Raw genomic sequence first — 115,343 nt, 5'->3', positions numbered from 1 at the left:
CCGGCAGAATCAACAGCAGTTGATCAGTAACATCGCGCATGCAATCAATGGGGAATACAGTGCGGTTGAATGCTACGCTAAGTTAATTGAATTAGCACCTACCAATGAAGAAAAACGCCAAATCAGGGAAATCCGCCGGGATGAAGAAAAACATCTGAGGCAGTTCAGTCGCATATACAGGAGTCTAACAGGGAGACAACCGGATCCACAGCAAATCGAAGAATGCCCGACGAACTATCGTAAGGGCCTGGAATTCTCGTTTAAAGACGAACAGGAAACTGCTGATTTTTATCAGGATATCGCCGAGCAATCCACTGATCCTTTCATTCAGCAAACGTTCCGCCGTGCTTCTGCAGACGAACAAAACCATGCTGTCTGGTTCTTATATTTTATGACAAAAAGACGCTAGAAAAGGAGTTGAAAGTTGGTGAACGCCTATACTGGCTGATGAGATGCCTAATTAATTACCTTAAGTATATAAGAGTTGCCTCAAAAAATGCCGACCCAGCTGGATCGGCATTTTACTGTTTTACAAATCTTTTTTACATAGATACCAGTCGACGCACTCCATTCCTTTGTCGGCTTCCCGCTCTTTGGCACCTTTCGTGGTGGTGGAAGGAGGAACGATAACTTTGTCACCTTCCTGCCAGTTGGCAGGAGTAGCATACCCATATTTATCCGTTGTCTGTAAAGCTTTTACAGCACGTACGATTTCATCCATGTTTCGGCCAGTAGAAAGTGGATAGTAGATGATCGAGCGGACTTTACCTTTATCGTCAATGATGAAGACAGCTCGGGAGGTTTCAGTCGAGCTTTCGTCCGGCATGATCATGCCATATTTCTGAGCGACGTCTTTATTCAAGTCTGCTATGACTGGAAATTCGATTTCCACATTAAAGTTCTTTTCTATGTTCCGGATCCAGGCGATGTGTGAATGGACACTGTCGATACTAAGACCGAGCAATTCTGTATCCATCTCACGTAATTTCGGATAAATCTCCTGAAACGCTACAAATTCTGTTGTACAAACAGGAGTGAAATCAGCAGGATGAGAAAAAAGTACAAGCCATTTTCCTTCGTAATCCTTTAAACGTAATGTTCCGTGGGTAGTAGTAGCTTCAAATTCAGGGGCTTTTGAGTTGATTCTGGGTAGGGACCATACTTCTTTTTCTTCCTGGTTTGCATGCAGGTCACTCATGATCACAACATCCTTTCCTGAAAATTAAGTAGATTACCTAATAAATTTTCCCTCCTTTTTTTGCTCATAAACACTCCAGAATTAAAATGAGTAAACATGCATAGGGTTATGCTTGTATATGGTAAAATTATCAATCTATACTCCTGGTCGTATATTTAGCTTGCAGGAATGAGAAATTAGCGTCAGAATGAAAGAAGTAAATTTGTTATGGAAGGTATGTGAAAGCAATGAGCAAAAGCGGTCAAAACCGTAAAGATATCCAGCCAGGAGCAGAAGTGGCTATCGTTTTGAAGCAGGATCAACGGACTGGAAAACTTACCAGAGGGTTAGTCAAGGACATTCTTACCAAGTCAGCTCAGCACCCCCATGGGATTAAAGTGCGTTTGGAGGATGGCCAGGTTGGTAGAGTGAAGGAAGTTTTTGAATAGCACAGGAAATGAAGCTCAAGCTCTATCAGGCAGCTTGAGCCTTTATTTTTGTTCTTTATAAAAAACGAAAAGTCTTTATTATCTCATTTTAAAACTTTAAAATAAAAGGTTAGTTCTTTAAAGGGAACGAGGAGGAGATCTTAATTTGCTGCGTCTATGAAATGGTATTTATATAGCCCACGTCCAAGGATAGTATGTTGCATTTGAAAATAGTAGGAAATAATCGCTGTGAAATTTACATAAACAGTGCTTACAAAATCGGTCTGTTTGATTACATAAAAGAAAAATTAATCTGTTTGAACAGCTACAAACAACCATGTACCAGAATTAGAATACATCGAAGACTCGGTATTTTTCCGGGCACTTAACGGGAAGATGATCGATGTAAAAATATGAAACCATTGGAAAAAGCGGCCCCGACCTTAGTCAGACCCGCTTTGTAGTTTAAACGTTTGGAAATGCTTTTTATGTTGCACACTTTTTTGTTGTGTGTGTCTATTTGCCGCGGTTATAATTCCGTTTGGTAGTTTTCTAACTTAGACGACGCAAGCCCTACCTCTCTTGCATCCTTACGGCTCCGAAGCCGATCCAGTGTGAATAAGTGTTTCAAAAACTTAGCACAGAATGCCAGTTTAGTTTCGTCAAAAGTTCGATCATACTACACTCTCGACGTATCTATACATTTCTACGTTCCATTCGCTATATAGCTACAAACGACAATATTACAGGATATCCAGCATCATGTCAACAAATAGTTTTTGAAAATCAAACTCCAAACAAGCGGCTACTTATAGTCTTTCTTATATTTTTCTTCTGAACCTGAATCTTTCTTTGTTTTATCTTTTTTCTTTTCTTCCTTCATTTCTTTATTTAAGTCATCCATCGGAATTGGATCAGTCAGCTGCTCATCTTTATGCTTGTCCAACAAGCTTTCATTGTCAGACTCAATTTGTTCAGGCTGATTCCTTCTTGCCATACCTTTTGGCTGGCGGTCCTTTTTTTCTTGATTTTCAGCCATTTTCAGTCACCTCATTCATCAGCGTTATATGTGGTATATTCCTCATACAAGGAAACCCTAAACCTTATCTATTTTTCAATTTCTTTACAAAGTGTTGCACCGATTTTGTGTGATATAGCACATCAAACGCAGTACTGATGATGATACCGTGCAGAATAACGCCGAGTATGGTCAGAATCACTACGATAGTTTGACCGATTCCTGTCGATGGTTCAAATGCCGTCCTGCCGAAAAAAGTAATGGCGGTAAGGGCACCAATCATAGCTTCGGCATAGCTTTCTACACCTGATTCGAATTGGTAAAGCGGGATAATGGCGAGAAAGAGGATAACTGCTGTAGCCCCAGCGACAAAACCTAAATGCTGGCGTTTCAAATATTGGATGAATGGCATCGTGTAAAATTTGGTGATTGATTTAAGTCTTAGTAAATGAAGAATTCTTGCAAACCGGGCAAACTGGAAAACGGCATCCAGGGGGATTGCCGCAATCAACAGGAAGGGGTGCTTTTTAATAAACTGCCACTTGCTTTCACTTATATATAAACGGTAGAGAAAATCGAGGAAAAAAATTACCCATGTCGTCCACACGATTATACTGTTATAATCAGTTTCTTTCCAAATGGTGGCCACTGAAACTGTAGCAAGAAGCAGCATGAAGATTTCATATATCGTTTGTGTTTTAGTTCGGTCAGTGAAAAAAAACATGGCGTCCATCCTTAAGATTTTTACTAATATTTATCTGAATTATGCTAAGATTATAGAAACATAGATTTGCTGGTAAAAACATACTTTATACCAGTTTATCACATCTCATAATTAAAAAAGGGGAAGAGAAATGACGGACATCATATTGGCGGGAGAGCATCAGGCGGAAGAAGTCTTAAATCTTTACCAGGCTTGTGCAGAGGTGCTGGCAGCACAAGCGATTTCTCAATGGGATCAAAATTATCCAGGCAGGGATTTTATTACACGGGCAATAAAGAATAAGGAACTGCATGTAATGATGGAGGATAATAGTATTATCGGAGCGGTAATATTGAATGAAGAGGAGACGCTTGAGTGGGAAGCAATCGAATGGCGGGATGTAATTGGCAAGCCGTTAGTTTTGCATGGTCTCTGTATTTCCCCGACCCATCAGGGGAAAGGATACGGACGCCAGTTGGTGGATTGGTGTGACAAGTATGCAAAAGAACAAGATTACACAAGCATCCGCCTGGACACTTTCGATGGGAATCCTGTCTCCAACCAGCTATATCTCCATAATGATTTTCAATTGCGAGGATTTGTAGAGTTTACTCACCGGCCTATTGATGCACAACGATATAATTGCTATGAAAAGTGGATTACGATTTGAAGTAAGCAAAAAAACAGCCCTGAAAAATGGGCTGTTTTTATATCAAGCATTTTCGAATGGTTTAATGATTCCGTAAATCGATTCAATATAAGGAAGTTTCAGATCTACAGCTTCCCCTAGTCGAAGCGCTCCACCATGTAAATGTTCCACTTCCAGAGTCAGACCTTTACGGCGATCCTGGTGCATAGAAGAAGTAGCTTCACCATCTAAATTATTAATGCTCTCAAACGCCTTGTCTACGTGTTTATCGGTTAATTCGATACCATGACTATTCGCCAGCTGTTTCATCTCTTCTAAAATCTTCCGTGCGATGTGATGGGTTTCTGGATGCTTGCGAATCTCACCAATTGGCAGATTGGTTGCTGTTGTAATTCCTGAAAAAGCTGTGATGAACATATACTTTTTCCATAATTCTTTTAAAATATCAGTGCTTAACCTTCCATCAAAATTAGCTTGATCACAGGCTAGGCCTAATTCATCAACCAGCTCCTGTTGGGACTGGTGGAGGGCGCCGAATACGAGGTCATGTACCTTGGCTGAATGGACGACATGGCCTTGTTCATCCAATGTGGCAATGATGAAGGATAGTCCCCCGATTACCGTTTCTTCGCCAAGTTCTTTTTGTAATGTAGGGATGTGTTCAACACCATTGAGAACCGGAAGGACTTTCGCTCCTTTTGAGGTCAGTGTCTTCAAGTCTTCCATTGTACCTGGAAGATGGTACCCTTTTACCGATAAAAAGACGAGGTCTACATCTTCCGCTTCGTCTGCCTCGCGGATAATAGCAGGATTCTCCATTTTATAATCGCCATAAGGGCTATGTATATGGATGCCATTCACCTGAATCTGCTTTGCCCGTCGTTCGCGAACCAAAAATGTAACTTCATGTCCTGCTTCTTGCCAGCGTCCTCCGAAATATGCGCCTAAGGCTCCTGCGCCGATAACAACAATCTTCATTTTTCCACCTCCAAATCATATAATCTTATCTTAGCATGTAGCTGATCATTTATCATTGCAGACCTATTGAGAGAGGATTATGTGAAATTGTGAACAAACTGTCATGGTCTTCACAGAACCTTCGTAATTGGAAGCGTTTGCTGTTTTTTATAATAAAGGTATCTTAGATAGAAAAGGTGTGGGGATCATGACATTTCTAGAAATAATAACAGCGTTGATGCCTGTCTTAGCGGTATTTGTATTACTTATCATAATCCGCTTCCCTGCCTCGACGGCAATGCCTGTCAGTTTTTTAATTGTAGCGGTTTTAGCAGTGATGGTATGGAAAGTTCCCATTGTCCAGGTAGCTGCAGCTTCCATGGAAGGGATCATTATCGCAGTGTCTATTTTATGGATTGTATTTGGTGCGATATTGCTGTTGAATACACTTACAAACAGTGGAGCGTTAGATACGATACGAAATGGGTTTTCGGGCATAACTGCTGATCGTCGTGTGCAATTGATTATTATCGCTTGGTTATTCGGTTCGTTTATTGAAGGGGCTGCCGGTTTCGGTACACCTGCAGCAATCGGGGCACCGTTATTGGTTGCATTAGGCTTTCCTCCGCTGGCGGCTGTGTCTCTGGCCTTGATTGCTGATAGCAGTGCTGTGTCGTTCGGTGCTGTCGGAACTCCTTTGATTGTCGGAGTAGACCAAGGGTTGAGGGAGGGGGCTATGGTTGCGCCTCAAGTACAGGCAGCCATGGGAAAACAATCGATGGGTGAATATTTACAGGAAATTGCTCAAACGACTGTTATGATCGATTTGTTTATAGGAAGCTTTATCCCACTAATCCTTGTCGTGATGCTGACAAAGTTTTTTGGCCAAAACAAATCTGCGCGTGATGGTTTGAAAATATGGAAATTCGCTTTATTTGCGGGGGGGAGTTTTACGGTACCAGCATTTTTAGTAGCAACCCTGTTGGGGCCGGAATTCCCTTCGATCATCGGTGGCCTGGCAGGCCTCGCCATTGTTATTCCTGCTGCCAAAAAGGGTTTTTTGCTGCCGGAAGAGCCATGGTATTTCGGACCGGATGATGCCGGCCTTAAAAGTGGTGATGCAGATGCTGTAAAACACATGCCATTAGTAAAGGCCTGGGTACCTTATATACTGGTTGCCATATTCCTGGTTTTGACTCGATTGAATGCTCTTCCATTAAAGAGTTGGCTGACTTCCGTAAAAGTGGGTTGGTCGAACATTCTTGGTACAGAAATCAGTACATCCTTTGAACCGTTATATTTGCCGGGGAGTATTTTTTTAATCGTAGTAAGCATCACGATTTTTTATCACAAAATGAGCAGGCAAGCGATCAAAGAAACCTTCTTCCATTCAGCGAAATCGATGGCAGGGAGTGTAATCGCGTTGGGAGCAGCCGTTCCGATGGTAAGAGTGTTTATCAACTCAGGATTGAATAATGCTGAATTGATGAGTATGCCAATGGAACTAGCTGAAATGGTCGCAAATATGGTAGGGGGAGCCTGGCCGTTGGCAGCACCATTGATTGGTGCATTAGGTTCTTTCATTTCTGGAAGTGCAACCTTCAGTAATATGATGTTTTCTTTATTCCAATTCAGTGTCGCTGATCAAATCGGGATAGACGGTCACATGGTAGTCGCACTGCAGGTGCTCGGATCGAATGCGGGAAATATGGTCTGTGTATTGAATGTAGTAGCAGCCGCTTCCGTCGTCAATAAAAGCGGGGAAGAAGGAACGATTATTCGGATGACGCTGGTGCCGATGTTGCTTTATGTTGTAATGGCCGGGGCGCTTGGAATGCTGTTCATTTATCTTATATGAACTTAAGGTGCCAGGACTCGTTATATCAGAGTTACTGGCACCTTGATTATTGCGGGGCCTTAATAGTGGAACCGATAGGAAGAGTACCGGGGTGGTAATTGAGGATCCTTCTTTAACATAATTAAAGCTGGCTGACCGAGAATAGAGATCGGTCCACCAGCTTGATATGCATCACTTGATTATATCAGCATAATGTTTTGAAACATATCCGCTGCTGATTTGATACATATTGTTCGTTTCGCCAAGCAATTTTTCTTTTTCTCCTTCATAAAACACTCCTACTCGTGATGAGGCATTGAAATCTGGTGTAGCATGAATCCAAACATTACCTTTAGATTCTACGTAAGAGGTTTGACTATCGGATTCCGAACTTCCGGGAATGGTAATCGTCGAGCCGATGACCAGGTAACGTGGGGAAATTCCAGGATTGGCATCGATCAATTCTTGCGTTGTTACGTCATGGTAGGATGCAGCAATACCACTGAACGTATCTCCTGGTTGAATGGTATAGCTCTTGCTTGGATTTGTTGGAGCGGTTGTGCTGCCGGGAAGTTGGATGGTTGCACCAATCTGCAGGTATCTAGGTTCGATAGACGGATTCAAGCCCATCAGTCTATCGATCGAGGTGTCATGTTCAAGAGCAATTTTATATAAGGTATCACCGGGTTTGATCCTATAAGCAGTAGAGGAATCTGAGTCCTGACTGGTAGATAAATAGGTTTCCAGAGTCATATTTTGACCCATGATTTCACGGGCGTGATCTATCCCCACATACCGTAAGTGCCACGGTTCATAGCTATACCCAGTTACATGTTCTTTCCCTTGGGGATAACGGACAATGAAGCCGTAAGATGCGGCATTTTGTTCAATCCATTGGCCGGCACGGGTGTCTCCGAATGCCTTCACTAATTCAAAGTTTACAGCTGAACTTGTTACGTCCATAACTAAACCTGTCTGGTGTTCACTTTCGCCAGCTTTCGCACTGATCCGGTTAGCTTCTTCCTCCCCATATTGATTCACCCAGTACTGGTGCAAGTCTTCCTGATAATCATAAGAGCGATAACCGGAAGCGGCATATAGTTGAATTCCATCTTGTTTAGCGGCATAGAACATATTTTCTAAAGCATCAGCGGCATACGACCGCATCCGTTCTCTATCACCGGAATAGGCAACGTCAGGATAAACAAGATTACCAGGTACATAGCTTTCCGATAAGGAGTGGCTTTTATTGACGAGTAAAATATCACCTTTATCGTGTGCTTTAACTGTAGCAGGCCAAGCCGCGAATGCGCTGATGGTTAATATCATTAAAACATTTATTATTCTTGCAGACTGTTCACGGATATTCAAAAAAATCATCCTCCTTATAGTTGTTAAAATCCAACACAACAACAAGGAAGTTCCAGCTAGAACACGCAATAAAATAACTGATTAATGATACCCCTCCTTAAGTGGCCTTCAGTAATCATTATGTAATAACCGTAACATAAATGAAATGTAAGGTAAAATATGGAAAGTCACCAAGCAGGAAAGGATAATGGATATTAACCCTTCTATATAAATAGAAAATGCCAAGCCTCAGGTAAATAGGGCTCGGCATGTAGCGTTATGGAATATTAATGGCGGCATCGATAGGAAGCTGGTTTGGGTCGACATGATCATTTACGTCCATCAATAGTCCAGGAGTGACACCTGAATATTTGGCTGCCACCTCTGAAATGGTATCGCCTTTTTCTACTATATGGATCTCTTGACCTGGTAATTGAATTTCAGAACCTACAGGAAGGGAACGAGTATTTATTTTAGGATTTAAAGCCAGGACATATTCGACGGTGGTTCCGTTGTTTTTCGCAATACTGTAAACTGTATCTCCAGCCTGTACCGTGTAGGTATTTGGCATGCTATCCATATCATGCGAAAGGTAAGTTTCCAAGGTGATATTAAAATTTGTGATAGTCTTAGAGTGGTCTTTTCCAACATATCTTAGGTGCCAGGGTTCATAATCGTACCCTGTGACCGGCTCTTTATTTTCCTGATACCGGATGATGAAGCCATATTCTGCGGCATACATTTCAATCCATTGACCAGCCGCTGTGTCACCAAATGATTGTTTAAGCTTGAAGTCAACATCCTCACTAGTTATATCCATCGTCAAACCTGTCTGATGCTCACTTTCGCCAGGCTTGGCACTGATACGGTTTGCCTGCTCTTCACCATATTGACTCACCCAAAATTGGAAGAGGTTCTTCTGATATTCATAGGAACGATATCCAGAAGCAGCATACAACTGTACGCCATCCTTTTCAGCAGCTTTGAACATGGATTCTAAAGCTGTGGCTGCTTTGGGTTGCAGTCGTTCTTCCTCTCCGGAAAAAGCTACATCAGGGGTTACGAGCTCATTAGGTACGTAATCTGCTGAAAGAGAATGTTGTTTGTTGGCAAGCATTATATCGTTCTTATCATGAGCTGAGGATGTTGCAGGCCATGTTAAGAACAAGGGGAAAATAAAAGCTGCCAATAGATAGACGATTTTTTTAGTTGGCATAATAGGCATGAATGTTCCTCCTTCTATGTAATATCTATAAGATTATCATTCAGAGGAAATGTTAAGAATACATTTAGGGAAATACAGTCAAAATAAGCCCATCTTCACAAAATGGGATAGGGGCAGAGGGAACATTATAATGCAAAAAAAGGAAAACTTCCTATCACACTATGAGAAAGGTGCAGGGAATAAATGAGGGCAGGGTACAGATGGTCATCCTCCATAAAATGATGTTCAGTAAATGATCTCCATTATTAAAAAAATGCCTTAAAGAAGGCTTATTCCAGTAATTTGGAATAAGCCTTCTTTAACGGTTATTTTGCACTATTCATCGCTTTTGAAGGGATGGAAGCGTCAATGACCAATACGATCGCTGTAATGGTATGCATCAACCAGCCGATCCCCGGGATGATGCCGACAACGCTGGTGATCAGGCCCAGTACACTTCCGGCGCTGAAGCGGCTGTCTTTAACGGAAAAGATAAGGGTAATCAAGTGAAGGACAAACATGAACATCAATGGCTGCCATCCGGAGCCGAGGATGAATAATCCACCGGCGATAGGGATGGCCAGCAGACCTTCTAATATACCTGTTACCCATTTTAAGGTTGTTGATATCATAGCGATTCACTCCTAATCTATATGAAAACTATTAGTAGTTCTATTTTATCAGTTTACCTGTTCAACAGGACATATAAACTATTTTTCAAAAAAAAGCAGAGCAACATCATCGTTGCTCTGTTTTAACGGATTGTATGCTTATTAATAGAGAAATTCCTGGGGCTTACTTAGCTGCTTTTTGTAGTTTTTGAATCATCTTGATGGAACGTCCTGTTCCGATGGCTACTGATTCTAGTGGGTTAGGAGCCAGATGGACAGGAACGACGATTACCTCAGAAAGCCATTCCTGCATGCCTTTCAGCAAGGAGCCGCCGCCGGTAAGGATGACACCGTGGTCGACGATATCTCCGCTCAGTTCAGGCGGGCAGTCTTCCAAAGTGGCTCGAATTGTTTCCAGGATTTGCTCGAGGGATTCGCGCAAAGCTCCTTGTACTTCTTTAGATCCTAGTTCGATTGTTTTTGGCAATCCGGTGACCATGTCTCGGCCGCGGACTTCCATTTTTTCTTCATTATGGTCAACCAGTGCGTGTCCGATCTCCATTTTGATTTGTTCAGCTGTGCGTTCTCCGATAAGAATGTTGTATTCTTTACGGACATACTGGATAATTTCTTCATCCATTTTATCTCCGCCAGTGCGAATTGAACGACAGGAAACAACTCCGCCGAATGAAATGATGGCCACTTCACTCGTTCCGCCACCAATATCAACGATGACGTTTGCAACCGGTTCTTCAACCGGAAGGTCTGCACCGATGGCAGCAGCAATCGGTTCTTCGATCAAGTGGACGTTTTTCGCACCATAACTTTTAACTGCATTGTGGATGGCGCGGCGTTCGACTGAGGTGGAGCCAGATGGTGTACAGACGACCACAGTAGGTTTACGCATGGAAGCACCTGCTTCTTTACTTGCCTTTTTCAATAATTCTTTCAATAATTGTGCCGTCATATCGTAGTCAGCAATTACGCCATCCTTTAGTGGGCGGACAGGGATGACATTTTTTGGTGTTTTACCGACCATTTCCTTTGCTTCTTTACCGACAGCGACGACTTCTTTCGTATCTGTGTTATAAGCTACGACAGAAGGTTCGTTCAAGATGATACCTTTGGACTTCGAATAAATCAATATATTGGCAGTTCCTAAATCAATTCCGATCTCAGCAGTTGCAAACATGTAAGACGTACCTCCAATGATGACAGATTTCTTCTAATATTAATTCGACATAATTTTATCAATTACGGGGGTGGATGATAGGAAATCTATCAAAAGTTTTGTTATGAAAAAAAGGACAGGGAGCAAGCCCCCTGTCCTAGTATAAACTTAATCTTCTTTTTCGGCTAATAGGTTTGCAAGAATGTGCTTTTTATACTTTTCTACTTTTCTTCCTTGAATCGTATTTACACCATGTTCTTTCAATTTTTCAACGTACCAGCCTTTGCTTCCTACGTGCATCCCTATCATCCTTTCTGCTTATTTTTCATGTGCTTCGAATGCGTGTGCCATTGTAACATCTCAAAAAAAAGAACGAAAGAGGAACAAGGGAATTCTTCATATATTTCAATAGGTAGTCTAATAAGTACAGCTAGATGTATAATGAAAGAAATCGATTGTTTTAGAAAAGGAGTATCTCCATGACGGAATATTTAAAACACCAAGAAATACTCGATAAGTGCGAGCGGCTGAATAAAAATTACGAGGTCGATCCCGTATTTTTCGATAACATCATAGATGAATTGCTGGATAGTGAGATGGACACGCAATCCGTTATCCTGAACGGTTTCAAACGCCTTTTAAGTGAAGTCGATCATGAAATAGAACGGATGGAAGACTATGCCGGTATGAAGGCAAGCTGTTTCAAGGGTTGTGCATTTTGTTGCTATTTCCCGATCATCGTTACAAAAATGGAAGCGAAAATGATGCTGAAGGAAATCGAGCAGTTTCCAGAAGAGCGGAAAGAAAAAATCTATCAGCACTGGAACTCCTATTTTGATGACCATGCAGGGAAGTTGGATACAGCTTTGAATATGGATCTACAGGCAGACGAGACAAAGTTAAATTATAAACGTTTGGACTTGCCTTGCCCTATGCTGGATCCGGAAACAAAAACGTGTATGGCTTATGAAATCCGTCCGATTCCTTGCCGTACCTACCTGAACTATGCTAATCCCAAAGTCTGTGCGGAGAATCATATGCCTGACGAACCGTTCAGCTATGAATTTTTATATGAATACTATATGGGCGCTTTAAACGAAATCATGCAGGCTTTATATGAAAATGGAGAAGAGCTGTTCGTCGATTATCCAAGTGATGTATGGAGTTATGATTATTTGCCTGCCTGGATTAAGCGAAGGAGTGAGGTGGAGAGTGACGCATTTTAATGTAGAAGCGATCAGTGTTGGGAAACCTGTCAATTTAGAGACAGAAAAGGGTCCTTTGAAAACAGCGATCCAAAAACAGAGAGTTGAGGAACCAATTCGGTTAAGTAAACTTAACTTCACGGGGGACTACCAAGCGGATCAAAAACACCATGGCGGTCCTGACAAAGCCGTATGCCTGTATCCTGCTCAGCACTACCGCCATTGGGAAGAGGAGTACCAACGGGAATTCCCTTACCCATCATTTGGAGAAAATTTAACGGTCAATGGAGTGGACGAACGGGAAATAGCTATAGGAGATCGATTCATTTTAGGCGAAACGGAACTCGAAGTAACTGAGCCCAGGAAGCCCTGTTATATCATTGCCAGGAAACATGGGCTCGTAGATTTTCCAGTGAAAATGATCGAAAAAGGACTGTCAGGTTTTTACTTACGTGTGATTAAGGAAGGAACTGTTTCCCCAAAAGACAAGTTGATACTAAAACAAAAGGATCCCCGTCAAGTAACCATAGACGATGTGAATGAGGTTTTTTTCCACGATAAAGATAATAAAGCGAAGGTTTTACGAATATTAGAAGTCCCTGCCTTAGCTGCAGGTGTAAAAGCCTCTTTACAGCAAAAAATGTAACATAATAGTAATATACCGTAACAAAAAAGTGCCGTTTTGACGCCTGTCAACGGCTTTTTTTATGAAAAATCTAGCAACCTATTTGATTTTTTCCAGCTTATTTTCTGTATAATCTAGTTCATTTTCCTTATTTGATAGGTTTTATGAATTGATAGCGCTTTCTTTGTTAGTCAATGGAAAACCTTGGTGCCTATGTTACAGAAAAGCGATGCTATGATGATATTGTACAAAAAACACCAAAGGAGAGGATTAACGCATGTTTAAGAAAGTAAGTACTGCATTCGTATTATCAACAGCATTGCTTCTAGGTGGTGCTTTTACAGCAGACGCACACGCTGGAGGCGAGCAACAAGCACCTTCTATTAAAGCATTCTATAAAATACAATCCTATGGAGGTTCTTTCTCCCAGGATGATGTAAATAAATGGCTGCAAGATATTCTTAAAAACTATAATGTACAGGGGAACCAAGTAGAAACTCCACAGCAAGAACAGTCTAAAGAACAACCTAAGCAGAAGCAGCCGAAAAAAGATAAGCCAGCTAAAAAAGATAAGCAAAAAGAAAAAGAGCAAGCACCTGCTCCTGCTCCGGAGAAAAATGAAGCGCCAGAACAACCTGCTGAAGAACAGCCAGCTCCAGAGCAACAGCAAGCACCAGCTCCACAGCCTGCTCCAGAGCAAACACAACAAGCGCCAGCTGAACAACCAGCTGCTGAGCAGAACAGCCAGTTGAATCAATTCGAACAGCAAGTAGTAGAATTGACTAACCAAGAGCGCCAAAAGCAAGGTCTTGCACCGCTTAAAGCTGACGCAGAACTAAGCAAGGTAGCACGTGATAAGTCACAGGATATGGCTTCTAATGGATATTTCTCTCATAACAGCCCAAATTACGGTTCTCCATTTGATATGATGAAATCTTATGGCATCGATTACCGTACAGCTGGGGAAAACATTGCTAAAGGACAACGCAGCCCGCAGGAAGTTGTCAATGCGTGGATGAACAGTGAAGGACACCGTAAGAACATCATGAACCCTAACTTCACTCACATCGGCGTAGGCTATGTTGAGAATGGCAATGTATGGACCCAAATGTTCATCGGAAAATAATAAAGCAAGCAAAGAGTCTGGCCAACGCCAGGCTCTTTTTCGATTTTCGTTTTCTTTTTTATGAGAGTCTTATTCAACTATAGGACGGTAAAGTTGAAAACTTGATTTCGGGATAATATTGGAGTTTAGGGGCCCCGGGAAACGGTTCGCTTTCCCTTAGTCTCCTCAGGCTTCGCCTGCGGGGCCTCACCTATCACTCAACTCCCACAGGACTTGAATTGTCATCCTTGATAAACACCGCACGAAGAAATGCGTAGCATTTCGAGGAGTCTCACCGTTTCCCTACGCCCTTTGCCATAACAATTTCTTTGGAATCGAGCATGCGTACTACTTTGTTGAATGATAGAAATAAAGCTTCCCCCCAACATAGAGGCTTTTTGAGCTGATCCCTGTTTAATTTGAGAGAAGGTTTCGTTACTCCATTCATGGTAATGGGGTCTTGGAAATGGCGAGACTCCTCGAAAATGTATCCACATTTTCTTCGTGCGTGGGTTAAGTCAGGATGACAATTCAATGTCCTGCGGGAAAGGATAGACTGGCAAGACCCCGCAGAGCTTTAGCTGGAGGAGGCTTGCCGTCTTCCCCGCGGATAGCGAGTTATTTTCAAGACCCTATTTACTCCAAGTAAAAGTCACGAAACCAATGTTCAACAAAAGGGAGCTTAACTGTAAAATCAACACTGGATTGCATGATTAAAATCAAGGGCAGAAATTCATGCTATACTATATACAAAGATTTCCTTATTATAAAAAGGAGGAAATAGTATGGACTTCACCTCGATTGTAGAAGAGAAAATCAAGCAATCAATCCGTAATGGTGACTTTGACAATTTGCCTGGTAAAGGAAAGCCATTGCCAAAGGACGACATGGGTCATATGCCAGCCGATCTCAGAAACAGTTATAAAATTTTAAAAAACGCCAACATGATACCAGAAGAGATGCAGCTGAAGAAAGAGATAGTCTCCTTAGAAGAATTGATTGCCTGCTGTCGTAATTCCGAAGAAAAAGAAACGTATAAAAAGCGGCTAAGTGAAAAGCAGCTTCGTTTCCAAGTGATGATGGAAAAGAGAAAACTTAAAAGCTCCGGCACATTTCGTCGTTACGGAAGGCAAATCAACAAGAGGATGGGCTTTTAGGTCTGTCTCTTTTTTTATTGAATGTAAAATGAGTGAGTGCTCACTTTACATATTATTTAAATAAACTATACTAAAAGTGAGTAATCACTCATTTATAGTAATATAGAAAGGGAGTGCTTTTATGGAAACGGTAATCGAGTTGGATTATATCGCTCATTCTTTTGGAAGCGAATCAGTTATCAAGGCGATAGATATGACAGTTGATAAGGGTGAAATATTTGGTTTGCTTGGCCCTTCCGGGGCGGGAAAGACAACCCTGGTAAAAATCATCGTAGGTATTTTGAAGCCATCCGAAGGAAGTGCCAGTGTCCTTGGTACTCCCATGCCTTCCCTGGAAAAAATGAAGAACATAGGTTTCATGGCTCAGTCTGATGCTTTATACTCCGAACTTTCGGGGAGAGAGAATTTAGATTTTTTCGCTTCTATATATGGTCTTTCCAAATCAGAACGTAAAGAGAAAATTCAAGAGGTTTTGGAAGTAGTCGATCTGACATCTGAGATCGATAAGCCGGTAGAAAAGTTTTCAGGGGGAATGAAAAGGAGGTTGTCGCTAGCCGCTTCTATCCTCCACCAGCCTGAAGTGTTAATACTGGATGAACCTACGGTTGGTATAGATCCTGTGCTCCGTCAATCGATATGGAAGGAGCTGAAAATCTTGAAAGAGAAAGGAACGACAATTATATTGACCACTCACGTAATGGATGAAGCGGATAAATGTGATCGTCTGGCTTTAATACGTGAAGGGTATATAATCGCACAAGGCACCCCGCAGTCATTGAAGCAAGGTATAGGCGCCAACACTATTGAGGAAGCTTTTCTTCATTATGGGAGTGCTGTCCAATGAGGACAGCGGCAATTATCAAACGAATTTTACGTCAACTTCGGAGAGATAAAAGAAGTCTGGCCCTTATGATTGTTGCTCCGTTATTCATTTTGACTTTGATGAGGCTTGTATTAGATGGAGATAGTTATGTACCGGAAATTGCGGTGGTCGACCTGCCATCGCCGATGGTTGATGCGTTGGAAGAGCAGGAGGCAGAGGTACACCATATGTCTGAACAAGAAGCACATGAAGAACTCCGAAATGAAGAATTAGATGCGATGATTACATGGGATGGATCAAAATCAGAGGTATTGCTTGAAGGAAGCGACCCCACTGCCAATGGCGCCGTTCAGCAAGTTCTGCAACAGGCTATGAAGGAAAAGACAGCTCAACCTGCCCCGGAGCCTGAATTGAAATTTCTTCACGGTTCTGAAGAGCTGAATTTATTTGATAATACTGGTCCGGTGCTGATAGGGTTTTTTGTCTTTTTCTTCGTGTTTATTGTGGGTGGTATTTCATTCCTGCGTGAGCGTACGCAGGGTACATTGGAACGTTTATTGTCAACTCCTCTAAAAAGGTGGGAAATCGTTTTAGGCTATTTAGGCGGTTTTGGATTTTTTACTATTATCCAGTCAATCATTATTGCGGCCTTTTCCATCTATGTATTGAATATGTACATGAGTGGTGCATTCTGGCATGTCATGCTGATCACTTTCTTGTTAGCGGTGGCAGCTTTAAGTCTTGGAACACTGCTGTCAGCTTACGCAAATAATGAATTTCAGATGATGCAATTCATCCCACTCGTTATTGTGCCTCAGGTGTTCTTTTCAGGGATTTTCAATTTAGAAACGATGGAACCATGGCTGAGGGCAATTGGAAAAGTGATGCCTTTGACTTATGGTGGTGAAGCACTGAGAGATATCATGATACGTGGAAAAGGGTTCGCTGTATTTTCAGATGAGGTCTATATCCTCATCGCTTTCTCTATTCTCTTCATAGCCCTGAATATATTGGCATTGAAGCGTCATCGAACGCTATAATGATAGGTAACAAGAGGGGGGCGGACAGCGATGGATGAAAAAAACTACTTGAATCAGTTAATAGAAGCGGGCGAAAAAGAAGATGAGCTGACCCCGAAACAAGCGAGGATACTGGAAGCTGCTATTGAGATTTTTGCAGAAAAAGGCTATGCTTCTACGTCAACGAGTGAAATAGCAAAAAAAGCTGGTGTAGCTGAAGGGACGATTTTCCGTCATTTCAAAACCAAGAAAGAACTGCTTTTTTCAATAGTGACCCCGGTAATCACAAAATTTGCGGTCCCATTCTTTGCAACACATTTTGTCAATCAAGTATTCAATGAAAAAACTCCTGATTACGAACAGCTGTTGCGAAAATTAATTATGAACCGCTTTGAATTTGTAAAGAATAATATACCATTACTGAAAATACTTCTTCAGGAAATGGCCTTCCATACAGAAATCCAGCAATCCTATCAGGAAGTATTCCGACGTGAAGTATTCCCGAAGTTCGACGAAGCGGTCAAATATTATCAGGAGAATGGCAAGCTGATTGCCTATCCATCAGAGACTATCATCAGGTTTACCATGACTACGATCATTGGCTTTTTAATCACAAGGTTTATTGTTATGCCTGATGTGAATTGGAATGATGAGGAGGAAATAGATCGCACGATCCACTTTTTGATGTATGGGTTATCGACAGAAAAAAGTGAAAGTTAATCAAAGGAAGGAGACTGTGTAAATGTGCGGACGTTATACATTGTTAGCAGAAGAAGTGGAAATTCTGAAGGAGTTTGGGCTTGATCACAAAATACCGAATTATGAACCCAGGTATAATATCGCACCTGGCCAGAAAGTGCTTGCCATTATCCATGATGGCAAGGAAAAAAGGGCAGGCTTCCTGAAATGGGGATTGGTGCCATTCTGGGCGAAGGATCCGAAAATCGGCTATAAGGTGATCAATGCACGTAGCGAGACAGCACATGAAAAGCCCAGCTTCAAGCAGCTTATGGCTAAAAGGCGATGCTTGATCGTGGCGGACAGTTTTTATGAATGGCAACGTACCGACGAGGGGAAGCAGGCAAAGCGGATTTCCCCGAAGGATAGGAAATTGTTTGCCTTTGCTGGCTTATGGGATAAGTGGGGAAAAGATGAAGAGGATATGTTCACGTGCACTATTTTAACAAAGGAAGCAAACGAATTTATGTCACCGATTCATGACCGGATGCCGGTTATCCTGCCGCATGAAAAACAAGAAGAATGGATCGAGCCGGTAAAATGGGGGGCAGATGAGGCTGCCGGTTTTATCAGTCAGCTTAAGACAGATGAGCTGGATGCCTACGATGTCAGCGATATTGTCAACTCCCCAAAGAACGATGATCCCGAATGTATCAAACCGATTGCCTGATATGGAAAAACATCCAGCATCACATAGTCATAAAATCACCTTTTTCATAGTTGAGAAGAAAATTATTATAGGTTATAGGACTGTATAAAAGCTTACTCCTAAGTGGTAGTAGGCTTTTTTTAATGGGTACATTCGTTTATACTTAAGGAAAGATTGTCGAATCATAACGAATATTGGGTAAAGGTGGATACCATGAACATTTTGAACTTGGATACTTCGAATGATCGTACAAAATTTAAGCGTTTGCTTGAAAGTTTAAACTATCACATCAAGGATGAGCAGGTACGAGAAACGATCGATGAATTAGAAGCGCTGGTACATGGGTACCTGAACAAGTACCATGATCTTAAATATGCAATGGAACAAGCCCTGACTATCACAGTTACTGACATAAAAGGAAGAATCATTTATGCGGATGATCAGTTTTGCTCCCTTACCCAATACAATCGAAGAGAACTAATAGGGAACACCCATCGACTATTAAAATCTAAACAGCATCCTCCTGCTTTTTATAAAGAATTATGGTCTGAAATATTACAAGGTAATGTGTGGAATGGGAATATATGCAACCGGAAAAAATCAGGGGAGATTTTTTGGGTGAAAACTACGATTGTTCCCTTGCTGACAGCAGAGGGGAGGCCTTATTCCTTCATTGCTTTTCGCTCAGATATAACGGATGCCAAGCAAATGGAAGCGAGCTTGGCTGATCAGGTGGAAAATGATTTTCAACGTACCGTAGAAGCTTTGATGAACATGGTATTTAAGGTGCAGCATCATCAAAATGATTATTATCATTTTACGATGTATGAAGGAAAGCTGGCCAGGGATTTAGGACTGACTACTTCTTATGTGAAAGGTAAAAAGCTGGAAGAAATTTTTGATCCTGTCAAGGCTGCTTACCTGAAAGACAAATACAATCAGGCATTTGCTGGTGAACATATTACATATAAACATAAGCTGAAGAATCGTTATCTTTATTCGACGCTTGCACCAATCCGCCAGAATGGGGAAGTAGTAGAGATAATTGGTTCTTCCGTGGATATTACCGTGCACGCGGAAGCAGAGTTAAGAGTCAGGCATATGGCCTATCACGATCCATTGACCGATTTGCCTAACAGGAGAAAAGTACAAGAGGATTTAGAAGTTAAGATTTTTCATGCGGAAAAGCAGGAGACGCCGCTTGCCATTTTCTTATGTGATTTGGATCGCTTTAAATATGTTAATGATGCTCTTGGACATACGGCAGGGGATGAGGTCATCCAGTTGATGGGTGCTCGTATCAAGGAAGCCATCAAAGGAAAAGGAGAACTGTACCGCCTTGGGGGAGATGAGTTTCTTGTCATCTCAGAACAGGTGACATCGAAAAAAATCGCACGTGAGCTCGGCGAGGCGATTTTAGACCAGGTCAGCAAACCTATCCTTATGATGGGGAAAAAATTCTTCATAACAACCAGTATCGGGATTGCACAGTACTCCGGGAGAGGTATGACTGCAGGTAAATTGATTGGGAATGCTGATATCGCCATGCATTATTGTAAATTGAGTGGACGCCAGAGTTTACTTTTTTATACTGCTTCTATGAATGCATATTATAATGAACTGGTTTCTTTGGAAGGGGATTTACGTGAGGCTATCAGTAAAAAAGAATTAATGCTGTATTACCAGCCTAAAATAGATGTCCGCTCGGGGGTGATCAGCGGGATGGAAGCTTTGGTCCGATGGAATCATCCTCAAAGAGGTTTTATTTCCCCAGGGAAATTCATCCCTATTGCCGAAGAGACCGGGCTGATTGTCCAGTTGGGAGAGTGGGTACTGTATGAAGCTTGCCGCCAGAATCAAGAGTGGATAGAAAAGGGATATGCACCGGAGCGCGTAGCCATCAATGTGTCAGCAGAAGAAATCCAGCGTCATGAATTTGCTGGTCGTGTCCAAAAAGTATTAGAGAAGACGGGTATGCCAGCTGAATTTTTGGAAATTGAAATCACTGAAAATAGTATCATGCAGAATACAGAAGCATGCATCAGGACGATGCAGGAGCTGAGAAGGCTGGGAATCGCACTGTCATTGATGATTTTGGAACAGGGTACTCTTCTTTGGGTTATTTGCGTAAATTTCCGATCAACTACTTGAAAATCGACCAATCTTTTATCAAGGATATCGGTACAGATCCAAGTGATGCGGAAATTGTAAAGGCTATGATTCAACTGGGTCACACGTTTAAACTCGAAGTAGTAGGAGAAGGTGTAGAAAAACCTGCTATACTTGGGTTTCTTGAGCAGAATGGATGCGATCATTACCAAGGGTATCATTTCAGTAAGCCGCTCCCGCCAGCTGAATTTGAAAGCTTATTGACAAAAAGAAACCATTATATCTATCACAAGACCAAATAAAGCAACGCCAGGCTGGCATTGCTTTATTTTAAGCATAAAATTTTGCTTTGATTAGGAATAGGAAGATTGTTTCTCTTGCCGCTTTTCTTCCTTAGCGACTTTCATGAAACGCTTGGTTTCGGCTGCTACTACCCCGGAAAGAAGCAGGAGACCGATTAAGTTAGGGAACGCCATCAATCCGTTCATAATATCTGCAAATGTCCAAACAATACCCAACTCTTGTACGGCACCGACGAAAACGAATAAAACGAATGCAATTTTATAAAGCGGCAGTGCGCGGTCCTTCGTCAAGAATCCGAAGCATTTTTCACCATAATAAGACCAGCCGACAATGGTAGAAAAGGCGAAGAAAACAAGACCGAGTGATACGATATAACCGCCAAAATCACCTAAGAAAATGGAGAAGGAAGCAGTAGTCAAATCAGCTCCATCCAAATCGCCATTGCCATATTGGCCGGCCATGACGATGGTCAAACCAGTCATTGTACAAACAATGATTGTATCGATCAAAACCTGGGTCATGGATACTAAAGCCTGACGTCCAGGGTAGTCGGTTTTTGCTGCAGCGGCAGCAATCGGGGCGGAACCTAGACCCGCTTCGTTCGAGAACACGCCTCGAGCGACACCGAAACGGATAGCTGTACCTAATAACCCGCCTCCTACGGCACTTCCCGTGAATGCGTCATTGAATATAGTCCCAAATGCAGCGGGAACAAGTTGAAAATTAGTGATGATAATAATAAGTGCCCCAATGACATAAAATATCGCCATGATCGGTACAAAGAATGCGGTTACTTTACCAATGCTTTTGATTCCACCAAGTAGTACCAGGGCAGCCAGTATTGTAAGAATCAACCCGGTAATCCACGTAGGGACGGAGAAAGTTGATTGGAGAGCATCAGAAACGGAATTGGACTGTACCATGTTTCCAATACCGAATGCAGCGATAGCACCAAAGATAGCAAATAGTATACCGAGTGTTTTACCAAGCCCTTTCATTTTCAGGCCACGGTCTAAGTAATACATCGGGCCGCCAGACATGTTTCCGTATTTATCGGTGGTACGATATTTGACCGCCAATACTGCCTCTGCATATTTAGTCGCCATCCCAAAAATGGCTGTAATCCACATCCAGAACACGGCACCAGGACCGCCGAGTACGACTGCAGTCGCAACTCCCGCGATGTTACCGGTTCCAATAGTTGCCGCCATGGCTGTGGTCAAGGCTTGATAGTGGGAAATATCCCCTTTCGAATTCTTGTCCTGTTTCCCCGGACTGAATGCGAGCTTCAACGCATAGGGAAGTGCTGAGAACTGTAAGAATCCAAGCCGAAGTGTCAGGTAGATACCTGTACCGACAAGTAAAATCAATAGCACAGGACCCCACACAATGCCGGAGATGTTACTTAAGACATCTTGCATGATGATTACCCCCTTTTTTTCGTATATATAAAATATTCCGAAAACTTTGGAGAAATGTCAAGCTATTTTGGGTATAATAGTGGATGAGAAAGCGGTTTTTTACCTGTAATATGGGGGTATTGGGCGCTTATATACAATATTTGTGTGCTATAAAATGAAAGGTATTGGGGGAGAAGAAATAATGATAAATGTTTTATTCGTCTGTTTAGGAAATATCTGTCGATCACCGATGGCAGAAGCGATTTTTCGGGATCTTATTAAAAAAGAAGGTTTGGAATCGGAAATAAATGTAGATTCGGCAGGTGTAGGCCATTGGCATGTGGGTGATCTTCCACATGAAGGGACTAGAGGCGTTTTAGAACAGTATGATATTTCTTATGAAGGAATGGCTGCCAGGCAAATTCATGAAAAGGATTGGGACGAGTTTGATTACTTAATTGCCATGGATGCCAAAAATGTTACAGATATGGCGGGTATCCGTAAAAGTGATGAGGTGACCGTAGCCCGACTGCTGGACTTTATTCCGGACTCAGAAGTGAAAGATGTGCCGGACCCATTTTTTACCGGCAATTTTGAGTATGTATATGAACTTGTTTCAACAGGGTGTCGGGAGCTTTTATATAAAATAAAACAAAAGCACCATTTATCAAAGGAGGAATAGGGAATGATGGAAGAGCATAAGTTTTGGAAAGGGGTAATGATCGGCGCTGTTTTAGGAGGTGCTGTGACATTACTGGACAAGCACACAAGGAATTATGTTTGGGACAGCACGAAACAAGCGGGCAGATCTGCCAGGAGTTATTCGTCAAACCCATCGGAAGCAATCCGACAGCTGCGACTCCAATACAATCAATTGACTAATCGTCTTGCAGATGGAGCGAAAGATGTGCTGGAAGTATTGAATAAAGTAGAAGCATTGCTTGATAAGGTAAGCGAATGGGAAAAAGAAATAGAAAAGGATGTTGAAAAAATAGCGGATCACCGGGACATATCATAACAGAGTGTTTATGGTTAGGAGAGGGATATCATGAAGGGTCTATTTAGTATGATAAAAGAGGTAGGTGCAAGCTTCAACAAGGATGATATCAGCGGGATGGCCGCCCAACTGTCCTACTTCTTTTTATTATCATTATTTCCTTTTATGATATTCCTCGTCACTCTTTTAGGTTATATGCGCTTGTCTCAGGAAAGGTTGTTAGTCTTTATTCATACATACGCCCCGCCGGAAACCTACACGCTGATCCAGGAAAACTTGACAGAACTTATGGAAAACCAGAATGGTGGTTTGCTATCAATTGGAATAATTGGTACGTTATGGTCTGCATCAAATGGAGTAAATTCTATTATGCGGGCATTCAATCGTGCTTATGAAGTGGAAGAAAGCCGTTCACCGGTCGTTGGAAGGATCATTGCGATTGTATTGACGGTTTCGATGATCGGGGTCATCGCTGTTGCATTTTTACTCCCTGTCTTCGGGAAAATGATTGGCGTTTATTTGTTTTCTATCTTCGGACTATCGGCAGGTTTTCTCGAACTTTGGAATGCGTTGCGCTGGGTGATATCATCGATTATCTTTTTTGTTGTATTGATGTTTTTATATATGCTGGCACCGAACAAATATATCAAGATTAAACATGCTTTTCCAGGAGCGGTTTTTGCTACCATCGGGTGGCAGATTGTTTCCTTATTATTTTCCTTTTACGTCACCAGTATGGGAAACTACTCAGCTACTTATGGAAGTCTGGGTGGGTTTATTGTCCTGATGATCTGGTTTTATCTGTCAGGGATCATCATTATTTTAGGCGGGGAAATTAATGCGATACTACGCCGGAGAAAACTTGGCATTCATTCCTGAGATAGCCAGGAATAGTTACTGCCAATCGTGTGGAAACTAAGAGCAAATTCGGCAAAGGAGTGGCAGAGTTATGAGTGATAATAAACAAAACCATAATAATAAGAACAATAAAAAACAAAAGAGTGACGCACCAAAGCACAAAACTAGCAGTTCCGCGAATAAGCAGAATAAATTCCATTAAAAGAAGGGCTTCCTAAGAGGGAGCCCTTTATTTTGGCAAGTAGGAAATTGAAATTTTTAAAGTATTATGACAGCCGGGGAATCCATGAGGAGTTCCACCAGCCTCTATACTTCAAAATCCTAACACGCAATTTTTTAAGGAGTAAACTTATTCATTTAGGTTTTCAACAAGCGCAAGCCGTTTAGGATGACGAGTATGGTGCTTCCCTCATGGCCGATGACACCCAAAGGAAGGTCCAATAATTGCAGAAAGTTGGAAATGATAAGGACCATAATCACAAGGATTGAAAAGACAACATTTTGTCTCACGATCTTGTTCATGCGTTCGGAAAGTTTAATGGCATTTGCAATTTTTGGTAAGTCATTTTTCATCAAAACGATGTCTGCTGTTTCTAATGCCACGTCGGTTCCTTCTCCCATGGCGATACCCACGTTCGCCGTCGCAAGAGCAGGAGCATCATTAATTCCATCTCCGACCATCCCGACATTTTCGAAGGTATTACGCAATATCTTCACTTGTTCGACTTTTTCTTCAGGCATACATTCCGCGACGTAATTATCCAGGCCGGCTTCTTTTGCAATTGCTTTAGCGGTCGTTTCGTTATCTCCTGTCAGCATGACTGTGTATATCCCGTGCTTCTGTAATACTTTAATGGCATCTTTTGTTTCTTTACGGACCGTATCCTTCAAAGCGACAACTCCGGCGATTCCTTCATCGTCCCCGATGAATACTACTGTTTTACCTTGCTGTGCCAATGTTTCTAAAACACCATTATGAAATGTTTCTGCCGCATCTTTCCCTAAGAATCCAGGCTTTCCGATTTTCCAGGTAACTTCGTCTACTTCAGCTGTTACACCGTTTCCAGCCAAGTCCTGCATATTTGTAATTTCCATTCTTTCTATGTCTGGAAGGGTATCGGTGTAGTTGACGATTGCCTGAGCCAACGGGTGGTTGGATTCGCGCTCGATGGATGCTAAAACGGATAACACTTTAGCGGATTCCTGATCAGAACGGAAATAGACATCGGTCACTTCCGGCTTTCCTTTTGTTAATGTACCTGTCTTGTCAAAAGCGATCGCTTTCAAGTGGGACAGGTTTTCCAAATGGACACCACCTTTGAATAATACGCCGTTCCGCGCTCCGTTAGAGATAGCAGATAACGTGGCGGGCATGATGGATGCGACCAGCGCACATGGTGAAGCAACCACTAACAAAATCATGGCCCGGTAAATCGTGTCGGTCCAGCTCCAGCCAAATAGAAAGTGTGGCAAAAACATCATTAATGCTACGACAATCAATACGATTTTGACATAAGTACCTTCAAATCGTTCGATGAATAATTGGGAAGGTGACTTCTCACTTTGCGCGGATTGGACAAGCTGGATGATTTTTTGGAATAGGGTTTCATCCGATGGTTTTGTGATTTCTACGGTAATACTGCCATTAATATTCACCGTACCGGCGAAAACTTCCCCGTCTGTTTCTTTTGTTACTGGAACAGATTCCCCGGTGATTGCACTTTCATCCAGGCTCGTTCTACCTTTGATGATTTTGCCATCGGATGGTACACGTTCGCCAGCTTTAATGAGGATATGATCCCCTAGTTGAAGATCCTTTACAGAAATTAGTTCTTCTCTACCGTTACGAAGACGTAAAGCCTCTTCTGGCTGTAAATCCATCAGAGAAGATATTTCTCGCTGACTTTTATTCATGGTATAGGTTTCTAAGGCGCCGCTTAAGGCAAAAATGAAAATTAAAATAGCGCCTTCAGTCCAATAACCAATCATAGCAGAACCGGCTGCAGCAAAAATCATCAGCATTTCCACATTGAGTTCTTTATTCTCAATCGTTTCTTCAATACCTTCTTTTGCCTTTGCGAATCCCCCGATTACGAACGCAGACAGATGAAGCGCTACAAATAACCTATAGCTCATCGAACCTTCAAAGATCCAGGCAGTAATAATAAAGATACCACTAACGATAGCAGCGATAAGTTCGATATGTTCTTTAAATTTCTCCCACCAGATTATTGGTTGTTGTTTATGTGCTGCAGGTACTTGCTTGGTGCTGACGGCACGTGCTTCTGAACTCATATTTCTCAACTCCTTTTTTATAATTGAGAATAGTAATCAACATCATTTAGGTGATTTAAATGATAAAAGCTATCAATTGGGGATTGATAGCAGTGTTCTTAATTAAAATAATTATAATTTAGTACCTGTTATTATCATAGCACATTATTATATATAATCAAGTGAGAATTGATGGGTTTTTTATCCTTTTTTAAACTGTGAGCACGGATAGTTGCAAAGGAAAAGCCTCGTTGCTATATTGGTGAAGTGTGAATTTTAAATAGGAGGAAAATACCCATGAAAAATAAAGGACTCTTTTTTATACTTATGGTAATTAACGCACTCGTGTTAGCAGCATGCGGTTCTGATAACAGCGGACAATCCGGTTCTACAGAATCCTCTGGAAAATCGGATCAGAAATGGACAGAGGTGCAAGAGAAAAAGGAACTTGTTGTCGGTACATCCGGAACACTTTATCCTGCCTCTTTTTACCCGGAAGATTCTGATAAACTGACTGGATATGATGTGGAAATCATGCGTGAAATCGCCGATCGCCTTGGAATGGAAGTTAAGTTTGAAGAATATGGAGTGGATGGCCTTCTGTCCGCTATTAAGAGTGGCCGGGTCGATATGGTTATCAACGATATGGAAGTAACGGAAGAACGTAAGAAACAATTCGCTTTCAGTGATCCTTATAAATATTCTTATTCTACCATGATTGTGCGGGAGGATGGTTTGTCAGGAATAGAAAAACTGGAAGACCTGGAAGGAAAAGTAGCTGGAGGCGGAGCAACGACAGTTTTCGCTGAAATTTCCCGTCATTTCGGGGCAGAAGTGAAAACATATGGCAATGTCACCAATGATGTTTATTTACGTGATGTTGAAAATGGCCGTACAGATTTGATCATCAATGACTACTATCTGCAATCATTAGCATTGAAAGCTTTACCGGAGATTGAGGTAACCCTGCATCCAGATTTGAAGTTTCATCCAACTAACTCAGCAATTGTGATGCCAAAAGAAGCAGATACTTTGAAGCAAAAAGTTAACGAGACATTAAAAGAAATGCGTGAAGATGGCACGTTGACGAAAATCTCTAAAGAATTTTTCGGTGGTAAAGACGCATCCAAGAAGCCGGATGAAGAAATTCGAGAGATCGAAGGCCTGGATTTGTAGGTGAATGACTATGTTCGGCATTGAAATAAAAAAAGTGGATATCGATGAATTGTTCAATGCCCAGCGTGCCTGGGATAACCTGCCGTTTGTACTGCAGGGTGTTCCGTTAACCTTATTAGTAGCTATTCTGGGCATGTTGCTAGGTTTGTTTCTAGGGTTATTCATTGCACTGGCGAGAAGGTCGGATAAGCGGTTGTTACGCTGGCCGGCGAGAGTCTATATCTCGTTCATGCGAGGTACACCCATTTTAGTTTTTTTATTCATCCTTTACTTTGGTCTTCCAGTTGTCGGTATCGAATTGACAGCTACGATGGCTGCTGTTCTTGGTTTCGGATTGAACTCAGCTGCCTATATCGCTGAAATCAACCGTTCCTCTTTAAGCAGTGTCGATAAGGGCCAATGGGAATCAGCACAGGCTCTTGGCTTCGGTTATTGGCAGACGATGCGCCGAATCATTTTGCCCCAGGCTACCAGAATTGCTATCCCGCCATTGACGAACGTCTTCCTTGATTTACTTAAGGCTACGTCGCTTGCTGCGATGATATCTGTACCGGAATTATTCAATAAGGCACAGATTGTGGCGGGCAGAAACTATGATACGATGACCATGTATATTCTGGCTGCATTGATTTATTGGCCGTTGACTATGGTATTCGCTGCCCTGCAGGATTATTTGGAACATCGATATAATAAATATTTGTAAATAAAGAAGCTCTCCTGGACTTTTCCAGAGAGCTTCTTTTTTATTGGGCTTTGCCTTACATGGCGGACCGGATCAGGGGATTATCCTTTTGTTAGGCCTTTGTTAAATCTAATTGTTGATTTTACAGTTAAAGCTCCCTTTCGCTGAAGACTCCGTTTCGAGAGAAACTGTTTCCGTTATAGTGGTGAGCGTTTGGAGGTCCGGGAAATCACTCGCTTTCCGTGGGCATGTGGTGTGCTTCCTCAGGCTTCGCCTTGCGGGCTCTCACCAATCATGTTCATCCCACAGGACTTTGAATAAGCTTCTTGAATTAACACCGCACGAAGAAAATGCGTAGCATTTTCGAGGAGTCTCGCAATTTCCCGGACCTCCTTGCTTTGGTGAGAAAAACGGAAACATAGGTATGCCGTCTTTCAACCATAGGGAGAGCTACACAATAAAAACGTGCTTATCACCTGCATCATAGTTCTATATGACTTGTGGAAGACATCTTCATTTATGGCAGGAGTTCGTATCTCTCATCCTTCGGATAGGGTGGGTGGGAAACTTCGAGACTCCCGCGGGAGAAGGAGCTAGGCAAGACCCCGCAGGAAAGGGAGTAGTTTCCCAGCCATCCCTTACTCTTTTTTGGAAAAGAACACCTTTTACCTTGAAACTGAGTCTTCCATAATCCGGCCCTTTTATTGAATAAGGCTCTTAAGAAAAAGTAACAAAAGTTTAACAGTGTCTTGTTAAAAAAATGTAATAGTAATGATTACGGATTAATCACTTGTATGAGGGGAGTTTACCCGATATAATGTAATTCGTAATCATTATGATTTAAAGAGGGGTTAATATGTATGTGAATAATATTTTAGAATTGAACGATGTGTCATTTAAATATGAAAAAGAAACAGTAGTAAAAGACGTGTCGATGACGATTGAAGAGGGGCAGTTCTTTGGCCTTGTTGGACCGAACGGTTCAGGTAAATCGACCTTGATCAAGTTGATGCTTGGTTTATTAAAGCCGACAAGGGGCAGTATCAAGCTGTTCGGCGAACCGGTTCGAAACTTCAAGCACTGGGAAGATATAGGCTTTGTTTCACAAAAAGCTAACAGCTTCAATTCAGGTTTTCCGGCAACTGTCTTAGAGGTAGTCAAAACAGGCCTTGTCTCGAAAACGGGACTGTTCCGTTTTTATAATAAGAAGGACCGGGAAAAAGCAATGCAAGCTCTGAAGACAGTCGAAATGGAAGCATACTTTGATTACAATATCGGCGAGCTTTCCGGTGGTCAGCAGCAACGCGTATTTATTGCCCGTGCACTCGTCAGTGACCCAAAGTTTTTAATCCTGGATGAACCGACAGTCGGTGTCGATGCCAAACACGTAGCTGACTTTTATCAGCTGCTTCGTAAATTGAATCGGGAAGAAGGCATCACCTTGCTGATGGTTTCGCATGATATTGGCACCATTACAGAGCACGCCAGTCATGTCGTATGTATGAACAAAACGATTCACTTTCATGGGGCGTCTCATGAATATAAAGCTTTTTCCAATGAAGACCTCAGTCAACTTTATGGTCATCCGGTTCAACAGCTGACCCATAATCATGGGGAGGTGGAGAACAATGATTGAAAGCTTTATGACCTATGAATTTCTTCAGAACGCTGCCCTTGCCGGAATCATGATCGGATTTGTAGCCCCGCTGCTTGGTGTATTCATTGTGGTGCGGCGGTTGTCACTGATTGCAGATGCCTTGTCCCATATTACCCTGACAGGAATTGCGGCAAGTCTATTATTAGAAAAACGAGTCAGCGCCATCAACGATTGGAATCCAGTATATATGGGGATGGCTTTTTCTGTTGCCGGGGCTGTTCTGATTGAAAAACTGAGAAAAGTTTATAAACATTACGAAGAGCTGGCTATCCCAATTATTCTATCTGGAGGGATCGGGCTTGGAGTTATTCTAATTTCTCTGGCAGATGGTTTTAATACCGATCTATTCAGTTATTTATTCGGAAGTGTCACAGCAGTCAGCCGCTCGAATATGCTGACCGTTTTAGTGATTACGATCCTTGTTCTGGCAATTGTCCTTTTATTTTATAAAGAGTTGTTTGTGCTTTCTTTTGATGAAGACCATGCATCGGTGTCCGGGGTGAATGGCAAGATGATTCATTTGTTGTTTATCGTGATGGTAGCCTTAGTAATTGCTTCGGCAATGCAGATTGTAGGTATCTTGCTTGTATCAGCACTGATGACGCTGCCAGTAGCAGCCGCATTACGGATTGCTAAAAGTTTCAAGCAGACAATAGGATTGTCGATTTTTTTTGGGGAGCTTTCGGTCATCATAGGGTTGATTACTTCTTACCAATTAAGTGTACCGCCAGGCGGTACGATTGTGGTGACAGCCATTCTTATTTTAATAATGGCGATTACGTATCGGAAAGTTTCGACTCAATTTTCATTAAAGGGTGAAACATTATGAATATAGAAAAAGCAATTAACAAACTGAAGGAAAAAGGGTATAAGCGTACAAAGCAGCGGAAGCGGATTCTGGAGATTTTTGCTGAACAGGATCAAGGTTATATCCCCGCGAAGACGATGCTAAAAGAAATCCAGAAGGACTTTCCTGGGGTAAGCTATGATACGATCTACCGGAATTTATATTTGCTTGCAGATGAGCATGTCCTTGAATCGACAGAGCTGGAAGGGGAAAAGCATTTCCGTTTTCATTGTGATACCCATGGGCATCATCATCATTTTATCTGTACAGCGTGCGGGAAAACTAAAGCAGTAGAATTTTGCCCGATGGATAAAATAAGACAAAGCCTGGATGGTTATGCGGTTGATGACCATAAATTTGAAATCTATGGCAAGTGTCCAGGATGTTTATAGGATAGGCGTATCTGAGTAAGGTACGCTTATCTTTCTCTGCAATTTTATTTAGAGTGAGAAGAAGGAGGATAAGAGGATGAATAAGTACTTATTATTTATATTTATTTTAACCGCTGTTTCGTTAGCTGCATGTGGAAATGACGATAGCAGCTCTAGTAAAAAAGAAAACCAACCACTTACGATATATACGACTGTCTACCCTTTGATGGACTTTACTGAAAAAATTGGGGGCGAGCATGTAGAAGCGGACACCATCCTTCCTCCTGGTGCAGATTCCCATACATTTGAGCCGGATACGAAACAGATGATCGATGTAGCAGAAGCAGATGGCTTTCTATACAGCAGCAAGGAATTTGAGTCCTATGCAGGAAAGATTTCTGCTGCTGTTGAAGCGGAAGATGTAAAGATTTTAGAAGCAGCTGAAGGAATCAATTTAGAGTCACATGTCCATCAACAGGACGAAGGGGCACACGAAGATGAGAAAGATCATAAGGAAGATGGACATGACGATGAAGAGGAGGGGCACGACAGTACTGACAGTCATGAGCATGGAGACCATGATCCGCATGTCTGGCTCGATCCTGTCCGTTCAATTCAGCTTGCTGAAAACATCACAGACTTTCTAATAGACCTTAAACCACAAGAGAAAGAGACTTTCGAGGCGAATTTTGAGAACCTTAAGAAAGAGTTACAAGCTTTAGATACTGCATTCCATGAAGAACTTGAAACACTGCCGCAAAATAAAATCATCGTTTCGCATGCTGCCTATGGCTACTGGGAACAAGCGTATGGACTGGAACAAATCGCGGTCAGTGGTTTAAGTCCTACCGAAGAGCCATCACAAAAACAGTTAGAACAAATTATTGAAACAGCGGAAGCGAATGATCTGAAATATGTTCTGTTTGAACAGAATGTCACACCCAAGATAGCAGAAGTGGTACAAAAAGAAATCAACGGAGAAGCCCTTCGGCTTCATAATCTATCCGTTTTAACAGAAGAAGATATCGAAAATCGAGAAGACTACTTTAGCTTAATGAACCAAAACCTTGAAGTATTGAAAAAAGCATTGCAATAATAAAATGACTCCCGCCACATTTAGTAATTCAGATAACTTAAAGATACACCGCACGAAGGAAATGCATTGGCATTTCCTTTTTGTGTTTTTGTTTAGGTGTTTGATTGGGCGCTATTGATGCCGGGCTCTGCTTTGAAAATATTAGCCATAAGAACTATTGCCAGCAGGGCAACAATAACATAAAAGAATGATATGTTTGGAAATAAATCAATGAATGAGCCACTTAAAAAAGGTCCACTGATACTGCCGACACTGAAGGCTATCCCACACATGATATTTCCAGCTGGCAGCAGTGATTTTGGTAGGATATCCGTCATATAAGACAATCCCAGCGAATAAAGAGACCCGACACACAGTCCGGCAAATGCGAAGAGGACGAACAGCCACAAAGCGGAACTCTCGAATAAGGCTGCAAGAATGAAAGCGGCCATTCCTCCGGAAACAACGATGGAGATCACTTTCTTACGGCCGATTTTATCGCTCCATATTCCTAAAGGTATTTGAGACAACATACTTGCTGCCGCAAAAAAAGGTATGATCAATGACAGGATATTCACATCATGACCGATCCGCATGCCATATACGGGAAAGATACCATGTAGGGTTGCTTCCAGGAAACCATAAGTAAGCGGTGGCAGAAAAGCGATCCATGCCAATTTGATTGCTTGTCCGAATCTGTTCATTGAGCTGGACATATCAATGGTTTGATGATCTTTATCCGGCATGTCGTTTCTTACCCAGAACATCGCCGACCATACGATAATGCTTAATAGTGATGATAACAGGAATGGTAAATACATATGGACGGATAATAAGTTCGTCATCAATGGTCCGAGTGTGAAGCCTGCGCTGAAGAATAATCCATAGTATGCGATACTTTTTCCTCTCGTTTCTGGAGAAGAAGTGGAGGTGATCCACGTCTGCGTTCCAAAGTGGAGCATATGATCTCCGATACCGATTGTCATCCGCAAAATGAACCAAAACCATAGCGCCTGCCAGAAAGGGAATAATGCCATGGAAATGAATACTAAAGCCCCTCCAAGCAGGATTATCGGTTTATAACCGGTTTTTTGCATCGGTTTTTCCATGAATGGTGAAGCGATCAGGACGCCTATGTATAACCCTGTGGCATGAAGGCCGTTGATAGCGGAAGATATTCCATTTTGTTCTAAAATGACAGCAAGTAATGGAAGCAGCATTCCCTGGGAAAAGCCTGAAATTGCTACTAATGCTACGAGGATTTTAAAGCGTGTTTTTGCTGTAACCAACCTTCCCCCTCCTTTGCTTTCTCCTGGAAAAAATCTCTTTCATCCTATCGGAGAACGAAGGGAATGGCAAGAAATACGTTAGTAATTGAGACAAAACATGTTAATACCTGTTCGTGTTCTGTTAGAATAGGTAAAAGAGAAATTGGAAGGAGTGGTGTTTGGTGGAATTTTTTATGAGAGAGAATGGCATCCGTACCCAGCTTGAATATGGAGAGTTGAACATCTCAAGCAATGAAGATTTCGGATTTCGCCCATACCAATTGATGGTTTCCTCAATTGTTGGGTGCAGTGTAGGAGTTTATCGCAAAATCTTAGATAAACAACGTGTGCAATATGAAGATATCAAGGTTACGGTCGATGTCACCCGTAATCCGGACAAAGCCAACCGCATTGAAAAAGTGGCCATTCACTACATGGTCAAAGGCTATCATTTAAACCAGGATAAGCTGCAAAAAAACCTGGAAGTTGCCCGCAATAATTGTTCCATGGTACAGTCCGTCAAAGACAGTATTGAAGTGGAAGAGTCTGTTGAATATTTAGAGCTTAGTATGTAAATTATTCCTATAAAGCGTGTACCTTGTTGATGGGGCGCGCTTTTTCATTTTCAGATGATTTACGTGATGCATAAAATGCCCTTCAAATCAAAAGCTAACAAAAAAAGAAAGGGGCTCCATCACATGCGAAAATGGATGCTGTCCATCATGGCATTATTATTGGTGCTTTCTGCAGTCGAGCCGACGATTCTTTCTGCGGAAGAAAAGAAAGAAGAGGGAAGACTGCCTAGTCATGTTTTAAATATATCGAAGGACAATACCTATCCCAATTCGACCGAGGATCAGGTTGTACTTGAACCAAGTGAATTAACGGGCGAACTAATTGAAGAATCTAAAGTGAAAATCACCAATCCCCAATTGATTGAATTGTTGAATGAAACAAGCTTGAGACCTTCTCCATTAGCAATCGGCTACCGAGGCGAGGTTTATTTAGGAAAATGGCCATTGAATTATACTTCTAAGGAAACAAGCATCAATTGGGAATACCAGCACATCAACACAAATGAATTGAACAATCAAGCAAGCCAAACCACAGAAAAAATGAATTATCTGCAAAAGGAAGAAAAGCATATCAAAGGCGGTTTGACAGCCAAAATTGACGCACCTGACCAGGTAAAGCGGATGCTTCTCCTGGAAGCGCAGAATAATACCAACTTGCCGCTATCTTTTCATACTGTCGTAGGAAGTGGTACGAAACAGCAGAACTCTTATGCCGTCCCGGTTAAAAAAATTGGTGTCCTGCAAGCTTATGCACCAGCAGTCAATGAAAAAGGCACCGTTGCCTTCGGGGAAGTATATATCCAACTGAAGGGATCAAAAAAAGAATTGGTAGTTAAAAACATTAAAAAGCAGGGTATCGGAGCATGGATACCGATCCAGGACCATGTATCTTATTCCTTCCAGCTTAAATAATAATAAAGTTCACGCCTGCTCCGGATTACTGGAATAGGCGTATTTTAATATTTATTATTTTCCCTAACATAGACAAACCCGATGTTTTCTACTATGATAATGCTTGGTATCATCAGAAAAACGTCATTCAAGGAACACAACTGAAAAAGGAGTATATGCATGGCTCAAGAAGAGAAACTGCAAGACCTTAAACTACGATTAGCAGCATTCATGTCCCGGCTTGAGGAAATGGAGCCGGAGGAAACATCAGTCCAGGACATCGACCAGCTCATTCATATGCTGGAAGAATTAGAAAAAAAGATGTAGCTTCAGAAGACAAACCGCACTGTTCTCCAAAACGTGCGGTTTTTAATAGTTTAGATATTTTTATTTATAAAAGACTGTGAGGCAACGGTTCGCTTTCCCCCTATATTGGGCATGCTTTGAAAAAATTGGGGGTTGATTTTTTTTAGCCGATTCTTTATCATGGTAAATCGTTAACGAACTAAAATTAATTTATGTGAGAGGAGAATATATATGGCATGGGCTGTTATAATTTCTGTGCTGATAATGACTGTGCTTAGTCTGTTGCGTGTCAATGTAATCATAGCTATTATCGCTGCAGCTTTATCAGCAGGGCTCATAGCTGGAGAGTCGCTTCAAAACTCCCTTGATCTGATGATCGGCGGCATGGGGAATCAGGCAAGCGTTGCTTTAAGCTATATTTTATTAGGTGCTTTTGCAGTAGCAATCAGTTATTCAGGTATTACGAATATTTTAGTGAATTATTTATTGAGGGTGTTAAAAAATAAACGTGTGATCATGTTATTAGTGATTGCAGGGGTTGCTTCACTTTCTCAAAACGTCATTCCTGTGCATATTGCATTCATACCGATTTTAATTCCACCTTTATTGAAATTGTTCGATCAAATGAACCTGGACCGACGCGGTGTTGCAACCGCTTTGACGTTCGGTTTAAAGGCTCCTTATATTATGATTCCAGCAGGTTTTGGTTTGATTTTCCACCAAACTATTCAGGATGCAATGGGGAGCAGCGGGGTAGAAATAGGAATAGGGAATATAGCACTGTCGCTATTACTTCCCGGAGCTGGTATGATCCTTGGTTTGTTTGTAGCCGTATTTTTCTCTTACCGTAAACCGAGAGATAAGTACCAGGTCAGTGAGTTAGAAGACGAAAACAAGGTGGTTGCAGTACCGGAGGCTAAGTTCGAAGCAAAACATGCCTGGACCCTGGTTGCTGTTGCCGGAGCGCTCGGTGTCCAAATATGGACGGGCAACCTTGTATTTGGGGCATTGACAGGGATTGTCCTCATGTTTGTCTTTCTAGTTGTACCATTCAGCCGTGGTGACGAAGTGGTTACGAATGGCATCGGCATGATGGGCATGATCGCATTCGTCATGTTGATTGCAGCCGGTTACGCTAATGTGCTACAAGAAACAGGTTCCATTGATGCGTTAGTGGAGTCCAGTTCCGGTATGATCGGCGACAATAAAGGTCTGATTGCCTTTATCTTATTGCTGGTCGGACTGTTGGTAACGATGGGAATCGGTTCTTCTTTTGGTACGGTACCTATTTTAGCTGCATTATTCGTTCCGATCGGGGTAGCCGCAGGATTTTCACCGATGGCGTTAGCAGCCCTGATTGGTACGGCAGGTGCACTTGGCGATGCAGGTTCTCCTGCTTCAGACAGCACCTTAGGACCGACTTCAGGACTTGCAGCTGATGGTAAGCATCATCATATTTGGGATACTTGTGTACCTACTTTTTTGCATTATAATATTCCGTTATTCATTTTTGGCTGGATTGCCGCTATGGTTTTATAAATTATTGTGAAGAGCACCTGCAGGATAGGTGCTTTTTTCTTTGTGAATTACAAGACACTGGAAAAGTAAGTCAGGTATATATGCTTTTTGTAGTTGTAAACTAAGAGAAAAGCAGGTGAAGACGTTTATGAAAAAACTCCTGATTTTCGTGATTTCCTTAGCGGTTATAGGTAATTTTCCTATTTCGGCTTCAGCCTATGGGTGGGGTTACCAAAAAAATAATGAAGGTGCGCCCCCGGACGTAGGCTTTTATGGACAGTTATTAAGTGAATATGATGGCTTTTACATTGATGAATCCGGGGATAAAGAGATTTACCTAACCTTTGATAATGGTTATGAAGAGGGGTATACAGGCAAAATTCTTGATGTATTAAAAGAAAAAGACGTTCCAGCGGCTTTTTTCATTACGGGTCATTATATTAATAGTGCTCCGGATCTGGTGAAGCGAATGAACAAAGAAGGCCATATCATCGGCAATCATTCCTGGCATCATCCAGATTTCACAACTTCTTCAAAAGCCCGCATCAAAGAAGAACTGGATAAGGTCGAAAGTGCGGTAGCAGATCTTACTGATCAAGAAGAAATGCTTTATTTACGCTCTCCACGCGGAACTTTTAATAAAAAAACCCTAGATTGGACCAGAGAAATGGGTTATATCAACACTTTTTGGTCAATTGGTTTTGTAGATTGGAACACGGGGGAGCAAAAGGGATGGAAATATGCTTATGACAGTCTAATGAAGCAAATACATCCAGGGGCCGTCCTATTACTTCATAGTGTATCGGAGGACAACGCATTGGCATTAGAAAAGCTCATTGAGGATTTACGAGGGAAGGGCTATACCTTTCGTAGCCTTGATCACTTAATGATGAAAAAGTTACTGCCTCGGGGAAGTTATTGGTACTGATTGTAGAGACACTGAAAAAAGTGTCTCTATTTTATGTTTTTCGACAAAATATTCATTTCTTATCTGATATGATAATGGTAATTGCAGGTAGTAAAGGTGGAGGCAAGTTGAATCTGAAGCAGCTTTGTTTGGACATCCCTAAATCTCTCGATGGCGAACAGCAATATCTAACGGCAAGCCAGATTTAATAGAGAAGTTTAGAAGAGGTTTAAAAAGTCAGGCATAAATGACTGTTTTTAGTGAGTCATTTGGAGTTCATGCGTTCGTGAACCTGTTGATAACAGGGTGGACACAAATACCCTTATTATAAGGGGTTTTACCTAATTTCCACATAATTGTAAGAATATATTTAAAATTTAAATAATTTTGTTATAATAGTACCTGCGGAGCATATTATCGTTACCTTAAGTATCAAAAGGAAAGAGGTAGTCCATTGATGTTAATTGAGAGGATGCATTGTGGTTTGGAGGAAAGTGACGTTTTAGCGCTTTTTGATTTAATCGATCAGAATGTTTGTCTAATTAATCTGGAAACGAAGACGGTAACATGCAGTCGTTCTTTGCAGAAAGAAAGTTATGCAAAGGAACAACTTCACCTGGATGATTGGGTGGATTTGTTTTACGTGTATGACCAATTCGGCATTCAGCATTCGTTGAAGCATGTAACCAAACAAAAGACTCTTTACAGCAAAGCGCGCCTTCTCTTCAAAGAAAATCATCAATGGGTGCGGTGTGCATTTAAACAGCTATCCCATCGGCGAATCGTTGTAGTCATTGATCCTTTATATCAAGATGAAGAAGTCAGTATACCCCACCGTTTGCCTTTCACCAAGGACATTCAACAAACCTCAACGGTAAAGGAAAGCTCCGAAGAATTTACATTAAGAACTAAAAATCAAACGAGAACCTTGGACAACCCTCCAGATATGAATTTTGCAGAATTGCACAAACAAATGAAAGCTATAACTGAAAACTTCCCCCATGGTTTAGCTTTAATCAACAAGAAATGGGAATTGACGTATGCAAATCCGCAAATGGAAAAAATGCTAGGGAAGGATTTGCAGTCCCATTACAAACATAAGTTATGGCAGTTATACCCGATTAGTGATTACTACCTGTTTTACCGACATTATTATATGGCATTAGAGATGGAACAACCGGTAACCTTCGATGCTTATATGCAAGAGCGGAAAATGTATGCCCGAATCACCATCTACCCTACGGATGATGGTTTTACTATTTTCATTCAGGATGTAACGGTCAGGAAAAAGTATTTGCATGCCTTACAAGAAGCGGAAAAACGTTTTTCTCTGCTGGCTGATAATATTAAAGATGTATTTTGGATATGTGATGAATCTTTTGCAAAGCTGATTTATGTCAGTCCACGCTTCAGGGACTTGTTCGGCCTTCCACTGGAGGAAAGGGAGCAAGATCCTTTAACCTGGTGGGAACAAATAGCAGATGCTGATTGCTATTCTTACATCAGAGACGGCTACCGTAAAATGAGAAAAGAAAATTCTCAAATTGAATACAGGATTACCACACCCGAAAATGAAGTGAAATGGATCCGTACCAGAGGATTTCCAGTGCAGGATGGGAAAGAAAAGTATATCGTCGGAATTAGTGAAGATATTACTGAGATGAAGGAAAAGGAATCATTCATGCGGAAGTCTGAGCAACTTTCTGCTATTACACAGATGTCTGCAGGAATAGCTCATGAAATTAAAAATCCTCTGACCGCATTAAAAGGGTTTATGCAGCTGGGAACGGCTAATCCTGATTTACGAGAGTCTTATAACGAACTGTTGTTAAGTGAAGTAAATCGAATCGAGTCGATTGTGAATGATTTTATGATGCTCGCTAAGCCTGCCTCGTCTATCCAAATTGAAGAGGTGAATATTAAACAGACAGTTGATTACGTTATTGAACTGTATCAATCACTGATTTCAGAGAAAGATATATCGATTCACACATCGATTGCCTGTTCCGATTCGGCTATTCATTCGGATCCGAACCGGTTTAAGCAAATTTTAATAAATATTATTAAGAACGCAATTGAGGCAGTAGATTGCCATGGGGAAATCCGGGTTGATGTAGTCTGCGAGGACGAAGAAGCATTAATCAAAATTTCGGACGATGGAAAAGGTCTGTCACAAGAAAAACTCAAACGGCTCGGAGAACCTTTCTTCACTACGAAAAAAGATGGCACAGGATTAGGCATCATGGTTACGAGAAAGATGGTAGACGATTTAGGTGGTAGAATAAGCTACGCTAGTGAAGAAGGAGAAGGCACATCGGTTACCATTCTATTTCCAATCAAATAGGTAAAAAACAGATCCTTATGGGTCTGTTTTTTTTCGACATATTTCCTGGGAAATGAGGAAGGTGCAGTTAAAAGATTTTTACAATTATGAATGGTGAAACTGCTTAAATCGCTTACATGAAAGTTTTTATAAAGTTTGTTGCATAGCTGTTTACAAACAATGAAAGCCTCGTTATAATCCCGATTGTACTGAAAAAAGAAACGGGAATTGTAAAACGAAAAAATTCAACAAGGGGGCTTTCTGATGCTTAAAAAATTATTATCATTTTTACTAATAAATGTTGGTGCATTTGCTGTTGCGATTAACGTACATTTTTTCTTATCTCCAAACGATCTCGCAACTGGTGGGGTCAGTGGGCTCTCGATTGTATTGAATAAGGTGTTTCCTGAAGTATCGCTTGGTATCATCATGGTGATTTTAAATATTATTTTATTCATAGTTGGTATTATCTTTCTCGGCTTTCAGTTTGGTGCCAAGACCATCCATGCGAGCTTTGCGCTCTCTTTCATGGTATGGGGGCTGGAAGTGGTTTATCCGATGGAATCAGCTCTAAGCAATGATATCTTAATCCAACTGATCATTGGACAAATCATTGCTGCCTCCGGGATGGCGATTGTCTTCCACCAGGGAGCATCCACAGGAGGTACTGATATTCTCGCAATGATCATGAACAAGTACTTCTCCTTTGAAGTCGGCAAAGGCGTATTAATGTCTGATATTGCAATTGCTGCATCTTCTGTTTTCTTATTTGGACCGACTGTTGGTATGTACGCATTCTTCGGAGTGATCTTAAACGGTCTGGTCATAGATTACGCTCTACAACAATTCGACCATAAAAATGAAATTGTCATTATCAGCAGAGAAAGTGAACAAGTCCGTGAATTTATTGTCAGGACCCTTGGGAAAGGAGCTACGATTCATACAGCCCGCGGCGCTTTTAATTATGAAGACAAAGAGGTAATAACGACGATTTTGGGAAGAAAAGATTTTACTCGACTGAAGAAATATATTTCTTCGATTGATGACAGGGCTTTTGTTACGGTTCATTCGATGAACGAAATTCTCGGGGAAAACTTCAAACGTCTGGCATAGTGGATGTAGCCGGCTGAAACGTAAAGGTTTCAGCCGGCTTTTTACTTTCCTTGAAATGAACACATTATTGGCTGGAATATGTATGTCTATTAAATCTCAGTGTTGACTTTACAGTTAAAGCTCCCTTTTGTTGAAGACTCAGTTTCGAGAGAAACTGTTTCCGTTATGGTGGTGAGCGTTTGGAGGTCCGGGAAATCACTCGCTTTCCATGGGTGTACGGTGAGCTTCCTCGGGCTAAAGCCCTGCGGGATCTCACCATGTACTATTTTCCCATAGAACTTTGAATAAGCTTTTTGAATAAACACCGCACGAAGAAAATGCGTAGCATTTTCGAGGAGTCTCGCAATTTTCCGGCCCTCCTTGCTTTTATAAAAGTAACGGAAACATCGGTAGCCAGTATCATTTATCCAGCGTAACACCATTAAAAAGGTCTTGTTTCCTCAATCATAAGGTCTTGTCATGCAGGAAATGTGGAAGATATCTTCTCACAACACAGAGTTCGTTCGTCAAAATATGGATAAGGTGGCGGGGAAACGGTGAGACTCCCGTGGGAGAAGGGGCTAGGCAAGACCCCACAGGTCGTGAAACGACCGAGGAGGCTTGCCAGTTCCCCCACAGGAAAGAAATGAATGCGTAATCGCCTTGGGAGATACGACACGCATAAGCAGAACAGCAAAAGGGAAGGGTTCTTTCTTCCCGTTGATGGACTGCTTATGTCGCGAGTGTCTAGGCGATGAAGCTGGAAAGCGAGTAGTTTCCAAGCCACCCCTGACACTATTTTGTTAAAGAAGCCCTTCTATCTTGAAACTGAGTTTTCTACAATTCGGCCCTATAGCTGTATAAGATTTTTATGAAACAAACACGTTTAACAAAACCTTTTGAATAAATGAATTACCCTTCTCAAAATTCCCTTGTTTAACACCAGTCCAACTTTCTTAAAAATCCCTTTCCTATTTAAATTTCAACAATTGTGAATTGTTTGATATAATACAGGTGGATAATGTTACTTTATTTTGGGGAAGGGGATGTACCATGGATAGAGAATCGTTGATAGCTCCAGAATCTTATAATGTAGTGAGTGAAATTGAAAAGTTTGCAAAGGAACCTGATCGCAAAGCTTTGCAGTGGGAAGATGATCAGGGAAATCAAAAAGAGATTACATATTCAGAACTGATTCAAAATGCCAACAAAATTGGTAACGCTTTCAAACAAGAGGGTTTGAAAAAAGGCGATAAAGTTCTAATTATGATCCCTCGCCTGATAGAAGCCTATCAGGTATATGTCGGGGCTTTAAAAGCTGGGTTGGTTGTCATACCAAGCTCTGAAATGCTCCGCGCGAAAGATTTGCAATATCGAATTTCACATGGTGAGGTAAGCGGGGTTGTGAGCTTCCATCCATATACGGAACAGTTTGATGATATTAAAGAAATAGGTTCACTCAAAAAGTTTACGGTTGGTGCAGCTGTTGAAGGCTGGACGTACCTTGATGATTTGCTTGAGGAAGAAAAAGTCTCGTCTGAACTGGACATGGCTGATACTACGCGGGATGATATGGCTTTCTTATCCTACACGTCCGGAACTACCGGCAATCCAAAAGGTGTGGTCCATACGCATGGATGGGGTTACGCCCATTTGAAAACAGCTGCTGAGAACTGGCTTAGTATTCAAGACGGAGATACAGTATGGGCTACGGCAGGTCCTGGCTGGCAGAAGTGGATTTGGAGTCCGTTTTTATCTGTCCTTGGTTCCGGGGCAACCGGACTTGTCTATCAGGGTAAATTTGATCCTAAAACCTATTTAAGTATATTAGAGCGCTATACGGTGAATGTCCTCTGTTGTACACCAACTGAATATCGTTTGATGGCTAAAGTGGACAACCTGGGTGATTATCATCTTCCTGCATTGCATAGTGCTGTATCAGCCGGTGAACCATTGAACAGGGAAGTCATCGATACTTTCCAAAAACACTTCAATGTCACTGTGCGGGACGGATATGGCCAAACAGAAAACACATTGCTTGTCGGTGTCATGAAAGACATGGATGTCAAACCAGGGTCCATGGGGAAACCAACGCCTGGAAATCGGGTAGAAATCATCGACGAGATGGGAGAGCCGGTAGGACCAGGAGAGGTTGGAGATATTGCAGTCCATTTAGAAACGCCTGCTTTATTCAAAGCGTATTACAAGGACCCGGAACGTACGAAGATGTCGTATCGCGGCGATTATTATGTAACAGGGGATCAGGCTTCTAAAGACGAAGAAGGTTATTTCTGGTTTGAAGGCAGAAGTGATGATATCATTATCAGCTCTGGCTACACGATTGGACCCTTCGAAGTAGAAGATGCATTGGTAAAGCATCCTGCTGTCCAGGAATGTGCTGTAGTGGCAAGCCCGGATGAAGTCCGTGGCAATATCGTCAAGGCGTACATCGTTCTGAAGGAAGATGTGGATGGGGATGAATCCTTGACCAAAGAGCTGCAGGATCATGTCAAAGAACTGACGGCTCCATATAAATACCCTAGAAAAATCGAGTTCATCACAGAATTGCCGAAAACAACCTCAGGGAAAATCCGAAGAGTAGAATTAAGACAAAAAGAAAAGCAGCAATCATAATCAACAACAAGTTAGAGCAGGTGGCCGTCAAATGTCACCTGCTTTTAAAAAATTACTTTTTTATCCTTATTACCAAGGTTGGGATATGATAAGCTTAAATTAATAATCTGCATAGGGGGCAAAACGTGAACTGGATAAAGAGAATTGCTTTTATAATTGTCATAGGTATTGCTCTGGCGGTAATTCCATTTCAAGTCCAAAGCCCACAAATAGACAAACAAGAGAAGTGGGAGAGTTTTGAGGGAACAAAATCCAAATGAATATTGAAGTATAGCCTTTCTCTATCCAGGGGAGGGCTTTTATTTTAGAGGGGGACAAATATGATTCGTAAGGCGGAACTAGAAGATGTGGGAGAATTAGCAAGGCTGATGACAGTGTTAAGCTATCCCACTACTAAACAGGAAATGGCCGTAAGATTTGCGAAAATAAAGATGAAGACCGATTATCAAACGTACGTATATGAAGAGAATGAACGCCTGTTGGGGATGATAGGAATGGTTCATGGATTCCGGTATGAGGGGAATGATACATACATAAGAGTAGTAGCGGTTGTTGTAGATGAAGAGCATCGAGGAAAAGGAATTGGTAAACAGCTCTTTGATCAGGCAGAAAAGTGGGGAAAAGCGAAAGGTGCTGGTGCTGTAATATTGAATAGTGGTAATCGACCAGAAAGGGCTGCAACGCACAGCGTCTATGAGCACTGGGGTTTTGTGAAGAAATCTACTGGCTTCGCTAAACCGCTCAAACAAGAAAATACCTTTCAATAATAATGCTATAAAGTCTATCCTGTCACTAGGGTAGACTTTATTATTTATAGACTCTATTAACAAAACCTGTGGCTTTCAGACATTACCATATAGAGAATAGCGGTTGTATTTCATAAGAAAAATTCATTTTCCATGAAACGAAAAGGAGGATTTACACGTATAACCAATTAAATATCTTTTCTTACATACATAGACAAGGGAGGGATTGGTTGAAAAGAATAGCAACAGTTTTTATCACTTTACTTGTTATATTAACAGCAGCATATATTTATCTCGACACCCAATACTTATATACTCCGTTTACATTCAAGAAAGACTCGGTTACCCCGCATGATTGGTGGGAGTATAAAAGACCGTTAACGATGAAGTTTCATAATATTTCTGGAGATTATGAGGGGTATGTAATAGAAGATAAGAACGAAATTAAACGAATATTGACGGTGCTAAAGAAGTCAGAGGCTGCTAAGGGAAGCATTTCTAACATTCAGGCAGTAGAAGCTGGACTGACAGTGGAAAATGAGCAGGAGAATCTAGTGGAAATTTTAATTTACACCGATCACTGGGAAGTACTTAAATATGATGCCAAACCTTACCAACGTACAGAAAGGATGGATAACTTATTAAACATGTAAGCCAACTCCCAGGAAGTGGAGTTGGCTTATGTTGTTTAAAATAACTGAATATCATACGCCTTTAAAATGTGGTCAGGGACAAAAAATCTCGCTGTCACAAGCGGATCTACTACCTGACTCACTTGGACTTCTCCTGCTGCGCTCATCAGCATGGTGAGGTGTGAAAGTGTAAGATCGGTGTGTGGGAGCAACAGTTCTGCCATTTGCTCTACAGCTGTATGGACCGCATCGTCCAATGTTTCTTTAGAAACAAGTAAGGCTATACCCTCTTCATTCGCTACAAGTGGGTAAGAAAGCGATTTGTTTTTTATAACATCAAAGGTTACGGTTACTTCACCTGGGACTTCAATTCCCGACACACTGACTTCACCGTCACCCATAGCAGCATGGAAGTCACCTGTAGCGAACAAAGCGCCCGGCGCGAAGACAGGGAAATACAACTCGGCACCTTCCGTAATCAACTTTGTATCCATGTTTCCACCATGTGCACCAGGAGTTCCACAGTTTACTTCTTCATCCTCAGGAGCTACTCCTATGACACCAATCATAGGATTTAAAGGTAAGGAAAGTTTGTCATCAAAAATAGCTCGGTTATCTTGAATCGGAATAATTTTGACATCGAAATCTTCAAAATAACTGCCTAAGACGCCGAGGTCTTTACCAGTGACCATAACACCGCGTTCCCCGATTTCCAGTCTATCGATCTTCACCTTCAATATGTCTCCAGGATCTGCCCCTTCAATGTAAACCGGTCCAGTAGCTGGATTGATCTGATTCCAATCAATTGCGTTGATTTCTGTTTTTTCTGATTGAATCTGATTCTGAAAACAATCATATGTCTCAATGGTGATCCTCTCTCCTGGTTGTACGTGGATAGCAGGAGAGTGGTCTTTACTTAAAGAATATACCGAGGACCGGCACGTGAGGTTTCGTGTCATCTATAATTCCTCCTTCTAGATAAGTAATTAAGGGAATTTTCTGTCATATCCAATTTTAATGTTTCTACCTTGTAAAAGCAAAAGTATTTCTATAAAGTTTTAAGCGAATGATATAATATAACTGAATTTAACCATACAAGGAGTGGACAAGTGTGAGCAGACGTTTCACCCATATATTTAATTCATTGGTCGGTATTTTGCTGATCATTGAAGGGGGTCTATATATTTTTATGATGAATAAAGACGATACTTTTCACTTACAGAGCATCATTGTAACTTTTCTCCTGCTCTTGGCATGGGGGATGTCTTACCGTAAACAATTGACCCAAGAAAACTCTATTCCCTGGTTGACGGTCACACTTATCATTATGATTCCGATGATTTTACCGTGGCTATTTTTCATTTGAAACCTGGAGAAGCGCTGTATTTTTTAAAAAAACATATATCCTAATGAACCAAAAATCACAGAACTTCCCAGGTAAAGGTGGCCGAACGTACGATGTTTTGTTTCCTCCGAACTCATTTCTACGATCCCCGCAAAGACTAGAAACAGGGCCGCAATAATAAAAGTGGTCAATTCCACTGTACTCCAGGCTTTTCTCTGGATCAGAATCAACAGCCATATTTCAATTGGAATAGCTGTTATTAGTGGGAAATACAAGGGATTGAACCATTCATCCCAGTTTCTCCACTTACGCATAACCTTCACTTCCTTTCCTCATAGTAGCAGTACGGTAATTAGACTGCCGGCTGTGCCAAGCCACAAAGCATGTTTTTATTCCATATGGTAATAGTATAAGGGTTTCTTCTCGTCCATTCACTCATGATTGTCAACGTTTTGTTGAACGTCCCCTCGGCGTCATTTGCCAACGTCAATTCCACCTCGTACATTCCTGTCTTAACCAAATAATTAATAAAAGGGGAAAAAATAGAGTAAACTTAATAGCAGGGCTAGAGGTCATATATTCAGGCAGCCTGGTTACCGGTGTCTCCGACTGGACGGATATCTAGAGTCCGATTCCAATAAATAACAGGGTTATGATTTGGAAGGTCCGATTGGCGCCGGGATTAGTCACACCTCCATTCTCGACAAAAATTATGTATATTCGACATAAATACACTTATTGTGTGTTATTTACTCTATAACCTGGTATAAGAAACTTTAAGAGGTTTGTCGATGTATTTCATCTTTGATAAAGTTACTCCTTGGTTACGTAACAAGGTGTATGATTTCCATTTATCACGCATTTCCTCCCAAATTATTTATTTTTAAACAGGTTTCCTGGTGTTGTGCAGTAAGGATAACAAAATATGAAGGGAAAGTTTTAAATGAATACAAAATTAATTGATTGGCCTACATTTATAGGGGCGTTTGTCTTATTGCTTGGGGTCGTTGTTCCACTTATTATATTCCCTGAGGCTGGCGTGGAAGTTGTCAATCAGGCGAATACATTCATGACCTCTAATTTTGGGGTGTTATACTTAATCATGGGTTTACTGGTATTTGCATTTTTGATTTTTGTAGCCTTTAGTGCAAATGGCCACATTTTATTAGGAGATGAAGGAGAAAAGCCTGAATTCAATTCCTTCTCCTGGGCAGCGATGTTATTTGCTGCCGGGATAGGTTCGAGTATTCTATATTGGGCTGTAATCGAATGGGCTTACTACTATCAAGGCCCTCCTTTCGGCATTGAACCGGAATCGAAAGAAGCGATCCAATGGTCGACGGCTTATGGCATTTTCCACTGGGGGCCTATTGCATGGGCAATTTACACGCTTCCGGCACTACCGATCGCCTATTTTTATTATGTTCGTAAGAAACCTGTACTGAAAATCAGTGAGGCATGCCGTCCTTTATTAGGTCGGACTGTAGACGGTCCGGTCGGTCATATCATCGATATTCTTTTCATGTTTGGTTTGATGGGTGGGGCAGGTACCACACTTGCACTTGGTACTCCTATGATTGCTGAAGGGATCAGTGAATTGACTGGTCTGGAAGCGGATATGACGATGCAAACCTTCATTCTGTTATTATGTACGGCAATATTTGCTTTCAGTGCTTATTCCGGTCTGAAAAAAGGGATCAAACTGCTAAGTGACATCAATTTATGGCTGGCATTATTCTTACTAGGATTCATTTTCTTGTTCGGCCCGACCCGCTTTTTAACAGAGACAACCACGAACAGTATCGGAATCTTAATGGATAACTTCTTTAAAATGGCGACATGGACCGAACCGTTTGGTGATATAGGAGCCTTTGAAGAAACAGGATTTCCTGAAGGATGGACGATTTTCTACTGGGCCTGGTGGCTCGTTTATGCTCCGTTTGTCGGTTTATTCGTCGCTCGTATTTCCAGAGGCCGTACGATCCGCCAAATGGTGCTTGGTACCATGGTATATGGGACGCTTGGGTGTGTGCTATTTTTTGGTATCATGGGGAACTTCGGGTTGTACTTACAGATGACAGGCAGCTTTGATGCCATTGGTTATATGAATGAATACGGCGCTCCTGCTGCGATAATAGCGATTATCGGACAATTGCCGCTAGCCAAGTTCATGGTGTTGATATTCACGGTACTGGCGATTATTTTTCTTGCCACGACATTTGATTCCAGTTCTTATATTTTATCTGCGGTAGTTCAAAAAGAAGTAGAAAATGAACCATTGCGTTGGAACCGATTGTTTTGGGCATTTGCTTTATGTCTGCTGCCATTAGCGCTGATGTTCCTTGGTGGACTGGGCACCTTACAAACAGCGAGTATTGTTGGTGGTTTTCCACTGATTTTCATCATGTTCATGCTGGCGTTATCGTTTATGAAAGCCTCCAATGAAGACATCAGGGCCAGTGAAGGATATGAACCTAAAACCATCCACATTAATCGCAAAAAAATTCTTGAACGGTTAAGAAAAAAACGATACCAGCAAAAGCCGCCGGAACAATAATCTGTACAGACCCTCCACTTCGTAAACAAGTGGAGGGTCTGTTATTTCTCCTGAGGCAAGTAATCAAGTGTATGAACGATGTCCAATTCTCCGCTGGCATCGAAGAAGTGGGAGAGAAGTGGCAGGTGGTCTTTTCCAATCATAAGCAACATACGGTCGCTTTGGGCTGCTATTCGGCTAACATTAGCAAAAATGGCTAAGTCTCTATGATGCCACTGTTTAAGCCAAGCAGCGCCTACTTGATGCTGAGGGTCACCTACCAAAGCGAGCTTCATATACAGTTTTCCTATCAATTTCCGGTATTCAGGGCTGTTGATAGCTTGAAGCTGGGTTAATGGCTCATCATCATGAGTGTATGCAACTAATTGTTGTTGGATTTCTGCGATTTCCTGAAGTAACCCTGGCTGATAATTCTCTGCCCATTTGAACACCTGGTTCAGCGACGGAGCGTTCATGTTCACATCTTCATCAACCGGGAAAACCTCCTCCAAGCCAAGTTGTTCAGCAAGGCGATAACCGAGTTGATCGACTATATCGTATCCAAGTTTAAAATTGCCGCTTTTATACGCTTCAAGTTTCCGATTGAGTTCATTTTTAAGCAGAAATGTTTTTTCTACTGCTATTTTTGTAGGTTCAAACGCTTTAAGCGACTGGGTGATTCTGCTTATTTCTTTTTGGTGGTGGTTTACCAGGTCCGGGTTCATTTCCAAATGAAAAGTTCCTAATAAAAGCAGCTTAGGATTAGTACCCATTTCGATTTGCCTCCTCCAATTTATTCCCACTGGAAATGGGGAAGTACATATTCACCAAGTTCTTCTACTACCTCTTTTGCCGGGCGTTTGCTTTGAGCCAAATTAAAGAAAATGTGGTTGACACCTGCGTCTTGATATTCAGCTAAAATATCCAGTAGGTTGTTCCGTCCGGTTCGGTAGCCAGCTGGGATCTTTTCATAGGGATGATTAGGGTCTTCCATCAAGTCGAGCGGAAGCGGCATAAGAAACGCTCGGAACGCCCCAGGAGAGTAGCTCTCCACAAGTTCGCGATACTTAGCGACCGTTTCCTGTTGCTGCTCAGGACGTTGTGGGTAGAACATCCATCCATGTCCATTTTGGGCAATCCAATCGAGGGTTTGCTGGGCATACCCTGTAAGGAAAAGAGGAATTTCTTTTGTGGGTTTTGGAACCAGGTTGGCTTTATCTATTTTGCCAAACAGGGAATCGATCGTTGGGAATTCTCCGTAAAGCACCTCTTGGAAATAGTGAAAGGCATTCCGGAACCACTGGCCTCGTTCCATAATCGGGATATCCAACCCTGAGAAATCCTTCCGTCTGTCCCCTGATGAGACGCCCAGCATCAAGCGCTCTGGGAATAATCGTTCGATGCTGGCCACCTCTTTGGCGGTTCGTAACGGGTGGCGTAAAGAAAATACAATGGCAGCTGTACCTAAATTAATAGAATTAGTATGACTGGCCAAGTAGGTGAGGTAAATAAAGCTATCGAATATCTGACCAGTCGCAGGGTCTTCAAAGGTAGGGTCCTCTAACACGACATCCTGCAGCCATAAACTTGTAAAACCTTTTTGTTCAGCAAGCTGTGCCATTTCAATTTGATTATCCATACGAGGTGACTGTTTGCCATAATTCTCGATTGGAATGGACAAGCCAAAAGAGAGGTAGCCGGGCTTGATCATTTTTTGAAAGCCTGTATGGTTTTTCATTATTATCAAACTCCTGGGAATTGGTCATTTTAGTATGAAGCAAACATTTTAACGCTACAAAAAATTTGCTTCAATCCTTATCCTCTGAACCTTAATACCTATCTATATAATAATATTCTGAAAACTTTGTTATATAAAATAAGCCTTATCACCTGTTCTTTGTTAAAAAGTATAAAAAGGAAGTCGGATAATGTTAAAATATACATACTTAATAAAAATATAGAAATATAATTAAACATTCGTATTCACTACATCGTACAGACCTCCCGTTGCAGAAACAAGTTTAAGATCGTTTCACAATTTTTAGAGTGTGGAGGGGGAATATAAGTGAGCTATAAGGTAGTTGCATGGTTCAATAAAAAAACCGAGATTAACTTTTTATGTAGTGAAAGCAAAGTGGATTTATGTTTCCAAACAAAAACAGAAGCAGAGCGTTTTATTGCTTCATTGAAAGATTCGGGCTATATGCAAGGAAAATATCATTTTACTATCGAAACGGTTGATTCTGAACCTCTCGTCGAAAATAATATAGTTACCATGTAAACCTATGTTTATGCAAATATAAAAACATAGGTTTTTTATTTTGTTAAGCAAGTACGTAGTAGAAAATTTTCAGAAATTTCTATATAATGGGAGTCGTACCAAGGATAAAAGGAGGGCTCCTGCAATGAATACATATAATCAGAGATGGGATCTCGACAGCATATTCCCAGGTGGAAGCGAGTCAAAGGAACTTAGAAATTATGTGCAGGAAACAGAGCGTTTATTGGAGCGGCTGGATAAAGAAGTAGTTGATTTCCAATTGCCAAGCTATCAATCAGGTATAGGAACGATGATGGAGGTAGTTGATCTATTACAAAGCGTCACCAAGAGAATCAGAGAAATCGGTGCATTTGTCAGCTGTTTGACTGCGCAAAATGTTAAGGACGTTAAAGCAAAGGAGTGGCTGGCAAAACGGAGTCAACTCGGAGCTCAATATGGTAACATTCTTACAAAGTTGGACCAGAAGTTTATCCAGGTGGACGAAGACAGTTGGAGCAGGTTATTACAACAGGAAATGGTCGCTCCAATCGCATTCGTATTGGATGAGCGCCGCGGCCGAGCCAAAGAAAAGCTTCCTCTGGAGCAAGAATCATTGATCAATGATTTGAGTGTTGATGGCTATCATTCCTGGGGACAAATGTATAACAGTATGGTAGGAAAAATGACGATTGACTTTCAAGGTAAGGAGTTATCGGTAGGGCAGGCTTCCAATAAATTGAGTTCCTCTAATCGTGAAGTGAGGAAGGAAGTGGCAGGAAAGCTGAAGGAAGCATGGCGGGGGCAAAGTGATTTATTCACAGAAACAATCAATCATTTAGCAGGTTTCCGACTGCAGACATACAAACACCGTGGCTGGAAGAATGTTTTGAAAGAACCACTCGATTTCAATCGCATGAGCGGGAAAACGTTGGATGCCATGTGGACAGCGATTACTAAACATAAAGATACTTATAAAACTTACCTTCAGCGAAAAGCGGATTTATTGGGACTTGATAAGCTAAGTATGTATGATGTTGGGGCTCCCCTTGAAGAAACCGAACAAACGATGTCTTACGATGAAGGGGCAGCATTTATTGTAGAACAGTTCCGTAAGTTCAGCCCGAAAATGGCTGATTTTGCTAAAATGGCTTTTGAAAACAGGTGGATTGAAGCGGAGGACCGTTCGGGGAAACGGCCGGGAGGTTTTTGTACCAGTTTTCCAGACAGTAAGCAGACGAGAATTTTTATGACTTATTCTGGTACAGCTTCTAATGTAGCCACACTGGCTCATGAACTTGGCCATGCCTATCATCAGCATGTCATGAACGATCTTCCAATTTTGAATCAGGGGTATGCGATGAATGTAGCAGAAACCGCTTCTACATTTGCGGAAATGATCGTTGCTGATGCTGCCGTGAAGAATGCTAAAACAGAAGCTGAAAAGCTGTCATTACTCGAGGATAAAGTACAGCGGAGTGTCGCATTTTTTATGAACATCCATGCAAGGTTTTTATTTGAGATTCGTTTTTATGAGGAGAGGAAGCAAGGAATGGTTCCAACCGACCGGTTGAATGAAATGATGGTCGATGCTCAAAAGGAGGCTTATCAAGAAGCGCTCGGTGAGTATGACCCCTATTTTTGGGCATCCAAGCTCCATTTTCATATTACCGGCGTACCATTCTATAACTTTCCGTATACATTCGGATATTTGTTCAGCCTGGGGATCTATGCGAAAGCTGCGAAAGAAGGGAAAGGTTTTGAAGATAAGTATAGTTCACTGCTTCAGGACACCGGTAAAATGAGAGTGGAAGACCTGGCTATGAAACACTTAGGGGTGGACTTGGAAGAAGAGGAATTCTGGGAAGATGCGTTTAAGTTGTGTACCGCTGATGTAGAGGAGTTTCTCAGCTTAACTGAAGCTGCTGCATCAAATTGAGAATCTTTGGTAAAGGAGGATGAATAGTGGAAAGACTATCAGATCAGCAGAAGAACCAAGAAGTAAGTAAGCTGAAAGGTTGGAAGCTGGAAGACGATAAATGGATTGTGAAGCGTTACCGTTTCAAACGGTACTTGTCAGGCATTCATTTCGTCGAACAAGTAGCGGAGTATGCCGAGGAAATCCAACATCACCCTTTGATCCATATTGATTATAAAGTAGTTACCATGAAGCTGACTTCCTGGAATGCGAAAGGACTTACGGACCTGGATATCAGAAGTGCTGAAGAATATGATCGGATTTATGGAAGTATAAAAGAATAAATGCAAAAAGCAGACCGGAATCAGGTCTGCTTTATAGCTCTTATTCATCGTCGTCGTTTTTTCTGTCTCTGGTTTTCGGAAGCGGGTGATCGGTTTAATGGCTATCGCCATTGCCTTCCATATCATCGTCTTTCTTGTCTTCGGTAATTTCCACATCCCCGACAGGAAACTTCTTCTTAGGCATGACATGCATGTCACGTGCTTGGGTGTGGGCGAAAAGATAGTAAGCCCCTTCTTCTTCAAAGGTATAGGAGACTTCATAGACACCGTCGCCTTTATGTTCTGCTTCAATTTTTTCGTGATCTTCCTCGGATGCCCCTTCGGCCCAGAATTCAAATTTTACATAGTCTGCATCTTCTACTGCTTCTTCCCCTTGAGTCACTTTAGCCTGGAAAGTGACTTCTTCGTTTGGCTGGATATCTTCTGGCATGACGACTTTGGTCGCAAGCATCGGTTCCATGCCGTCTTCTTCTTCAGCATTTCCCGATTGATCTCCGCCACAGGCACTAAGAACAATAGCAGTAATGAATAGACCTAAAAATAAAAGTTGTTTTTTCATCATGATGGCTCCCTTATTTGAAAATAATTACATTCTCATATAGCTTAACACGTCGATTTTTGAAAAACTATGACCCCGTCGGGCTATCCTTGTGGCAACTTTGTGACAATCGGTTTACTTTACCCATCCATTTTCGTAAGCCAATCGGGTCAATTCCACCCGGTTTTTGATGCCGAGCTTTCTCAGCATGCTTTTTAGGTGATTTTTTACTGTGTTTTCCGATATATGCAATTGCTGGGATATTTCTTTGTTTTTTGCCCCTGTGACTGCCAGTCTCATGATTTCTATCTCACGTTCCGTTAAGGGAGGACGGTTCGTCGTCTGTTTATTTTCAACCAAGGTCTGAAGAGTTTCATTCACAAGGGTTTTCGAAAAGCTATCTGTTTCGTTCATGACAGCATCAATGTAGCTGCCCCAATCGGTAGGGTTCACATTTTTCAAAAGATATCCCTGAGCACCTTCACGCAATGCCTCGAAAAGATGCAGGCTGTCATCAGAGACCGTAAGAATGATGATTTTGATATGCGGCCATTGGTCTTTAATGAACTTTGTCGCCTGCAGCCCATCCATCGTGGGCATCTGGATATCCATCAATATCAAATCTGGTTGCAGTTCTTTTGCCATCTCAACTACTTCTTCCCCGTTAACAGCTTCTCCAGCGATTTGGTAGTTAGGAAAAGTACTTAATATTTCACGGATACCCTCCCGTGCGTCTTCATGGTCATCTGCAATCACAACATGATACATAGTCAAATGTTTCCTCCTTCGTTACGGACAGAGACGATTGTTTTATCTTGTACCCGTTCATAAGAGAATTCCCAACCCATTTGATTTGCTCGGTCCCTCATCATATCCATTCCATAATGGGGCGCTTTTGGGGTATCTATTTCGCAAGGGCTACCGTCATCGACTACTTGAAATTCCCAGCCGCTGTCTGTATTTATACCGTAAAGGCCCACGTGCTCAACCCGGTTGGCGTGTTTGATGATGTTGGTTAATGCTTCTCTGATTATGAAATAAGCCTGAACCTTTTCTTCCATATTCCAAATCTCATCGTCCAAGTTCCAAACGTTTTCGATACGGACTGTCGGAAGTGTTTCTTTTACGTGTTCCATCAATTCTTGCAGAGCAGCATCCCATTTCTGGATGACAGGCTCAGGCTTTCTTAATTGTTTGATGGATTCCCGGACATTTTTTTGGATGCCCATAATGGTGTTATCAATCTGCAGCCACTGTTTTTCTTCATTATCTTCCCGATCACGTAATTTATTTATTTTGACTCCGAGTAAAAATAAGGACTGTGAAATCGAGTCATGAAGTTCCCGTGAGATCGCCTGTCTCTCTTCCATGACAGCTTGTTTCATTTTTTCTTCTTCCAGTTCTTCTTGATGTCTTTCAAGAATATGGAATAGTCGCTTGTTTTACAAGCAGTGTAATGGCCAGCACTATGAAAGGGGAGAGGAGATTACCTGCGTTCATAGATAGATAAGGAAGTAAGAATTCATGACGTATATATTCCCATAAACCGATTGCTACTGCCGGGACAAGTAAAATCAGCCATTTGATTTGTGTGTAAGATAACATATACAACACCTGCTTTGTGTTAGTTGTTTTAATTGTACTGCGAATGGAGATAATAGCAAAATATAAGATAGGTGTATTATCATAGTGATTAGTGTGTTATAATAGAAAAGTTGAATAATTTTTGTGCTTTAAGTAGATTTAACTCAAATAAAAGGATTCATGTACAGAAAGACTAATGCTTTTGCTATAAGGACTTGGCGACAAGCTAAGTTTTTCTAACTGTTAAAGAGGAGTGTGTGCACCATGCAACACAGAAACGATATTCGTAACGTCGCGATCATCGCCCACGTCGATCACGGTAAAACTACTTTAGTGGATCAGCTGCTACGCTATTCCGGTACGTTCCGTGACAATGAGCAAGTGGACGAACGCGCAATGGATTCCAACGATTTAGAAAGAGAACGCGGCATTACTATTTTAGCTAAAAATACCGCGATTAATTATAACGATACTCGTATTAATATTATGGATACACCAGGTCACGCTGACTTTGGTGGTGAAGTAGAACGGATCATGAAAATGGTCGATGGTGTTTTGCTTGTCGTAGATGCTTATGAAGGGTGTATGCCTCAGACTCGCTTTGTATTGAAAAAAGCGCTGGAACAAAAATTGACTCCTGTAGTCGTATTGAATAAAATTGACCGCCCGAGTGCCCGTCCTGATGAAGTCGTAGATGAAGTCCTGGACCTTTTCATTGAGCTTGGCGCCGATGAAGATCAATTGGAATTCCCGGTTGTTTACGCATCTGCCTTGAATGGTACTTCCAGTGAAGAACCTGAGCTGGATACTCAGAAAGAAACGATGGACCCGGTGTTTACGACCATTATGGATAATATCCCGGCACCGGACGAGAATTCAGACGAGCCATTGCAATTCCAGGTGACTTTGCTTGATTATAATGACTACGTCGGACGTATTGGTATCGGTCGTATTTTCCGCGGCAGTATCAAAGTCGGCCAGTCGGTTGTATTGATGAAAAAAGATGGATCTGTCAAAAACTTCCGCGTGACGAAATTGTTCGGCTTCATAGGCTTGAAGCGAATTGAAATCCAGGAAGCACAAGCTGGAGACATCGTCGCGATTTCTGGTATGGAAGACATCAACGTAGGGGAAACCATCTGTCCTCCTGATCATCAAGAGGCAATGGAGATCCCTCGAATTGATGAGCCGACCCTTGAAATGACTTTCCTTGTCAACAACAGTCCATTTGCCGGACGCGAAGGTAAGTATGTAACTTCCCGTCAAATTGAAGAGCGTTTGATGACACAATTAGAGACAGATGTCAGTTTGCGTGTAACACCAACCGAATCTCCGGATGTCTGGACAGTCTCAGGCCGTGGCGAACTTCACCTTTCTATTTTAGTAGAAAATATGCGTCGTGAAGGATTTGAATTGCAGCTATCCAAGCCAAAAGTCATCCTGAAGGAAGTCGATGGCGTTACTTGTGAACCGGTTGAACGTGTTCAGATTGATGTACCGGAAGACTACCAGGGCGCTGTCATGGAATCTATTGGTTATCGTAAAGGTGAAATGCAAGATATGGTCAATGATGGCAACGGGCAAGTCCGTTTGGAATTCTTAGTACCTTCACGTGGCTTGATCGGCTACACGACTGAATTCTTATCACAGACTCGTGGCTATGGAATCCTGAATCACACGTTTGATGGCTATGCTCCACTTGTCCAGGGACAAGTAGGCGGTCGTCGACAAGGTGTACTTGTTTCCCTCGATAAAGGGAAAGCATCTACGTATGGTATCATGAACCTCGAAGACCGTGGTACAATTTTTGTCGAGCCTGGTACAGAGGTGTATGAAGGGATGGTGGTCGGAGAGCATAACCGTGATAATGACTTGACAGTCAATATTACGAAAGAAAAGCACTTGACCAATATCCGTTCCGCTAACAAAGATACGACGAATACTATTAAAAAGACACGTAAGCTAACGCTTGAAGAAGCGATCGAATACCTGGATGATGACGAGTACTGTGAGGTTACTCCAGAATCCATCCGTATCCGTAAAAAGATCTTGAACAAGAACGAGCGTGAGAAAGAAGCGAAGAAGAAGAAGCTTCAAAATGTTGAAAAGTAATCAAAAAGCCCACCCGACTGAGTAATCCGGTCGGGGGGCTTTTTTATATTTGAGATTAATTTATCAGTCTTTCTGCTGAAAAAATCACGGACTGATATGATACTCTGTTTAATAATAGACTGAAATGACTATGAAAAATTTTATAAAGGGGAGAAGAACGCAATATGAAACGTACAGCTGAAATCGTCCTGACGGGAATCGGGGTCGTTCTATACGGATTGATTGCCGGAATGCTGAGTATTGTTGTAAATGTTAAAGACAACCCTGAATTCCGGGAAAGTCTGGAAGGTACGATACAACAAGATCCGGAGGCAAATCTGGAGGAGATTAATGTCGATCAGATGATAGAAGGGATCGCGGATGGAGCGATGATCATTATTATTACGGGTATAATTGCCTTATTGATCGGGGTCGTAGCCATTTATTTTATCAAGGGGAATAAAAAGCCGAAACTTGCAGGTATATTATTGATTGTTACAGCAGTAATCGCAACGGTAATAACAGTCGGTGTCGGAGTGGTGGCCGGCTTGTTCTATATTGTAGCTGGGATAATAGGGATTGTCCGTAAACCCAAACCATTATGAAAATAAATGTAGTTTGGGTTAAAAAAGGCTTTGTTAATTAGATGGCAGTGTTGATGTTACAGTTAAGCTCCCTTTAATTGAAGATTCAATTTCGAGAGAAACGGTTTCCGTTTTCCCTGCCACCATATGATTGTGAGAATCTCAAAACGTCTATCAAGAATAGTGTGCTTTTGAACCAGAAAGTACGATCAGTCCGTGATTGTGATAGGATATCACTCAAACATTATATAAGGACATTCAAGGGTGATTTCGATAATCTTTTGTGGCAAGGGGCGTAGGGGAACGGGGGACTCCAACGGAAATAGAGTTCCAGGTGAGACCCTACAGAGCGTCAGCTTGAGGAGGCTCAGCGAACTCCCGTGGAAAGCGACTCGTTCCCCTACGTCCCTTCCCTTCTTACAATATCTCGAAATCAAGTCTTCGACTTTACGGCCCTTTAATTGAGTAAGGCTCTTATAAAATTAAACAACAGAGCCTTTCAATAAAAAAGCAGTTCAGTTAAAGGGTACAAAGTGTATGTTGCACCCCCAAAATGAACTACTTGATTGGTAGGAGATTGCCTATTTATTATCGAACTTATCTTTCATCTGACCGCTCTTCTTTTGAAATTCACCTTTATCTTTCTCATTTTTACCTTCTGCCTGCATCTTCGGATCATTTTTAGCATTACCTGCCTGGTCCTTCATTTCACCTTTTGCTTTTGAAACGCCTGCTTTTACTTTATCGCTGAGCCCTTTTTTATCTGCCATTGGTAACATGCTCCTTTCCGAATAATGATATTAATTGTTTACCCTGCTGATAGGAAGGTGAAACAATACAAAGAAAATGCTGCCCTTCTGGACAGCATTTATTTTACCTGATCATTTTCCCATTTATAGCTGTAGAAGCTTTCCTTCGTGACCCACTTCAATGCTTCTGGATCATTGACTTTCATACCTTCTTCAATCATTTCCAGGATGCGGGCCGTTTGAGAAATATGGGCGCGCATGGCATCCAGTTTTTGTTCTTTGACCGCTTCAATATCATTGATGACATCCGGTGCGCCTAATTCCTCATAGGTGTTATTGGCAAAAGCCAGACAATGGAGTTTCGGACGTTCAGCCGGATCAAATTCACGGACAGCCCGGATGACCGCCCTTGCGGTAGCTTCGTGGTCTGGATGGACGGCGTAGCCTGGATAAAACGTAATAATCAATGAAGGATGAAGTTCAAGGATCAAATCACGAACCAGCTGGGTCATTTTTTCATCATCTTCAAATTCTAATGTTTTATCGCGGAAACCCATCATTCGCAAGTCTTCAAGCCCCATCGCTTTCGCGGCCAGCTTCAATTCCTCTTTCCTGATTAGCGGCAGGGTTTCGCGGTTGGCAAACTGCGGCTTTCCAAGATTCCTTCCCATTTCACCCAAGGTTAAGCAAGCATAAGTCAATGGTGTTCCCTGGTTGATATAAGAGGCGATGGTACCTGATACACCGAAAGCTTCATCATCTGGATGGGGGAATATGACAAGCACTTGCCGTTCTTTTTCTATCATAATCAGCACTCCTTTAAAACGACTGCAAATAATTAATTATCTGTCTGTTATTATCCCGCAGGATGAAAAGTTTTTAAAGTCATTTGTTCCAAGGAGGTTGATTATGCTGTAGTTTTCTGCTTGAAGGATTTGATATTATCGGAATTACCGAATATGATCAATATATCTTCAGGTTGAATAGATAAATCTTTATCCGCTAAACTGATAAATTCTCCTTCACGTTGAACGCCTAGGATCGAAACACCGTACTCCTTATGCAAAGGCAATTCGGTCACTTTATTGTTGGTAAGGAAAGAGCCGTGAGAAATTTTTATTTCTTCCACTTGATAGTGATCGGATTCAGCATGAATGATGGAATCAATGTAATGCATGCTGGTCGGTTTAATCATGGAAAGTGCCATTCTTCTTCCGCCAAGGTCGCTGGTGTTTACAACATGATCAGCTCCCGCCCGTTTAATTTTATCTTCCGTTTCAAATGCTTCTGCTCTTACAATCGCTTCGATATCCTCATTCAATCCCTTGGCTGTCAGCGTGATAAATACATTAGTCGCATCATCGGCTGTTGTAATGACGATACCTTTTGCTTTCTCTATTCCTGCATGCTCAAGTACCGCATTCTTTTTAGCATCTGCAATGATATAAGGGATGTCTTCCGGGATTCCTTCTACAGCTCCCTCGTCATTATCGACGATGACTGCCTGATAATTGTGCTGGGAGAATTCTTTCACCACTTGCTCCCCGACACGACCATATCCACAAATGATATAGTGATCGTTCATTCGACTGATTTGCTTATCCATCTTTTTTCTCTCCCACTTTTTTGATAGTCGACCTTCAATCATGGATGCTGCGATAAATGTCAATAAGTAAGTTGAAAACCCCATCGTTACAGGGATTAAAAACATAGCAAAAATTTTCCCTGCATTGCTGACTGGCACCATATCCCCATAACCGATTGCCAGTACAGAGACGATTGTCATCCAGAAACTTTCGAAAAATGTATAGTTCTCCACCTGCATGAACACGAGGGTCATGATTAATATTAAAGTAGCTAATGTCATGCTGAATTGAATAGCGCGCTTAAACCTAATAGGCATACTCTCCCCCCTAACATGACAAATCTTTATACGAATATTGCCTTTCCGATCAATAGGTAAACATGAATGTTTAGAATCACGGTATTTAAGGAACTTATTGTTATAGAAATAGAGGCTATAGACCTAAATAAGGAGAGATATAGTATGAACATGGAAAAACGAGTAGACCACTTGGTTTCATGGATAAGACAACAAGTGAACGATGCCGGATTGAATGGTGCATTAGTCGGTGTGAGCGGCGGTATCGATTCTGCGGTTGTGGCTTACTTGATCAAGCAGGCATTTCCTGAAGATTCTATTGGAGTAATCCTTCCAATTAATCAGCGTGTGGAGGATCAAAAAGACGCAATTGCAGTAGTAGAAGGAGCGAATCTAAAAAAGATCGGTATCGAATTGACGGAAAGTTATAAAACGACTTACAACGAAATACAGGAGCAACTACAAGGAAATCAGGATTGGAATGAAGAAAATGCCCAGTTGAATGGAGCTAACCTGCAGGCGAGGCTTCGGATGAGTACGCTCTATTCTGTTGCAGCCAATTACGGTTACCTGGTAGTGGGAACGGATAACGCTCCTGAGCATTACACCGGATATTTTACTAAATACGGGGATGGCGGTGTCGATCTTGTGCCTCTCATTCATATGACAAAGGGGGAAGTACGTGAAATGGCTCGCTATCTGAGAGTTCCTTCTCAAGTTGTGGAGAAAAAACCAAGTGCTGAGCTTTGGGAAGGTCAAACGGATGAAGAAGAAATGGGTGTTTCCTATCACACCATTGACGCTTATCTGAAAGGGGAACAGGTTGCTGAAAAAGATAAGGAAATCATTGAATCGCTCCATAAAAAGTCAGCTCATAAGCGGATCATGCCGGCTGAACCACCAAAATTCGAGTAGTAGAGGGTGTAATAGATGCAACAATCAAATACAGCATTACTCATTATCGATGTTATCAACAAAATGGATTTCGATGGAGGAGAAAACCTGCTTGAACATTCATTGGAAATTGCAGACAATCTGCGTGCTTTCAAACAGGAAGCCAAAGAAAAAGGCATCCCGGTCATTTATGTCAATGACAATTTCGGTCTCTGGCAGGATAATGCCACCGAAATCGTAGAAGAATGCAAAAAGGGGAGAGGGAATCCGCTTGTAGAGAAAATGGAGCCCGAGGAGGATGACTTTTTTGTCATTAAACCGAAGCATTCGGGTTTCTACGGCACCCAGTTAGATATACTTCTTGCTCAAATAGGAGTAGATCGTTTGATTTTAACAGGGACGACAGGAGATATGTGCGTATTGTTTACAGCAAACGGAGCCTATATGCGCGAATATGACCTTTATATTCCGAAGGACCTAGTCGTTTCAGAGGACAAAACGGATAATAAAAATGCGTTAAAAATTATGGAACGATCCTTATTCGCCGATATCTCTCCAGCTGCGGAGTTCGATTTTGATAAAGTGCTCAATAAGTAATAAAAGCGCAAGCGCCTTGCTCACCCCCCGAAAAGCTTAACCCAATCCTCGCCGTGACGTTTTGGGTCACAGAGAGGTTTGACTTAAGACCTCGAGGGGTAGGCGCTGGAGCTGGATGAGTAAGCATAAAAAAACCGTCTGTCATTTTGGACAGGCGGATTTTCATTTTACCATCATGCTTGGTATGGTTTGGATCACTAAGTGTTCGTTACGATTATCATCCTGGATTTTGATTTCGCCTTCTTCTCCTGTATCTGTATAACCGATGACACCGAAGCTGATCATGAAAATGATCAGTAAGGCTAATAATAGCGTGCGCACTGTTGTTCCTCCTTCATAATGTCTAAGTTCATTTTATACTAAAATAGGGAATAAGACGAGGGTTTTATTACGATTTCTTTACAAAAAAATAACGCATAAATACAAAAGTTTCGACAATTTTCCATTAAAAACCTGTTTCTAATTTTCTGACAAGGGTAGTGTTTAATAAGAGACATAATTATCTGGCTGATATCTCCAACTAATAACAAAGAGAGAGGGAGTTTATCTTAATGATTAACCAATACACCTTGGATCGTTTTGAAGGGTTCTACGCAGTTCTAGTGGACAAAGGAAACGAGCATAATGAATTGATGGTGTTGAAAGAGAGACTGATTGCTTTTGCTAAAGTAGGAGATACGTTAGCCATAGATTTTGACAGCATCGGAAACTTAAAACATGTGGAAATCATTCCAAAAGAAAAAGCGGATTCAGAAGAACCTGAAAAAGAAAAAGAATTGGAAGGTTTGTAAAATTATACTGCATTTATAATTATATTGGATCATTGCAAGCACACCATCCGGGAGTGCTTGTTTTTTTATTAGAAAATTTCACTTTGATAGAGGGTTAAAGTGTAAGAAAATACTAAGGCTTTTGCCATAAGTATTTGGCGACAAGCCAAGTTTTTCTAATGGGAAATGTCACTAAGCATAACAAGCTAAGAATCATCAATAATAATAACGAAAGGAGTGAGGCTAGTTGGAAGTTACCGTTAATAAGGTAGTTGATGCCAAAGGACTTGCCTGTCCGATGCCGATTGTAAAGACAAAAAAGGAAATAGATACTCTGGATCCTGGAATGGTTATGGAAATCCAGGCTACTGATAAAGGTTCCACAACAGATATTAAAGCATGGGCTGAAAATACCGGTCATCAGTACTTAGGATCGACTGAAGATGGTGATGTCTTTAAACATTACCTTAGAAAAGCCAGCGCTGAGGAAGAAAAAGCGGAAACGACGCATCAGGATATTACTTCCCTGGATGCCCTCTCGAAAAAAGTCGAAGGCGAAGAGAAAGTCACTGTCATTGATGTTCGGGAGCCCGCGGAATATGCTTTTGGCCATATCCCTGGGGCCGTCAATATTCCTCTTGATGAATTGGAGAACCGTTTTGATGAACTCGAAAAAAATGATGAAATCCATGTCATTTGTCGAACAGGAAACCGTAGTGATTTAGCGGCCCAGAAAATGGCCGGTAAAGGTTTCAGTAAAGTGAAAAATGTGGTGCCTGGCATGAAAGACTGGTCAGGACCGACAGCACAAACCAATTAGGAGGATTCAATAAATGAAGGTAGCTATCATAGCAGCTAATGGAGGCATGTTTGATGCTTATAAAGTATTCAACATTGCAACAGCAGCGGCAGCAACAGATGCTGAAGTGGGAATATTTTTTACGTTTGAAGGCTTGAATTTAATTCATAAGGAAGGTCACAAACAACTGCCGATGCCTGAGGGAACCGAGCACTTTCAGGAAGGGTTCCAGCGTGCAAATGTTCCTCCAGTAGAAGAGCTAGTCAGCATGGCAAGTGAAATGAATGTTAAAATGATCGCTTGCCAGATGACGATGGATGTTATGAGTCTAGAGAAGGAACATTTGGTGGAGGGCATCGATGTAGGCGGTGCTGCAAGCTTTTTGAACTTTGCCAGTGATGCTAATATTACACTGACCTTTTAAACGGAAGGAGATATGGAATGAGTATAGAACAACAAGTCAAGGAAGTTACCGTAAAGGAACTTACCAAAAAAATCTTGTCCGGTGATGATGTCTTCATTTTAGATGTCAGAAATACCGATGAATTTGATGATTGGAAAATTGAAGGGAAAAATGTAGAGGTTGTCAATAAGCCTTACTTTGAGTTATTAGAAGGTATTGATCCGGTCGTTAACCACTTGCCAAAGGATAAGCCGATCTATACGATTTGCGCTAAAGGTGGATCTTCGCAGTTTGTAGCTGAACAAATTGCCGAAGCTGGTTATGATAACGTATATTCGATTGCTGGAGGAATGAAAGCTTATAGCGAACATCTTGAACCAGTGGAAATCGGATCAGTCACAGGAGGTAGTCTGCTTCAGTTTGTTCGTATTGGAAAAGGATGTTTGTCCTATTTAATCGTATCAAATGGCAAGGGTGCAATGATTGACACTAACCGTATGCAGGAACCATATGAAGAGATGATTAAGGAGAAAGGCATTCAACTTACCCATGTATTTGATACGCATCTGCATGCCGACCATATTTCGGGAGGAAAGAAATTAGCCGATAAGCACCAGGCTGCTTATTATTTGCCACCAAAAGATGCGGACGAAGTGACTTACGATTATAACCCGCTGCATGATGGAGATGAATTCAAGGTAGGGGAAACGGTAATCAAAGCAGTTTATTCCCCGGGACATACAATAGGAAGCACGTCGTTCATCGTTGATGATCAGTATTTACTGACAGGAGATATCCTGTTCATCGATTCAATTGGACGACCTGACCTTGCTGGTAAAGCAGAAGACTGGGTAGCGGATTTGCGCAACACGCTTTATGAAAGGTATAAATCGTTGCCAGATAGTCTGACAGTACTTCCTGCCCACTATATGAGCATCAAAGAAATGAACGAGGATGGAAGCGTGTCGGAGAATCTTGGGACATTATATAAAGAGAACCACGGATTGAATATTGAGGATGAAAGCAAATTCCGAAGTGTGGTTACAGATAATTTGCCGCCACAGCCGAATAGCTATCAGGATATCAGAGAGACGAATATGGGGAAACAAAAACCAGAAACGGAAGCCCAGCGGGAAATGGAAATCGGACCGAACCGTTGTGCCATCCGTGAATAGCATGGAAAACCAGCCAATCCTTTTTGGGAAGGCTGGTTTTTATGTTTAAACGTTTTTATGAGACAAAAGTAAATGGAAGAGAGAAAACTTTCTGTTTTGTGAGAATTAGACGAAGAAAGAGAGCAAATTTTAAGACAGGAGAGAATGGTCCTGCATAATAAAGACATTAGCGTTCAGCCAAATGCATGCCCGCAATTATGATATAATACAAACAAATGTTCTAGACAAAGGCGGGGAGATGATGGAAGAGTTAATGACAGGATTGAACGAAGCGCAGCAACAGGCGGTTACTTCCACAGAAGGGTACATACGAGTCATTGCTGGTGCAGGCTCAGGAAAGACAAAAGCACTGACACATCGTTATGCATTCATCGCGAATGCATTAGGGATCGAACCTTCTAACATGCTATGTGTCACCTTCACAAATAAAGCAGCCCATGAAATGAGAAGGCGGGTCAAACAGTTAATTGGCGGGGAACAGGACACCGCCTTTATCACAACGTACCACGGTTTTTGCGTCCGTGTCCTGCGCGAGGATATTCACCGCCTGTTCTATCCGAAGAATTTCGTCATCATGGATGTCGAGGATCAAAAAGCTGTGTTAAGAGAAATTTTTGAGGATCTAGGTTTGAAATTGAATGATAAAACGTTCAAACGGCTGCTCGATAAAATCGGCATGCTGAAAGGAAACACCCACTATGTCCAGCAAATGGTCAAACGTGGAGAAATGATTGTAGAAGAAGCGGCTGACGATCTGGACGGGCGGATCATCCAATTATATTTAAAAAAGCAAAAGCGGGTGTTCGGTCTGGATTTTGATGATCTCATCAATTTTACCTTCGTCTTATTCAGTCAGTATCCAGAGGTTCTGGAAAAGTGGCAGGATCGGCTGTTTTATATCCAGGTCGATGAATTCCAGGACAGCAATGCCAAGCAGTTCGAATTGATACGTATGCTGGCGGAGAAGCACGGGAACTTATTTGTCGTCGGCGATCCGGATCAGACCATCTATGAGTGGCGTGGCGCCGATCCGAAATATATTGTGGATTTTCAGGAATATTTCCCTTCTGCAGAAACGATTTTCCTGAATCGGAACTACCGGTCGACCCCGGAAATTTTGGCTGTGGGCAATTCACTTATCAGACATAACTATTTTCGTGTGAATAAAGAAATGGTAACCGATAATGAGAGGGGATTGAAGGTTATCCATTACCATGGGAAAGATGAGCGGGAAGAAGCTGGATGGATAGTGGACAAAACCAAGCAATTAGTTGAAAAACAGGGGGACAGTTATAACGATATAGCAATTTTATATCGGGCGAACTACCTTTCACGCTTCATTGAACAAGTACTCATCAAAGAGAATATCGACTATACCATCTTTGGGGGCTTCAAGTTTTTCGATCGGATGGAAATAAAAGACGCTCTGGCTCATTTAAGGTTGATTGCGTTTGGAGATGATTTATCATTTTCCAGAATTGTCAATGTTCCTAAACGTCAAATCGGTAAGAAACGGATCCAATTTATAAGAGAAAGGGCAGAAGCAGAAGGGGCGACCCTGTATGATATCTTGAAAAAGTATGTCGACCACCCACGGCTACAGCGTACGGGAGCCAGGATATTCGTAGATACCATCGAGTCTTTAAAGGTTAAACGAAAAGAGTTGAATATCTCTGAACTGCTCCAGGAAACCTTGCAGCAGACAGGATATGAGGCTTATATCAGGGAAGATGGGGACCAGGACCGACTCGATAATCTGACCGAGCTGCTGCATTCGATTGTCCAATATGAACAGACATTGGGGGAGGATATCGAACTGGAAGAATATTTGCAGATGCTTACCCTCTATACGGAGCATGACAGAGAAGCCCAGGCGGAAACGGTAAAGATGATGACGATTCATACTGCAAAAGGACTTGAGTTTCCTTACGTCTTTATTGCAGGAATGACAGAAGGCGTTATTCCTAACGTGCGGACGCTGAGAGAACGAAAGGAGCGTGGGCTTGAAGAAGAACGACGGCTTGCTTATGTTGCAGTAACCAGAGCTGAAAAAGAATTATATATGACTGAATCGGAAGGGTTTCAAAGCGGAGGCCTGCAGAAATATCCTTCCCGGTTCATTTTTGAAATCGATGAAACGGATTACCAGCGAATTGGCCTGATTGATGAAGGATTGATTAAGGAAGTGAAGCAGTACCTCCAGGCTTACGCACATCCAGAACATGAAACAGGAAACGGGTTTGAGAAAGGCACACGTGTCAGGCATCCGGTGTTTGGGGAAGGGAATATCGAAAATATCGATGAGAAGAAGAATATTTATTTCATTTATTTTTATAAATTGAAGGCACCCCGGCCGATTAGCAGGAATTTCAAGAACCTGGAGAAGTTGGACGAACCTCAAAGCGGGCAGCAGCAATAAGCAAGGTTGATAAAACTTGGAGCGGGTATATACACGTAGATGATAAATGGAGGAGTCCTTATGATTTATTTTATTTTTTTAGTTGCTGCTGCTGCAACCATATTCCTTAGCATCAAGATATCTAATTATGTCGATGTCATTGATAAGAAATCTACGTTGAAAGCAGCGATTTTAGGCGTGCTGTTAGGCGGAGCTACATCGCTGCCAGAAGTGACGACCAGTGTCACTTCCATTGTGATTGACAATCCGGACATAGCAGTAGGTAATGTTATGGGAAGCAATTTGTTCAATCTGATGATTCTTGCTGTCATGGATGCGATCTTCAGAAAAGAACGCATTTTCAACCATGCTACCAATGAGAACCTTTATACGATGGGGCTGTTCATGCTGTTATCATTGACTGTCGTCGTCGCGATCATCTTCCCGATGCCTCCTGCTTTTTTCGGAGTAGGTTGGGAGTCCATCGCCATGGTTGCAATGTATATTGCTGGTATTAAGTTGATTTCAAAAGCAAATACCGATCACTCGCAGCGCAAGGCAGAAACCGGGCAGGAAGAATCTTATGGTGCTTACAAAAATATCACGCTGAAACGAGCGGTCATCGGATTTATCCTATCTGCTATCCTTATTTTAGCAGCTGGTTCTGCACTCACGATTTCCGCTGATAAAATCGCTGTTATTACCGGTCTGGGATCAAGCTTTGTCGGTACATTTCTCGTAGCCGCATCTACCTCTTTACCGGAGGCTGTATCGGTATTGGTGGCTGTTAAATTGAGAAACTATCCGTTAGCTATCGGTTCCATACTTGGAAGTAACCTGTTCAACCTCATGATTCTTGTCGGGACAGATGTATTGTATTGGAAACAAGCTATCCTTCAGGCAGTCAATAATACGCACGCTATCACTACGTTGAGTGCGATGGCTTTAGGTTTAGTGGCAATTTATCCAATTATCCGTGTCCAGGTGAAAAATACGTTGACCTATATTATGCCGTCAGTATTGATTATGATAGCGTATTTTGTATCGAGCTACCTGATTTACATCTATTCATAAGACAAATAAAAGGGCCTGCATCCCAACAGGTCCTTTCCATTTGTTACATATACATACTGGCCAGGAAGATACCGATGGCTTCCTGGTAGATTTCATCGAATTGTATCAATGGGAGCGGGTTCGTTCCTTTTCCTAATTCCACGGTGAAGCCCGGTCGCCTGTAATCCTGAATGAACCAATCTTTATAACCGGCGAAACTGTCAACATACTGAATCGGCCGGTAGCCGCTTACGCGCGCGAACTCATTGACGATCGTCTCTGATTCTGGTGGTTCCAGTCCCTCAAATCCCCAAAAGATCACTTTCCCTTGTGTATGGAAAGTAAGCATCTTAGCGAACTGCCTGTTCCCTGCCAGTTCTGCCATGGCGATGCTTTCCGGCTCCGTCAATGGCTGATAGCCTGGAAAGTCCCTTGGCCCTGGTTGATCTGGCTTTCTTTCAGCCTCTACGTCCCATTTTGCTGGATACTGATTATTTAAATCCACCCCGCGAATATTGGCCCTCCAGCCAGAAAAGTCTGTACTGCCATTATTGAGCTCAAGTACTTCCTCCCCGCGTGGCCCAGAAGGAGGACCGTTAATAACAAGGTCGACACCGTCCGGGTTGACCATGGGAACGATCGATAACGTAATCCGATCATAAAAGGGATTCATTTGTAAGCCGCGAATAGCCCCCTGATTAGTAAGGGAAAGCAGGTAATCATTCAGAAACATCATGATTACTGGAGTCGTTATCCATTCCTGCGCATGAAAAGAACCATTCCAATGAACGACTTGTGACCCACGTCCAATTAGCAATTCTGTCAATTCTTTTCCCATTATGCTGCGACCAATAGATTCTGTTCGGATGAACGGATATATACGGAACAGTTCTGCAAGATCCTGACCTAACGTAGAGGAGTCATAGGCTTGTTTGCCAAATACGACCCTTGAAGTAACTCTGGAGGGGATAGAAATCGACTGGCCAATCTGCAGGTTATTCGCGTTGATATTCTGGTTCAGCAAATAAAGGGCGTCAAGAGTGATATTACGGTCGGTCGCCAGTTTCCAAAATGTGTCCCCTCGCTGTATCTGGTAGCTGATACTTCTGTAGCCGGGAATGCGGATGGTCTGCCCGATAGTCAAAGCATTTGGGTTGATACGAGGATTAGAGTCGATAATCAAACGTAATGGGAGATTGAACATGCTGGCATAATACCAGAGGGTGTCACCTCTTCGTACAGAAATATCCATGCCATGACCTCCTGAAAAGATACTGTTACCAATGTATGTAGCAGACATGCCGTAAATGAACCGATCATGCTCATCAAATGTTTACATGCAACAGGTAAGTTTTTGCAGCTTCCATTATGGGTAAGGATGTAATAAGATTCGATAATAGTTATTTTTATACTTTAACTGTGTTAGGGGTTAAAGTATAAGAAATTACTAAGGCTTTCGCCATAAGTAATTGGCGACAAGCCGAATTTTCCCAATAAAAGATGGAGGTTGTTAATAATGGCAGAATGCAATATCGATCACGGTCAAAAAGATGTAAAAAAGAAATTGATCAGTCAGGAAGAATTTCTACCTGATGATTTGGTTGTGAAGATGCATATGTACTTGAAAGATATCCGTCCTCAAGAAGAATTGAATGAAGTATTCCATCTCTTGAAAAAATACGACACGGCATCCGGCCAAGAACGCGAGGAAAGAAATGAAAAGCTTCGCAAATATGTAGCAGAAATCGAATGATTGAGTACTAAGCAGCATTACGAAATCCCTGTAATGCTGCTTTTAATTGGAAGCATTGTTAATAATAACGAAAACTGTTGCAAAACTGTTTCAACGTCCTTAATATTGTAATAGAATCTTTAATTATAGACATCATTTTGAAAAAATCTTGAGGATGGTTTGAATGACTTTTGAAGAGCGCTTTGACTGGCGCCTATTTTTTATTATGTTGGCCTTGTTTACCATCAGTTGTGTTGCCATTTACAGTGCCATACAGACCAATCAATATTCCGATAATTTCGTACTGCGCCAAATCATGTGGTATATACTTGGAAGCATGATTATTGCTGGAATGCTCATGATCGAACCCATTCAATATAAAGGGTTGAGCTGGTATCTTTATGGAGCAGGAACACTCATGCTTGCGATGCTGGTTGTAGCCCCGTCGAGTATTGCCCCGGTAATTAATGGCCAAAAGAGCTGGTTTTTGCTGCCAGGTATCGGTTCTATACAGCCGTCAGAATTCATGAAAATATTTACGATTCTTGTGTTAAGCAGGGTTATCGTCAATCACAATAAAAGCAACCAATTCAAGACTACGAAAACGGATTTTTACCTGCTGTTGAAAATTATGGGAGTTACAGGGCTTCCGGTTTTGCTCATCATGCAGCAGCCGGATTTTGGGACAGCATTAGTGTTTTTAGGTATCATGTCCGGGATGATTATCGTAGCAGGAATCACCTGGAAGTTGATTTTGCCGATTTACGGTGTAATTGGAGCTGTAGGAGGCTCAGTCCTTTATTTAGTGATCCAGGCTCCGGAAATATTGAGGGAGTATCTGGGAATTAAGGAATATCAACTGGGCAGGATTTATGCCTGGCTCGAACCTTACAAATATCAATCAGGAGACGGCTATCATCTGATCAAATCCTTACAGGCCATCGGCTCAGGAATGTTGACCGGAAAAGGTTTTGGCGATGGGGAAGTGTACATCCCGGAAAGCCATACCGATTTCATTTTCGCTGTCATAGGCGAGGAATTCGGCTTTGTCGGCAGCTGCCTTGTCATTTTGGTATTCTTTTTATTGATTTATCATCTGATCCAGCTGGCTATTCGGGCAAACTATTCTTTTAGTGCGTATGTATGTGTCGGAGTCGTCAGTATGATCACGTTCCATGTATTCCAAAACATCGGCATGACTGTCCAGCTTTTGCCGATTACAGGAATTCCTTTGCCATTTATCAGTTATGGAGGGAGCTCGCTGCTTGCTAATCTGATGGCGATTGGCCTGGCGTTCGCTGTTCATTTCCATCAGCGCGAGTTTATGTTCGGAGATAACAATTTACAGGATTAATTTAAAAGAAAGGATACCGATTCAGGCATCCTTCCTTTTTTATGTATGGCTCTGTTAAATCCCAGTGTTGATTTACATTTAAGCTCCCTTTACTTGAAGACTCAGTTTCGAGAGAAACTGTTTCCGTTACGGTTGAGAATCTCTGGAGGTCCGGGAAATCACCGATCATGTTCATCCCATAGGACTTTGAAAAAGCATCTTGAATAATCACCGCACGAAGGAAATGCGTAGCATTTTCGAGGAGTCTCGCAATTTCCCGGACCTCCTAGCGTAGGTGAGGCAAACGGAAACATCGGTTTGCAGTCCTTCAAACATAGGGTGAGCTACTCATAAAACGTGCTTATAACCTGCATCATAGTTCCATATGTTTTGTGGAAGACATCTTCATCTATGCAATGGGTTCGTTTCTCTCATCCTTCGGATGGGTTGGTTGGGAAACTGCGAGACTCCCGCGGGAGAAGGAGCTAGGCAAGACCCCGCAGGGAGTGAAACGACCGAGGAGGCTTGCCAGCTCCCCCACAGGAAAGAAATGAATGCGTAATCGCCTTGGGAGACACGACACGCATAAGCAGAACATCAAAAGGGAAGGGTTCTTTCTTCCCGTTGATGGACTGCTTATGTCGCGAGTGTCTAGGCGATGAAGTTGGAAAGCGAGTAGTTTCCCAGCCATCCCTGACTCTTTTTTGGTAAAGAACCCCCTTTTACCTTGAAACTGAGTCTTCCACAATTCGGCCCTATTGTTAAATAAGAGTCTTATGAAAACCAACAAGTTTAACAGCGCCTTATGTATAAAGGTAGAGGGGTCCGAGTCAGGTTTGTACTGAGGTGCTGAATCCCTCTGAATGAAAAAAATCATGCCATTTCTTTGGTGCGGAAAGTGTAGATAGCAGCTATAAGCAGGGCGGTACTGATTCCTATTGTGACCAGTGCGGTTCCCCACAGGTCAGCTGGAATGCTTCCTTCACTGAGCATCGTTCGAATATAGCCACTTAACTTAGCGGGACTCCAATCGAGGACATGGCTGAAAATGTTCGTAATGATGCTGGTGATGATTACGAATAAAATCGTTAAGAATCCAACCAGTCCAGGCACTTTGAACAATGTGTTCATAAATACCGATATACTAATAACGAATAGCAGCCATAGTCCGTAGAAGAACCACGTCCATAACAAATGGATAAATGATACATCACCGAATAGTAAGTTGACGTAATACCAGCTGGCTAACATACCGGCAAAAAATGAAACGAGCACCAGCACATTTACCGCGCCCCATTTTGCAGTTACGTAGGTGCTGTACTTGACAGGTTTCACCAGCACGAGTTCAGCTACGCCGCTTTTTCTTTCCCCTGAAATCAGCCCCATCGACATCAAGGCGACGACAAGCACACCGAGCTGGCTGTATTGTGCAAGACTCATCATCAGCACATCGTGTGGTGGAGGTGTCGGAATCTCAAAGGTTGCACCTTCTGGCAGGCCACCTACGGATTCGATGATCTGCGGCATATAATAGGTGGAAATCGGGTCTGTTATTCCGAGCAGAATGAACACAAGTGGCACCCAAATCCACTTGAAGTTACGTCCTGCTTCCAGCATTTCACGTTTGAAAACTGTCATGAATTGCATCATGGATTCACCACCTTCATGAAGAGATCCTCTAAGGATGCACGACCTACTTCAAAGCGTTCTAGCGGCCAGCCTTCTGTATAAATCAATTGTAAAAATTCATCTCTCGCCTGGTTGGTGTCGTTAACAAAAATATGATGAACCCCTTTATTAGTCTCCATGCGAAGGACGGTAGGCAAGGCAGTTATTTTCGCTTCCTCAGGCGTGAAGCCTTCCTGGAATGAAACGTCGAGCTTATCGACACGATACTTCTGCCGTACACCTTCGAGGGATCCAGCCTCCACAATTTTACCGTTATGCATCAACAGCAGTTCATCACTGACTTCTTCGGCGTCATTCAGAATATGAGTAGAGAACAGCAGGGTCGTTTCTTGCTTCAGCTCTTCCATCAATGTCAGCACTTCGCGTCTGCCAATGGGGTCAAGGGCGGAAACCGGCTCATCCAGCATCAATAATTTCGGCTGGTGAATCATTGCCTGGGCAATACCCAGACGCTGCTTCATACCTCCGGAATATTTGCCAATCCGTTTATTCTTCGCATCCGCGATACCGACACGGGCCAATAATTCATCAGCACGTTTGGAAGCGATTTGTTTGTCCATATTAGCAAGCCTCGCGACATAGATGAGGAACTCCTTGCCTGACATCCAGGTATGGAAAACCGGATGCTGGGGTAGGTATCCAATGTTAAAACGGATATCCGATTGATCGCTCATCCCCTCGAAGGAAATCTTTCCTCCGCTGGAACGGATCAGACCGGAAAGCATACGCAACGTCGTCGTCTTGCCGGCGCCATTCGGGCCAAGAAGCGCTACACAAGAACCTTTATTAATGGAAAAATCAATCCCCTGGATGACAGGCTTGCCATCATAACTTTTCTTAAGATCTTGTACCGTGAGCAGCGACATTAGTCCTGTCTCCTTCCGATAACAAAATATAAGATCGGTCCAATCATATTTAATAACAGAATGATGAACAGCCACATGATTTTCGGGCCATTTGTATGCTCGATGCGGAACCAATCGATCAATGCGACCACTTGCAAAATCAACTGAATGACAAGCAGCGGTGCAACAAGTGCCCAATTGATTGTTTCAAAAACCTCTGTCATCTTAAATCCCCCTTTGATTACCGAATAACTAATTATACGAATAACGATAGGAAAAAGCTTCATTTTTGTAAATAATTCTTATTGAATTATTTGTTAAGGTAAAGTCTTTGCTTTTGTACAAATAGTCAGAACTTTTGGTTGACAGGAAGAATAGTATTCTATAAACTAACAAACAAGTTAAAGTTAAGAGATGAGAATGAGTGAGCTGAGTTGAGGTAGTGGGATGAGTTGAGCCGAGCGAGTAGAGGGACGTCAGAGAGAGCCTGAGCCGTTGCCTGTACCAACCTTCATTTTATCATCCACTTTTTACCCTCAAACTCTCATTCTCCATAATCATATGGAGAGGTGAGGACATGACCACACGTGAAGCTTTTCTGAATGATGCACGCATGCATCAGACTATTCCTGTTACAGAATCCTTTTATACGGATACACTGACACCGATTCATATGTTTCAGGCATTGAAGGACGAAGCGGTTTATATGCTGGAAAGCCAAGATCCGGAGTCCCCATGGTCCAATTTTTCGTTTATCGGTATCGAACCTATGATGGAAGTCGAACAAAGCGGGGAAACTTTTCAAATCAAAGACATGCAACGGAAATATGTGATGGAAGCTCCGAATTTACAGGATGCCTTCGATTGCTCCTTGGAGTACTTGAAAGTAAAAGAACCGGATGTCGCTGTTCCGTTCCGTGGAGGGGCCGTCGGTTATATCGCATATGATGCTATATCGGATGTAGAACCGGTCCCCTATGCCATCGAGGATGATATCCCGATTTCAAACTACCACTTGTTGTTTTGCCAGACGTTGATCGCCTATAACCATAAAACGAAAGAGACGACGATCATGCAGTTCGCACGATTGGAAAACGGGATTGAACCGGAAGAGAATTTCAACCTGGCCAAGGCGCGAATCAAAGAGCTCAGCGATCAGTTGATGAACAACGGATTTGTTCATGATCTTATGCTGACGAACGATGAAGAGGCTGAAGAAGAGGTCCCTTTGAAAAGCAATTATACCCATGAATCATTCCTGCAGGATGTAGAAAAAGTGAAGCGGTACATCCACGCCGGCGATATTTTTCAAGCGGTACTATCCCAGCGATTCGAGGCAGAAACGAAGCTTGGCGGTTTTCAGCTGTATCGGGTATTGAGGAAAGTGAACCCGTCGCCTTATATGTTTTATTTGAAATTTGGTGAACTTGAAGTAATCGGGAGTTCTCCGGAACGTCTATTAGAAGTCCGAAACGAGAGATTAGAGATTCATCCGATTGCGGGAACGAGAAAACGAGGCGCAACGGAAGAAGACGACAATTCATTAGCTAAGGAACTGCTGGCTGATGAAAAAGAACGGGCCGAGCACCGAATGCTTGTCGACCTTGCCCGCAATGATATCGGCCGCGTAGCCGAATACGGGTCCGTTGAGGTGCCGGAGTTCATGACCATCGGACGCTTTTCTAAGGTAATGCATATCATCAGTAAAGTGACCGGAGAATTACGGAAGGATGTCCACCCGATTGAAGCATTGTATTCTGCGTTCCCGGCTGGAACATTATCCGGAGCACCGAAAGTGAGGGCAATGCAGATTTTACGGGAATTAGAACCAACTCCCAGACACTTATATGGAGGAGGTATCCTTTATCTTGGATTTGACGGTAATATTGATTCCTGCATCACCATCCGGACAATGATCCTGTATCAAGGAAAAGCATATATTCAGGCAGGTGCGGGAGTTGTTGCCGATTCTGACCCGCAAAGCGAATATGAAGAGACATTGAATAAAGCAAGCGCATTGAAAAAGACAATCGAGTTAGCTGAGAAGGTTTTTGAGAAGAGCAGAGAAGGAGTGGAGCAGAGATGAAAGAATTATTGAAACGCGTCGTTGAAGGAGAAAGGCTAGGGGAACAGGACGCCTTTGAATTGATGAATCAAATCATGCAGGGGAAAGTCTCTACCGGACAATTGATGAGCGTATTGAGCGTGTTGCGCTACCGCGGTGAAACGGTCGAAGAAATGACCGGTTTTGCCAGAGCGATGCGAAATAATATGTTGAAAATGGATATTGAAGACGATGCGGTTATTGATACTTGCGGAACCGGAGGAGATGGAAGTTCAACCTTTAACATTTCTACCGCAGTTGCAATTGTGCTGGCCGCCATGGGTGTGAAAGTGGCGAAGCATGGGAACCGAAAAGTATCGTCCAAAAGTGGAAGCGCCGATGTGCTTGAAATGTTGGGGATGCCCTTAGAAGTTACACCTGAAGAAGGGAAGCGTGCCCTGGAAGAAAAACGGATGACCTTCCTATTTGCACCGAATTATCACCAGGCGATGAAGCATGCGGTACCAGCAAGGCAGGAGCTTGGATTCCGGACTGTCTTCAACCTGCTCGGACCGATTTCCAATCCCGCCCAGACGAAACGCCAGTTGATCGGAATCTATGATACGAACTATGGCGAAAAGTTAGCAGGCACCCTGAAGGCGCTTGGTTCCAAACATGTTTTGCTTGTGACTGGCCGTGACGGTCTTGATGAAATAACCATTACGGGAGAAACAGATATCGTGGAATTGAGAGATGGGGAGGTTACCAGATTTTCACTGAGCCCGGAAGAGGTCGGCCTGAAACGTGGAAAATTAGAAGATATACAAATCACCCATCCGGCAGAAAGTGCAGCGATCATCCAGGATATCGTCTATAACAAAGCGAATGACAGCGCGCGTGACATCGTATTGATGAACGCGGCGGCAGGATTATATATCGCAGGTGAAGCCGAGAGCATCCAGACAGGGGTGAAGCAAGTGAAAAAAGCGCTTGAGGAAGGTATAGTAAGGGAATACTTTGAAGCAATCACACATACAAAGGAGCAGAAATATGCTTGAAACGATTCTCGCCATCAAACAACAAGAGATAGAGAAGATTTTCCTGCCAGAAGAGCAAAGCACTACTCATTATTCCTTACATGATGCCTTAAAGCATTCACCTTACCTTGCAGGTTTGATTGCGGAAGTGAAGAAAGCATCTCCCTCCAAAGGGGTCATCCGTGATGATTTCAACCCTGTCGTCATTGCCCGGGAATATGAAAAAGCAGGTGCCCAGGCAATTTCTGTACTGACAGACCAGCATTTTTTCCAGGGTCACCGGGACTTTTTAAGCGATATAAAAAAGGTAGTGAATCTGCCGGTATTACGAAAAGACTTCATTATGGATTCCATTCAAATCGAAGAAAGTGCCAGGATCGGAGCAGATGCGATTCTGTTGATCGGTGAAGCGTTAGAGCCGAAACAGTTGCACGAATTTTACCAGCATGCGGAGGGTCTTGGTTTGGAAGCGCTCGTCGAAGTTCATTCGGAAGAAACGCTGGAAGGAATTTTGAAGGAGTTTACCCCGAAAATCATCGGTATCAATAACCGGAATCTCAAAACCTTTGAAACTACACTGGAACAAACGAAAAAGATCGCCCCAATGGTACCAAAGGAAAGTCTAATAGTCTCTGAGAGCGGCATTTTCAGCTATGAAAATATCGAACAGGTTTCAGCTGCAGGGGCAGAAGGAATTCTTGTCGGTGAAGCGTTGATGCGGCAGAATGACCTCAATCATGCGGTGACTCGTTTGATGGGAGGTGTCCGCTCATGAGAGAGCCTTTAGTCAAGTTATGTGGAAACCGGTCAAAGCAGGATTTAGCTTATAGTGCAGATTCTCAGGCGACTCATCTCGGGTTCATTTTCGTTCCAGGGACGAAACGTTATGTTAGGCCTGAAAGAGCCGGGCGCTGGATTAATGAAGTGAATCCAGACCAAACGCTGGTCGGTGTCTTTGTGGAGCCAACCATAGAGGAACTTGAAATCGTACTGCACTATGTTCCACTCGATATCATCCAATTACACGGCAATGAAACGGTTTCGGAAGTGCTTCAGATTAAAGAACATTTTTCTTTACCAGTATGGAAAGTGATCCATCACGCCGACTTCGGGGTCGATTATATGCATCTATTTAAAGGAGCCGTCGATGGCTTTGTAGTAGATTCCAAAGTGAAAGGGGTTTATGGCGGGACCGGCGTGCAATTCGATTGGGAAGCGGTCCCTGCTTATAGGAAAGAAGCAGAGCGTCAGGGAGTGCCATGTCTGATTGCGGGCGGCATCACTGCTGAAAACGCAGGAGAGGTATTAAGCTATTACCCTGGAGGAATTGATCTCTCCAGCGGCACCGAAACGGAAAATAAAAAAGATCGAAATAAAATTCAAGCGCTGATGAGAGAGGTGGCAAACTATGGTGCAAGTATATCCGGATCAAAAAGGGCGGTACGGTGATTTTGGCGGTAAATATGTGCCCGAAACATTGATGGCTCCATTGCAGGAACTGGAAGAAGCGCTTGATGAAGCTATGGCAGATAAAGATTTTATCGCGGAGTATCATCATGTGTTAGAAAAGTATGCGGGGAGACCAACAGCGCTTACTCATGCGGATAAGATCACAGACTTGTTAGGCGGGGCTAAGATTTATTTAAAGCGGGAAGATTTACTTCATACCGGCGCCCATAAATTAAATAATGCCATTGGGCAGGCGTTGCTTGCAAAACGGATGGGAAAAAGTAAAATCATTGCAGAAACCGGAGCAGGCCAGCACGGTGTCGCTTCGGCTACGGTAGCGGCCAAGTTCGGTCTCGAATGCAAAGTGTTCATGGGGGAAGAAGATATCCGCCGCCAGGAACCGAATGTTTTCCGGATGAAAATGCTCGGGGCAGAAGTGATTCCTGTGTCCAGTGGCCGAGGAACCTTGAAAGATGCGACCAATGAAGCGATCCGTTACTGGGTAGCGAACTGTGAAGATCATTTTTACTTGATTGGTTCCGTGGTCGGTCCACATCCATATCCTCGCATGGTTCGTGATTTCCAGCGCATTATCGGTGATGAATCGAAGCGTCAGTTTCTTGAAGGAGAGCCGACTTTGCCAGATTACATTTATGCTTGTGTCGGGGGCGGCAGTAACGCGATCGGGATGTTCCATCCATTTTTAGAAGACGATGTCGAACTGATCGGTGTGGAAGCCGCTGGGAAAGGTGTCGATACGGAGGAGCATGCGGCGACATTGACCAAAGGCGACCGGGGAGTGATTCACGGTTCGTTGACCTTCTTATTGCAGGATGAACATGGTCAGATAACAGAGCCTTATTCGATTTCAGCGGGTCTTGATTACCCTGGCATCGGACCGGAGCATGCTTATTTGTTTGATTCCAAACAAGTACGTTATGAAGCGGTGACCGACGAGGAAGCGATGGACGCATTGAAGCTGCTGACAGAGACGGAAGGCATCATCCCCGCTGTCGAGAGCGCTCATGCTTTAGCTCAGGCGTTCAAAGAAGCGAAGGATTTACCGCGGGATAAGACAATCCTTATCAATCTTTCCGGGCGCGGTGATAAAGACCTGGCTACCATTATGAATCATTTCAAGGGGGAGGAGTAACATGCTGACACAAACTTTATTCCAAGGGAAGCTCAGTAAGACAGAAGACCTGTTCATTCCATTCATTGAAGCAGGTGATCCTTCTCCGGAGGTAACAATTGAGCTAGCCTTGAAGCTTCAGGAGGCAGGGGCTGATATCCTGGAGCTTGGTATTCCATACTCTGACCCATTGGCTGATGGACCAACGATCCAGCGGGCTGCGAAACGCGCACTGGATAATGGAATGTCTTTGAAACAGGCGATTGAACTGATACCGACGATGCGTGAAAAAGGTCTGACCATCCCTGTTGTCGTCTTCACTTATTATAATCCTGTCCTCCGCATCGGTGAGGAAACGTTTTTTGAACTGCTTGAGGAGCATGGGGCAGAAGGAGTACTTATTCCAGACCTTCCCTATGAAGAAAGCGAGAGTGTCAGGGAACTGGCACTGAAACACGAGATAGAATATATATCCCTGGTCGCACCTAACTCGGAGGCACGGATACAGAAAATTGCTTCAGAAGCCCGCGGATTTCTCTATTGTGTATCCACCCTTGGGGTAACCGGCGGTGAAAATCAGTTATCTTCTGAAGTTACACACTTCATTGAGAAAGTGAAAAAGCACAGTCCAGTACCTGTAGCAGTAGGATTTGGTATCTCAACCAATGATGATGTTCGAATGATTCGCGAGCATGCCGACGGGGTGATTATCGGGAGCAAGATTATCCGCCTGGTAGAGGCAGAGGTAGAAAACTTGAAAGATGAGCATAAACGAGAGGCAGCCCTGGATCGTTTTTATAATAATGTACGTGAATTAGTCGAGTAGCGGAGGAGGAAGAGCAGAGAGGAGCTGAGCAAAGTGATTTACATGATTGATCATTATGATTCATTTACCTATAATATCGTACAGTATTTAGGGGAATTGGGAGAAACAATAATCGTTCGACGTAATGACAAGGTAAGCATAGAGGAAATAGAGCAGCTGCAGCCTGACTTGATTTTCCTGTCACCAGGGCCATGTTCACCAGGTGATGCACCATTGACCTTGGAAGTCATTGATAAGTTCAAAGGAAAGTTTCCAATTTTCGGTGTATGCCTCGGCCACCAGGCAATCGCCCAGGCGTTCGGGGCAGAAGTGGTAAAGACAGAAAAGTTGATGCACGGCAAGTCTTCCTTCATTCATCACGATGAAAAAGGAATATACGAAGGATTACCATCCCCGATGGAAGCGATGCGTTATCATTCCTTAATTGTGGATATGGAGAGTCTGCCGAAGACCTTTGATTTGTCCGCCGTAACCGTAGAAGGTGAAATTATGGGGATCCGGCACAAAAACTATCCGATTGAAGGGGTCCAGTTTCATCCCGAATCGATCGGGACGCTGGAAGGGAAGCAGTTGATGGAGAATGTCTTGCGGCAATATATTAAAGTGCCAGTTAAATGAGTTCCGTTTGATATAACTAAAGTACTAACCGATTACATCCTTTAGATAATAGTCACCTTCAGGATTATTTGTAATAATAATAGGAAGTTATCGCTCAACAGAGCAGGTAACAAGCGGATTGGTCAGTGATTGTTCATTCGACCAGTCCGTTTTTGTTTTTACATACAAAAAAGGCCTGGATTTCAGGCCTTAGAATTTAACATCCTCTTCATTAGTCACTACTAATGCAGTTTTTCCTTTTTCTAATTCTTTATGGAGTTCCTTGGCCTTGGACTGGTCAAAACCAATCTCTTTCAATTTGGAAATCAACTTATCATCTTTTCCCCGGAAGACATTTTTGGTTGCAGTACCGAGGCCAGTCTCGCTGACGCCTATTTTATTAGCATCTGTTTGCCTTTTAGCTCGTCTGACATGGTCATTGTCGTGAGAAATAATATAAATATTATCTTCGTCTACACCATGACTTTTAATCCTGTCGATGGATTCACCCATCTGTTCATCGTCACCAAAAATTTGATAGTTCGGTTGCATTTTTACCCCTCCTTAGGAACAGCGTTTCCCTCCTTTGAAAATACTTAAACAGGTGTAACACGCTTTTAATAATTGCTAAACGTATAGGATTCAGCTAATATTTTAATTACCAGAATATTATAAAAAAGGTGATGGAATGCAGAAACTTACCCCAAACCAAAAAGAACGACATGCAAAAATATATATGATCTTTGTTTCAGTGTTGGGATGGGTACTGATTTTCCAAAGCCTTTTGAACCTCCAGTTAATTGAGGATGCCCACATTCTGTTATTACTCGGAACATTTTTGTGGCTGGCTGAATTTTACCCCATCCCTGTCTGGAGGGGAAATTCATCGCTGCACTTTCCTATCATCTATGTGATGTATTTAGCGTTTGGCCTGGCCTACACAGTTACATTGTTCGCTAGTATTGTCTTTGTCATCTATCTGATTCGCCGCTACCCGCTGCGTATCGTTTTTTTCAATCCTTCCCAATTGATTTTAAGCTTTTTCCTGGCCGTCCAACTGGCAGAATTTTTCTTGCCGGCATTCCAATCCGGTTTTACCAATGGCGTTATACACTTTGTTGCAATCGTATTCTTATATTATTTGTTCAACAATCTATTTGTCGATATCGTCCTGTTGCTTCGCCCTCAAGTCTATACGTTCAATGCCTGGAAGCAAAAAATGGCTACTGAAATTGTAGGTGCCGGTATTTCCTTATCTTATGGCATTATTTTTTACCTGGTAGGGACACAGAACCGGGGAGAGATAGACATATTTTCATACTTTTTCTTTTTCTCGCCTTTAGTCGGCCTGGCACTGCTCAGCTCGATGATCGCCCGATTAAAGAAGGAGAAGAATCGCCTTCATTCCTTGTTTTCCATATCAACGAAGTTGAATCATATGCTTCCTTCCGATCGGTGGATGGAAAATTTGGCGGATAACTTAAAGGAGTTCATCGATTCCGATGCTGCGATTTTATGGATCAGAGAGAATGGAGAATGGAAAAGGAGTTTTGAGGATGGAAGAGTACAGAAGGATGTCAGTCTCCCTATGAATACGAAGGAAAAGTTCCTTTGTATAAAAGAATCAGTCCTCTATCAAAACACAACAAAAGAGGCAGGTATAGCTGGAAAATGCTTTGCCTCGGATCTTCATGCGCTGTTGTATACCCCTTTGCTGCTGGAAGATGAAATGGTAGGGATGTTAGTAGTGGCGAGAAGCAGGACGAAAAGCTTCACGAAAGATGATGTTGCTTCGCTGTCCACGATCGCAAACCAATTGGCGGTGGTTATAAAAACAAGAAATCTTTTTCATGAGCAGGAACGTTTATTGATCTTTGAGGAGCGAAACCGGATTGCTCGTGATATTCATGATGGTGTGGCTCAAACCCTTGCCGGCGCATTGATGAAATTAGAAACAGCTGAGAAGAAATTTGATACAAAAAAAGATGAAACCCGGGTGTTATTGGATGAAAGCATTCATAAAATGAGGCATTCCTTAAAGGAACTGCGGGACTCGATTTATGCCCTGCGTCCATATCCTACCGCTCGAATTGGTCTGTCGTCAGCGATTATGCAAAAGATAGATGCTGTTGATCATGATCAAGACTTAGAGATAAAACTTGAAATCAGAGGAGAAGAACAAGAGCTGAGTCCTTTTGTTGAGAAGGTCATGTTCGAGATCTTTCAGGAAAGCTTGCAAAATAGTATCAAACACGGACAAAGCAGCAGGGTTGATGTTCTGCTCAGCTACCAATCGGAGCATGTTCTAGTGAAGGTGAAAGATGATGGTGTCGGCTTTTCTCTCTATCAAGCGATGATCAAGGCAAGGAACCGCCCTCATTTCGGAATTTTGAATATGAATGAAGCGGCAGAAAAAATCAACGCCTCCATACAAATTGACAGTAAAGAAGGAGAAGGGACAGAGATTACGTTGTTAGTTCCAAAATTAGGAGTGGAAGGGGAGGAAACGATTGATAAAAGTTATGCTAGTAGATGATCATGCTGTCTTAAGGGATGGTTTAAAAAACATATTAGGAATGGCTGAGGATATTTTGGTAGTAGGGGAAGCGGTAAATGGAAAACAAGCATTGGAAATCGTAGAGGGAGCAGACCCGGATATAATACTGATGGATATCAATATTCCCGATATTAATGGAATTGAAGTGACAAGGATGATAAAAAAAGACCACCCACATGTTAAGGTGCTCGTTCTGACAATGTATAACCATGATGAATATTTCATGTCAGCGATCAAAGAAGGCGCTGACGGTTATTTATTGAAAGATTCACCATCAGAACAAGTCATCGAAGCGATTCATGATGTCTTTAAAGGAGAGTCGGTGGTCCATCCGTCTATGACAAAAAAACTGTTTGCTATTCATCAACAAAAAGCGGAGAGCGGCAGCGACAACCAACTCACGGAGCGAGAAAAAGAAGTCCTTTTGTGTCTGGTAGAAGGACTAAGCAACAAGGAAATCGGCAAACGTCTATACATTAGCGATAAGACTGTCAAAATTCATGTAAGTAAAATATTTAAAAAGCTTAATGTCAAAAGCCGATCCCAAGTAGTGATATATGCGGTACAGAACCAGCTGGTACCATTACCGCCTGGTTCTTAAGCTCTTCTTCGGAAGGGCTGTTTTTTTTGTTCTAAATGTTAAATAATCAATGGTTAGTACCAAAGTAGTAATTGATTTTAGTACTTAGGAAGAGCATTTTTTACATCTATTAGTGAATAGTTACTTTACCTGTGAAGTGAGATAATTACATTAATATTTCAATTATTCTGAACAAGTGGGAGGGTTAATATGAAAGTGAAATCACTTATTACTACTATGATATTGATTGCTGGTCTGTTATTAGGGTTCTTTCCATACGCTTCTGGCGGATCAGCCAATACCTCAGGAACAGTCATAGATACTGCATTGGTAAACAAACTGGCGAGTGTGGAAGGACCAGTCGAAGCAATTGTCACATTTGAGGGACAGGAAGCTCTATCATCTTCACACTTGCAAGTATTGAGAGAGGCCGGAATCACGAAAGGCATTACGTTTGAAAGCCTTCCAATGGCAGGAGTTTTAATTACGAAAGAGCAAATGGACCAATTGAAGGAAAAGAGTGAAATCCGTTCTATTTACTTCAACCATGATGTGGAGTACGAAAATGAGGGATCTACAGACCTTACCGGTGTAGATCGAGTACGGACCTCGGAAGAATTCCGAAAGAAAAATGACGGTCTGCCAGTCTCAGGTAGCGGAGTGGGCGTGGTTGTCAATGACAGCGGCGTAGACGGAACGCATAAAGATCATGAATATCCATCACACTTAGTGCAAAATGTGGATGCTTCTTTGAATCTACATGCTGTCAGTGAATTTCTTCCGATTACTTACCTTGAGAATGTTCCGAATACCGATACGGATTCCGGCCACGGCACCCATGTAGCTGGAATCGTTGGCGGAACAGGTGCGATGTCAGGGGGGAAATATGAAGGAGTAGCGCCGGGGGCAGACTTGATCGGGTATGGTTCGGGTGCTGCCGTCACAATTTTAGATACGATTGGCGGCTTTGATTATGCGCTCACCCATCAGCACGAATACGATATTCGAGTCATCACTAATTCATGGGGGAGCACGAGCGATGTTGGAACAGCATTTGATCCGCACGATCCGATCAACATTGCTACGAAAAAATTATACGATCGTGGAATCGTTACTGTATTTTCAGCTGGAAACTCCGGTCCAGGACAAGCGACAATTTCTGGTAACTATAAAAAAGCTCCATGGGTCATCACGGTTGCAGCTGGAACAAAGGATGGAAAACTAGCAGACTTTTCTTCCCGGGGTGTTGATGGAAAAGGTGGAAAAGTCGTCGTTGACGGAGAGGCATGGACATGGGAAGACCGGCCGACGATTACAGCCCCTGGTGTGGGCATTATCTCTACTAGAGTCGTGTCTCCATTATCATCTTTGGGGGCGGCCGATGATGCAGAGAATATCGATCCTGGCCACCTGCCATATTACACAACCATGAGCGGGACTTCAATGGCAGCACCTCACATCGCTGGAGTCGTTGCTTTACTGCTGGAGGCTGACCCGACGTTATCGCCATTAGAAGTAAAACAGCTAATCCAGGACACAGCGACTAATATGCCAGGATATGAACTTTGGGAAACAGGAGCAGGCTATGTCAATGCATATGCGGCTGTAGATGCGGCATTTTCGGATAAAAGTTATGGCAGTACCGTGAACATGAATCGTACCTTCCACGCAGAGGTCGAAACCGAGGTGGACTATGATTCCTTTGCTATCGAGTATGACCCACTAAACTTGTCTGGAAATGATTATGCCTTTGAAGTTGAGGAAGGAATAGATGAAGTAACCGCACGTATCAATGCCAAGGGACTATTAGAAGAAACAGGGAATACAGTGAATCTACTTTTGGAAGCACCCGATGGGACAACATACAGTTCAGGAATTTCTGTCCTGTTCCCCCTTTACACGGATCGTACAGTGCAGGTGGCTGATCCAGTACCGGGTACCTGGAAGGTTAAGCTGGAGGGACTGGAAGGAACGCTTGCTTTGCCGGAAACGATAGAAGGAGAGCTGGCATTGAAATCAGCTACAGGTTATTCAGGATTGAAAGATATCAGCGGACATCCCACAGAAGCTGCAATCAAAATGGCTGTCAGCGAGCGATTGATTGATAGTTTCAACGATCAAACATATAAACCCGATCGACCGCTGGAACGAATCGAGCTAGCTAAGTTTTTAGTAATGGGAGCTGGCGTTGTCCAGTCATTGCCATCGGAAGGTACCTCTAGTTTCCGGGATGTAAAAGATGAAAACAGAGCGTTTGCCGAGGCGGTGACCGCAAAAGGTGCAGCCTTATTAGACAAACAGCAAATCCATAACGGAGTGATGCTTCCCACCGCTGATGAGGAATTTTCAGAAAAGCAGGCAGTCACACGGGCAGAACTCGCTTTTTCTCTAGTCCAGAGCCTCGGTCTGCAAGAAGAAGCTGAGCAATTGAATGGTGAACAATTGACTGTGAGACATAAAGGAGAACGTGTTGCTGTAACCGATGAAGCAGATGTTCCTGCGGAATTGAAAGGCTATGTCCAGCTGGCGCTTGATTTGAACATATTGAATGCTTATTTTTCCGTCAGTCAAGGGAACTATGATTTACAGCCGACGATCGAAGCAAGCTTCAAACCCGATGAAACAGTTACAAGAGGCGATTATGCAGTGGCAATCACACGCTATTACCAGACTTATTTCAAGTAAATGGAAGGGAGCAATTTGATGAAACGACTGATCAGCTTATTATGTATAGCAGTACTTGTACTTACTTTGTTTGCTGGAGGCACAATGGTCAATGCAGTCGAAAACAGCGTGACCATCGACCCCGATCTGACTGAAATTTTGGAAACGGAATCAGGCCCTTATCAAGTCATCGTCACTTTTCATGGCGATGGAGGTGTAACCAATAATCAGCTTGGATTGCTGGAGGAACTTGGAATCGAAACAGGCGTTGCTATGCAGTCATTGCCGATCGTTGGATTGTTGGCAACTAAGAATCAGATCGATCAGCTGGCAGATAGAAGCGAAGTCCGTTCGATTTATTTGAACAAGGAACTAGAATACTACAATGCCGATGCTACTGAAATTACTGGCGTCGATAAGGCCCGTACGGATGCAGACATGACAGCTGAAAATGGCGGCATGCCTATTTCCGGAGAAGGCATAGGGGTAGTTGTCAATGATAGCGGAGTCGATGGTACACATAAAGACCATGAGCTTGGCCGGAACCTTGTGCAGAATGTTGCAGGTTCTACCAACTTGAACAGTCTGGCACCTGGACTTCTTCCAGTAAGCTATACAGAAAATGTGCCAAATACGGATACTAACTCTGGTCATGGTACTCACGTCGCTGGAACAGTTGGTGGTACCGGGGCTATGTCAGGCGGTTTATATGAAGGAGCAGCGCCTGGAGCTGATCTGATCGGCTATGGTTCTGGTGCAGCACTTTTCGTACTGGATACGATCGGCGGATTTGATTATGCGATCACGCATCAAAATGAATACAATATCCGTGTAATTACGAACTCATGGGGCTCTTCCGGGGACTTTGATCCAGAAAATCCAGTGAATATTGCCAGCAAGAAAACATATGACCGTGGCATTACTGTTTTATTTGCAGCCGGTAATGAGGGTCCGGGGGAGAATACACATAATCCTTACGCTAAAGCACCATGGGTCATTTCCGTTGGTGCTGGTGAAAAAGACGGCAAGCTTGCTGACTTTTCCTCTCGTGGAACAAAAAGTGTCGGGGGCACGTTCGAGTTAGACGGCAAAACCTGGACGTGGAAGGATCAACCGACGATCACCGCCCCTGGGGTAGACATCATTTCGACTCGTGTCATTGCACCTGTCAGTTCATTAGCGATTGATTCTGATTTGGAAGAAATCGATCCAGCTCATGTCCCTTATTATACGATGATGAGCGGCACATCAATGGCAACTCCCCATGTCGCAGGCGTTGTAGCGCTTATGTTAGAAGCTGACCCGACGCTTTCACCGGATGAGGTGAAGGAGATCATCGAGCAGACAGCTACGAATATGCCGGGATATGAACCATGGGAAGTCGGTGCGGGCTATCTTAATGCTTACGCAGCCGTTGACAGTATTCTCTTCAATAAGGACTTTGGAAAAACAGTCAACGCAAAAAGGACTTTCCATAGTGAAGTGGAAAGTATGACGGAAAGAGAAGCATTTACTGTTGATTACAATCCATTGACCTATGTGTCCGATAACCACTACGAATTCGAAGTGGAAGAGGGATTGAGCGGATTGACGGCCAAAGTGAATGGCAAAGGGCTGCTTGAAGAAACCGGAAATCCTATCAATCTCGTATTAATCGCTCCTGATGGAACCGAGTACAGTTCCGGTATTAGTCTTTTGTTCACGCTTTATACGGACCGGACGGTTACTGTCAATTCTCCACAAGCTGGAACCTGGAAAGCGGAAGTGAGAGGCTTGAAGGGTGATGATTTGAATCCGACCGATGGTTTAGGTTTGCCGGAAGAAGTGGAAGGAACATTAGCTTATACTAAAGTAGATGGATACACAGGACTTGAAGATATTGCTGCCCACCCGGCAGCTGGAGCAATCCAAATGGGCATCAATGAACGGTTGTTTGATGGTTATGCTGATGGAGAATTCAAGCCGGATCAGGAGCTGGTACGCAGTGAGCTGGCAGAATATCTCGTGATGGGTGCAGAAATTCGCCAATCATTGCCTTTTGAGGGAGCAAGTTTTGTGGATGTTGATGAGAGTGATAGGCCGTTTGTCGAAGCAGTAACCGCAGATGGGGCAGCTTTCATGGATTTCAAGCATCAGTATGATGGTGTGATGCTGTCGAAAGCGGATGGATTTGCGCCTGACGATCGTGTAACGAGAGAAGAATTAGCCTATTCTTTAGTGCAAAGTCTAGGTCTACAAGACGAAGCACAATCTTTTTCCGATAACGTGACGGTTGAATATAAAGGTGAAAGAATAGAAGTGGTAGATGCAAATGAAATTTCTGATTCAATGAAAGGGTATGTCCAATATGCACTGGACTTGAACATTATCAATGCAAGCTATGAAGTCACACAGGGCAAGTATGACTTAGAACCGACTGTCAAAGCGTACTTTACCCCGAACGAAGAAGTGACGCGCGGAGATTTTGCGGTTGCGATGACCCGTTATTACAATGCCTATCACCAGTAAAAATATAATGCAACCATACAAACCCTGCTGAAAATTTGGCAGGGTTTGTATTTTCCTCTTGATATTTATGAAGAACTCGTTATATAATACTGATTGTCGAGTTAATAAATTGAATTACGGGGCATTAGCTCAGCTGGGAGAGCGCTACACTGGCAGTGTAGAGGTCAGCGGTTCGAGCCCGCTATGCTCCATATAAAGAGTAAATCCACTTACACCAGTAAGTGGATTTTTTATATTTTCCTATAAAAAGGCAGCAAGCGTACCGAGCGCCAGGGGGAGGCGCTGGTCTTGCTTACTGCCACTCTTTAAATACATCTTACTAGAATCAGCCGCCAGTTATCAGCAATGTAATTGAATTGATATCAAATTTACACAGCTTTTCCACATTCGTGAAATTATTTACGCTGTCCCCCGTTGATAACCTGCTTCCGCTCAAAGTCTCTTACAGTAGCATCCTTTCTAAAAGGAATGAACTCTTTATTTTTTTTAATCTCTGCAGGAGTAGTTTCCTCGGAAGATACTTGATTTTCCTCTGTAACTTCAGGTTTTTTTTCTTCTGATGAGGGCTGCTGCATCCCCGCTATCCATGTTTCAAATGGGTAAGTGCCGCGATCAATAATCATACAAAGGTCTTCGAGTGTCTGGGTAAGTGCCGCCAAACATTCTACGCCGTTTTTTAACAGAATGCCTTTCCGTTTTGCTTTTTCGACAGAGTGTTCCAATCGGTAAGACTGTTCTTTATATTCAAACTCTATATAGCAACTGTTGCGATCCCAATTGAAATGGTAGTCGTTGATTCTCAAACGCTTCATTACTTCCACTAGTTTTCTTTCGCTTGTATCCTGGTCTTTATAGGGCATCCATTTAAATAAACTGTTTTTCAACATACTTACACCCTTTCTTATTATGTTAAGTTATTATGCTAATTCCTTATATCATTGAAATTCGACAAAGCGACAAAAATCCCTGTAAAAATCGTTTTACATATATCGAGATATTTTTACAAAAATCGGGAAACCAATCTGTTTTGTATGCACGGGTTATGACTTATATTAGCAGAATTTTTTTCTAATAATCTTTGATAATTTAAGGTGAATTGGCTAAAAATAAGATAGTGATTTATATGTTAAGGGGGAGTATGTGTGGATTTCTTCAGCTCTCAAGAGTCTCTTACTGCGGTTCAATGGACGTTAAGAGCAATCGTCGGTTTCATTTTCTTCATTATTTTAGCCAAACTAATGGGCCAGCGTTCCATCTCACAAGTCGGTTTGCTTGACTTTGTGATAGTACTATTGATTGGCAACATCATTGCCCACCCATTATCGGATGAAGGGTTAGGATTAAAGGGATCTATGATTACGATGGGTGTGATATTGATCCTTTACTTGATTGGGATTTTATTAAGTGTACGATCACCCAAGGTGAGAAAGTTATTTATCCCAGCACCCATACCACTGATCGAAAATGGTGAAATTCGGTACAAAAATTTAAAGAAAGCACGGGTCTCGGTTGATGTACTTTTGTCGGAACTTCGCAAAGAAAAGACGGAGGATGTCCAGAAAGTCGCACTTGCTTTATGGGAGCCAGGAGGAACGGTTTCCTTCTTTTTACGGTCCCAGTATCAACCACTGACACCATCGACGTTTGGTGCACCAGTTAAGCCATTTAAACTTCCTAAAACGGTAATCAAAGAAAAAAAGATCGACTATAAAGAATTAGAACAGCTGGGTAAAGATGAAGGGTGGCTATTAAACAAACTTTCACTTACATACAAAAACATCAGTGTGAATGATATATTGCTGGGCACTATCGATGAAAAGGAAAACCTGAATGTTTTCCTTTATCATTCCAGAAAAATTTAAGTATTACATGACATAAAAGAAGTAGGCTATTTTCTGTTATGTTATGGAACCCGGTAATTTTAATCCTTATTGAAAAGGATGCCATAAAAAAAGCAGCTATGAAAAGCTGCTTTTTTTATGACTTATTGTTTTAAATCAGGATTTTCTCTTTTTGCTTCTTTGACTTTCTGTTTTCGGTATCCACCAGCTTTATCTGCCTGTTTGAATTCTTTCGCATAGTGGACTTCTTGTGCATCTGTTGGATCAATCCCATTTCCGCCAACTGGCTGATACTGTGCCTTTCTTCCCATAGTAGTACTCATCCTTTCTGTAGGAATTGGGTTATATAATATTTTCCCGCTACAGCCTGCCAATAAACATCGAGGTCGATTCTCCCTTAAATTACAACAAACTTTCTCCCGCTGATTCCTTTTTTATCACTGATAATAGAAAGGCGCTGCAATTGCAGCGCCTTGTTAGTGTTTATCCATTTTTGTCTACGGACACTAATTCTGCCTGAACAATGTAACGGTCTGGTGCAGAACCGACAAAATCAAAGGGATAACAAGTAGTCAACGTGAGTGTTGGCTTGTCTTTAGCTAATATAACAGAGCGATCATCCTCTTTGGTTTTAAATATATTAAAATATTTGTAGGAATTTTCGGAAATTTGAGTGATAGGGGGAGGAACCAGAATAATTATAATCGAATAAAAGAGATAGTACGCTCTTTTTCTGACTAAATTTAAAACCATTCAAAGAGGTGAAGGATCCCGTGGTGGAACAAATCACAAAAGGAGATTGGAGACGATTTGTCCAGGAAGGTGTATTGGATGATTCACGTATTAATGAGCGGATTCAAACATCGTGGAATCATTGTAGACGGCTTGGGGTCGATCCTTACAACGGGAAAGGCACCAAATTGTTGTCTTATGATGCGTTACAGAAAAGGAGAAAAGAAAATAGCCGGCTGATTCAATTGGCAGAACCGTTTATCAAAAAGCTTGCAGTTATGTACCATGATTCTAATGTGATTTTGCTGCTTGTCGATCGTGAGGGCTATGTCCTTCGGATGGTAGGGGAGACACAAGTGAAAGCTACTGCGGGTCAGATAAACTTTACAGAGGGCGTGAAATGGACGGAAGAACAAGTCGGAACGAATGCAATAGGAACTGCATTGGCAATTGGAGAACCAATCGCTATTAATGGCATGGAACATTTTTCAGTAGCTTCGCAAACTTGGGGGTGTTCAGCTGCTCCGATTAAAGATGAAAATGGCGAAGTGATTGGTGCTCTGGATATTTCAAGTCCATATATACCCGACCACTATCAGCATGTGCTTGCGACAGTAGTTGCTGCTGCCTATGCGATTGAAAGCAAGTGGCAGCATATAATGAAAGAAGAAGAGCTTGAGTTAGTCAATTTAGGGTTGAAAGAAGAAAGAGGCAGTAACCGTTCCTTCATTATTTATAATCGTAACAACCAGCTAGTTTACGCATCGGCTGCTATTACCAATGTCCCTGCTACGATTTCTGAATTACCGACAAATCACAAACAGTCTCCTGTATACGCTAAAGATTCAAGTGAAATCATCGGGCATCATATCACTTTAACAAATCATGAAAAATCACCTGTAGTCCAAGGTTGGAACTCCTCGTTCCACTTTCACGGAGTAGCTGGGAAAAGCAGTGCTTTTCAAAAAGTAATAGAACGTGCGAAAAAGGCTGCTAAAAAGAACGTGACTATTCATATTACTGGAGATACAGGGACAGGAAAAGAAGTAATGGCGAGATCACTTCATGATTGCAGTAAATCCACTGGGCGGTTTGTTGCGGTAAATTGTGGCGCCATACCTGAAAACCTGTTGGAAAGCGAACTGTTCGGTTATACAGGTGGAGCATTCACTGGTGCTCAGAGGGGTGGTTATGAGGGAAAAATAGTCCAGGCCAATGGCGGAACTTTATTTTTAGATGAAATTGGTGACATCTCAGTAAAGACCCAGGTTGCTCTGCTGCGAACGCTGCAAGAAAAAAAGGTAGTGCCTATTGGCGGGAAAAAGCCAATACCTGTCTCATTTCGTCTTATTACAGCAACCAATAAGTCACTTGGAGGGCTCGTTAAGAAGGGGCAATTCAGGGAAGATCTTTATTATCGAATCTATGTTTATCCTCTTCATATGCCACCGCTTAAAAGCAGGCTGTCGGACATTCCTGAGTTAGTAGATTATTATTTTCAGAAACGAAATTGGCAATTTACCTGGAGAACAGAAGCTATTCGTGCCTTGCAAAGCTACCATTGGCCAGGGAATATTCGTGAGCTTTTTAATGTATTAGAAGGAATTTATACAGAATATGGTGAACAATCTCCAGATCCTGCAGATGTTGATGCCTATATTCGGCAAATAACTCCACATGAAAGAGAAAAAAGTTTTTCTGTTGAATTATCCACACGTGAGCAGATGGAAAAGGAGTATATTGAAAAAGCGTTGAGACAGCACGGAGGAAGAGCTTCGGCCGCTGCCCGGCAGCTTGGTATTCCCCGCAGCACTTTTTATCGAAAATTGAAGAAATACGAATTAGGGTAATGGAACATTTTGAGACAGAATGAGACAGTTTCCCACTTTGTCTCATTTTCCCGTCAAAAATAAATAGAGAAATGTTTAAAAACGCTTATTATGTAAGCGTTTTCTTTTTTGGCATGAAAATTGCAATAGTTAAAAGTAGAACGCTCCATAGGCAGTTCCGTTAGAGCGTTACAAAAATTAAGGAGGGCGACGTGTATGAGAGTGTCGGAAGTCCAGCAAGAGTCACTGACAGCTGAAAAAGCCAAATGGATGTATCAGAAGATGGTAGAGATTCGTCGTTTTGAAGATCAGGTCCATGAAACGTTCAGTACCGGAACCATACCAGGATTCGTGCATCTATATGCAGGGGAAGAAGCGGTTGCGGTCGGCGTTTGTTCCCATTTAGATGATAAGGATTACATTACGAGCACACACCGCGGGCACGGGCATTGCATAGCTAAAGGATGTGACCTGAAAGGCATGATGGCAGAAATCTATGGAAAAGCCACCGGCCTTTGTAAAGGAAAGGGCGGCTCTATGCACATTGCCGATGTCAGTAAAGGGATGCTTGGAGCAAATGGTATTGTCGGTGGCGGTTTCCCGCTGGCGACTGGAGCAGGCTTATCCGCTAAATTAAGAAAAACTGGCGGTGTAGCGGTTTGCTTCTTTGGTGATGGTGCCAACAATCACGGAACCTTCCATGAAGGAATCAACCAGGCAGCTATTTGGGATCTTCCTGTCATTTTTGTAGCGGAAAATAATGGTTATGGAGAATCAACGCCATTTGAATATGCTTCCAGTTGTAAATCAATTGCTGATCGAGCAGCCGGATATAATATCCCGGGAGAAACGGTGGACGGAAAAGATACGATGGCTGTATATGAAGCGGCACAGCGAGCGGTAGAACGTGCCCGTAACGGGGAAGGGCCTAGTCTGATCGAGTGTGTTACTTATCGAAACTATGGACATTTTGAAGGCGATGCCCAGACATATAAGACACAGGAGGAAAGGGAGCAGCACCTGAATGAATTAGATGCCATTATTCGATTCCGGGAACATCTATTATCGAATAATCTTGCCACAGAGGACGAGCTCCACTCTATTGATGAAAATGTGCGGCAAGCCGTTGCAGATGCAAAGGAGTTTGCGGAAAAAAGTCCAATGCCGGAGGCAAATCAACTGACCACTGATGTGTATGTGAACTATAAACCAGGCGGGGAGGAATAAACCATGGCAAGACAAATTTCATTTGCTGATGCGATTAATGAAGCGATTAAAGAAGCGATGAGAAACGATGAAAATGTTATTTTGCTGGGGGAAGATGTAGCCGGTGGAGCGGACCTTGATCATCTTGGAGATGAAGATGCCTGGGGCGGAGTAATGGGTGTTACCAAAGGATTGGTTCAAGAGTTTGGACGTGACCGGATTCTTGATACTCCGATAGCTGAAGCAGGCTATGTTGGAGCAGCTGTAAGTGCAGCTGCCACCGGAATGCGGCCGATTGCAGAATTGATGTTTAACGATTTTATCGGCAGCTGTCTTGATGAAGTAATGAACCAGGGCGCTAAATTAAGGTACATGTTTGGCGGCCACGCGAAAATTCCACTTGTGATCCGTACGATGCACGGAGCAGGATTCCGTGCAGCAGCTCAGCATTCTCAGACACTTTATGGCATGTTTACCGCTATTCCAGGTGTCAAGGTTGTTGTTCCATCCAGCCCGGCTGATGCCAAAGGACTGCTGATATCTGCTATTGAAGATGACGATATGGTTGTCTTTTTTGAAGACAAAACACTTTACAATGTTAAAGGAGAAGTACCAGAAGGACATTATACGATCCCGATCGGAAAGGCGGACATCAAACGCTCAGGGGATGACTTAACGATAGTAGCAATCGGAAAGCAAGTCAACACAGCGCTTACTGCTGCTGAACAGCTTGAACAAAAGGGAATCGAAGCAGAAGTCGTTGATCCTAGAAGTTTATCTCCACTAGATGAGAATACAATTTTGAAATCCGTTCAGAAAACAAGCAGGCTGCTCATAGTCGATGAAGCCAACCCTCGCTGCAATGCAGCAACAGATATTTCAGCACTGGTAGCGGACAAAGGGTTTGATTATCTGGATGCACCAATCAAAATGGTTACAGCACCTCATAGCCCGGTACCGTTCTCGCCAGCTTTAGAAGATTTGTACTTACCATCACCTGAAAAAATATTAGCCGTAGTTTCTGAATTGATCGATGATGAATCGATTGTAACTATTTAACTAGCTATTAATCTGATGAATGAAGGAGTGGGAATGCCATGGCAGAGAAAGTGGTGATGCCGAAATTTGGAATGAGCATGCAGGAGGGCACCATTGCTGAGTGGTTGAAAAAAGAAAACGAACCAGTAAAGAAAGGGGAGCCTCTGGTTACGATCAGCTCAGAGAAAATAACCAACGAATTAGAGGCTCCGGCGAATGGAGTAATCTTGAAGATTATGGCGAAGGAAGATGAAACGTTAAAAGTGGGCAACACATTAGCATATATTGGGGAGGCAGGTGAAAAGCTCGACACTTCTTCTGATGAAGGAGACAACCCTTCTAAATTCTCAACAGAAACTTCAGCCTCTAGTGAGGTAGCTGCAACTGCTGTTTTGACCGAAGAAAAGCAGGCAACAGATATAGGTAAAAGAATTAAAATATCACCAGCTGCCAAGAAAATGGCGAAATCCAATGGAGTCCCAATGGAAGAATTATTCGGTACAGGCCCACAAGGGCGGATTACCAAGCAGGATGTACAGAATTATTTAGACCAAACTTCAGCCATTGAGGAAGAAAAAGAAAGTCCGGTAACTGCATCTGGTATACCTGAACAACCTGCCAAGAAGCATACAAATTCCAAAGTAACTCCAGCTAAAGGAATGAGGAAAGTAATTTCAGATCGTATGCATCAAAGCCTGCAGGAGAGCGCTCAGCTCACCCTAATGAAAAAGGCGGATATCACCGAGTTACAGGAAATTCAAAAACAAGCGAAACAGGAATTGCAAAAAACAGATGCCGACATTTCTCTAACATTAACAGCGTTTATTGCCAGGGCAACAGTAATGGCCTTAGGAAAACATAAATCAGCTAACAGTGCTTTTACCAATGATGAAATCCATACGTACGAAACGATTAATCTGGGAATGGCAACATCTTTGGATGAAGGGCTGGTTGTTCCGGTAGTATTCCAGGCCGAAAATAAAACCATCCTGGAGTTGGCAGAAAAAATTTATTCTCTCAGCAAAAAAGCAAGAGAAAACAGGCTTTCCAGCGATGAGATGAAGGGATCCACATTTACCATCACCAATTTAGGTGCGTCCGGAATTGAATACTTCACACCGATCTTGAATCCACCGGAAGCCGGGATTTTAGGAGTAGGAACTTATCAAAAATCGGTCGTATTCCAGTGCGGAGAATTAGCAGAACGAACCTTTTTACCACTTAGCTTGACGTTTGATCACCGGGCTCTTGATGGAGATCCTGCCAGTTCCTTTTTAAATGAAATCGTCTATTATCTTGAGCACCCTTATCAAATGTTATTGTAAGAAAGGGAGAATTCAAATGCTTCATACGGATGTTCTTATTATTGGAGCTGGTCCAGGTGGTTACGTGGCAGCATTACGGGCAGCGCAGCTTGGAATGAAAGTCACCATAGTAGAAAAAGAAAAGCTGGGAGGTACTTGTTTAAATGTCGGCTGTATTCCCTCAAAAGCACTGATCGAGGCCAGTCACTACGCTGCAATACCGGACAAAGCTGCAGCTACAGGTGTGCATTTTCCAGATGCGAAGGTGGACTTTGCAGTATTGCAAGCCTGGAAAAATAATATTATCAGGCAGCTGACCGACGGGATTGCCGGATTGCTTCAGCATCGAAATGTAAAAGTCATACAAGGAGTCGCCGCTTTTCTCGATCCTCATACAGTAACTGTTTCCGGCGATGAAGATATGGTAGTGACATTCGATTCATGCATCATCGCAACAGGTTCTCAGCCTGTCAACGTTCCTGCATTTTCTTTTGGTAAGCGTATTCTTTCCTCTGAAGGAGCCTTATCATTAAATAAAAAGCCCTCCTCACTCGCTGTTATTGGAGGTGGGTACATTGGAGTAGAATTGGGAACCATGTTTGCAAACTTCGGAACAGAGGTGACTATCCTTGAGGGACTTCCTTCGATACTTTCAGGATTTTCTTCAGAAATGAGCACACTTGTACAGGAGGAGCTTAATGGAAGAGAGAACGTTGCCATTCATAACGATGCAAACGTCTCTAAAGTTGAAAGTTCGAACGAAGGTGTTGTGGTTAACTTTGAAGTCTTTGGAGAATCTAGGCAAATCTCAGCCGATTATGCGCTGGTTACTGTTGGAAGAAAGCCAAACACAGAAGCCTTACGTATTGATAAAGCGGGAATTGAAGCGACAGAGAAAGGATTCATTCCAATAGACTCCGCCTGTCGTACTAATCAGCCCCATATATTTGCCATTGGGGATGTGACCATTGGACAGGCTCTGGCTCATCGGGCATCGTTACAAGGGAAGCTATCAGCAGAAGCCATCAGCGGAGAAATTGTCGATATAGCTGACCATGTCATCCCTGCTGTTGTATTTTCCGACCCGCCACTTGCAACTGTTGGCCCTTCCCAAGACAAACTCACAACAGAAGGAGTTACAGTGGAGGTACACCATTTTCCTTTTAGCCATAATGGAAGGTCGTTAACTATGAATAATGGTAAAGGGTTTGTGAAGTTGCTGGTTGATTCACTTGATCAGACAATTCTTTCCGCAGAAGTGGCAGGAGAAGGGGCGACGGAGTTAATTAATGAACTTGCTGTTGCTATTCAGTCCGGTCTTACGGCAGAAGATGTTTCTCTTGTTGTCCATGCTCATCCGACTCTTGGAGAAAGCATCATGGAAGCGGCTGACAAAGCGATCGGTTTTCCTGTCCACAGTTTATGAGATATTATAAAATTTGAGAAAAAGTGTTCTTTAAACAAGGCGCTGCAACAGCAGCGCCTTGTTAGTGTTTATCCATTTTTGTCTACGGACACTAATTCTGCCTGAACAATGTAACGGTCTGGTGCAGAACCAACAAAATCAAAGGGATAACAAGTAGTCAACGTGAGTGTTGGTTTGTTTTTATCAACGATGACAGAACGGTCTTCTTCGTTTGTTATCCATGTTTTACGAATCTGATAATCATACGTCATTTCTTCAAAGTTCACATAAAGGTGGTCCCCTTCTTTTACTTTATCCAGCTGTCTGAACACCGTATCACGATGACCGGAGAGAACCACATGGCCAGGATTGTCCGGAGCGACCGTCCATTTGCTGTCATACATCCCTACACCTTTTTTAAGTGTATCAGCCCCCGTACCCCAGTAGACATCATATTGGCTGCCGATACGGGGAATGTCCAACTTTCCGACACTATCTCCGTGCTGATATGATTTGGTATGGTACTTCTGTTTGTCATCGATGGCTGTCAGCTGTTGCTGATAGGCTGTATCATCCCAATTCTCGTACTGCTGGTGCAGTTCTTCTGCATTGTTGGTGACTGCCTGGGTCTGTTCCCACCAGGAATAGCCGCTCCAGGCTATTATTACTAGTCCTGTGATCAATAATAAAATACCGAGCTTCTTCATGTATCTACACCCTTAGTTAGACGGTAGACTTTCTTCTAAAAATAAGGAGAAGTACTCCAATTGCCATCACAGCACCGCCGGAAGCCATTACGATTGGAAGGGAAGTGGCTGTGTCGGGCAGCTCTCCGCCAGACTCGGAAGAAGAAACATGATTCATCCGGTCACCATATACCCATTTACCAGCTTCATAGCTGTAGGTGATGGTCAATGTGTATTCGCCTCGAAGTTGATTTTCCCCATGCTGGGTCAGTTTGTACTTATCATCGCTGACCTTTTCCAGAGTATAATCCTCGTCGGTATTCAACTGAACAGGACCATCCATTTCTTTCAAATATAACTTTCCGTCTCGCTCTTCAAAATAGGTATCCAAGTAATGGTCTGCCAGCGGCCAAACCATGATACCCTTCATTTCTTCTTCTAACCTGTCCATGGAATCATACTTCTTCACTTCGCCATCCTCTGTGGTCTCTAAATAAATCAAATCCTTGAACTGCTGTTCCAACTCTTTGACAGGTGGCTCGCCGTGATTGTCCGCAAAGACAGGATTATGTAATCCTGTAAGCGCTACCAAAAACATGACTACTACTACAGAAAATTTTTTCAACAAACTAAAACCTCCTTAAAGTAGTTACATTAGGTGTGTTCCGGATATTAATGGTAATTAAACATGTTTTTGTAAATTTTCCGTAATTTTTTTAATGTTTTTGATATGAAATCGCAATAAATAAACCCTTGGCTGGCAAGGGTTTATTAAATAGGGGATTCAACTATCCATAGTTACGATCGAATGCATTTCTTCCTTTGCTAAAGATTGCTTTGCCATTTCTATAAATTCACGTACGGCAAAGGGAAGGTATTTGTTATTCTTCCATATCATCCCCAGCTCCAGACTTGCATTGGAATTGATCAATGGAACAGTAACCAGGCTTCGCCCGTTAATTTCATTGGCAATTTTACCAGGAAGCAAAGCGACTCCGAGTTTTGCCTCAACCATTTCAATCATAAAATCACGCTGGGAACTGTGACAGACGACATTGGGAGTAAAACCTCTTTTCGAGCATTCTTCGATGATCCGGTCATGGAGGGTAAAATCCTGACGGTATAAAATGAAAGGTTCATCTTCAAGTTCTGCGAGATCAACCTGTTCTTTATTGGCTAAATGATGATGTTTGTGTACAAGCAACGTCAGTGGATCATTGATGACTTCAATCATTTCGAATAACTCTTGTTTTTTCGCGGGTAAATTACAGACCAGCCCAATATCCAGTGAACCGTCTTCTACGCCCTGCTTAATCATTTTTGACCCGACCTCATTCAGCAGGATTTCCACTTGCGGATACTCCTCTTTATAACGGGTGATGATGCTGGAAAAGAAAGCAGCACCGATAATCGGGGGAATGCCGATTTTCACTTCTCCTTTTTTTAAATCAATGACGTCATTCAGTTCTGAATTCAGATTATGGAAAGCATCCAGCACATTTTTAGCGTTGACCAGGACGGCCTTTCCGGCATCGGTCAAGGTCAATTGCTTGGCGCGGTAAAATAATGGTACGCCCAGCTCATCCTCCAGCTGCTTGATCGCTTTGCTGAGGGAGGGCTGTGACACATGCAGGGTGGAAGCGGCTTTGGTGAAACTCAGCTGTTTTGCTACCTCTGAAAAGTATTCCAGATGGCGGATATCCACATCAATCACTCCTGTTTAGTATTTTGGACCTCTGTAATAAAACAGTTTTTGATATGTATTTATTGTACTATAACTAAAAGGAATAATGTTAATTCCAAATATGTATTTTCGATATGTTCGCTTTTATTATAAGATAAATGATAACGAATGGATAGAAAATTCGGAATTTTGGATCGTTACTCCTATTGATGTGTCAATTTACCCTGCTATCTATTCTAATCATTGATCTTAAGGAGGAATTTACAGTGAAAGACTACGTACAAATCGGTAATCTTCAAGTAGCTCCTGAACTTTATTCATTCATTAATGACGAAGCTATCCCGGAAAGCGGGGTTACAAGTGAAGACTTTTGGGCTGGATTGGATGCGATCATCCAGAATCTCGCCCCTGAAAATAGGGCGTTATTGAAAAAGCGTGAAGATATTCAAAAGAAAATCGATGCCTGGCATAAAGAAAACCAGAGCTTCAACTATGAAAAATATAAATCTTTTTTAAGCGATATGAGTTATTTAGAGCCGGAGGTCGACGATTTTGAAGTGACGACAAAAAATGTCGATGATGAAATCACTGTACAAGCTGGCCCACAGCTGGTCGTACCGGTCAATAATGCCCGCTATGCTATCAATGCCGCCAATGCGCGCTGGGGCAGCCTGTATGATGCCTTATATGGGACGGATGCCATCAGTGAAGAAGATGGCGCGGAAATCAAAGGGGAGTACAATCCGGTCCGAGGAGATAAAGTCATTGCCTATTCCAAAGGGTTCCTTGATGAGACGGCTGCTTTAAAAGAAGGGTCTCATAAAAATGTAACCGCCTACAAAGTCAGCGGGAGCAAGCTATCTGCCGAATTGACGGATGGAAGCAGCGTAGGTCTTGAAGACCCATCTCAATTTGCCGGTTATATTGGAGAGCAGGAGGAGCCTGAGGCAATACTGCTGAAAAACAATGGTATCCATCTTGAGATTCAGATTGACCACAGCCATCCAATCGGAAGAACAGATCAGGCTGGGGTGAAAGATGTCCTGGTAGAATCCGCTTTAACTACTATCATGGACTTTGAAGATTCTGTCACAGCTGTAGATGCAGAAGATAAAGTGCTTGTCTACCGAAATTACCTTGGTCTCTTGAAAGGCGATCTGAGCGTTACTTTCCAAAAAGCTAAAAAAGAAATGACACGTAAGCTGAATCCGGATCGTTCTTATATTACTCCTGATGGCGGTGAGTTGACGCTTTCCGGCCGTTCCCTGATGTTTGCCAGAAATGTTGGCCATTTGATGACCAATAACGCAGTGCTGGATGAAAAAGGGGAAGAGGTTCCAGAAGGGATCCTTGATACGGTAATCACCGGTCTGCTTGCTAAGCATGATGTATTAGGAAATGGACAATACCAGAACTCTCGCAAAGGCTCTGTTTATATCGTAAAGCCAAAAATGCATGGTTCTGAAGAAGTTGCATTTGCTGAGGAACTATTCAAACGTACAGAAGACTTGCTTGGATATGAAAGGAATACTTTGAAAATCGGTGTCATGGATGAAGAACGACGCACAACCCTTAACTTAAAGAACTGTATCAGTAAAGTAAAAGATCGTATCGCATTCATCAACACAGGCTTCTTAGATCGGACCGGAGATGAAATCCATACATCTATGGAAGCAGGACCGATGATCAGAAAAGGTGATATGAAGGGCTCTACATGGCTGAGCGCCTATGAGAAGTCGAATGTCAGTGTCGGCCTTTACAGCGGTTTCCGCGGTAAGGCACAAATCGGTAAAGGAATGTGGGCGATGCCTGATTTGATGGCTGCCATGCTGGAACAAAAAGGCGGACAGCTGAAAGCTGGTGCCAACACGGCCTGGGTGCCTTCTCCTACTGCCGCAACACTGCATGCGCTTCATTATCATCAGATTGACGTTGCTGAAGTACAAAATGAGCTTGCTTCTTCAACGGGAAGCTATGAGGATGAAATTTTGCAGATTCCGGTTGCCGAAAACCCGAATTGGAGCCAGGAGGAAGTCCAGGAGGAATTGGATAATAACGCACAAGGGATTCTTGGCTATGTCGTCCGCTGGGTTGAACATGGGGTAGGCTGCTCTAAGGTTCCGGATATCAATAATATCGATTTGATGGAAGACCGCGCGACCCTTCGTATTTCCAGCCAGCACATCGCGAACTGGCTCCATCATGGCATCTGCACCGAAGAGCAAGTAATGGAGACATTGAAACGGATGGCGAAAATCGTTGACGAGCAAAATGCCGGAGATGCAAATTACCGTCCGATGGCTGATGATTATGACCAATCTGTAGCCTTCCAGGCAGCATGTGACCTGGTCTTCAAAGGTTGCGAGCAGCCTAGCGGGTATACAGAGCCAATCCTGCATCGCCGCCGCATCGATGCCAAGTCCAAAGAATTGGCGAAAAGGTAAAGGAACTGAACAAGAGCCATTAACGATAAGTTAGTGGCTCCTTTTGTAGAAAGCGTTACTAAATGTTTGGTTGTTAGTCTTTTATAAATGTACAAGGCATTCACTTACTGCGGTTACAACCTGCAATGTTGTCCGAGGTTGAACAAGACGTGCCAAACTTAATTGAATTTCTTGTTTTGTCATTACAGTAAATTGATTCTATATACTAAAACAGTACTGTTTGGAGTACATTGATTTACATCAAGAAGGTTTCTATTCACTAATCTTAATAAAGGGGAAGGGAAGCGGCGAGACTCCTGCGGGAATGGAAGGACTGGCAAGACCCCACATGGCTGAAAGCCTGAGGAGGCTTGCCGTCTTCCCCGCGGAAAGCGAGTCGTTTCCCTCCCCTTACATTCTTAAATCAGGATGGAAACTATTGATACACTTTGACGCGGATCCTAAACAAAAGAGGTGGATGGGATGGAAATTCAGGATATGCCTCAAGCTTCAACGGCAGCTTCGTCTATTTTTAAAGATGAGAAATTCGGAAACGACGGTGCTGAAGTTGTAGCGCCGGAGAGTGAGGCAGACATCGCGGATATTCTTCGCAAAGCAAATAAAGACGGCAAAAAGGTAGCTATTATTTCCGGAGGTACAAAGCGGGGGTATGGCGGTTTGAAAAATGACTATGATATCCTCCTTTCGTTGTCACAGTATAAAGGAGTCGTTGAGCATACTGCCGGTGACATGACCGTTACCGTTCGTCCGGGGACTACCATCAAGGAATTACAGGATTTTCTTCGTGAGTTTGATCAGATGGCTTCCATTGACCCAGCCTGGCCGGAACAGGCGACCATTGGCGGTGTCATCGCCGCAAATGAAAGCGGTCCCAAAAGGATGAAGTATGGCTCGGCAAGAGATCTTGTTATCGGATTAAGAGTGGTCTATCCAGATGGGACGGTCATCCGTACCGGTGGTAAAGTGGTTAAAAATGTCGCGGGCTATGACATGAATAAACTATTTATCGGATCGATGGGCACGTTAGGAGTCATAACGGAAATTACGATGAAATTGCGACCTCTACCAAAATGTGAAAGTCTAGTAAAGCTTTTTGTATCAAAGGAACAGCTGCAAGATTTGAAAACATTTGTGGTAAAAATACAAGATTCTATGATAGAGCCCGCTACTCTGGAAATGGTGAATCCTGCCCTTTCTAAGAAACTGTTTAATCGTGATACCTATACGTTACTCGCTGCGTTTGAAGATGTGGAAAACTCAGTCCGCTATCAGGAACAGTGGATAAAAGACAATAAGCCGGAAGGAATGGCCATGGATGTTTCAAGTGAAACCGAAGCAACAGCGTTTTGGAACGCTTTCTCTAAAATTGCACCGAACAGCCTTACAGATTACGAATCAAATAGAACCAGGGCTGTAGTTAAAATAGGCAGCAAAAATATGAATGTGTTCGAATGGCTTGCAGAAGCGGAAACGTTACAGAAAGCCAATCTGTTGACGATCGAAATGCATGGTGGATTAGGCCACGGGATCACCAACGCTATATGCACTGGTGTTGAAAGTGAAGTCAAGCAGGCTATTGTACGGCTCCGTTATCGAGCAGAAGACAAGAAGGGCTATGCGATAGTGAAACATTTGCCATACACACTTCGGCATGAAATCGATGTGTGGGGACACAAGCCCGCTTACTTTTTCTTGTTCGAAGGCATAAAGAAGAAAAATGACCCAAACAACACGTTAAACCATCAGCGTTTTGTAGGAGGGATATAGATGGCTAAAAGTTTAGCAGCTCAACTGGAAGAAGCAGCCCCGCCATGTGCTGACAACAGTTCCAGCAATTATCTATTGATGGATCATCCCGACGAAAATAAATGGGCCGACTGTGTCCATTGCGGAATGTGTTTAGAATCTTGTCCTACATATTTGGAGACAGGAAAGGAGCAGCATTCTCCCCGTGGGCGTGTCCATTTGATCAAATCGGTAGCGGAAGGGAAGCTCAACGTTAATGCGCAGTTTGCCGACCCGGTATTCCAATGTCTCGACTGCCGCGCTTGCACTACAGCCTGCCCGGCCGATGTCGATGTAGGCGGCTTGATAGAAGAAGCACGGGGACAGGTAAGGAAGGCGATGCCACTCAAAGGATGGAAGGGAGCAGTCAGCAGCTTTTTCCTGAAGGGGCTTTTTCCTCATCCAGAGCGGATGCAGACGGTCAGCGGCCTTTTGAAATTCTATCAAAAAAGCGGTATCCAATCCGCTGTTCGTAAGACAGGAGCACTTAATATCATGCCCGCACATTTGGCTGATATGGAAGCGATCATGCCTGAGGTGAAGCAGCCTGTCCAAAAGAAATATAAAGATTATAAATTCATTCCAGCCAAAGGAAATCCTAAAGCACGAGTGGCGATGCTCACCGGATGTATTATGGATGTCATGTTCAGTGATATCAATGAATCTACCATTAATGTATTAACCCACAACGATAATGATGTAGTAATTCCTAAGAATCAGACCTGCTGTGGCGCTCTGCATGTCCATGCGGGGGATCGGGATATGGGCAGGAAGCTCGCCAAACAAAATATTGAAGCCTTTCAGGGAGAAGAAAAAGTGGTCGTAAATGCGGCAGGCTGCGGTTGTGCTTTGAAGGAATATCCCGAATTATTCAAGGATGACCCTGAATGGAAAGCAAAAGCTGAGTTATTTTCTGAAAAAGTAGAGGACATCTCCAAGTACCTTTATGACACGGGTTATGAAAAACCGATAAGTACGGTGAATAAGAAGATTACGTATCATGATGCCTGTCATTTAGCTCATGGACAGGGTGTCCGTCATGAACCACGCCAGCTTTTGCAGGATATTCCGGGAGTGGAATATACGGAAATGGCCAACGCAGATACATGCTGCGGGAGCGCTGGGATCTACAATATCACAAATCCCGAAATGGCGGGAGCTGTGTTAGAAAGAAAAATGGAGAATGTTCCGGATGAAATAGAAATGATTTCTATGGGCAACCCAGGCTGCATGCTGCAAATGGCGATGGGCGTACAAAAGTATGGCCGGAGAAGTGAAATCGTCCACACTGTCCAGCTTCTTGATTGGGCTTATCAAAAAGATCAGGAAAACATAGGGGCAAATCAGGAAGCAACTTCGAGTAAGGGGTGAGTTCGATTGTTCAGATCCAGAAAAAAGAAACAGACGCGAAAAGACGTACATGTGGCTCAACTGGAAGCCATCGTTGGCCCGACAGAAATCCTTTATGAAAAAGAAGACCTGCTTTCTTATGACTGTGATGGCTTCACCGTCCATAAGGCGATGCCAAAAGCAGTGGTTTTCCCTAAGAACACAGAAGAAGTAGCAGCGATTGTGCGATATTGTTCCGTCCATGACCTCCCGTTCCTGGCACGTGGAGCCGGGACTGGCTTGAGTGGCGGTGCGATTCCTTTGAATGGAGAAGTGATCATCAGCCTGGGGAAAATGAGGAACCTGCTCAGTGTCGACTATGAAAACCGGCAAGCGGTCGTACAGCCCGGTTTCGTCAACCTGAAATTGACGAATTCAATTTCAAGCAAAGGTTATTATTATGCACCAGATCCTTCCAGTCAATATGTTTGTACGATTGGTGGGAATGTAGCGGAAAATGCCGGGGGAGCACACTGCCTGAAGTACGGAGTCACGACTAATCATATTTTAGGACTGGAAGTTGTGCTTCCAAATGGGGAAGTGATCGAAATCAGTGATGGGGGCATCCCGGACAGTCCTGGCTATGATCTGATGGGTCTATTGACAGGATCCGAAGGGACGCTTGGGATTGTCACTAAGATCACCGTGCGTATTTTGAAAAATCCACAAGGAAAGCAAACCGTACTTGCCTACTTTGATAACGTTGAGGATGGGAGCCGGGCTGTTTCTGGCATTATCTCGGCTGGTATCGTGCCTGCCGCGCTCGAGATGATGGATAAAACAGCCATCGAAGGCGTGGAAGCAGGCGCTTATCCAGTCGGTCATCCAAAGGACATCGATGCGCTGCTATTGATTGAAGTAGATGGAATCAAGGCAGGAATTGATGAACAGATTGAGGAGATCCTTGCCGTTTGTAAATCAAGAAATGTTAGAGAAGTGAAAGTAGCCGAGAGCGAAGAGGAAAGAGGCAAATGGTGGGCGAACAGAAAGACCGGCTTTGGAGCAATGGGGGCGATATCTCCGGATTATTTAGTACAGGATGGCGTTATCCCAAGAAGCAAGCTCCCAGAGGTTTTGAAGCGGATATCCGAAATCAGTAAGGAATCCGGCCTAAGGATTGCTAACATTTTTCATGCTGGGGATGGAAATCTTCATCCGCTGATTCTATTTGATTCCCGTGTTCCTGGTGAAACAGAAAAAGCTCTTGAAGCAGGGACCGCTTGTTTGAAAGCCTGCGCAGATGTTGGCGGATCGATTACAGGCGAACATGGTGTCGGAATTGAAAAGAAAGAAGAAATGCGCTTCATTTTCACCGATGAAGAACTGGAAGCACAAACCCGGATCAGAGAAGTTTTCAACCCGGATGACCTGCTCAATAAAGGGAAACTGTTCCCGACACCGAGCCGTTGCATGGACGTGAAAAAAGTAGTCAAAGACACAGTAGCAGCAAAATAATCGTTTTGGAATGGAGGAAGTCATATGAAATTTGCGCGATTCACTCATAATGGAAACATACGAGCTGGAGTAGTAACCGATAATGGAATCCATATCATCACAGGGGATATGCTTACCGATTGGGAGTATACAGATGAAATAGTGCAGGAGGAGGAAGTCGAATTGCTGGCCCCTGTGACACCGGGAAAAGTAATCGGTATCGGCGCCAACTATGTCAAGAGCAAAGAGGAACTGCCTGAGCAGATTCCGGATCTGCCAGTGTTCTTTTTCAAACCATCTTCATCTGTCATCGGTCCGGAAGAGGACATTCAAATACCTGACTTGATTGATGAAGTGAAATTCGAATCAGAACTTGCTGTAATCATCGGAAAAGAAATGAAGGATGTATCGAAGGAAAACGTCCTGGATTATGTGTTCGGTTATACGGTTGGGAACGATGTCACTGCACCGCAATTTTTCCATGATGACGGACATTGGACGGTTGGGAAGTCGTTCGATACCTTCACCCCGCTTGGACCATATATCGAAACAGAATTGGATCCCTATCAGATTCACGTAAAAGCGGACATCAATGGTGAGGAAAAACAAAACAGTCCAACCAATCTAATGATTGTACCGTTAGTAGAGATGGTTTCCTATCTATCAAAGGTGATGACACTAAAACCTGGAGACTGCATTTTGACAGGCAGCCCGTTGGGAGCCTATCTGATCAAAGCGGATGATGTAGTCGAATGCAAGATAGACGAAATTGGAACATTGAAAAATAAAACAGTAAAAACCTCGGTTTCCGTCAGTACCTGAGGAAATAGTTTGTGTTATGCCAGGACTAGGTTGAATTGTTAACAGTGGTTGTCATAGTCTACAGCATTATATCAACGAAAGTCCTGGCTTTTTAATATTAAGGAAATAACAATGGGAGGAGTATGGCGTTTCTTAGCGAAACAGTTAATTAAAAATGGAGGGTGATTCATGAATACTGGAACCTTAGCAATTTTGTCGCTGTTACCGATTATTGCGGTGGGGGTATTTCTTGTAGGACTCAGGTGGCCGGCAAGCAAAGCCATGCCTATTTCCTACATAGTCGCGGTCCTGTTAGCCCTATTTGTCTGGAAAGTTCCTGGTGCAATTGTTGCTGCCGCTTCTGTCAATGGATTGGTTGTCGCAGGTACGCTGCTCTATATCATATTTGGCGCAATACTTTTATTAAATACTTTACAAGAGAGCGGCGGAATCAAAACAATTCGCCAGGGGTTTGTCGATATATCACCGGATAGACGGATCCAGGTCATTATCATCGCGTGGCTGTTCGGTTCATTCATCGAAGGTTCAGCGGGATTCGGAACGCCTGCAGCGGTAGCTGTTCCGTTGCTGGTTGGTTTAGGCTTTCCTGCCATGGCAGCAGTTGTGGCTGGGATGGTGATCCAAAGTACACCAGTTTCGTTCGGCGCAGTCGGAACACCGATTCTTGTCGGTGTTCAGACAGGGTTGGCTGCTGATGCCACAATCACCGATAACTTCCTTTCCCTTGTGACGATGGTTGGGGGGAGAGTGGCTATCATTCATGCCATTGTAGGTACGCTGATTCCGCTTTTTGTAGTAGCTCTGATGACAAGGTTTTTTGGGAAAAACAAATCATTCAGTGAAGGGCTTCAAGTATGGAAGTTCGCTCTGTTTGCAGCCTTTGCAATGACGATTCCATATGTGGCTGTCGCCAATTTACTTGGACCAGAGTTCCCTTCCATGGTAGGCGGGCTGGTAGGTCTTGCCATTGTAGTCCCGGCTGCTAAGAAAGGGTTCTTGATGCCTCCGAAGGAAGAGTATTGGGATTTTGAAGACAAAGCCAATTGGGATCCATCCTGGACTGGCAGAATCGAGATAAAGGACGTCGCTCATAAAAGCGGCAGCATGAGCATGATGCGCGCCTGGACGCCATATCTGCTGATAGGGCTGTTTCTTGTTTTGACAAGATTGAAAGCGTTACCATTTCTGGAGTGGATCAAAGCCTGGAATGTTGAAATTCCTAATCTATTCGGTACCGAAATTACCGCCAGTTTCCAGCCGTTATATTTACCAGGCACCATATTTGTTGTAGTATCTCTGATCACGTTCTTCATCCATCAAATGAGTGGCAGCTCTTATAAAAAGGCATGGGCCCATTCAGGTAAAACAATGATACCAGCATCAGCAGCACTGGTTTTCACCGTCCCGATGGTCCAGGTGTTTTTAAACTCCGGTGGCGGCGCTTCCGGCTATGAAAGTATGCCGATGGAATTAGCCACTGGTGTTGCTGCATTGACTGGTGACTTTTGGCCGCTGTTCTCTACATTCGTAGGAGGACTTGGCGCCTTTATTGCGGGAAGCAACACAGTCAGCAACATGATGTTCTCCTTGTTCCAATTCAATGTCGGCTCACAAATCGGGGTGGATGCTCCCTGGATCGTAGCACTTCAGGCGGTTGGAGGAGCAGCAGGGAATATGATTTGTGTTCACAATGTTGTCGCGGCAAGCGCTGTTGTAGGATTAGTAGGAAAGGAAGGGGATGTCATTCGAAAAACCATCATCCCATTCATTTATTATGCTACTTTTGCCGGTGGCTTAGGGTACACGATTGTCTGGACTGCTGAAAAGGGCATCTTCAATATTGGCACGATCATTGTCGCCGTTATCAGCACCATTGCTGTTTATATCCTGGCTACTAACCGGAATAGACTGGCAGCTATGTCACTTGAAAATCAAAAGCACTTGAGCTCAGCAAAATAACCATAAAAAGCTTGTAGCTAAGCCATTCGGCTTTCTACAAGCTTTTTTCAAATCTTTACCTTTATAACGAGCTGACTCGTTTCATGGCCGTTTTCATTGAAGTCCTCGTCTTCTTCATTATATTGAAGGTCTGCGATGATCAGATAGGTTAATATCAATCCAATGACAACCAATAGGACAGTAACAGCGGCGGCCAGATAATTAAGTATCCTTTTCATATTCATCCTTCCCCCTTGTTCCTATCTTAAGGCTACCAAACCAATTATTACCTGTAAATAATATGAAAGGAGAGGAAATCAAGAACGTGGAACCAGACTCAGCACCCTGTCTCCCGGATGCCCTTCCAGACTGTTTTCGATTGTGAAAAATTGTACTTCTCCTTCTTTTTTCTGTATCAAGATCATCACAGCTTCTTCAGGGAGCATCGCTTTGTAATCTTCGAGGGAATAAGACTCTGATAATTCCTCTGTTTTGAAATAGAAGCCATCCTCCATCCGTTTGATTAAAGCATCCCAGCTCATACCTTCTTCAAATAAGATGGTGCCATGGTTAGTATGTGCAATGTCATTCAGGTGGCCCTCTTCATTTGATTTCAAGCTCAATTGGTAAACATTGCTTCGTCCGAACTCTGCCATAAAGTTCGTGCAGACCAGAGCGTTATAAGAATCCAGTTCTGTCCCAGCCAGTAACTTGTCATAAGGGGTCATATCTAACCGGTACTCCGTTTTCTCCGCTAATATTTCTCCATAATATACTTTTTTGAAATCATTTTGTTTCGCAAGCTGAACACGGTTCCAGGAGGATTCGGTAATCAGAACGGGAATGTCAAGATCACGGAGTGTAGAAGCGAACTTGACAGTGAAATGGTTGCTGCCGACAATCAGGATACCTGGTTTCTCTTTCGCGGCCATTCCTAACTTTTGAGCCAGCCATGTTATAGAAAAACCATGGGCTACAACGGTGGCAAAAACCAGACCAAATGTTAATGGGACTAAAATGGAGGCATCCGTAAAACCTTCATCAACAAGTACACTGGCAAAATAACCAGATACCGTAAGCGCTACAATTCCGCGTGGTGCTATCCAGCCGACTAGAATCCTTTCGCGTACGGACAGCTCCGTTTGGATGGTAGATATCCAGATGGAAAGGGGGCGCACAATAAATAGCATCAACACTACATAGAAAAGAATATTGATTTCAAGCATTGAAATTAATGTATCTAATGATAATGAAGCTGTCAGCATGATGAAAATCGTTGAAATCAGCAATACAGATATATTTTCTTTGAAATGACGCATGTCGTTAATGGAAGAAATTTGCAAGTTTGCCATCGTAATCCCCATGGCAGTCACAGAAAGAAGTCCGGTTTCGTGCATGATTTCATTCGGAATGGTAAAACAAAAAATAACTACGACGAATACAATCGGTGACTTAAGAAACTCGGGAATATGCCCATGTTTGAACATCCAGGCGATGCACCAACCTAATAGCCAGCCAAGCAGGATAGCGAATCCGGATACTAAGATAAATAGCAGCAGTTCAGACATGCCCACTTCTTCCAGTACAAGAAAACGAATGATTTCATATGAGAATACGGCAAGCAAGGCACCCAGCGGGTCTACAATGATGCCTTCCCATTTCAAAATAGAAGCAGGACGCGGCTTTAATTTAGCCTGTCTCAGCATTGGCAAGACGACAGTAGGACCGGTGACAATCAACAGACCGCCAATGACAAATGATACAGCCCAGGACAGTCCAGCTACATAATGGGCAGCGAAGGAACCGAGTATCCATCCTAAGAATGCGCCGAGAGTGACAATTCTTAACACAGAGCGTTCCATCCCTTTTATTTCCCGGAAAGAAAGCTTTAGGCTTCCTTCAAATAATATGATGGCTACAGCAACAGAAATAATCGGTTCATAAAGTCCCGCAAAATTTTCTTCCGGGTTCATGAAACCAAAAATGGGTCCTGCTAGCAATCCGACTACCGACATGACGACTATCGATGGCCATTGAAAACGCCAGGCCACCCACTGGGACCCGATGCCAAGCAAACCGATCATCATAAATAAAAACAGGGTAGAATCAAGCATCGCTCTATCTCCTTTTATCCATTCTTCTCCTTAGCTTTTGTTATTCCTGGCTGTTACATGCGTATAAGTGAAAAGAACAGAAAAAAACAGCAGCCCTTTAGTGAGGACCACTGTCTTGGAAGAATAGCTTTACGGTTTTAAGACTACCTTGATATTTCCGTCTTCTTTTTTATCAAAAATATCATAGGCTTTGGCTGCATCATCAATCGACATGCGGTGGGTGATGATATCAGTCGGATCGAATTCGTTATTTTCTACCATATCATATAGCTTCGGCATCAAGTGGATGACCGGAGCCTGTCCCATTTTCAGGGAAACATTTCGGCTGAAGAAGTCACCGATCGGGAAGCCGTTCGCTTCCGTGCCATAGACACCAGTCAATTGGACAGTACCGAATTTACGGACAGCTTGAGAAGCTGTCATAATCGGACTGATCGTACCGAACTGGTTATCGTGTTCGGAACCGAATTCTTCATTCGGAGGCACCGTTCCATCCATCCCGACGCAATCGATGACTACCTCGGCACCGCCTTTTGTTTCTTCATGCAATAGAGCACCGATGTCTGGATTTTCTTTAAAATCGAACGTCTCTACCTGGTTAGTCTTTTTGGCATGCTCGAGGCGATGGTCGACCTGATCGACAGCGATAACACGCTCAGCACCCTTCAAGCGAGCAAACTTCTGAGCCATCAATCCGATTGGCCCGCTTCCTAATACAATGACAGTGTCACCTTCTTTCACACCACTGTGCTCGACGCTCCAGTAAGCAGTCGGGATGACGTCAGATAAGAATAGGACACTTTCATCATTCAGATTGCTGTTTTCGGGAACCTTGAACGAAGTGAAATCTGCATAAGGTACCCTTAAGTACTCTGCCTGGCCTCCTGGGAAGTTACCAAACATTTCTGTAAAACCGAATAAGCCGCCTATTTCTCCATGTGGATTGGAGTTGTCGCATTGGCTTTCCATTTGGTTTTTACAGAAAAAGCATTCGCCGCATCCAATGTTGAATGGGATGACGACTCGGTCACCTTTTTTCAAGTTCTTCACTTCAGGGCCAACCTCTTCGACAATACCCATCGGTTCATGTCCTACGATGTAATCCTGTTCCGGCTCGATTCCACCTTTGTATAAATGGAGATCAGAGCCGCATATGCCACTTGCTGTAATTTTAACGATCATATCATCCGGTTGTTGGATGGATGGAGCTTCAACGTCTTTCACTTGCATGTTTTCTTTTCCTTGAAACGTTACTGCTTTCATTCCTTCACATCCTTTCCGTGTTTTAATGTGCTATAACCATTTTATAGAAGTTTTAAACTCTGTGACTTTAGGATGATAGGAATGAGAGGGATTTGTCATACAGTTAAAGCTTCCTTTTGCTGAAGACTTAGTATCGAGATAGTTGGGTCCGTTACCATGAGAGGAATAGGTTGTTCCGGGAAACGACTCGCTTTCCAGCTTCATCGTCTAGACACTCGCGACATAAGCAGTCCATCAACGGGAAGAAAGAGCCCTTCCCTTTTGCTGTTCTGCTTATGCGTGTCGTGTCTCCCAAGGCGATTACGCATTCATTTCTTTCCTGCGGGGGACCTGGCAAGCTTCCTCGGGCTGCTGAAATGACCCCTTAATATTGGACACTTTTTAATTCAAGCAGTTAACTGGGCACGTTCTCGGTATTTGACGGGACTCATGCCACTTAACCTGGATTTGAT

General features: G+C 42.8%; 111 protein-coding genes, 1 tRNA gene and 1 pseudogene (1 of these 113 running past the window's edge). 74 read left to right on the top strand and 39 right to left on the bottom strand.

The window, feature by feature from the left end; genetic code table 11:
* On the top strand, nucleotides 1–409 hold the 3' portion of the coding sequence (locus tag BLV00_RS04715; protein ID WP_093042949.1) for a ferritin-like domain-containing protein. 41 nt of this gene lie to the left of the window's left edge; the window shows 409 of its 450 coding nt (coding positions 42–450); its start codon lies off the left edge, out of view; its stop codon occupies nucleotides 407–409.
* 120 nt (nucleotides 410–529) lie between these two features.
* On the opposite strand, the gene BLV00_RS04710 is transcribed toward BLV00_RS04715, so the two are convergent.
* The gene (locus BLV00_RS04710) at nucleotides 530–1,198 is read right to left on the bottom strand and encodes a peroxiredoxin (RefSeq protein WP_093042947.1); all 669 of its coding nucleotides are present in this window, start codon (nucleotides 1,196–1,198) and stop codon (nucleotides 530–532) included.
* 227 nt (nucleotides 1,199–1,425) lie between these two features.
* Here BLV00_RS04710 and BLV00_RS04705 point away from each other — a divergent pair, with 227 nt between their 5' ends.
* Nucleotides 1,426–1,626, top strand: coding sequence for a YwbE family protein (locus BLV00_RS04705; protein ID WP_093042945.1), 201 nt, complete (start codon nucleotides 1,426–1,428; stop codon nucleotides 1,624–1,626).
* 784 nt (nucleotides 1,627–2,410) lie between these two features.
* Here the strand turns inward: BLV00_RS04705 and BLV00_RS04700 are convergent.
* Nucleotides 2,411–2,644 carry a hypothetical protein gene (locus tag BLV00_RS04700; RefSeq protein ID WP_093042943.1) on the bottom strand — a complete coding sequence of 78 codons (234 nt, stop codon included), beginning with the start codon at nucleotides 2,642–2,644 and terminating at the stop codon, nucleotides 2,411–2,413.
* A gap of 64 nt (nucleotides 2,645–2,708) precedes the next feature.
* Nucleotides 2,709–3,347, bottom strand: coding sequence for a hypothetical protein (locus BLV00_RS04695; protein ID WP_093042941.1), 639 nt, complete (start codon nucleotides 3,345–3,347; stop codon nucleotides 2,709–2,711).
* Between the two features lie 130 nt (nucleotides 3,348–3,477).
* Between BLV00_RS04695 and BLV00_RS04690 the strand changes: the two genes are divergently transcribed.
* The gene (locus BLV00_RS04690; RefSeq protein WP_093042939.1) at nucleotides 3,478–3,996 is read left to right on the top strand and encodes a GNAT family N-acetyltransferase; all 519 of its coding nucleotides are present in this window, start codon (nucleotides 3,478–3,480) and stop codon (nucleotides 3,994–3,996) included.
* 42 nt (nucleotides 3,997–4,038) lie between these two features.
* Here the strand turns inward: BLV00_RS04690 and BLV00_RS04685 are convergent, their stop codons facing one another.
* Nucleotides 4,039–4,953 carry a ketopantoate reductase family protein gene (locus BLV00_RS04685; protein ID WP_093042937.1) on the bottom strand — a complete coding sequence of 305 codons (915 nt, stop codon included), beginning with the start codon at nucleotides 4,951–4,953 and terminating at the stop codon, nucleotides 4,039–4,041.
* Nucleotides 4,954–5,140: 187 nt separating this feature from the next.
* On the opposite strand from BLV00_RS04685, the gene BLV00_RS04680 reads away from it, so the two are divergent.
* Nucleotides 5,141–6,790, top strand: coding sequence for an L-lactate permease (locus BLV00_RS04680; protein ID WP_093042935.1), 1,650 nt, complete (start codon nucleotides 5,141–5,143; stop codon nucleotides 6,788–6,790).
* Between the two features lie 171 nt (nucleotides 6,791–6,961).
* On the opposite strand, the gene BLV00_RS04675 is transcribed toward BLV00_RS04680, so the two are convergent.
* The 5 genes from BLV00_RS04675 to BLV00_RS04655 form a co-directional block, all read right to left on the bottom strand.
* Nucleotides 6,962–8,140 (bottom strand): D-alanyl-D-alanine carboxypeptidase family protein, encoded by a 1,179-nt coding sequence (locus BLV00_RS04675; protein WP_176791322.1) that lies wholly within the window; start codon nucleotides 8,138–8,140, stop codon nucleotides 6,962–6,964.
* 256 nt (nucleotides 8,141–8,396) lie between these two features.
* Entirely contained in the window at nucleotides 8,397–9,344 is a 948-nt protein-coding gene (locus tag BLV00_RS04670) for a D-alanyl-D-alanine carboxypeptidase family protein (protein WP_093042931.1), read from the bottom strand.
* A gap of 305 nt (nucleotides 9,345–9,649) precedes the next feature.
* Complete coding sequence (locus BLV00_RS04665) at nucleotides 9,650–9,955, bottom strand: hypothetical protein (protein ID WP_093042929.1); 306 nt, start codon at nucleotides 9,953–9,955, stop codon at nucleotides 9,650–9,652.
* A gap of 163 nt (nucleotides 9,956–10,118) precedes the next feature.
* The gene (mreBH, locus tag BLV00_RS04660) at nucleotides 10,119–11,126 is read right to left on the bottom strand and encodes a rod-share determining protein MreBH (RefSeq protein WP_093042927.1); all 1,008 of its coding nucleotides are present in this window, start codon (nucleotides 11,124–11,126) and stop codon (nucleotides 10,119–10,121) included.
* 147 nt (nucleotides 11,127–11,273) lie between these two features.
* Nucleotides 11,274–11,405, bottom strand: a complete 132-nt coding sequence (locus tag BLV00_RS04655; RefSeq protein ID WP_084315755.1) for a YflJ family protein — start codon at nucleotides 11,403–11,405, stop codon at nucleotides 11,274–11,276.
* Nucleotides 11,406–11,584: 179 nt separating this feature from the next.
* Between BLV00_RS04655 and BLV00_RS04650 the strand changes: the two genes are divergently transcribed.
* The 9 genes and pseudogenes from BLV00_RS04650 to BLV00_RS04610 all read left to right on the top strand — a co-directional run bounded on the left by BLV00_RS04650 (nucleotide 11,585) and on the right by BLV00_RS04610 (nucleotide 20,837).
* Complete coding sequence (locus BLV00_RS04650) at nucleotides 11,585–12,331, top strand: YkgJ family cysteine cluster protein (RefSeq protein ID WP_093042925.1); 747 nt, start codon at nucleotides 11,585–11,587, stop codon at nucleotides 12,329–12,331.
* On the top strand, nucleotides 12,318–12,956 hold the full coding sequence (locus BLV00_RS04645) for an MOSC domain-containing protein (protein ID WP_245728822.1): 639 nt from the start codon (nucleotides 12,318–12,320) through the stop codon (nucleotides 12,954–12,956). Before BLV00_RS04650 ends, BLV00_RS04645 begins: the two co-directional genes overlap by 14 nt.
* Nucleotides 12,957–13,212: 256 nt before the next feature.
* Nucleotides 13,213–14,061, top strand: a complete 849-nt coding sequence (locus tag BLV00_RS04640) for a CAP domain-containing protein (RefSeq protein WP_093042921.1) — start codon at nucleotides 13,213–13,215, stop codon at nucleotides 14,059–14,061.
* 764 nt (nucleotides 14,062–14,825) lie between these two features.
* Complete coding sequence (locus BLV00_RS04635; RefSeq protein WP_093042919.1) at nucleotides 14,826–15,197, top strand: DnaJ family domain-containing protein; 372 nt, start codon at nucleotides 14,826–14,828, stop codon at nucleotides 15,195–15,197.
* A 121-nt stretch (nucleotides 15,198–15,318) separates the two neighbouring features.
* Entirely contained in the window at nucleotides 15,319–16,041 is a 723-nt protein-coding gene (locus BLV00_RS04630) for an ABC transporter ATP-binding protein (RefSeq protein ID WP_093042917.1), read from the top strand.
* Nucleotides 16,038–17,060 carry an ABC transporter permease gene (locus BLV00_RS04625; protein ID WP_093042916.1) on the top strand — a complete coding sequence of 341 codons (1,023 nt, stop codon included), beginning with the start codon at nucleotides 16,038–16,040 and terminating at the stop codon, nucleotides 17,058–17,060. The genes BLV00_RS04630 and BLV00_RS04625 overlap by 4 nt, the downstream gene beginning before the upstream one ends.
* A 30-nt stretch (nucleotides 17,061–17,090) precedes the next feature.
* Nucleotides 17,091–17,759 carry a TetR/AcrR family transcriptional regulator gene (locus BLV00_RS04620; protein ID WP_093042914.1) on the top strand — a complete coding sequence of 223 codons (669 nt, stop codon included), beginning with the start codon at nucleotides 17,091–17,093 and terminating at the stop codon, nucleotides 17,757–17,759.
* 22 nt (nucleotides 17,760–17,781) lie between these two features.
* Nucleotides 17,782–18,447: an SOS response-associated peptidase gene (locus BLV00_RS04615; protein ID WP_093042911.1), complete on the top strand. Its 666-nt coding sequence runs from the start codon at nucleotides 17,782–17,784 to the stop codon at nucleotides 18,445–18,447.
* Nucleotides 18,448–18,639: 192 nt separating this feature from the next.
* Nucleotides 18,640–20,837, top strand: a pseudogene (locus BLV00_RS04610) (sensor domain-containing protein).
* Nucleotides 20,838–20,888: 51 nt separating this feature from the next.
* Here the strand turns inward: BLV00_RS04610 and BLV00_RS04600 are convergent.
* Nucleotides 20,889–22,259: an alanine/glycine:cation symporter family protein gene (locus BLV00_RS04600; RefSeq protein WP_093042905.1), complete on the bottom strand. Its 1,371-nt coding sequence runs from the start codon at nucleotides 22,257–22,259 to the stop codon at nucleotides 20,889–20,891.
* A gap of 181 nt (nucleotides 22,260–22,440) precedes the next feature.
* Here BLV00_RS04600 and BLV00_RS04595 point away from each other — a divergent pair, with 181 nt between their 5' ends.
* Genes BLV00_RS04595 through BLV00_RS04585 form a run of 3 tightly spaced genes read left to right on the top strand, consistent with a single transcriptional unit; the run spans nucleotide 22,441 to nucleotide 24,114 of the window.
* Nucleotides 22,441–22,920 (top strand): low molecular weight protein-tyrosine-phosphatase, encoded by a 480-nt coding sequence (locus BLV00_RS04595; protein WP_093042903.1) that lies wholly within the window; start codon nucleotides 22,441–22,443, stop codon nucleotides 22,918–22,920.
* A 3-nt stretch (nucleotides 22,921–22,923) separates the two neighbouring features.
* Nucleotides 22,924–23,256: a hypothetical protein gene (locus BLV00_RS04590; RefSeq protein WP_093042901.1), complete on the top strand. Its 333-nt coding sequence runs from the start codon at nucleotides 22,924–22,926 to the stop codon at nucleotides 23,254–23,256.
* Between the two features lie 30 nt (nucleotides 23,257–23,286).
* Nucleotides 23,287–24,114, top strand: a complete 828-nt coding sequence (locus BLV00_RS04585; protein WP_093042899.1) for a YihY/virulence factor BrkB family protein — start codon at nucleotides 23,287–23,289, stop codon at nucleotides 24,112–24,114.
* Nucleotides 24,115–24,450: 336 nt separating this feature from the next.
* Here BLV00_RS04585 and BLV00_RS04580 read toward each other — a convergent pair whose 3' ends face one another.
* Entirely contained in the window at nucleotides 24,451–26,388 is a 1,938-nt protein-coding gene (locus tag BLV00_RS04580) for a heavy metal translocating P-type ATPase (RefSeq protein ID WP_093042897.1), read from the bottom strand.
* 276 nt (nucleotides 26,389–26,664) lie between these two features.
* Here BLV00_RS04580 and BLV00_RS04575 point away from each other — a divergent pair, with 276 nt between their 5' ends.
* The 6 genes from BLV00_RS04575 to BLV00_RS04550 all read left to right on the top strand — a co-directional run bounded on the left by BLV00_RS04575 (nucleotide 26,665) and on the right by BLV00_RS04550 (nucleotide 32,196).
* Nucleotides 26,665–27,543: a transporter substrate-binding domain-containing protein gene (locus BLV00_RS04575; protein ID WP_093042895.1), complete on the top strand. Its 879-nt coding sequence runs from the start codon at nucleotides 26,665–26,667 to the stop codon at nucleotides 27,541–27,543.
* Nucleotides 27,544–27,553: 10 nt separating this feature from the next.
* Entirely contained in the window at nucleotides 27,554–28,246 is a 693-nt protein-coding gene (locus BLV00_RS04570; RefSeq protein WP_093042893.1) for an amino acid ABC transporter permease, read from the top strand.
* Nucleotides 28,247–29,081: 835 nt separating this feature from the next.
* On the top strand, nucleotides 29,082–29,861 hold the full coding sequence (locus BLV00_RS04565) for a metal ABC transporter ATP-binding protein (RefSeq protein WP_093042891.1): 780 nt from the start codon (nucleotides 29,082–29,084) through the stop codon (nucleotides 29,859–29,861).
* On the top strand, nucleotides 29,854–30,711 hold the full coding sequence (locus BLV00_RS04560) for a metal ABC transporter permease (RefSeq protein ID WP_093042889.1): 858 nt from the start codon (nucleotides 29,854–29,856) through the stop codon (nucleotides 30,709–30,711). The genes BLV00_RS04565 and BLV00_RS04560 overlap by 8 nt, the downstream gene beginning before the upstream one ends.
* Complete coding sequence (locus tag BLV00_RS04555) at nucleotides 30,708–31,121, top strand: Fur family transcriptional regulator (protein ID WP_093042887.1); 414 nt, start codon at nucleotides 30,708–30,710, stop codon at nucleotides 31,119–31,121. Before BLV00_RS04560 ends, BLV00_RS04555 begins: the two co-directional genes overlap by 4 nt.
* Before the next feature lie 76 nt (nucleotides 31,122–31,197).
* Complete coding sequence (locus BLV00_RS04550; protein ID WP_093042885.1) at nucleotides 31,198–32,196, top strand: metal ABC transporter solute-binding protein, Zn/Mn family; 999 nt, start codon at nucleotides 31,198–31,200, stop codon at nucleotides 32,194–32,196.
* A 92-nt stretch (nucleotides 32,197–32,288) separates the two neighbouring features.
* Here BLV00_RS04550 and BLV00_RS04545 read toward each other — a convergent pair whose 3' ends face one another.
* The gene (locus BLV00_RS04545) at nucleotides 32,289–33,464 is read right to left on the bottom strand and encodes an MFS transporter (RefSeq protein ID WP_093042883.1); all 1,176 of its coding nucleotides are present in this window, start codon (nucleotides 33,462–33,464) and stop codon (nucleotides 32,289–32,291) included.
* 161 nt (nucleotides 33,465–33,625) lie between these two features.
* On the opposite strand from BLV00_RS04545, the gene BLV00_RS04540 reads away from it, so the two are divergent.
* From BLV00_RS04540 to BLV00_RS04490, 11 genes are all read left to right on the top strand, one after another.
* The gene (locus BLV00_RS04540; protein ID WP_093042881.1) at nucleotides 33,626–34,018 is read left to right on the top strand and encodes an OsmC family protein; all 393 of its coding nucleotides are present in this window, start codon (nucleotides 33,626–33,628) and stop codon (nucleotides 34,016–34,018) included.
* A 123-nt stretch (nucleotides 34,019–34,141) separates the two neighbouring features.
* The gene (locus BLV00_RS04535) at nucleotides 34,142–34,930 is read left to right on the top strand and encodes a YfkD famly protein (protein ID WP_093042879.1); all 789 of its coding nucleotides are present in this window, start codon (nucleotides 34,142–34,144) and stop codon (nucleotides 34,928–34,930) included.
* A gap of 159 nt (nucleotides 34,931–35,089) precedes the next feature.
* On the top strand, nucleotides 35,090–35,236 hold the full coding sequence (locus BLV00_RS21870) for an SE1561 family protein (protein WP_176791321.1): 147 nt from the start codon (nucleotides 35,090–35,092) through the stop codon (nucleotides 35,234–35,236).
* A gap of 210 nt (nucleotides 35,237–35,446) precedes the next feature.
* A complete protein-coding gene (locus BLV00_RS04530; RefSeq protein ID WP_093042877.1) occupies nucleotides 35,447–36,754 on the top strand; it encodes a Na+/H+ antiporter family protein in 1,308 nt (435 codons plus the stop codon).
* A gap of 127 nt (nucleotides 36,755–36,881) precedes the next feature.
* Nucleotides 36,882–37,661 (top strand): delta-lactam-biosynthetic de-N-acetylase, encoded by a 780-nt coding sequence (pdaA, locus tag BLV00_RS04525; protein WP_093042875.1) that lies wholly within the window; start codon nucleotides 36,882–36,884, stop codon nucleotides 37,659–37,661.
* Nucleotides 37,662–38,097: 436 nt separating this feature from the next.
* Nucleotides 38,098–39,984 (top strand): PAS domain-containing sensor histidine kinase, encoded by a 1,887-nt coding sequence (locus tag BLV00_RS04515; RefSeq protein WP_093042871.1) that lies wholly within the window; start codon nucleotides 38,098–38,100, stop codon nucleotides 39,982–39,984.
* A gap of 243 nt (nucleotides 39,985–40,227) precedes the next feature.
* Complete coding sequence (locus BLV00_RS04510) at nucleotides 40,228–41,076, top strand: YitT family protein (RefSeq protein WP_093042869.1); 849 nt, start codon at nucleotides 40,228–40,230, stop codon at nucleotides 41,074–41,076.
* A gap of 1,032 nt (nucleotides 41,077–42,108) precedes the next feature.
* On the top strand, nucleotides 42,109–43,689 hold the full coding sequence (gene mbcS, locus BLV00_RS04500) for an acyl-CoA synthetase MbcS (protein ID WP_093042865.1): 1,581 nt from the start codon (nucleotides 42,109–42,111) through the stop codon (nucleotides 43,687–43,689).
* 125 nt (nucleotides 43,690–43,814) lie between these two features.
* Complete coding sequence (locus BLV00_RS22490; protein ID WP_281242978.1) at nucleotides 43,815–43,949, top strand: hypothetical protein; 135 nt, start codon at nucleotides 43,815–43,817, stop codon at nucleotides 43,947–43,949.
* Nucleotides 43,950–44,009: 60 nt separating this feature from the next.
* Nucleotides 44,010–44,456, top strand: a complete 447-nt coding sequence (locus BLV00_RS04495; RefSeq protein WP_143030679.1) for a GNAT family N-acetyltransferase — start codon at nucleotides 44,010–44,012, stop codon at nucleotides 44,454–44,456.
* Between the two features lie 209 nt (nucleotides 44,457–44,665).
* Nucleotides 44,666–45,088 (top strand): hypothetical protein, encoded by a 423-nt coding sequence (locus BLV00_RS04490; protein WP_093042863.1) that lies wholly within the window; start codon nucleotides 44,666–44,668, stop codon nucleotides 45,086–45,088.
* A 35-nt stretch (nucleotides 45,089–45,123) separates the two neighbouring features.
* Here the strand turns inward: BLV00_RS04490 and BLV00_RS04485 are convergent, their stop codons facing one another.
* Nucleotides 45,124–46,026: an acetamidase/formamidase family protein gene (locus BLV00_RS04485; RefSeq protein ID WP_093042861.1), complete on the bottom strand. Its 903-nt coding sequence runs from the start codon at nucleotides 46,024–46,026 to the stop codon at nucleotides 45,124–45,126.
* 152 nt (nucleotides 46,027–46,178) lie between these two features.
* Here BLV00_RS04485 and BLV00_RS04480 point away from each other — a divergent pair, with 152 nt between their 5' ends.
* Entirely contained in the window at nucleotides 46,179–46,433 is a 255-nt protein-coding gene (locus tag BLV00_RS04480; protein ID WP_093042859.1) for a hypothetical protein, read from the top strand.
* Between the two features lie 23 nt (nucleotides 46,434–46,456).
* On the opposite strand, the gene BLV00_RS04475 is transcribed toward BLV00_RS04480, so the two are convergent.
* Together BLV00_RS04475 and BLV00_RS22485 are read right to left on the bottom strand one after the other, a co-directional pair.
* The gene (locus BLV00_RS04475) at nucleotides 46,457–46,726 is read right to left on the bottom strand and encodes a hypothetical protein (RefSeq protein ID WP_093042857.1); all 270 of its coding nucleotides are present in this window, start codon (nucleotides 46,724–46,726) and stop codon (nucleotides 46,457–46,459) included.
* A 38-nt stretch (nucleotides 46,727–46,764) separates the two neighbouring features.
* Nucleotides 46,765–46,896: a hypothetical protein gene (locus BLV00_RS22485; RefSeq protein ID WP_281242977.1), complete on the bottom strand. Its 132-nt coding sequence runs from the start codon at nucleotides 46,894–46,896 to the stop codon at nucleotides 46,765–46,767.
* A 459-nt stretch (nucleotides 46,897–47,355) separates the two neighbouring features.
* On the opposite strand from BLV00_RS22485, the gene BLV00_RS04470 reads away from it, so the two are divergent.
* Nucleotides 47,356–48,969 (top strand): BCCT family transporter, encoded by a 1,614-nt coding sequence (locus BLV00_RS04470; protein ID WP_093042855.1) that lies wholly within the window; start codon nucleotides 47,356–47,358, stop codon nucleotides 48,967–48,969.
* Between the two features lie 41 nt (nucleotides 48,970–49,010).
* Here the strand turns inward: BLV00_RS04470 and BLV00_RS04465 are convergent, their stop codons facing one another.
* Complete coding sequence (locus tag BLV00_RS04465; RefSeq protein WP_093042853.1) at nucleotides 49,011–49,721, bottom strand: DUF5694 domain-containing protein; 711 nt, start codon at nucleotides 49,719–49,721, stop codon at nucleotides 49,011–49,013.
* A 20-nt stretch (nucleotides 49,722–49,741) separates the two neighbouring features.
* Complete coding sequence (locus BLV00_RS04460; RefSeq protein ID WP_093042851.1) at nucleotides 49,742–50,686, bottom strand: LLM class oxidoreductase; 945 nt, start codon at nucleotides 50,684–50,686, stop codon at nucleotides 49,742–49,744.
* Nucleotides 50,687–51,013: 327 nt separating this feature from the next.
* Here BLV00_RS04460 and BLV00_RS04455 point away from each other — a divergent pair, with 327 nt between their 5' ends.
* The 3 genes from BLV00_RS04455 to BLV00_RS04445 all read left to right on the top strand — a co-directional run bounded on the left by BLV00_RS04455 (nucleotide 51,014) and on the right by BLV00_RS04445 (nucleotide 53,467).
* Nucleotides 51,014–51,229, top strand: coding sequence for a hypothetical protein (locus BLV00_RS04455; protein ID WP_093042849.1), 216 nt, complete (start codon nucleotides 51,014–51,016; stop codon nucleotides 51,227–51,229).
* Between the two features lie 124 nt (nucleotides 51,230–51,353).
* A complete protein-coding gene (locus tag BLV00_RS04450; protein ID WP_093042847.1) occupies nucleotides 51,354–53,144 on the top strand; it encodes a M3 family oligoendopeptidase in 1,791 nt (596 codons plus the stop codon).
* A gap of 26 nt (nucleotides 53,145–53,170) precedes the next feature.
* Nucleotides 53,171–53,467: a 4a-hydroxytetrahydrobiopterin dehydratase gene (locus tag BLV00_RS04445; RefSeq protein ID WP_093042845.1), complete on the top strand. Its 297-nt coding sequence runs from the start codon at nucleotides 53,171–53,173 to the stop codon at nucleotides 53,465–53,467.
* 94 nt (nucleotides 53,468–53,561) lie between these two features.
* On the opposite strand, the gene BLV00_RS04440 is transcribed toward BLV00_RS04445, so the two are convergent.
* The 4 genes from BLV00_RS04440 to BLV00_RS04425 all read right to left on the bottom strand — a co-directional run bounded on the left by BLV00_RS04440 (nucleotide 53,562) and on the right by BLV00_RS04425 (nucleotide 55,610).
* A complete protein-coding gene (locus BLV00_RS04440; protein WP_176791320.1) occupies nucleotides 53,562–54,026 on the bottom strand; it encodes a FixH family protein in 465 nt (154 codons plus the stop codon).
* Between the two features lie 114 nt (nucleotides 54,027–54,140).
* Nucleotides 54,141–54,773 (bottom strand): response regulator, encoded by a 633-nt coding sequence (locus tag BLV00_RS04435; RefSeq protein ID WP_093042841.1) that lies wholly within the window; start codon nucleotides 54,771–54,773, stop codon nucleotides 54,141–54,143.
* 2 nt (nucleotides 54,774–54,775) lie between these two features.
* Nucleotides 54,776–55,390, bottom strand: coding sequence for a sensor histidine kinase (locus tag BLV00_RS04430; RefSeq protein ID WP_093042839.1), 615 nt, complete (start codon nucleotides 55,388–55,390; stop codon nucleotides 54,776–54,778).
* Between the two features lie 31 nt (nucleotides 55,391–55,421).
* Complete coding sequence (locus BLV00_RS04425; RefSeq protein ID WP_093042837.1) at nucleotides 55,422–55,610, bottom strand: hypothetical protein; 189 nt, start codon at nucleotides 55,608–55,610, stop codon at nucleotides 55,422–55,424.
* Between the two features lie 243 nt (nucleotides 55,611–55,853).
* On the opposite strand from BLV00_RS04425, the gene typA reads away from it, so the two are divergent.
* Together typA and BLV00_RS04415 are read left to right on the top strand one after the other, a co-directional pair.
* Complete coding sequence (gene typA / locus BLV00_RS04420; RefSeq protein ID WP_093042835.1) at nucleotides 55,854–57,701, top strand: translational GTPase TypA; 1,848 nt, start codon at nucleotides 55,854–55,856, stop codon at nucleotides 57,699–57,701.
* 164 nt (nucleotides 57,702–57,865) lie between these two features.
* On the top strand, nucleotides 57,866–58,285 hold the full coding sequence (locus BLV00_RS04415; protein WP_093042833.1) for a DUF4064 domain-containing protein: 420 nt from the start codon (nucleotides 57,866–57,868) through the stop codon (nucleotides 58,283–58,285).
* Between the two features lie 560 nt (nucleotides 58,286–58,845).
* Here the strand turns inward: BLV00_RS04415 and BLV00_RS04410 are convergent.
* From BLV00_RS04410 to BLV00_RS04400, 3 genes are all read right to left on the bottom strand, one after another.
* Complete coding sequence (locus tag BLV00_RS04410) at nucleotides 58,846–59,034, bottom strand: CsbD family protein (protein WP_093042831.1); 189 nt, start codon at nucleotides 59,032–59,034, stop codon at nucleotides 58,846–58,848.
* A gap of 98 nt (nucleotides 59,035–59,132) precedes the next feature.
* Nucleotides 59,133–59,819 (bottom strand): bacillithiol biosynthesis deacetylase BshB2, encoded by a 687-nt coding sequence (gene bshB2, locus BLV00_RS04405; protein WP_176791319.1) that lies wholly within the window; start codon nucleotides 59,817–59,819, stop codon nucleotides 59,133–59,135.
* A gap of 101 nt (nucleotides 59,820–59,920) precedes the next feature.
* Nucleotides 59,921–60,916 (bottom strand): potassium channel family protein, encoded by a 996-nt coding sequence (locus BLV00_RS04400; protein WP_093042829.1) that lies wholly within the window; start codon nucleotides 60,914–60,916, stop codon nucleotides 59,921–59,923.
* 150 nt (nucleotides 60,917–61,066) lie between these two features.
* Here BLV00_RS04400 and nadE point away from each other — a divergent pair, with 150 nt between their 5' ends.
* Together nadE and BLV00_RS04390 are read left to right on the top strand one after the other, a co-directional pair.
* Nucleotides 61,067–61,810 carry an NAD(+) synthase gene (gene nadE / locus BLV00_RS04395; RefSeq protein WP_093043396.1) on the top strand — a complete coding sequence of 248 codons (744 nt, stop codon included), beginning with the start codon at nucleotides 61,067–61,069 and terminating at the stop codon, nucleotides 61,808–61,810.
* A gap of 15 nt (nucleotides 61,811–61,825) precedes the next feature.
* A complete protein-coding gene (locus BLV00_RS04390) occupies nucleotides 61,826–62,386 on the top strand; it encodes a cysteine hydrolase family protein (protein ID WP_093042827.1) in 561 nt (186 codons plus the stop codon).
* Between the two features lie 162 nt (nucleotides 62,387–62,548).
* Here BLV00_RS04390 and BLV00_RS21865 read toward each other — a convergent pair whose 3' ends face one another.
* Nucleotides 62,549–62,707, bottom strand: coding sequence for a hypothetical protein (locus tag BLV00_RS21865; protein WP_176791318.1), 159 nt, complete (start codon nucleotides 62,705–62,707; stop codon nucleotides 62,549–62,551).
* Between the two features lie 230 nt (nucleotides 62,708–62,937).
* On the opposite strand from BLV00_RS21865, the gene BLV00_RS04385 reads away from it, so the two are divergent.
* The 6 genes from BLV00_RS04385 (at nucleotide 62,938) to BLV00_RS04360 (ending at nucleotide 69,005) form a co-directional block, all read left to right on the top strand.
* Nucleotides 62,938–63,177, top strand: a complete 240-nt coding sequence (locus tag BLV00_RS04385; RefSeq protein WP_245728818.1) for a DUF3006 domain-containing protein — start codon at nucleotides 62,938–62,940, stop codon at nucleotides 63,175–63,177.
* 226 nt (nucleotides 63,178–63,403) lie between these two features.
* Nucleotides 63,404–63,976: a sulfurtransferase TusA family protein gene (locus tag BLV00_RS04380; RefSeq protein ID WP_093042825.1), complete on the top strand. Its 573-nt coding sequence runs from the start codon at nucleotides 63,404–63,406 to the stop codon at nucleotides 63,974–63,976.
* Between the two features lie 13 nt (nucleotides 63,977–63,989).
* Nucleotides 63,990–64,379 (top strand): DsrE/DsrF/DrsH-like family protein, encoded by a 390-nt coding sequence (locus BLV00_RS04375; RefSeq protein WP_093042823.1) that lies wholly within the window; start codon nucleotides 63,990–63,992, stop codon nucleotides 64,377–64,379.
* Nucleotides 64,380–64,396: 17 nt separating this feature from the next.
* Nucleotides 64,397–65,533: an MBL fold metallo-hydrolase gene (locus tag BLV00_RS04370; protein WP_093042821.1), complete on the top strand. Its 1,137-nt coding sequence runs from the start codon at nucleotides 64,397–64,399 to the stop codon at nucleotides 65,531–65,533.
* A 241-nt stretch (nucleotides 65,534–65,774) separates the two neighbouring features.
* The gene (locus BLV00_RS04365) at nucleotides 65,775–67,952 is read left to right on the top strand and encodes an ATP-dependent helicase (protein ID WP_093042819.1); all 2,178 of its coding nucleotides are present in this window, start codon (nucleotides 65,775–65,777) and stop codon (nucleotides 67,950–67,952) included.
* Nucleotides 67,953–68,012: 60 nt separating this feature from the next.
* On the top strand, nucleotides 68,013–69,005 hold the full coding sequence (locus BLV00_RS04360) for a sodium:calcium antiporter (protein ID WP_093042817.1): 993 nt from the start codon (nucleotides 68,013–68,015) through the stop codon (nucleotides 69,003–69,005).
* A 43-nt stretch (nucleotides 69,006–69,048) separates the two neighbouring features.
* Here BLV00_RS04360 and BLV00_RS04355 read toward each other — a convergent pair whose 3' ends face one another.
* Entirely contained in the window at nucleotides 69,049–70,236 is a 1,188-nt protein-coding gene (locus tag BLV00_RS04355; protein WP_093042815.1) for a M14 family metallopeptidase, read from the bottom strand.
* A 264-nt stretch (nucleotides 70,237–70,500) separates the two neighbouring features.
* Between BLV00_RS04355 and BLV00_RS04350 the strand changes: the two genes are divergently transcribed.
* Together BLV00_RS04350 and BLV00_RS04345 are read left to right on the top strand one after the other, a co-directional pair.
* Complete coding sequence (locus BLV00_RS04350; RefSeq protein WP_093042813.1) at nucleotides 70,501–70,737, top strand: group-specific protein; 237 nt, start codon at nucleotides 70,501–70,503, stop codon at nucleotides 70,735–70,737.
* Nucleotides 70,738–70,900: 163 nt separating this feature from the next.
* Nucleotides 70,901–72,070 carry an FtsW/RodA/SpoVE family cell cycle protein gene (locus tag BLV00_RS04345; protein ID WP_093042811.1) on the top strand — a complete coding sequence of 390 codons (1,170 nt, stop codon included), beginning with the start codon at nucleotides 70,901–70,903 and terminating at the stop codon, nucleotides 72,068–72,070.
* Nucleotides 72,071–72,922: 852 nt separating this feature from the next.
* On the opposite strand, the gene BLV00_RS04340 is transcribed toward BLV00_RS04345, so the two are convergent.
* Genes BLV00_RS04340 through BLV00_RS04330 form a run of 3 tightly spaced genes read right to left on the bottom strand, consistent with a single transcriptional unit; the run spans nucleotide 72,923 to nucleotide 74,807 of the window.
* A complete protein-coding gene (locus tag BLV00_RS04340; RefSeq protein ID WP_245728816.1) occupies nucleotides 72,923–73,699 on the bottom strand; it encodes an ABC transporter permease in 777 nt (258 codons plus the stop codon).
* Nucleotides 73,696–74,604: an ABC transporter ATP-binding protein gene (locus BLV00_RS04335; protein WP_093042809.1), complete on the bottom strand. Its 909-nt coding sequence runs from the start codon at nucleotides 74,602–74,604 to the stop codon at nucleotides 73,696–73,698. Before BLV00_RS04335 ends, BLV00_RS04340 begins: the two co-directional genes overlap by 4 nt.
* On the bottom strand, nucleotides 74,604–74,807 hold the full coding sequence (locus tag BLV00_RS04330; RefSeq protein WP_093042807.1) for a PLD nuclease N-terminal domain-containing protein: 204 nt from the start codon (nucleotides 74,805–74,807) through the stop codon (nucleotides 74,604–74,606). Before BLV00_RS04330 ends, BLV00_RS04335 begins: the two co-directional genes overlap by 1 nt.
* Nucleotides 74,808–75,160: 353 nt before the next feature.
* On the opposite strand from BLV00_RS04330, the gene trpE reads away from it, so the two are divergent.
* Genes trpE through BLV00_RS04295 form a run of 7 tightly spaced genes read left to right on the top strand, consistent with a single transcriptional unit; the run spans nucleotide 75,161 to nucleotide 81,689 of the window.
* Nucleotides 75,161–76,669, top strand: a complete 1,509-nt coding sequence (trpE, locus tag BLV00_RS04325; RefSeq protein ID WP_093042805.1) for an anthranilate synthase component I — start codon at nucleotides 75,161–75,163, stop codon at nucleotides 76,667–76,669.
* Nucleotides 76,666–77,685 carry an anthranilate phosphoribosyltransferase gene (gene trpD, locus BLV00_RS04320; protein ID WP_093042803.1) on the top strand — a complete coding sequence of 340 codons (1,020 nt, stop codon included), beginning with the start codon at nucleotides 76,666–76,668 and terminating at the stop codon, nucleotides 77,683–77,685. Before trpE ends, trpD begins: the two co-directional genes overlap by 4 nt.
* Nucleotides 77,678–78,439 carry an indole-3-glycerol phosphate synthase TrpC gene (gene trpC, locus BLV00_RS04315; protein WP_093042801.1) on the top strand — a complete coding sequence of 254 codons (762 nt, stop codon included), beginning with the start codon at nucleotides 77,678–77,680 and terminating at the stop codon, nucleotides 78,437–78,439. The genes trpD and trpC overlap by 8 nt, the downstream gene beginning before the upstream one ends.
* The gene (locus BLV00_RS04310) at nucleotides 78,436–79,113 is read left to right on the top strand and encodes a phosphoribosylanthranilate isomerase (RefSeq protein WP_093042799.1); all 678 of its coding nucleotides are present in this window, start codon (nucleotides 78,436–78,438) and stop codon (nucleotides 79,111–79,113) included. Before trpC ends, BLV00_RS04310 begins: the two co-directional genes overlap by 4 nt.
* A complete protein-coding gene (trpB, locus tag BLV00_RS04305; RefSeq protein ID WP_093042797.1) occupies nucleotides 79,073–80,266 on the top strand; it encodes a tryptophan synthase subunit beta in 1,194 nt (397 codons plus the stop codon). Before BLV00_RS04310 ends, trpB begins: the two co-directional genes overlap by 41 nt.
* Nucleotide 80,267: 1 nt before the next feature.
* Nucleotides 80,268–81,071 carry a tryptophan synthase subunit alpha gene (gene trpA, locus BLV00_RS04300; protein WP_093042795.1) on the top strand — a complete coding sequence of 268 codons (804 nt, stop codon included), beginning with the start codon at nucleotides 80,268–80,270 and terminating at the stop codon, nucleotides 81,069–81,071.
* Nucleotides 81,072–81,104: 33 nt separating this feature from the next.
* Complete coding sequence (locus BLV00_RS04295) at nucleotides 81,105–81,689, top strand: anthranilate synthase component II (protein WP_093042793.1); 585 nt, start codon at nucleotides 81,105–81,107, stop codon at nucleotides 81,687–81,689.
* A 189-nt stretch (nucleotides 81,690–81,878) separates the two neighbouring features.
* Here BLV00_RS04295 and BLV00_RS04290 read toward each other — a convergent pair whose 3' ends face one another.
* Complete coding sequence (locus BLV00_RS04290; RefSeq protein WP_093042791.1) at nucleotides 81,879–82,220, bottom strand: YflT domain-containing protein; 342 nt, start codon at nucleotides 82,218–82,220, stop codon at nucleotides 81,879–81,881.
* A 136-nt stretch (nucleotides 82,221–82,356) separates the two neighbouring features.
* Between BLV00_RS04290 and BLV00_RS04285 the strand changes: the two genes are divergently transcribed.
* The 5 genes from BLV00_RS04285 (at nucleotide 82,357) to BLV00_RS04265 (ending at nucleotide 90,168) form a co-directional block, all read left to right on the top strand.
* Nucleotides 82,357–84,204 (top strand): GAF domain-containing sensor histidine kinase, encoded by a 1,848-nt coding sequence (locus BLV00_RS04285; protein WP_093042789.1) that lies wholly within the window; start codon nucleotides 82,357–82,359, stop codon nucleotides 84,202–84,204.
* On the top strand, nucleotides 84,179–84,826 hold the full coding sequence (locus BLV00_RS04280; RefSeq protein ID WP_093042788.1) for a response regulator: 648 nt from the start codon (nucleotides 84,179–84,181) through the stop codon (nucleotides 84,824–84,826). The genes BLV00_RS04285 and BLV00_RS04280 overlap by 26 nt, the downstream gene beginning before the upstream one ends.
* A 189-nt stretch (nucleotides 84,827–85,015) precedes the next feature.
* Nucleotides 85,016–87,490, top strand: coding sequence for a S8 family serine peptidase (locus BLV00_RS04275; RefSeq protein ID WP_093042786.1), 2,475 nt, complete (start codon nucleotides 85,016–85,018; stop codon nucleotides 87,488–87,490).
* An 18-nt stretch (nucleotides 87,491–87,508) separates the two neighbouring features.
* Complete coding sequence (locus BLV00_RS04270) at nucleotides 87,509–89,977, top strand: S8 family serine peptidase (protein ID WP_093042784.1); 2,469 nt, start codon at nucleotides 87,509–87,511, stop codon at nucleotides 89,975–89,977.
* A gap of 118 nt (nucleotides 89,978–90,095) precedes the next feature.
* Nucleotides 90,096–90,168: transfer RNA gene (locus BLV00_RS04265), tRNA-Ala, on the top strand.
* A gap of 204 nt (nucleotides 90,169–90,372) precedes the next feature.
* Here the strand turns inward: BLV00_RS04265 and BLV00_RS04260 are convergent.
* Nucleotides 90,373–90,864, bottom strand: a complete 492-nt coding sequence (locus tag BLV00_RS04260) for a hypothetical protein (protein ID WP_093042782.1) — start codon at nucleotides 90,862–90,864, stop codon at nucleotides 90,373–90,375.
* Nucleotides 90,865–91,119: 255 nt separating this feature from the next.
* On the opposite strand from BLV00_RS04260, the gene BLV00_RS04255 reads away from it, so the two are divergent.
* Complete coding sequence (locus BLV00_RS04255) at nucleotides 91,120–91,839, top strand: DUF421 domain-containing protein (RefSeq protein ID WP_093042780.1); 720 nt, start codon at nucleotides 91,120–91,122, stop codon at nucleotides 91,837–91,839.
* Nucleotides 91,840–91,961: 122 nt separating this feature from the next.
* Here the strand turns inward: BLV00_RS04255 and BLV00_RS04250 are convergent, their stop codons facing one another.
* Entirely contained in the window at nucleotides 91,962–92,129 is a 168-nt protein-coding gene (locus BLV00_RS04250; RefSeq protein ID WP_093042776.1) for a YfhE family protein, read from the bottom strand.
* Nucleotides 92,130–92,301: 172 nt separating this feature from the next.
* Nucleotides 92,302–92,571, bottom strand: coding sequence for a sortase domain-containing protein (locus tag BLV00_RS04245; protein WP_093042774.1), 270 nt, complete (start codon nucleotides 92,569–92,571; stop codon nucleotides 92,302–92,304).
* Nucleotides 92,572–92,594: 23 nt separating this feature from the next.
* Between BLV00_RS04245 and BLV00_RS04240 the strand changes: the two genes are divergently transcribed.
* From BLV00_RS04240 to lpdA, 5 genes are all read left to right on the top strand, one after another.
* Nucleotides 92,595–94,400: a sigma-54-dependent Fis family transcriptional regulator gene (locus BLV00_RS04240; RefSeq protein ID WP_245728814.1), complete on the top strand. Its 1,806-nt coding sequence runs from the start codon at nucleotides 92,595–92,597 to the stop codon at nucleotides 94,398–94,400.
* 195 nt (nucleotides 94,401–94,595) lie between these two features.
* Nucleotides 94,596–95,606, top strand: coding sequence for a thiamine pyrophosphate-dependent dehydrogenase E1 component subunit alpha (locus BLV00_RS04235; protein WP_093042771.1), 1,011 nt, complete (start codon nucleotides 94,596–94,598; stop codon nucleotides 95,604–95,606).
* Between the two features lie 3 nt (nucleotides 95,607–95,609).
* Nucleotides 95,610–96,644 (top strand): alpha-ketoacid dehydrogenase subunit beta, encoded by a 1,035-nt coding sequence (locus BLV00_RS04230; RefSeq protein ID WP_093042769.1) that lies wholly within the window; start codon nucleotides 95,610–95,612, stop codon nucleotides 96,642–96,644.
* Nucleotides 96,645–96,682: 38 nt separating this feature from the next.
* Nucleotides 96,683–97,948 carry a dihydrolipoamide acetyltransferase family protein gene (locus tag BLV00_RS04225; RefSeq protein WP_093042767.1) on the top strand — a complete coding sequence of 422 codons (1,266 nt, stop codon included), beginning with the start codon at nucleotides 96,683–96,685 and terminating at the stop codon, nucleotides 97,946–97,948.
* A 16-nt stretch (nucleotides 97,949–97,964) separates the two neighbouring features.
* Nucleotides 97,965–99,353 carry a dihydrolipoyl dehydrogenase gene (gene lpdA / locus BLV00_RS04220; protein WP_093042765.1) on the top strand — a complete coding sequence of 463 codons (1,389 nt, stop codon included), beginning with the start codon at nucleotides 97,965–97,967 and terminating at the stop codon, nucleotides 99,351–99,353.
* Nucleotides 99,354–99,421: 68 nt separating this feature from the next.
* Here the strand turns inward: lpdA and BLV00_RS04215 are convergent, their stop codons facing one another.
* The 3 genes from BLV00_RS04215 to BLV00_RS04205 all read right to left on the bottom strand — a co-directional run bounded on the left by BLV00_RS04215 (nucleotide 99,422) and on the right by BLV00_RS04205 (nucleotide 101,723).
* Nucleotides 99,422–100,039 (bottom strand): class D sortase, encoded by a 618-nt coding sequence (locus tag BLV00_RS04215; RefSeq protein WP_093042763.1) that lies wholly within the window; start codon nucleotides 100,037–100,039, stop codon nucleotides 99,422–99,424.
* Nucleotides 100,040–100,055: 16 nt separating this feature from the next.
* Nucleotides 100,056–100,646, bottom strand: a complete 591-nt coding sequence (locus BLV00_RS04210; RefSeq protein ID WP_093042761.1) for an LPXTG cell wall anchor domain-containing protein — start codon at nucleotides 100,644–100,646, stop codon at nucleotides 100,056–100,058.
* A 156-nt stretch (nucleotides 100,647–100,802) separates the two neighbouring features.
* Nucleotides 100,803–101,723, bottom strand: coding sequence for a LysR family transcriptional regulator (locus BLV00_RS04205; protein WP_093042759.1), 921 nt, complete (start codon nucleotides 101,721–101,723; stop codon nucleotides 100,803–100,805).
* A 245-nt stretch (nucleotides 101,724–101,968) separates the two neighbouring features.
* On the opposite strand from BLV00_RS04205, the gene BLV00_RS04200 reads away from it, so the two are divergent.
* From BLV00_RS04200 to BLV00_RS04175, 6 genes are all read left to right on the top strand, one after another.
* Nucleotides 101,969–104,146, top strand: a complete 2,178-nt coding sequence (locus BLV00_RS04200; RefSeq protein ID WP_093042757.1) for a malate synthase G — start codon at nucleotides 101,969–101,971, stop codon at nucleotides 104,144–104,146.
* Nucleotides 104,147–104,608: 462 nt separating this feature from the next.
* Complete coding sequence (locus BLV00_RS04195) at nucleotides 104,609–105,913, top strand: FAD-binding oxidoreductase (protein ID WP_093042755.1); 1,305 nt, start codon at nucleotides 104,609–104,611, stop codon at nucleotides 105,911–105,913.
* Nucleotides 105,914–107,302 (top strand): (Fe-S)-binding protein, encoded by a 1,389-nt coding sequence (locus BLV00_RS04190; RefSeq protein ID WP_093042753.1) that lies wholly within the window; start codon nucleotides 105,914–105,916, stop codon nucleotides 107,300–107,302. It begins immediately after the preceding gene.
* A gap of 6 nt (nucleotides 107,303–107,308) precedes the next feature.
* Nucleotides 107,309–108,775, top strand: coding sequence for an FAD-binding oxidoreductase (locus BLV00_RS04185; RefSeq protein WP_093042751.1), 1,467 nt, complete (start codon nucleotides 107,309–107,311; stop codon nucleotides 108,773–108,775).
* Between the two features lie 24 nt (nucleotides 108,776–108,799).
* A complete protein-coding gene (locus tag BLV00_RS04180; protein WP_093042749.1) occupies nucleotides 108,800–109,576 on the top strand; it encodes a fumarylacetoacetate hydrolase family protein in 777 nt (258 codons plus the stop codon).
* A 168-nt stretch (nucleotides 109,577–109,744) separates the two neighbouring features.
* Nucleotides 109,745–111,535, top strand: a complete 1,791-nt coding sequence (locus tag BLV00_RS04175; RefSeq protein WP_093042747.1) for an L-lactate permease — start codon at nucleotides 109,745–109,747, stop codon at nucleotides 111,533–111,535.
* Nucleotides 111,536–111,582: 47 nt separating this feature from the next.
* Here BLV00_RS04175 and BLV00_RS21860 read toward each other — a convergent pair whose 3' ends face one another.
* From BLV00_RS21860 to BLV00_RS04165, 3 genes are all read right to left on the bottom strand, one after another.
* On the bottom strand, nucleotides 111,583–111,753 hold the full coding sequence (locus tag BLV00_RS21860; protein ID WP_176791317.1) for a hypothetical protein: 171 nt from the start codon (nucleotides 111,751–111,753) through the stop codon (nucleotides 111,583–111,585).
* Nucleotides 111,754–111,831: 78 nt separating this feature from the next.
* Nucleotides 111,832–113,628 carry a cation:proton antiporter gene (locus BLV00_RS04170; protein ID WP_093042745.1) on the bottom strand — a complete coding sequence of 599 codons (1,797 nt, stop codon included), beginning with the start codon at nucleotides 113,626–113,628 and terminating at the stop codon, nucleotides 111,832–111,834.
* Nucleotides 113,629–113,757: 129 nt separating this feature from the next.
* The gene (locus tag BLV00_RS04165) at nucleotides 113,758–114,891 is read right to left on the bottom strand and encodes a zinc-dependent alcohol dehydrogenase (protein ID WP_093042743.1); all 1,134 of its coding nucleotides are present in this window, start codon (nucleotides 114,889–114,891) and stop codon (nucleotides 113,758–113,760) included.
* Between the last annotated feature and the right edge of the window lie 452 nt (nucleotides 114,892–115,343).

The organism is Thalassobacillus cyri (genome assembly GCF_900107755.1).
GTDB classification, from domain to species: Bacteria; Bacillota; Bacilli; order Bacillales; family Halobacillaceae; genus Thalassobacillus; species Thalassobacillus cyri.
The sequence above is the reverse complement of the archived record's forward strand: the minus strand, read 5'-3'. Positions and strand labels throughout refer to the sequence as shown.

Coding starts and splice junctions, on each gene's coding strand:
- trpB (WP_093042797.1), top strand. CDS start 79,073: ATGGTGCAAGTATATCCGGATCAAAAAGGGCGGTACGGTGATTTTGGC.
- lpdA (WP_093042765.1), top strand. CDS start 97,965: ATGCTTCATACGGATGTTCTTATTATTGGAGCTGGTCCAGGTGGTTAC.
- BLV00_RS04375 (WP_093042823.1), top strand. CDS start 63,990: ATGAAGGTAGCTATCATAGCAGCTAATGGAGGCATGTTTGATGCTTAT.
- BLV00_RS04470 (WP_093042855.1), top strand. CDS start 47,356: ATGAATACAAAATTAATTGATTGGCCTACATTTATAGGGGCGTTTGTC.
- BLV00_RS04385 (WP_245728818.1), top strand. CDS start 62,938: ATGATTAACCAATACACCTTGGATCGTTTTGAAGGGTTCTACGCAGTT.
- BLV00_RS04180 (WP_093042749.1), top strand. CDS start 108,800: ATGAAATTTGCGCGATTCACTCATAATGGAAACATACGAGCTGGAGTA.
- BLV00_RS04370 (WP_093042821.1), top strand. CDS start 64,397: ATGAGTATAGAACAACAAGTCAAGGAAGTTACCGTAAAGGAACTTACC.
- BLV00_RS04685 (WP_093042937.1), bottom strand. CDS start 4,953: ATGAAGATTGTTGTTATCGGCGCAGGAGCCTTAGGCGCATATTTCGGA.
- trpC (WP_093042801.1), top strand. CDS start 77,678: ATGCTTGAAACGATTCTCGCCATCAAACAACAAGAGATAGAGAAGATT.
- BLV00_RS04250 (WP_093042776.1), bottom strand. CDS start 92,129: ATGGGAAGAAAGGCACAGTATCAGCCAGTTGGCGGAAATGGGATTGAT.
- BLV00_RS04465 (WP_093042853.1), bottom strand. CDS start 49,721: ATGGGTACTAATCCTAAGCTGCTTTTATTAGGAACTTTTCATTTGGAA.
- BLV00_RS04260 (WP_093042782.1), bottom strand. CDS start 90,864: ATGTTGAAAAACAGTTTATTTAAATGGATGCCCTATAAAGACCAGGAT.
- BLV00_RS04190 (WP_093042753.1), top strand. CDS start 105,914: ATGGCTAAAAGTTTAGCAGCTCAACTGGAAGAAGCAGCCCCGCCATGT.
- BLV00_RS04680 (WP_093042935.1), top strand. CDS start 5,141: ATGACATTTCTAGAAATAATAACAGCGTTGATGCCTGTCTTAGCGGTA.
- BLV00_RS04630 (WP_093042917.1), top strand. CDS start 15,319: ATGGAAACGGTAATCGAGTTGGATTATATCGCTCATTCTTTTGGAAGC.
- BLV00_RS04510 (WP_093042869.1), top strand. CDS start 40,228: ATGCTTAAAAAATTATTATCATTTTTACTAATAAATGTTGGTGCATTT.
- BLV00_RS04270 (WP_093042784.1), top strand. CDS start 87,509: ATGAAACGACTGATCAGCTTATTATGTATAGCAGTACTTGTACTTACT.
- BLV00_RS04195 (WP_093042755.1), top strand. CDS start 104,609: ATGGAAATTCAGGATATGCCTCAAGCTTCAACGGCAGCTTCGTCTATT.
- BLV00_RS04330 (WP_093042807.1), bottom strand. CDS start 74,807: ATGACAGAGGTTTTTGAAACAATCAATTGGGCACTTGTTGCACCGCTG.
- BLV00_RS04410 (WP_093042831.1), bottom strand. CDS start 59,034: ATGGCAGATAAAAAAGGGCTCAGCGATAAAGTAAAAGCAGGCGTTTCA.
- BLV00_RS04310 (WP_093042799.1), top strand. CDS start 78,436: ATGAGAGAGCCTTTAGTCAAGTTATGTGGAAACCGGTCAAAGCAGGAT.
- BLV00_RS04475 (WP_093042857.1), bottom strand. CDS start 46,726: ATGCGTAAGTGGAGAAACTGGGATGAATGGTTCAATCCCTTGTATTTC.
- trpD (WP_093042803.1), top strand. CDS start 76,666: ATGAAAGAATTATTGAAACGCGTCGTTGAAGGAGAAAGGCTAGGGGAA.
- BLV00_RS04580 (WP_093042897.1), bottom strand. CDS start 26,388: ATGAGTTCAGAAGCACGTGCCGTCAGCACCAAGCAAGTACCTGCAGCA.
- BLV00_RS04485 (WP_093042861.1), bottom strand. CDS start 46,026: ATGACACGAAACCTCACGTGCCGGTCCTCGGTATATTCTTTAAGTAAA.
- BLV00_RS04585 (WP_093042899.1), top strand. CDS start 23,287: ATGAAGGGTCTATTTAGTATGATAAAAGAGGTAGGTGCAAGCTTCAAC.
- mbcS (WP_093042865.1), top strand. CDS start 42,109: ATGGATAGAGAATCGTTGATAGCTCCAGAATCTTATAATGTAGTGAGT.
- BLV00_RS04640 (WP_093042921.1), top strand. CDS start 13,213: ATGTTTAAGAAAGTAAGTACTGCATTCGTATTATCAACAGCATTGCTT.
- BLV00_RS04495 (WP_143030679.1), top strand. CDS start 44,010: ATGATTCGTAAGGCGGAACTAGAAGATGTGGGAGAATTAGCAAGGCTG.
- BLV00_RS04450 (WP_093042847.1), top strand. CDS start 51,354: ATGAATACATATAATCAGAGATGGGATCTCGACAGCATATTCCCAGGT.
- BLV00_RS04565 (WP_093042891.1), top strand. CDS start 29,082: ATGTATGTGAATAATATTTTAGAATTGAACGATGTGTCATTTAAATAT.
- BLV00_RS04430 (WP_093042839.1), bottom strand. CDS start 55,390: ATGAAACAAGCTGTCATGGAAGAGAGACAGGCGATCTCACGGGAACTT.
- BLV00_RS04615 (WP_093042911.1), top strand. CDS start 17,782: ATGTGCGGACGTTATACATTGTTAGCAGAAGAAGTGGAAATTCTGAAG.
- BLV00_RS04170 (WP_093042745.1), bottom strand. CDS start 113,628: ATGCTTGATTCTACCCTGTTTTTATTTATGATGATCGGTTTGCTTGGC.
- BLV00_RS04435 (WP_093042841.1), bottom strand. CDS start 54,773: ATGTATCATGTTGTGATTGCAGATGACCATGAAGACGCACGGGAGGGT.
- BLV00_RS04595 (WP_093042903.1), top strand. CDS start 22,441: ATGATAAATGTTTTATTCGTCTGTTTAGGAAATATCTGTCGATCACCG.
- BLV00_RS04695 (WP_093042941.1), bottom strand. CDS start 3,347: ATGTTTTTTTTCACTGACCGAACTAAAACACAAACGATATATGAAATC.
- BLV00_RS04215 (WP_093042763.1), bottom strand. CDS start 100,039: ATGAAGAAGCTCGGTATTTTATTATTGATCACAGGACTAGTAATAATA.
- BLV00_RS04345 (WP_093042811.1), top strand. CDS start 70,901: ATGACTTTTGAAGAGCGCTTTGACTGGCGCCTATTTTTTATTATGTTG.
- BLV00_RS04285 (WP_093042789.1), top strand. CDS start 82,357: ATGCAGAAACTTACCCCAAACCAAAAAGAACGACATGCAAAAATATAT.
- BLV00_RS04530 (WP_093042877.1), top strand. CDS start 35,447: ATGGCATGGGCTGTTATAATTTCTGTGCTGATAATGACTGTGCTTAGT.
- BLV00_RS04365 (WP_093042819.1), top strand. CDS start 65,775: ATGGAAGAGTTAATGACAGGATTGAACGAAGCGCAGCAACAGGCGGTT.
- BLV00_RS04175 (WP_093042747.1), top strand. CDS start 109,745: ATGAATACTGGAACCTTAGCAATTTTGTCGCTGTTACCGATTATTGCG.
- BLV00_RS04620 (WP_093042914.1), top strand. CDS start 17,091: ATGGATGAAAAAAACTACTTGAATCAGTTAATAGAAGCGGGCGAAAAA.
- pdaA (WP_093042875.1), top strand. CDS start 36,882: ATGAAAAAACTCCTGATTTTCGTGATTTCCTTAGCGGTTATAGGTAAT.
- BLV00_RS04570 (WP_093042893.1), top strand. CDS start 27,554: ATGTTCGGCATTGAAATAAAAAAAGTGGATATCGATGAATTGTTCAAT.
- BLV00_RS04400 (WP_093042829.1), bottom strand. CDS start 60,916: ATGCCTATTAGGTTTAAGCGCGCTATTCAATTCAGCATGACATTAGCT.
- BLV00_RS04440 (WP_176791320.1), bottom strand. CDS start 54,026: ATGAAAAAACAACTTTTATTTTTAGGTCTATTCATTACTGCTATTGTT.
- BLV00_RS04230 (WP_093042769.1), top strand. CDS start 95,610: ATGGCAAGACAAATTTCATTTGCTGATGCGATTAATGAAGCGATTAAA.
- BLV00_RS04670 (WP_093042931.1), bottom strand. CDS start 9,344: ATGCCTATTATGCCAACTAAAAAAATCGTCTATCTATTGGCAGCTTTT.
- BLV00_RS04635 (WP_093042919.1), top strand. CDS start 14,826: ATGGACTTCACCTCGATTGTAGAAGAGAAAATCAAGCAATCAATCCGT.
- BLV00_RS04355 (WP_093042815.1), bottom strand. CDS start 70,236: ATGGATATTTCTGTACGAAGAGGTGACACCCTCTGGTATTATGCCAGC.
- BLV00_RS04235 (WP_093042771.1), top strand. CDS start 94,596: ATGAGAGTGTCGGAAGTCCAGCAAGAGTCACTGACAGCTGAAAAAGCC.
- BLV00_RS04515 (WP_093042871.1), top strand. CDS start 38,098: ATGTTAATTGAGAGGATGCATTGTGGTTTGGAGGAAAGTGACGTTTTA.
- BLV00_RS04415 (WP_093042833.1), top strand. CDS start 57,866: ATGAAACGTACAGCTGAAATCGTCCTGACGGGAATCGGGGTCGTTCTA.
- BLV00_RS04690 (WP_093042939.1), top strand. CDS start 3,478: ATGACGGACATCATATTGGCGGGAGAGCATCAGGCGGAAGAAGTCTTA.
- BLV00_RS21870 (WP_176791321.1), top strand. CDS start 35,090: ATGGCTCAAGAAGAGAAACTGCAAGACCTTAAACTACGATTAGCAGCA.
- BLV00_RS04335 (WP_093042809.1), bottom strand. CDS start 74,604: ATGTCGCTGCTCACGGTACAAGATCTTAAGAAAAGTTATGATGGCAAG.
- trpE (WP_093042805.1), top strand. CDS start 75,161: ATGACCACACGTGAAGCTTTTCTGAATGATGCACGCATGCATCAGACT.
- BLV00_RS04700 (WP_093042943.1), bottom strand. CDS start 2,644: ATGGCTGAAAATCAAGAAAAAAAGGACCGCCAGCCAAAAGGTATGGCA.
- BLV00_RS04390 (WP_093042827.1), top strand. CDS start 61,826: ATGCAACAATCAAATACAGCATTACTCATTATCGATGTTATCAACAAA.
- BLV00_RS04555 (WP_093042887.1), top strand. CDS start 30,708: ATGAATATAGAAAAAGCAATTAACAAACTGAAGGAAAAAGGGTATAAG.
- BLV00_RS04625 (WP_093042916.1), top strand. CDS start 16,038: ATGAGGACAGCGGCAATTATCAAACGAATTTTACGTCAACTTCGGAGA.
- BLV00_RS04225 (WP_093042767.1), top strand. CDS start 96,683: ATGGCAGAGAAAGTGGTGATGCCGAAATTTGGAATGAGCATGCAGGAG.
- BLV00_RS04425 (WP_093042837.1), bottom strand. CDS start 55,610: ATGTTATCTTACACACAAATCAAATGGCTGATTTTACTTGTCCCGGCA.
- BLV00_RS04590 (WP_093042901.1), top strand. CDS start 22,924: ATGATGGAAGAGCATAAGTTTTGGAAAGGGGTAATGATCGGCGCTGTT.
- BLV00_RS04705 (WP_093042945.1), top strand. CDS start 1,426: ATGAGCAAAAGCGGTCAAAACCGTAAAGATATCCAGCCAGGAGCAGAA.
- BLV00_RS04600 (WP_093042905.1), bottom strand. CDS start 22,259: ATGCAAGATGTCTTAAGTAACATCTCCGGCATTGTGTGGGGTCCTGTG.
- typA (WP_093042835.1), top strand. CDS start 55,854: ATGCAACACAGAAACGATATTCGTAACGTCGCGATCATCGCCCACGTC.
- BLV00_RS04710 (WP_093042947.1), bottom strand. CDS start 1,198: ATGAGTGACCTGCATGCAAACCAGGAAGAAAAAGAAGTATGGTCCCTA.
- BLV00_RS04650 (WP_093042925.1), top strand. CDS start 11,585: ATGACGGAATATTTAAAACACCAAGAAATACTCGATAAGTGCGAGCGG.
- mreBH (WP_093042927.1), bottom strand. CDS start 11,126: ATGTTTGCAACTGCTGAGATCGGAATTGATTTAGGAACTGCCAATATA.
- trpA (WP_093042795.1), top strand. CDS start 80,268: ATGCTGACACAAACTTTATTCCAAGGGAAGCTCAGTAAGACAGAAGAC.
- BLV00_RS04350 (WP_093042813.1), top strand. CDS start 70,501: ATGGCAGAATGCAATATCGATCACGGTCAAAAAGATGTAAAAAAGAAA.
- BLV00_RS04245 (WP_093042774.1), bottom strand. CDS start 92,571: ATGGTTTTAAATTTAGTCAGAAAAAGAGCGTACTATCTCTTTTATTCG.
- BLV00_RS04655 (WP_084315755.1), bottom strand. CDS start 11,405: ATGCACGTAGGAAGCAAAGGCTGGTACGTTGAAAAATTGAAAGAACAT.
- BLV00_RS21860 (WP_176791317.1), bottom strand. CDS start 111,753: ATGAAAAGGATACTTAATTATCTGGCCGCCGCTGTTACTGTCCTATTG.
- BLV00_RS04460 (WP_093042851.1), bottom strand. CDS start 50,686: ATGAAAAACCATACAGGCTTTCAAAAAATGATCAAGCCCGGCTACCTC.
- BLV00_RS04165 (WP_093042743.1), bottom strand. CDS start 114,891: ATGAAAGCAGTAACGTTTCAAGGAAAAGAAAACATGCAAGTGAAAGAC.
- nadE (WP_093043396.1), top strand. CDS start 61,067: ATGGAAAAACGAGTAGACCACTTGGTTTCATGGATAAGACAACAAGTG.
- BLV00_RS04290 (WP_093042791.1), bottom strand. CDS start 82,220: ATGCAACCGAACTATCAAATTTTTGGTGACGATGAACAGATGGGTGAA.
- BLV00_RS04560 (WP_093042889.1), top strand. CDS start 29,854: ATGATTGAAAGCTTTATGACCTATGAATTTCTTCAGAACGCTGCCCTT.
- bshB2 (WP_176791319.1), bottom strand. CDS start 59,819: ATGATAGAAAAAGAACGGCAAGTGCTTGTCATATTCCCCCATCCAGAT.
- BLV00_RS04550 (WP_093042885.1), top strand. CDS start 31,198: ATGAATAAGTACTTATTATTTATATTTATTTTAACCGCTGTTTCGTTA.
- BLV00_RS04275 (WP_093042786.1), top strand. CDS start 85,016: ATGAAAGTGAAATCACTTATTACTACTATGATATTGATTGCTGGTCTG.
- BLV00_RS04575 (WP_093042895.1), top strand. CDS start 26,665: ATGAAAAATAAAGGACTCTTTTTTATACTTATGGTAATTAACGCACTC.
- BLV00_RS04360 (WP_093042817.1), top strand. CDS start 68,013: ATGATTTATTTTATTTTTTTAGTTGCTGCTGCTGCAACCATATTCCTT.
- BLV00_RS04665 (WP_093042929.1), bottom strand. CDS start 9,955: ATGATATCAACAACCTTAAAATGGGTAACAGGTATATTAGAAGGTCTG.
- BLV00_RS04340 (WP_245728816.1), bottom strand. CDS start 73,699: ATGATGCAATTCATGACAGTTTTCAAACGTGAAATGCTGGAAGCAGGA.
- BLV00_RS04535 (WP_093042879.1), top strand. CDS start 34,142: ATGCGAAAATGGATGCTGTCCATCATGGCATTATTATTGGTGCTTTCT.